This is a genomic window from Pedobacter agri, assembly GCF_032678665.1.
GTDB classification, from domain to species: Bacteria; Bacteroidota; Bacteroidia; order Sphingobacteriales; family Sphingobacteriaceae; genus Pedobacter; species Pedobacter agri_A.
The window spans coordinates 1-115343 of the sequence record NZ_JAVTSH010000006.1; the positions used below are offsets into that span (position 1 = coordinate 1).

Annotated in this window: 91 protein-coding genes and 1 tRNA gene; 38 read left to right on the plus strand and 54 right to left on the minus strand. The window is 37.7% G+C overall.

The genetic code is table 11. From position 1 onward, the window contains the following. The first annotated feature begins 479 nt into the window (after nt 1-479). Nucleotides 480-2249, plus strand: coding sequence for a S8 family peptidase (locus R2Q70_RS13295; RefSeq protein ID WP_316808057.1), 1770 nt, complete (start codon nt 480-482; stop codon nt 2247-2249). Between the two features lie 44 nt (nt 2250-2293). On the opposite strand, the gene R2Q70_RS13300 is transcribed toward R2Q70_RS13295, so the two are convergent. From R2Q70_RS13300 to R2Q70_RS13310, 3 genes are read right to left on the minus strand one after another with little or no spacing between them, the layout of a single operon-like run. Then, complete coding sequence (locus tag R2Q70_RS13300; RefSeq protein WP_316808058.1) at nt 2294-3073, minus strand: polysaccharide deacetylase family protein; 780 nt, start codon at nt 3071-3073, stop codon at nt 2294-2296. After that, nucleotides 3073-4005: a glycosyltransferase family 2 protein gene (locus R2Q70_RS13305; protein WP_316808059.1), complete on the minus strand. Its 933-nt coding sequence runs from the start codon at nt 4003-4005 to the stop codon at nt 3073-3075. The genes R2Q70_RS13300 and R2Q70_RS13305 overlap by 1 nt, the downstream gene beginning before the upstream one ends. Then, on the minus strand, nt 4002-5186 hold the full coding sequence (locus R2Q70_RS13310) for a glycosyltransferase family 87 protein (protein WP_316808060.1): 1185 nt from the start codon (nt 5184-5186) through the stop codon (nt 4002-4004). The genes R2Q70_RS13305 and R2Q70_RS13310 overlap by 4 nt, the downstream gene beginning before the upstream one ends. 398 nt (nt 5187-5584) lie before the next feature. Between R2Q70_RS13310 and R2Q70_RS13315 the strand changes: the two genes are divergently transcribed. Further along, a complete protein-coding gene (locus tag R2Q70_RS13315) occupies nt 5585-8587 on the plus strand; it encodes a TonB-dependent receptor (protein ID WP_316808061.1) in 3003 nt (1000 codons plus the stop codon). Between the two features lie 4 nt (nt 8588-8591). Beyond that, entirely contained in the window at nt 8592-10280 is a 1689-nt protein-coding gene (locus R2Q70_RS13320; RefSeq protein ID WP_316808062.1) for a RagB/SusD family nutrient uptake outer membrane protein, read from the plus strand. A gap of 85 nt (nt 10281-10365) precedes the next feature. Here R2Q70_RS13320 and R2Q70_RS13325 read toward each other — a convergent pair whose 3' ends face one another. Further along, nucleotides 10366-11502 carry an acyltransferase gene (locus tag R2Q70_RS13325; protein ID WP_316808063.1) on the minus strand — a complete coding sequence of 379 codons (1137 nt, stop codon included), beginning with the start codon at nt 11500-11502 and terminating at the stop codon, nt 10366-10368. 514 nt (nt 11503-12016) lie between these two features. Further along, entirely contained in the window at nt 12017-12604 is a 588-nt protein-coding gene (locus tag R2Q70_RS13330; protein ID WP_316808064.1) for a DUF4142 domain-containing protein, read from the minus strand. Nucleotides 12605-13335: 731 nt separating this feature from the next. Between R2Q70_RS13330 and R2Q70_RS13335 the strand changes: the two genes are divergently transcribed. The 9 genes from R2Q70_RS13335 to R2Q70_RS13375 all read left to right on the plus strand — a co-directional run bounded on the left by R2Q70_RS13335 (nt 13336) and on the right by R2Q70_RS13375 (nt 27339). Further along, complete coding sequence (locus R2Q70_RS13335; RefSeq protein ID WP_316808065.1) at nt 13336-13896, plus strand: RNA polymerase sigma-70 factor; 561 nt, start codon at nt 13336-13338, stop codon at nt 13894-13896. Nucleotides 13897-14015: 119 nt separating this feature from the next. Further along, nucleotides 14016-15173 carry a FecR family protein gene (locus tag R2Q70_RS13340; protein ID WP_316808066.1) on the plus strand — a complete coding sequence of 386 codons (1158 nt, stop codon included), beginning with the start codon at nt 14016-14018 and terminating at the stop codon, nt 15171-15173. Between the two features lie 54 nt (nt 15174-15227). After that, nucleotides 15228-18848, plus strand: coding sequence for a SusC/RagA family TonB-linked outer membrane protein (locus R2Q70_RS13345; protein WP_316808067.1), 3621 nt, complete (start codon nt 15228-15230; stop codon nt 18846-18848). Nucleotides 18849-18858: 10 nt separating this feature from the next. Next, nucleotides 18859-20322, plus strand: coding sequence for a RagB/SusD family nutrient uptake outer membrane protein (locus R2Q70_RS13350; protein ID WP_316808068.1), 1464 nt, complete (start codon nt 18859-18861; stop codon nt 20320-20322). A gap of 18 nt (nt 20323-20340) precedes the next feature. After that, a complete protein-coding gene (locus R2Q70_RS13355) occupies nt 20341-21201 on the plus strand; it encodes a putative zinc-binding metallopeptidase (protein WP_316808069.1) in 861 nt (286 codons plus the stop codon). Between the two features lie 5 nt (nt 21202-21206). After that, the gene (locus tag R2Q70_RS13360) at nt 21207-22628 is read left to right on the plus strand and encodes a TlpA disulfide reductase family protein (protein ID WP_316808070.1); all 1422 of its coding nucleotides are present in this window, start codon (nt 21207-21209) and stop codon (nt 22626-22628) included. Between the two features lie 36 nt (nt 22629-22664). After that, complete coding sequence (locus tag R2Q70_RS13365) at nt 22665-24290, plus strand: S8 family serine peptidase (protein WP_316808071.1); 1626 nt, start codon at nt 22665-22667, stop codon at nt 24288-24290. Between the two features lies 1 nt (nt 24291). Then, the gene (locus tag R2Q70_RS13370) at nt 24292-25824 is read left to right on the plus strand and encodes an aspartyl protease family protein (protein WP_316808072.1); all 1533 of its coding nucleotides are present in this window, start codon (nt 24292-24294) and stop codon (nt 25822-25824) included. A 396-nt stretch (nt 25825-26220) separates the two neighbouring features. After that, nucleotides 26221-27339, plus strand: a complete 1119-nt coding sequence (locus R2Q70_RS13375; RefSeq protein WP_316808073.1) for a site-specific integrase — start codon at nt 26221-26223, stop codon at nt 27337-27339. Between the two features lie 38 nt (nt 27340-27377). Here R2Q70_RS13375 and R2Q70_RS13380 read toward each other — a convergent pair whose 3' ends face one another. The 14 genes from R2Q70_RS13380 to R2Q70_RS13445 form a co-directional block, all read right to left on the minus strand. Further along, on the minus strand, nt 27378-27803 hold the full coding sequence (locus R2Q70_RS13380) for a JAB domain-containing protein (RefSeq protein ID WP_316808074.1): 426 nt from the start codon (nt 27801-27803) through the stop codon (nt 27378-27380). A gap of 327 nt (nt 27804-28130) precedes the next feature. Then, nucleotides 28131-29087, minus strand: a complete 957-nt coding sequence (locus R2Q70_RS13385; RefSeq protein WP_316808075.1) for an ATP-binding protein — start codon at nt 29085-29087, stop codon at nt 28131-28133. A 9-nt stretch (nt 29088-29096) separates the two neighbouring features. Next, entirely contained in the window at nt 29097-30059 is a 963-nt protein-coding gene (locus R2Q70_RS13390) for a DUF4062 domain-containing protein (RefSeq protein ID WP_316808076.1), read from the minus strand. 82 nt (nt 30060-30141) lie between these two features. Beyond that, on the minus strand, nt 30142-30753 hold the full coding sequence (locus tag R2Q70_RS13395) for a hypothetical protein (protein WP_316808077.1): 612 nt from the start codon (nt 30751-30753) through the stop codon (nt 30142-30144). Nucleotides 30754-31071: 318 nt separating this feature from the next. Continuing rightward, nucleotides 31072-31554 (minus strand): hypothetical protein, encoded by a 483-nt coding sequence (locus R2Q70_RS13400; RefSeq protein WP_316808078.1) that lies wholly within the window; start codon nt 31552-31554, stop codon nt 31072-31074. Nucleotides 31555-31562: 8 nt separating this feature from the next. Further along, nucleotides 31563-32063, minus strand: coding sequence for a hypothetical protein (locus R2Q70_RS13405; RefSeq protein ID WP_316808079.1), 501 nt, complete (start codon nt 32061-32063; stop codon nt 31563-31565). A 306-nt stretch (nt 32064-32369) separates the two neighbouring features. Further along, the gene (locus tag R2Q70_RS13410; RefSeq protein ID WP_316808080.1) at nt 32370-33392 is read right to left on the minus strand and encodes a hypothetical protein; all 1023 of its coding nucleotides are present in this window, start codon (nt 33390-33392) and stop codon (nt 32370-32372) included. Between the two features lie 2 nt (nt 33393-33394). Continuing rightward, complete coding sequence (locus R2Q70_RS13415; protein WP_316808081.1) at nt 33395-34228, minus strand: AbiJ-NTD4 domain-containing protein; 834 nt, start codon at nt 34226-34228, stop codon at nt 33395-33397. A 547-nt stretch (nt 34229-34775) separates the two neighbouring features. Continuing rightward, nucleotides 34776-35903: a hypothetical protein gene (locus tag R2Q70_RS13420; protein ID WP_316808082.1), complete on the minus strand. Its 1128-nt coding sequence runs from the start codon at nt 35901-35903 to the stop codon at nt 34776-34778. A gap of 73 nt (nt 35904-35976) precedes the next feature. Next, nucleotides 35977-36522: a hypothetical protein gene (locus R2Q70_RS13425; protein WP_316808083.1), complete on the minus strand. Its 546-nt coding sequence runs from the start codon at nt 36520-36522 to the stop codon at nt 35977-35979. 66 nt (nt 36523-36588) lie between these two features. Further along, on the minus strand, nt 36589-36771 hold the full coding sequence (locus R2Q70_RS13430; protein ID WP_316808084.1) for a hypothetical protein: 183 nt from the start codon (nt 36769-36771) through the stop codon (nt 36589-36591). A 407-nt stretch (nt 36772-37178) separates the two neighbouring features. Continuing rightward, nucleotides 37179-37622 (minus strand): hypothetical protein, encoded by a 444-nt coding sequence (locus R2Q70_RS13435; RefSeq protein WP_316808085.1) that lies wholly within the window; start codon nt 37620-37622, stop codon nt 37179-37181. A 328-nt stretch (nt 37623-37950) separates the two neighbouring features. Next, complete coding sequence (locus R2Q70_RS13440; RefSeq protein WP_316808086.1) at nt 37951-38460, minus strand: hypothetical protein; 510 nt, start codon at nt 38458-38460, stop codon at nt 37951-37953. Nucleotides 38461-38571: 111 nt separating this feature from the next. Beyond that, nucleotides 38572-39081: a hypothetical protein gene (locus tag R2Q70_RS13445; protein ID WP_316808087.1), complete on the minus strand. Its 510-nt coding sequence runs from the start codon at nt 39079-39081 to the stop codon at nt 38572-38574. Between the two features lie 366 nt (nt 39082-39447). On the opposite strand from R2Q70_RS13445, the gene R2Q70_RS13450 reads away from it, so the two are divergent. Further along, nucleotides 39448-39852 carry a hypothetical protein gene (locus R2Q70_RS13450; protein WP_316808088.1) on the plus strand — a complete coding sequence of 135 codons (405 nt, stop codon included), beginning with the start codon at nt 39448-39450 and terminating at the stop codon, nt 39850-39852. A 239-nt stretch (nt 39853-40091) separates the two neighbouring features. Continuing rightward, nucleotides 40092-40724: a helix-turn-helix domain-containing protein gene (locus R2Q70_RS13455; protein ID WP_316808089.1), complete on the plus strand. Its 633-nt coding sequence runs from the start codon at nt 40092-40094 to the stop codon at nt 40722-40724. Nucleotides 40725-40760: 36 nt separating this feature from the next. On the opposite strand, the gene R2Q70_RS13460 is transcribed toward R2Q70_RS13455, so the two are convergent. The 5 genes from R2Q70_RS13460 to R2Q70_RS13480 all read right to left on the minus strand — a co-directional run bounded on the left by R2Q70_RS13460 (nt 40761) and on the right by R2Q70_RS13480 (nt 44632). Beyond that, nucleotides 40761-42695 (minus strand): hypothetical protein, encoded by a 1935-nt coding sequence (locus R2Q70_RS13460; RefSeq protein ID WP_316808090.1) that lies wholly within the window; start codon nt 42693-42695, stop codon nt 40761-40763. An 11-nt stretch (nt 42696-42706) separates the two neighbouring features. After that, on the minus strand, nt 42707-43183 hold the full coding sequence (locus R2Q70_RS13465) for a hypothetical protein (protein WP_316808091.1): 477 nt from the start codon (nt 43181-43183) through the stop codon (nt 42707-42709). A 76-nt stretch (nt 43184-43259) separates the two neighbouring features. Beyond that, complete coding sequence (locus R2Q70_RS13470; RefSeq protein ID WP_316808092.1) at nt 43260-43433, minus strand: hypothetical protein; 174 nt, start codon at nt 43431-43433, stop codon at nt 43260-43262. Between the two features lie 105 nt (nt 43434-43538). Further along, nucleotides 43539-44333: a hypothetical protein gene (locus tag R2Q70_RS13475; RefSeq protein ID WP_316808093.1), complete on the minus strand. Its 795-nt coding sequence runs from the start codon at nt 44331-44333 to the stop codon at nt 43539-43541. Between the two features lie 225 nt (nt 44334-44558). Continuing rightward, nucleotides 44559-44632: transfer RNA gene (locus tag R2Q70_RS13480), tRNA-Met, on the minus strand. 136 nt (nt 44633-44768) lie between these two features. Between R2Q70_RS13480 and R2Q70_RS13485 the strand changes: the two genes are divergently transcribed. The 3 genes from R2Q70_RS13485 (at nt 44769) to R2Q70_RS13495 (ending at nt 47951) form a co-directional block, all read left to right on the plus strand. Further along, entirely contained in the window at nt 44769-45149 is a 381-nt protein-coding gene (locus tag R2Q70_RS13485; protein ID WP_010600323.1) for an START-like domain-containing protein, read from the plus strand. Between the two features lie 29 nt (nt 45150-45178). Next, nucleotides 45179-46609, plus strand: coding sequence for an LptF/LptG family permease (locus tag R2Q70_RS13490; RefSeq protein ID WP_316808094.1), 1431 nt, complete (start codon nt 45179-45181; stop codon nt 46607-46609). 130 nt (nt 46610-46739) lie between these two features. Next, the gene (locus tag R2Q70_RS13495; RefSeq protein ID WP_316808095.1) at nt 46740-47951 is read left to right on the plus strand and encodes a bifunctional 3,4-dihydroxy-2-butanone-4-phosphate synthase/GTP cyclohydrolase II; all 1212 of its coding nucleotides are present in this window, start codon (nt 46740-46742) and stop codon (nt 47949-47951) included. 92 nt (nt 47952-48043) lie between these two features. On the opposite strand, the gene R2Q70_RS13500 is transcribed toward R2Q70_RS13495, so the two are convergent. Continuing rightward, a complete protein-coding gene (locus tag R2Q70_RS13500; RefSeq protein WP_316808096.1) occupies nt 48044-52396 on the minus strand; it encodes a translocation/assembly module TamB domain-containing protein in 4353 nt (1450 codons plus the stop codon). A gap of 152 nt (nt 52397-52548) precedes the next feature. Between R2Q70_RS13500 and tsaD the strand changes: the two genes are divergently transcribed. Continuing rightward, nucleotides 52549-53550: a tRNA (adenosine(37)-N6)-threonylcarbamoyltransferase complex transferase subunit TsaD gene (gene tsaD / locus R2Q70_RS13505; RefSeq protein ID WP_316808097.1), complete on the plus strand. Its 1002-nt coding sequence runs from the start codon at nt 52549-52551 to the stop codon at nt 53548-53550. A 60-nt stretch (nt 53551-53610) separates the two neighbouring features. Continuing rightward, the gene (locus R2Q70_RS13510) at nt 53611-53808 is read left to right on the plus strand and encodes a hypothetical protein (RefSeq protein WP_316808098.1); all 198 of its coding nucleotides are present in this window, start codon (nt 53611-53613) and stop codon (nt 53806-53808) included. A gap of 76 nt (nt 53809-53884) precedes the next feature. On the opposite strand, the gene recA is transcribed toward R2Q70_RS13510, so the two are convergent. The 5 genes from recA to R2Q70_RS13535 form a co-directional block, all read right to left on the minus strand. Next, nucleotides 53885-54898 (minus strand): recombinase RecA, encoded by a 1014-nt coding sequence (gene recA / locus R2Q70_RS13515; RefSeq protein ID WP_010600317.1) that lies wholly within the window; start codon nt 54896-54898, stop codon nt 53885-53887. A 133-nt stretch (nt 54899-55031) separates the two neighbouring features. Next, nucleotides 55032-55697, minus strand: a complete 666-nt coding sequence (gene nth / locus R2Q70_RS13520) for an endonuclease III (protein WP_316808099.1) — start codon at nt 55695-55697, stop codon at nt 55032-55034. A 340-nt stretch (nt 55698-56037) separates the two neighbouring features. Further along, nucleotides 56038-57222 carry an MFS transporter gene (locus R2Q70_RS13525; protein ID WP_316808100.1) on the minus strand — a complete coding sequence of 395 codons (1185 nt, stop codon included), beginning with the start codon at nt 57220-57222 and terminating at the stop codon, nt 56038-56040. Nucleotides 57223-57545: 323 nt separating this feature from the next. Next, nucleotides 57546-57740 (minus strand): hypothetical protein, encoded by a 195-nt coding sequence (locus tag R2Q70_RS13530; RefSeq protein WP_316808101.1) that lies wholly within the window; start codon nt 57738-57740, stop codon nt 57546-57548. Nucleotides 57741-57827: 87 nt separating this feature from the next. Then, nucleotides 57828-58412, minus strand: a complete 585-nt coding sequence (locus R2Q70_RS13535) for an RNA polymerase sigma factor (protein WP_116169471.1) — start codon at nt 58410-58412, stop codon at nt 57828-57830. A 260-nt stretch (nt 58413-58672) separates the two neighbouring features. Between R2Q70_RS13535 and uvrA the strand changes: the two genes are divergently transcribed. Both uvrA and R2Q70_RS13545 read left to right on the plus strand, forming a co-directional pair. Next, nucleotides 58673-61486 (plus strand): excinuclease ABC subunit UvrA, encoded by a 2814-nt coding sequence (uvrA, locus tag R2Q70_RS13540; protein ID WP_316808102.1) that lies wholly within the window; start codon nt 58673-58675, stop codon nt 61484-61486. Between the two features lie 8 nt (nt 61487-61494). Next, complete coding sequence (locus R2Q70_RS13545) at nt 61495-62148, plus strand: LysE family transporter (protein WP_316808103.1); 654 nt, start codon at nt 61495-61497, stop codon at nt 62146-62148. Between the two features lie 459 nt (nt 62149-62607). Here the strand turns inward: R2Q70_RS13545 and R2Q70_RS13550 are convergent, their stop codons facing one another. From R2Q70_RS13550 to R2Q70_RS13595, 10 genes are all read right to left on the minus strand, one after another. After that, nucleotides 62608-63642, minus strand: a complete 1035-nt coding sequence (locus R2Q70_RS13550) for a DUF2157 domain-containing protein (RefSeq protein ID WP_316808104.1) — start codon at nt 63640-63642, stop codon at nt 62608-62610. 110 nt (nt 63643-63752) lie between these two features. Next, the gene (locus R2Q70_RS13555; RefSeq protein ID WP_316808105.1) at nt 63753-65966 is read right to left on the minus strand and encodes a cation:proton antiporter; all 2214 of its coding nucleotides are present in this window, start codon (nt 65964-65966) and stop codon (nt 63753-63755) included. A 486-nt stretch (nt 65967-66452) separates the two neighbouring features. Next, the gene (locus R2Q70_RS13560) at nt 66453-67475 is read right to left on the minus strand and encodes a bifunctional riboflavin kinase/FAD synthetase (protein WP_316808106.1); all 1023 of its coding nucleotides are present in this window, start codon (nt 67473-67475) and stop codon (nt 66453-66455) included. A 13-nt stretch (nt 67476-67488) separates the two neighbouring features. Beyond that, entirely contained in the window at nt 67489-68349 is an 861-nt protein-coding gene (locus R2Q70_RS13565; RefSeq protein ID WP_316808107.1) for a YitT family protein, read from the minus strand. Beyond that, nucleotides 68346-69077: a tRNA pseudouridine(55) synthase TruB gene (truB, locus tag R2Q70_RS13570; RefSeq protein ID WP_316808108.1), complete on the minus strand. Its 732-nt coding sequence runs from the start codon at nt 69075-69077 to the stop codon at nt 68346-68348. Before truB ends, R2Q70_RS13565 begins: the two co-directional genes overlap by 4 nt. 26 nt (nt 69078-69103) lie before the next feature. Then, nucleotides 69104-69898 carry an undecaprenyl-diphosphate phosphatase gene (locus tag R2Q70_RS13575; protein ID WP_316808109.1) on the minus strand — a complete coding sequence of 265 codons (795 nt, stop codon included), beginning with the start codon at nt 69896-69898 and terminating at the stop codon, nt 69104-69106. A 16-nt stretch (nt 69899-69914) separates the two neighbouring features. After that, nucleotides 69915-70301, minus strand: coding sequence for a type II toxin-antitoxin system VapC family toxin (locus tag R2Q70_RS13580; protein ID WP_316808110.1), 387 nt, complete (start codon nt 70299-70301; stop codon nt 69915-69917). Next, nucleotides 70301-70504, minus strand: a complete 204-nt coding sequence (locus R2Q70_RS13585; RefSeq protein WP_316808111.1) for a DUF2281 domain-containing protein — start codon at nt 70502-70504, stop codon at nt 70301-70303. The genes R2Q70_RS13580 and R2Q70_RS13585 overlap by 1 nt, the downstream gene beginning before the upstream one ends. A gap of 37 nt (nt 70505-70541) precedes the next feature. Further along, a complete protein-coding gene (locus R2Q70_RS13590) occupies nt 70542-70772 on the minus strand; it encodes a DUF3098 domain-containing protein (RefSeq protein ID WP_316808112.1) in 231 nt (76 codons plus the stop codon). Continuing rightward, nucleotides 70772-71650, minus strand: coding sequence for a cell division protein FtsX (locus R2Q70_RS13595; RefSeq protein ID WP_316808113.1), 879 nt, complete (start codon nt 71648-71650; stop codon nt 70772-70774). Before R2Q70_RS13595 ends, R2Q70_RS13590 begins: the two co-directional genes overlap by 1 nt. A gap of 185 nt (nt 71651-71835) precedes the next feature. On the opposite strand from R2Q70_RS13595, the gene R2Q70_RS13600 reads away from it, so the two are divergent. Together R2Q70_RS13600 and R2Q70_RS13605 are read left to right on the plus strand one after the other, a co-directional pair. Next, nucleotides 71836-72240 (plus strand): lipocalin family protein, encoded by a 405-nt coding sequence (locus tag R2Q70_RS13600; RefSeq protein ID WP_316808114.1) that lies wholly within the window; start codon nt 71836-71838, stop codon nt 72238-72240. A 265-nt stretch (nt 72241-72505) separates the two neighbouring features. Continuing rightward, on the plus strand, nt 72506-75448 hold the full coding sequence (locus R2Q70_RS13605) for a leucine--tRNA ligase (RefSeq protein WP_316808115.1): 2943 nt from the start codon (nt 72506-72508) through the stop codon (nt 75446-75448). A gap of 481 nt (nt 75449-75929) precedes the next feature. Here the strand turns inward: R2Q70_RS13605 and R2Q70_RS13610 are convergent, their stop codons facing one another. From R2Q70_RS13610 to R2Q70_RS13620, 3 genes are all read right to left on the minus strand, one after another. Next, nucleotides 75930-77231, minus strand: a complete 1302-nt coding sequence (locus R2Q70_RS13610; RefSeq protein ID WP_316808116.1) for a DEAD/DEAH box helicase — start codon at nt 77229-77231, stop codon at nt 75930-75932. A gap of 207 nt (nt 77232-77438) precedes the next feature. Next, nucleotides 77439-78773 (minus strand): MFS transporter, encoded by a 1335-nt coding sequence (locus R2Q70_RS13615; RefSeq protein ID WP_316808117.1) that lies wholly within the window; start codon nt 78771-78773, stop codon nt 77439-77441. A gap of 514 nt (nt 78774-79287) precedes the next feature. Beyond that, nucleotides 79288-80727, minus strand: coding sequence for an APC family permease (locus tag R2Q70_RS13620; RefSeq protein ID WP_316808118.1), 1440 nt, complete (start codon nt 80725-80727; stop codon nt 79288-79290). A gap of 263 nt (nt 80728-80990) precedes the next feature. On the opposite strand from R2Q70_RS13620, the gene R2Q70_RS13625 reads away from it, so the two are divergent. Beyond that, a complete protein-coding gene (locus R2Q70_RS13625) occupies nt 80991-82859 on the plus strand; it encodes a DNA topoisomerase IV subunit B (protein WP_316808119.1) in 1869 nt (622 codons plus the stop codon). Nucleotides 82860-82900: 41 nt separating this feature from the next. After that, a complete protein-coding gene (locus R2Q70_RS13630; RefSeq protein WP_316808120.1) occupies nt 82901-85045 on the plus strand; it encodes an ATP-binding protein in 2145 nt (714 codons plus the stop codon). A 41-nt stretch (nt 85046-85086) separates the two neighbouring features. On the opposite strand, the gene R2Q70_RS13635 is transcribed toward R2Q70_RS13630, so the two are convergent. The 3 genes from R2Q70_RS13635 to R2Q70_RS13645 are packed head-to-tail and all read right to left on the minus strand — an operon-like array spanning nt 85087 to nt 93398. Beyond that, nucleotides 85087-86115: a YihY/virulence factor BrkB family protein gene (locus R2Q70_RS13635; protein ID WP_316808121.1), complete on the minus strand. Its 1029-nt coding sequence runs from the start codon at nt 86113-86115 to the stop codon at nt 85087-85089. 7 nt (nt 86116-86122) lie between these two features. Then, nucleotides 86123-88423, minus strand: coding sequence for a BamA/TamA family outer membrane protein (locus R2Q70_RS13640; RefSeq protein ID WP_316808122.1), 2301 nt, complete (start codon nt 88421-88423; stop codon nt 86123-86125). After that, complete coding sequence (locus tag R2Q70_RS13645) at nt 88407-93398, minus strand: translocation/assembly module TamB domain-containing protein (RefSeq protein ID WP_316808123.1); 4992 nt, start codon at nt 93396-93398, stop codon at nt 88407-88409. The genes R2Q70_RS13640 and R2Q70_RS13645 overlap by 17 nt, the downstream gene beginning before the upstream one ends. Nucleotides 93399-93546: 148 nt before the next feature. On the opposite strand from R2Q70_RS13645, the gene R2Q70_RS13650 reads away from it, so the two are divergent. The 3 genes from R2Q70_RS13650 to R2Q70_RS13660 all read left to right on the plus strand — a co-directional run bounded on the left by R2Q70_RS13650 (nt 93547) and on the right by R2Q70_RS13660 (nt 98089). Further along, a complete protein-coding gene (locus tag R2Q70_RS13650) occupies nt 93547-94041 on the plus strand; it encodes a cytidine deaminase (protein ID WP_316808124.1) in 495 nt (164 codons plus the stop codon). 85 nt (nt 94042-94126) lie between these two features. Beyond that, the gene (locus tag R2Q70_RS13655) at nt 94127-94555 is read left to right on the plus strand and encodes an EamA family transporter (RefSeq protein ID WP_316808125.1); all 429 of its coding nucleotides are present in this window, start codon (nt 94127-94129) and stop codon (nt 94553-94555) included. A 633-nt stretch (nt 94556-95188) separates the two neighbouring features. Further along, nucleotides 95189-98089 carry a DNA gyrase/topoisomerase IV subunit A gene (locus tag R2Q70_RS13660; protein WP_316808126.1) on the plus strand — a complete coding sequence of 967 codons (2901 nt, stop codon included), beginning with the start codon at nt 95189-95191 and terminating at the stop codon, nt 98087-98089. Between the two features lie 68 nt (nt 98090-98157). Here the strand turns inward: R2Q70_RS13660 and R2Q70_RS13665 are convergent, their stop codons facing one another. Beyond that, nucleotides 98158-98415, minus strand: a complete 258-nt coding sequence (locus tag R2Q70_RS13665) for a hypothetical protein (protein ID WP_316808127.1) — start codon at nt 98413-98415, stop codon at nt 98158-98160. Between the two features lie 131 nt (nt 98416-98546). Between R2Q70_RS13665 and pnuC the strand changes: the two genes are divergently transcribed. Continuing rightward, nucleotides 98547-99167 carry a nicotinamide riboside transporter PnuC gene (gene pnuC / locus R2Q70_RS13670; RefSeq protein WP_316808128.1) on the plus strand — a complete coding sequence of 207 codons (621 nt, stop codon included), beginning with the start codon at nt 98547-98549 and terminating at the stop codon, nt 99165-99167. Nucleotides 99168-99187: 20 nt separating this feature from the next. Further along, nucleotides 99188-100276 (plus strand): acyl-CoA dehydrogenase family protein, encoded by a 1089-nt coding sequence (locus R2Q70_RS13675; protein ID WP_316808129.1) that lies wholly within the window; start codon nt 99188-99190, stop codon nt 100274-100276. Here R2Q70_RS13675 and msrA read toward each other — a convergent pair whose 3' ends face one another. From msrA to R2Q70_RS13700, 5 genes are all read right to left on the minus strand, one after another. Beyond that, nucleotides 100277-100819, minus strand: coding sequence for a peptide-methionine (S)-S-oxide reductase MsrA (gene msrA, locus R2Q70_RS13680; RefSeq protein WP_316808130.1), 543 nt, complete (start codon nt 100817-100819; stop codon nt 100277-100279). Nucleotides 100820-101020: 201 nt separating this feature from the next. Continuing rightward, nucleotides 101021-102058, minus strand: coding sequence for a hypothetical protein (locus R2Q70_RS13685; RefSeq protein WP_316808131.1), 1038 nt, complete (start codon nt 102056-102058; stop codon nt 101021-101023). 98 nt (nt 102059-102156) lie between these two features. After that, the gene (locus tag R2Q70_RS13690; RefSeq protein WP_316808132.1) at nt 102157-103038 is read right to left on the minus strand and encodes a class I SAM-dependent methyltransferase; all 882 of its coding nucleotides are present in this window, start codon (nt 103036-103038) and stop codon (nt 102157-102159) included. 93 nt (nt 103039-103131) lie between these two features. Further along, nucleotides 103132-103884 (minus strand): ABC transporter ATP-binding protein, encoded by a 753-nt coding sequence (locus R2Q70_RS13695; RefSeq protein WP_316808133.1) that lies wholly within the window; start codon nt 103882-103884, stop codon nt 103132-103134. Next, nucleotides 103884-104618, minus strand: a complete 735-nt coding sequence (locus R2Q70_RS13700) for an MlaE family ABC transporter permease (protein ID WP_010602507.1) — start codon at nt 104616-104618, stop codon at nt 103884-103886. The genes R2Q70_RS13695 and R2Q70_RS13700 overlap by 1 nt, the downstream gene beginning before the upstream one ends. Nucleotides 104619-104763: 145 nt before the next feature. Here R2Q70_RS13700 and R2Q70_RS13705 point away from each other — a divergent pair, with 145 nt between their 5' ends. The 6 genes from R2Q70_RS13705 (at nt 104764) to R2Q70_RS13730 (ending at nt 111494) form a co-directional block, all read left to right on the plus strand. Beyond that, nucleotides 104764-105453: an SDR family oxidoreductase gene (locus R2Q70_RS13705; protein ID WP_316808134.1), complete on the plus strand. Its 690-nt coding sequence runs from the start codon at nt 104764-104766 to the stop codon at nt 105451-105453. A gap of 19 nt (nt 105454-105472) precedes the next feature. Next, nucleotides 105473-106159, plus strand: a complete 687-nt coding sequence (locus R2Q70_RS13710) for a PspC domain-containing protein (protein WP_316808135.1) — start codon at nt 105473-105475, stop codon at nt 106157-106159. 5 nt (nt 106160-106164) lie between these two features. Further along, nucleotides 106165-107148 carry a LiaF transmembrane domain-containing protein gene (locus tag R2Q70_RS13715; protein WP_316808136.1) on the plus strand — a complete coding sequence of 328 codons (984 nt, stop codon included), beginning with the start codon at nt 106165-106167 and terminating at the stop codon, nt 107146-107148. A gap of 116 nt (nt 107149-107264) precedes the next feature. Continuing rightward, the gene (locus R2Q70_RS13720; RefSeq protein ID WP_316808137.1) at nt 107265-107867 is read left to right on the plus strand and encodes an RDD family protein; all 603 of its coding nucleotides are present in this window, start codon (nt 107265-107267) and stop codon (nt 107865-107867) included. A gap of 144 nt (nt 107868-108011) precedes the next feature. After that, the gene (gene ispG, locus R2Q70_RS13725) at nt 108012-109994 is read left to right on the plus strand and encodes a (E)-4-hydroxy-3-methylbut-2-enyl-diphosphate synthase (RefSeq protein WP_316808138.1); all 1983 of its coding nucleotides are present in this window, start codon (nt 108012-108014) and stop codon (nt 109992-109994) included. Nucleotides 109995-110219: 225 nt separating this feature from the next. Continuing rightward, nucleotides 110220-111494, plus strand: coding sequence for a mechanosensitive ion channel family protein (locus tag R2Q70_RS13730; RefSeq protein WP_316808139.1), 1275 nt, complete (start codon nt 110220-110222; stop codon nt 111492-111494). A gap of 270 nt (nt 111495-111764) precedes the next feature. Here R2Q70_RS13730 and R2Q70_RS13735 read toward each other — a convergent pair whose 3' ends face one another. Beyond that, the gene (locus tag R2Q70_RS13735) at nt 111765-112589 is read right to left on the minus strand and encodes an alpha/beta hydrolase (RefSeq protein ID WP_316808140.1); all 825 of its coding nucleotides are present in this window, start codon (nt 112587-112589) and stop codon (nt 111765-111767) included. A gap of 57 nt (nt 112590-112646) precedes the next feature. On the opposite strand from R2Q70_RS13735, the gene R2Q70_RS13740 reads away from it, so the two are divergent. Beyond that, nucleotides 112647-112874 carry a YtxH domain-containing protein gene (locus tag R2Q70_RS13740; protein WP_316808141.1) on the plus strand — a complete coding sequence of 76 codons (228 nt, stop codon included), beginning with the start codon at nt 112647-112649 and terminating at the stop codon, nt 112872-112874. Between the two features lie 538 nt (nt 112875-113412). Here R2Q70_RS13740 and R2Q70_RS13745 read toward each other — a convergent pair. Further along, nucleotides 113413-113805 carry a MauE/DoxX family redox-associated membrane protein gene (locus R2Q70_RS13745; RefSeq protein ID WP_316808142.1) on the minus strand — a complete coding sequence of 131 codons (393 nt, stop codon included), beginning with the start codon at nt 113803-113805 and terminating at the stop codon, nt 113413-113415. Nucleotides 113806-113909: 104 nt separating this feature from the next. On the opposite strand from R2Q70_RS13745, the gene hemA reads away from it, so the two are divergent. Further along, complete coding sequence (hemA, locus tag R2Q70_RS13750; protein WP_316808143.1) at nt 113910-115136, plus strand: glutamyl-tRNA reductase; 1227 nt, start codon at nt 113910-113912, stop codon at nt 115134-115136. The last annotated feature ends 207 nt before the right edge of the window (nt 115137-115343 follow it).

A 115343-nucleotide genomic window follows, 5' to 3' on the forward strand; every position in this document is an offset into this window, starting at 1 on the left:
GATATTTACTGAACCATATAGGGATATAGATATATAGTTGGTTTTGTTCCTATATGATATTGGGAAACAAACATATTTGTTGAACCATATAGGCATATAGTTATATAGTTTTGATTGGTTTAAGATCTAATATTTATCAGCTCGGTATTCGCTACCAATGGCGGCCACCTAAACCTGATGGTACGGAAATCCTTTTTGGGGTAGGAACTTTCGGACATTAGCAAACCATCCCCAAAAAGATTGGAGGGACAGCAGGACTGAAACCGACATTGGAACACTGTATTTGCTTTACAAAATATTAGGTATCAGTTTAAGTGATCTCATTTCGTGGTCACAATTTCTGCTGTTGATTTATCCAATTACGCAATGTAGAGCTTATCTCTTTAGTATCAGGCTCCATCTACATCTGTTAAAAAATGTAAAAACTTTCAACCCCGAGGCAATAAAACCGTATTATTGTAGTATTACGTACATAATTCATGATGAATAAAATACACCACAAACTAAGTTTTTTCATTATTTTAATTTTGCTCAATGCCAACTCATTTGCGCAAAGTAAGAATGTGCAGCTGCCTGCCAATTGGTACAATCTGGACTTGATTGAAAACGGTTATTTTGGCATTAGTACCGAGAAGGCTTATCGTGATTTATTAAAAGATAAAAAACCCAAAGAAAATATCATTGTAGCTGTAATTGATGGTGGGGTAGACACCAAACATCCCGATTTGCAAAATGTGTTGTGGACAAATAAAAAGGAAATCCCGAATAATGGTATTGATGATGATGGCAATGGCTATATCGACGACATTCATGGATGGAATTTTATTGGATCAAAGAAAGGAAATCTTGAATTCGATAACCTCGAATTGATTCGGTTATATCGCATCTATCATCCCAAATATCAATCAACTACCAACCTCACGCCGCTAGATAGTGCGCAAAAGGAAGAATATCGAATCTATAAGAAAATTGTTGGCGATTTTGGAAAGAAGTACGAAGATGCGAGTAAGACTTTTCCGGTATTGTTGGCCATTAACAAAGTTATTGATTCCGTTGCCCGAGTAAATAATAAACCTATGCCGACGCTTGAAGATATAGATCGGTATAAAGCCGATAATGAAGACGAAGAATACGTGAAAACGATTATCAGAAAGGGCTCAAAAGAAGACGGAGGTTTCGAGAAGTTTAACAAAAGTATTAAGGACGGATACAAACAGTATGATGCCATGCTGAAGTACAATTTGAATCCGAAATACGATATGCGGGCAGAACTTGTTGGTGATGATTACTCGGACCCGAATCAACGCAACTATGGTAACAGCGATGTGAAAGGACCCGATGCATTTCATGGTAGCCATGTTTCTGGAATTATTGGGGCAGATCGTAAAAATGGAATAGGTATTATGGGTGTGGCTAACAACGTAAGTATTATGGCCATTAGGGTAGTGCCTACGGGTGATGAGCGTGATAAGGATGTTGCCAATGGTATTCGCTATGCTGTAGATAATGGTGCAAAAGTGATTAATATGAGCTTCGGTAAAGGTTACAAGTGGGATAAAAAAGTTGTTGATGATGCTGTAAAATATGCGGAAAGCAAAGGCGTCCTTTTGGTGCACGCAGCAGGAAATGATAATCAAAATAATGATATCGAAGAAAATTATCCTAACAAGTATTTCGAAAGTAAAGCGTCTGAAGATTATAAACAAGCAAATAAGAAACCTAGTCTGCCAGATTTTACTCCGCCACCCAGAAACACTCAGAATAATGGAATGGGGATGAGGCCAACAGTAAGTCGTTCGCCTGTAATTAAGCCTGTTCCGTTAGATTCTGCAAAATTTAAATTGCCACATGCCAATAACTGGATTGAGGTTGGAGCAAGTGCTTACAAGGATGATGATAACTTAAAAGCAAGTTTCTCGAATTATGGAAAATATAATGTTGATGTTTTTGCGCCCGGGTTTTTGATCAATTCTACCATTCCTGATGGAAAATATGAAGAAGCCGATGGAACCAGTATGGCTGCGCCTGTGGTTTCTGGATTAGCGGCACTGATTTTAAGTTATTATCCTCATCTAACTCCTGTTCAGGTACGTGAAATTATCATGAAATCTGTTTCGAAGGTTGCACATAAAATAAAATATAAAAACGAAAAGGGGGAAAACGTACGCGTAATGTTTAGCGAGATATGCGTAAGTGGAGGTGTAGTTAACGCTTACAATGCATTAAAACTAGCCGAAAATTATAAATAACTTTCACTGGCTAGCGAATTATTTGCACTATTAAACGTGGATTTTTAACGCTTAATGGTTTTGATAAATTCCTGAAAAGTGCCGAAAGGATATTTTTTTGATTTCAACCAATGGATAAATTTATCCATCCTTTGTACCATTTGTTGTCCGCTATTTTTGCGAACATAGGCAGGAAATCCAAACCTTTCGAAATTATTTAAATCCGTAAACTCCCAGGGATGAAAATAAATGTTTAGATAATGGTCTTTTTTATAAGTCCAGCTGGCTAAAGCTTTATAAATGCCTAGCGGGAGATTATGAAATGATAACCAGAATAGCGGAAACCTAACAATTGGACTTACCGAAGCTGGAATTTGCAGAACATTTTGTTTTGTAAAAAAGGTTCTGGAAATATTAAAATTGTTGTAGCGACCAGGAAGATAAGTTGGATTGATGGATGTATTGTAAGTGTAACCCGCTTTCTCAATTTCTTTTTCATCCACAGGCATCATCCGAGCCATACGATAACCCGTAATCTCTTTACCAGAAAGTTCTTCGAGTTTGATCTTGGATTGAAGTAAATGCTCTGGCTTAAAATCGGAATGGTAATAACCATGAGATGCCAGTTCGTGACCGGTTTCGGTAATCCGTTTAATTAAATCAGGAATGTTCTCAGCAAAAGTTACGGTACAGAAAAATGTCGCTTTAACCTGGTGTTTATCCAGCAAATCTAATATGGAAATCGTACCTGCTCTAGAAATCGAAATCTGATCCGCAAATGAAATTTCCCGGTCGTATTCAAATGGCATGTCAAATTCTTCAATATCAAAACTTAATAGCACCATTATTTTTGAGGAATATTTGTTGAACGGATAATGTAATTTGGACGGTTTTTGGTTTGCATAAACATTTTACCTACATATATGCCAATGATGCCCAAAATGATGAGTTGCAAGCCTCCGAAAAAAACAATCGTCATAATGACAGATGCCCAACCTGAAACCTCAACATTATTTGCAAAAGCATAAATGATGTACGGGATATACAAGACGGACGCAAACGACAATATAAAACCAAGGTAAACTGCTGAATATAGGGGTTTAATGCTAAAAGAAGTAACGCCATGTAGGGCTAACCTGAACATCTTCTTTAGGGTGTATTTACTTTTGCCCGAAAAACGTGCTGCCGGATTATATTTAATAGCGTATTGTTTAAAGCCGAGCCATTTCACCAGTCCTCTTAGAAAAGGTTCATTCTCCTGAAAGTTTCTAAATACGTTCACAACTTTCTGGTCTAACAGGCGAAAATCGGCGGCTCCGGGCTCTAGATCAATATCTGATAACCAATTGAGTGTTTTATAGAACAGATTTGATGAACTTCGTTTTCCTTTTGATAAGTTTTTATCTTCTTCGCGAATGGTGTAAACCACCTCAAAGCCTTCTTCCCATTTTTTAAGCATGTCTGGAATTAACTCCGGCGGATGCTGCATGTCACAATCCATTGAAATTACACAATCGCCAAATGCATGATCCATACCCGCCTTAACTGCCAGCTGGTGGCCAAAATTTTTACTAAACTCCAGGAAAAAAATATTTTCCGCTGTAGATGAATACTTTTTTATCTTCTCCAGTGTATGGTCAGCGCTTCCATCATCTACAAGAATAATTTCATAATTGTAAGCTATAGAGGAGAAAACCTTTTTAATACTTTCAGCAATCACGAAAATATTATCAGCCTCGTTGTAAGCTGGTATTACGATGGAAACTAACTTCTTCATTTATCGGCAATCAAATAAGATTCAAAATCTTCTTTCAGCATTTGGTAAACTATCGTGAGCCAAATGATTACGCAAGGTAGGGCTTTGAGCGAATATAGACGAATAAATTCTTTTACACTCCTCGGGAAAATATCAGTTGGCGACAAGCTGGTTAAAATAAAAGCAAACACGAACAGCGAAATTATCCATTTGCTTTTCGGCTTTTGTTGAATAATAAACCAGATGGCCACACCTGCAAAAGCGATGATGTAAGTTGGTGATTCGGAACCGCTGCTAAAAATTACGGTGAATATTAATGTGGATGCCAATAACATCAGCTGAAAAGCAGGATGTTTGTATTGATTGATTCGTAAATAAGGCAGGCCAAAAAGAACAAGGCCACCTAACAGAAAGGGTGTATTTGAGAGTTCAACATTTCCGCTTATTCTTCTGGCCATTCCCATTATAGAGATATCCTGAAAAGATGTTAACGATGCATTTGTAGCGTTTTTATGCACCAATGAATTGAACCAGTCTGCATAGGATTGCAAAATGAAATCTGGTGAAGACAGTATCATTGGCAAAACAAATAACACACTGAAGGCAACCAGACCAGCCATAATAAACTTCATCTTATTTTTCGAAAAGAAGAAAAAAGCTAAGCCTACTATTCCGTACAATTTAATTAATGTTCCAATTGCAATAAAAAAGGCCGACTGAACTTCCTTCTTTTTAATAAGGTAAGAAAAACTTAGGATGATGAGGCCTGTTAGTGCGATGTTAAACTGAAAACTGAAAAGCGCTGTTAACGTTTCATGTGAGCAAATCCATGCAATTGCCGTACGCTTATTAATTGATAGTGGTAAACTATATATGCCCCAAAGCAATACAGAGACGTTGGTGATATTCCACAAAAACATCCCTAATCCATCAGGCAATAAGGCGAAAGGCGCAATAAATAAGGAAAATACCGGGCCGTAGTGGTTACTATCTCCATATTCTGGATAGTTATTAAATAAGTTCTGCAAATCTACCGTATGCCAGTAAACATATTTAAAAATGAGGTAGTTGTTGTAAGAATGATTATGGTATTGTTTAAAACTTGCGGTAATGGCCAGGATGAGGTAAACTCCAATAATGCATTCTTTTTTTAATAAAAAGTTAAACGCTTTATGAAACCTGGGATGCTGTAATATTGCCATTTTGATTAGTGCTGCAATATAAGCATTTTTTGAGAATAGCTTATTAAACACTTAGAATGCTGTTTTTTTGCTCCCTCTTCGTCACCCGTTCCCTAATTGGTTTCAATTGTCGTCTGTCAACAAGATCTATTGAGACAAAATTTTTAAACCTTCAAAATTTCATTAGGTTGAATTATATTAAATAAACTTTAATTTAACTTAAATATAATTTAAAAATATTTATTTTTAATTATTTAATATTTAATTTCGTTTCATAACCAAGTATAAATTCACCCATAGCCTAGCGATGGTTGAATATTAACCATTCACTAATGTATCGTATAGTTTCACTTCAAGTAATTATAAAATCACGGATTGATAAAATTTAAATACCATCCCGACATTCTAAACCAAATAATATGAGAATTAACTTTACAAAAAGTAATTTAAGAAGAAGTTTAGGGCTTCTGCTCTTTATGGGCTGCTTTCTTACAATTACTGCACAGGCTCAAACGGTAGTCGTTGGAGTAGTAAATGATGCGCAAGGTAGTCCTATCCCCGGGGCAAGCGTCAAAAGTAAAATAGGCAGCAAAACCTCCGTTACCAGTTTAGATGGAAGATATTCTGTCAGTGTAGCGGAAAATGATTCATTAACCTTTTCATTTATCGGCTTTAAATCGCTTACGGTGGCTGTTGGCAATAGGAAAATCATTGATGTTAAACTGATAAGTGATGACCAGCGCTTAAATGAAGTGGTTGTGGTGGGTTATGGTACGCAGAAGAAAGTAAATCTCACCGGTGCGGTATCGGTAATTTCATCCAAAGATTTAACCATGAGACCAGTTGGACAAGCATCTGCAGCGTTACAGGGTTTAGCACCAGGGGTAACCGTTACGCAGGCCTCAGGTCGCCCGGGCGGCGATGCCGGAACGATCAGAATTCGTGGAATCGGAACTTTAAATGATGCCAACCCTTTGGTATTAATTGATAATGTTGAAGGATCATTAAACAGCATCGATCCCAGTTTAATTGAATCTGTTTCCGTGTTAAAAGATGCAGCGTCGGCATCAATTTATGGTTCGCGTGCGGCCAACGGCGTTATTTTGGTGACCACAAAACGGGCCAATGCGAATAGCCTTTCTGTTTCTTATAACAACTATGTAGGTTTTCAGGAGTTAACCCGGTTGCCAGATATGGTAAATGCGGTTGACCATATGGAGCTCACTAATTTAGCCAATGTGAATGCCGGTGCCTCGCCAACCTTTAGTCAGGCGATGATTGACAATACCCGGAATGGCACCAATCCGGATCTGTATCCAAATACCGATTGGCAAAAGGAAGTGTTAACGGGATCAGGTTTTATGCAAAATCATTTTATTACGGTAAATGGTGGTGGTGAGAAAGTTAAATTCCTTGCCTCATTGGGTTATTTTGATCAGGCAGGTTTGTTGGAAGTATCCAGATTTAAAAGAATTACCTTCCGAAATAACGCTGATATTAAATTTTCTGATAAGCTAAACCTAACTATAGATTTACAAATTTTGAGCCGGGTAACCAAAGAGCCAGGAAGAGGCAGTAGCTCGGTGTTTAATCAAATGAACAGAATTGCGCCCATTTTTGCCGGGATATTCTCCAACGGAAGTTATGGCGAAGGTTCAAATGGAAATAATCCTATTGCATACAGCCGCCCTGATGGTGGATTGGCTAAAACTTCCAATCCTGGAGCAAGCCTTAATTCGACATTAACTTATAAACCCTTCAAGTGGCTTCAAGCCGATGTAACCATTGCACCCCGATATGATCAGGTTGATGACAATACTTTTGTTACGGCCATTAAAACTTATCGAGCCGATGGAAATCTGGCTTTTACCCAACCGGCATTGGCTACTTTAGATGTGTCAAACAGTCGGGCCCTTTATAACAATATGAGGGCTACGCTAACCGGAAGTACATCTGTGGCAAAACATTCCTTTAAATTATTGGCTGGTGCTTCACGGGAAGATTATACATCTGATGTACTCTCCGCATCAAGGAATACCTTTATATTTCCAGCCTATCCGGTATTGTCTACAGGTGCATCTGCAACACAACAGAACGCTGGAACAAGAATGGAATGGGCATTACAATCTTTCTTCGGCAGGTTTAATTATAATTATGATGAACGTTACTTGTTAGAACTGAACGGAAGATACGACGGCTCTTCCCGCTTTGCGGATGGTAAAAAATATGGCTTCTTTCCATCGGTGTCTGCAGGCTGGCGCTTATCTGAAGAGCAGTTTTTCGAACCACTAAAAAATACGATCTCCCAACTAAAAATCAGGGCATCATGGGGTAAGTTAGGCAATCAGAATATTGGTACTTATCCAGCAATTTCATCTATACAACTTGGCTCTTACTCTTTTGCGAACCAGATTTATACTGTAGGGGCGTTAAACGATGGTGCCAATCAGCTGATTACCTGGGAAAGCACGGAAATGAAAGATATTGGTTTCGATTTAACAGCTTTTAAAAACTTCGACGTTTCATTCGATTATTATGATCGTGTAACAGACAACATTTTATTGCGATTAGATGTTCCATTGATTTACGGAAAAACTGCACCCTTTCAAAATGCAGGTATAGTGCAGAACAGGGGATGGGAAGCGGGCATTTCTTATCGGAATAAAATCAAAGATTTTAACTACTCCATCGGAATCAATGTATCTGATGTGAAAAATAAAATCATCGATTTAAAAGGGGTAAGCCAAACCACGATAACGGTAAGCAATGAAGGTTCGGCCATTAATTCATTGTTTGGATATGAATCGCTAGGTTATTTTCAGTCTGATGCAGAAGTTGCAGCCAGTGCGAGGCAAATTGGAAATGTAAAGGCCGGAGATATTAAATACAAAGATCAGAACGGTGATGGCGTAATCGATAATAACGACCGGGTAATCATCGGGAGCACTATTCCGCGATATACATACAGTGCAAACATCAACCTTTCTTACAAGGGTTTCGATTTGGGGATTTTTCTGCAAGGGGTAGGGAAAGCAGACGGATACCTGTATGAACAATCGGTAATGCCATTTTTTAATGGTGGTACCGTTCAGGAAATGCACAAAGATTACTGGACACCACAAAATCCTAACGCAAGTTTTCCACGCCTGGCTTTCGGCGAAACCAATAATCAGCAAACCTCGAGTTTCTGGCTGAAGGATGCGTCTTATCTCCGCTTAAAAAATCTTCAGTTAGGTTATCGATTGCCATCGGCTGCCATTACCAAAATTGGTTTAAAAGGTTTAAGGATTTATGCAAATGCAAGCAATTTATTTACGATAGACAAATTTTGGGATGGATATGATGTGGAGGCGCCTGTTGGAACAGGAAATACCTATCCACAGGTTCGGGTTTATAATTTTGGTTTAGATGTTAATTTTTAACGAAATGAAAATAAAAATATTCACAGCCATGGTGCTGTTACTCTCGCTGTCATTTTCTGCCTGCCAGAAAGATTATCTCGAAAAATCTCCGTTTAATCCATCTTCGGAATCATTTTATTCCAACCAGGATGAGTTGTTGATTGGTTTGTTGGGCTGTTATCAGCAGCTGAATTACTCCGAACAAAATTACGGAAATGGAAATTTAAGGGTTCCATGGCAGGTTTTTATTGATGCGGCTACCGATATCTGCTGGGATAGAACCAACGGTGATTTACAGAACATTGGCAAAGGAAGTATAGATGCAAACAACCGCGTGGCACTGGTGCTTTATCGTGAAGGATACAAAGGCATTGCCCGCTGCAATTTTTTACTCGATAATGTGAAAAAATTGGAAGGCACCATTCCTGCGGCACTTTACAATCAAAGTATAGCCGAAGCCCGATTTATCCGTGCCTTACATTACAGTTACTTGCTTACTTTTTTTGGTGGGGTTCCACTGGTTAAAACTGATGTAGCGATTGATCAGCTCCAGATTCCGAAAAGTACCAAGCAAGAAGTAGCAGATTTTATAATTAGTGAGCTCGATGCTGCTGCCGTAAACCTTCCACTAAATCAAGCGGTATTAAATGATGGCCGGGCGACAAAAGGAGCGGCGCTAGCCATTAAAGCCAGAGTTGCGCTATATAATGAAAGATGGGATGTTGCCGCACAAGCTGCAAAAGCAGTGATGGATTTGGGAAAATATACGCTGCACAATAATTATGGCGAACTTTTTAAATACGCAGGAGAATCATCAAGAGAAATTATTCTCGCTTTACAGTTTGCCAAAACAATCAACACCCATACTACCCCTCAATATTTGCTTCCACGTTTACCTGGTGGAGTTTGCGATAAGGTTCCTTTTCAGAGTTTTATTGACTCATACGAGTGCACCGATGGACTTTCTATCGACAAATCGCCTCTTTATAATCCACAAAGACCATATTTAAATCGCGATCCCAGATTGAGTTTTACCTGTGGAGTTCCCGGGAACATCATATTCGGCTATCAGTTCGAAACTCATAAAGACAGTTTACAGATCTGGAACTATAATGTTACTCCTGCGGTTCGCATTGCAAACACGGAAGCAACCCATGCTTTCGCAACCTTTACCGGTTATGTTTATAAAAAATATACCGATGAAATTGATCGCAATGACAGGCAGAATTCTGAATTGAATATAATTTTGGTTCGCTATGCAGAGGTATTGCTCACTTATGCAGAAGCTAAAATTGAAGCGAATCAAATCGATCAGACGGTTTACGACGCCATAAATTTAGTGAGAAGAAGAGCGACTGTTTTAATGCCAGCCATTACAAGTGGCAAAACACAAGCAGAACTAAGATCAATTGTGCGCAAAGAACGAAAGTACGAATTTGCTTTGGAGGGTTTGCGATTAGCTGATATCCGCAGGTGGAAAATAGCCGGACAGGTATTGGTTGGTCCGGCATACGGGCGTATCCCGAAAGGATTGCTTTCAAATGCCCCAGTTATTGATGCCAATGGAACGCCCAATTATAGTAATGTGACCAATCGGGCAGATATGCGTGTAATTGAAACTAAATTATTTAACAAAGACAGGGATTATTTATTGCCTTTTCCAACTATAGAAATTCAAACCAATAAAGCTTTGGTACAAAACCCGGGCTACTAATTCACTTGTTAAATCAGCAAAGCGGATAAAATACTGCTTTGTTGATTTAAAACCTTTTTTTAATTGATGCAATGCCAGCCGCGGATTATTTTGATACTTTAGAAGAATGCATTAGTTTTTTCTGTAACCACTTCCGGACTGGCTCATCATACCATTTTAATGAGAGGTGGGCAAGCATAATGGCGCTTATTAAAATCAATAATGCATAAGGCGATGCCTGTAAAATGGTAATTCCCTTGTTATTGCTAATCCAGGCTACGTAAAAATAAACTATCGGATAATGTACGAGGTAAAGCGGATAAGATAAATCACCTAAAAACTTACAAATTTTTTGCTCCCGCTGACTTTGGATCATGCCGCTGGCACCAAGATAGACGATTAAGGGAAAGATAATGATCACACAAACCGATTCGTAAATTCCATTCATCCAAAGGTACTGCGCTCCGCCTATGCGGGGCATATACAACACGATTGCAATTAAAAGGCTGCACCACAAAAAAGCATTTTTAATTCGGGTTGGTTTGGCTATCCGCGAAAGTAACAGCCCGGCAAAGAAAGGGAACATCGTCCGGGTTAAACCTACACGTACTTGTTCAACATTAAGTGTCCAGCCGCCACTAAGATCGCCGTTTGTAATGGCCAAGTGTGCTAAAGCTACGGCTGCAATCAATACTAAAATTGTCAAAGCTCTTTTAGAAAATTTTCTGATCCAGACTGCATAAAGAATGTTCGCAATGTATTCAAAAAATAGTGACCACCCTACACTATTTAATGGGTGCATTTCCTGCCAGCCACGGATATCCATCGACAAGGGAATTGGCAGTATGGTATATCCAATTAACATCACCAGCAACATTTTCCATATTGGAACGGTGTGGATGAGCGGCCATATCGTAGCGTCTGTGAAATAAAATCCAATAGCACCGAGTGTCATTCCTAAAACTACCATAGGTTGAAGTCGTATGATCCGGCGTTTGAAAAAATTAGCAACATTCATTTTATTCCACCTGTCATCGTAGGCATAACCCATCACAAAACCAGATAATAAGAAGAAGAAATCAACAGCCAGGTAACCATGATTAACAACAATATCTAAATGACCGGTTCCTAAAGGCTCTGCCAAATGGAACGTAACAACAATTATCGCGGCAATGCCACGGAGGCCATCCAGAATAGGGTAGTGAGGTTTGGTTGCCAGTGAGGGATTCAAATCAGGTTTCATTGATAACCGCAAAATGTGAAAAAATAGCTGACATTTTTTTATCAGACTGAATTTTTACAGTGGCGATTAGTGGATGGTAATGGTATTTTTAAAATGATCGGCCGCTTGAGATTTAATCTGTATATTAGTTGAGAAGGAAGGTTTGAAAACAAAAAAAGCCCATCGAAAGATGAACTTTTAACCAGTAGCGGAGCTTCAACACGTTATAACCGCTACGAACATTTTGATGCAGTAATAAATTTCGCAAGGGCAATAATTAATGAAATTAAGGGGCCATACAGGAAAAAGAAATTACTGTAAGTTTTCCTTAATATCAGTTTGATCGCAAGATATAGTAAGAGGTGAGACTGAGCTACCTAACATATACAAAGCTAACTCGATCTTTTATATTAAAGGAATGAAAGAAGATTTATTATAAGGGATGGATTGTTTGTTCTTAACCGATTTGAGTTCAATTTGCAAGCTGATTGAATTAACAAGATCCAAAAAAAGCAGATCTCGTTAATTTTTTATATTAGCCTCCAAGTTCACCAAGTATGCGTTTTGTGATAGCAACATGCTCTTTAAACACGGCAAGCGACAAGGTAGCCAAATGCCTACCCTGATTTTCTGCAGCTCCTGCCAACTTTCCCTTGCTGATATAACTCGCAGCGAGATCACGCAGGAATTCGTGATTTTCCAGTTGTGCGGAAATATATGCTTTATCAAATTCGGGTCCCGCTGGTGTATTTTTGATTTTTGCAAGTGTGGCTTTGGCTTTTGCATCCATCGGTGGAACTGGAGTGCCCAGGTCTTTTAAAACACCGGTAACGGCAATGGCTTCCGTAAGCTCAAAGCCGGCAAATTCCTTTGCATTTTTATTGCTTGCCTTACTGGCAGCAATCTGGCTTGTAGCCAATGAAAGCTCGGCAGGGCCGATAACGCCCATTCTAAAAGCTTTTTCGTTCGATGCGTTTGGATCTCCGTTCCACTCAGCTTCTGAGGCATTTGCTTCGTTGGCACTAAATAGTGATGCCGCAAGAGATAGTCCTGTTCCCATTGCAATTGTTCCGGTGATCGACTTTTTTACAAAGTCTCTGCGGCCTGATTGTTCGTTTTCCATTTTAGTTATTTTTAATGGTAGAACATAGCCTATGTTCACATGTTTTGGGTAATTCAAAATACCGCACTTCCAATAGCTCTTATTAAAAATATTGGCCTTATTAATCTATAACATTCTAAAAAACAGATATATCCCGAAATGGGCGGCAAATTATACTAAAACCTGCATTAACGTTTATGATTAAACGTTGAATGGTAAAAAATCAATTGTACCAACGTTACAGCGTACGCCGATCAAATTGCAATACAAACCAGAGCAGCAAGGCGAAGCTATTGGTTTTACGTCAGTCGGAAAGGCTTATTAATCCTGCTTTTCGACATGTTCCGCAGGGCATGTCGAAATAAGTATAAATCAGGATTTTAATCCTGAACTAAAATAAAAAATATTTTTGAGGAATAAATTAACCAGCTTAAACAAAAAAAGCCCATCTTTCGATGAGCTTTTATTCAGTAGCCCTTACTGCACAGATTTCGAACTTTTTCCTTCCTGATTTGCAGGAGTTGGCGAAAGTTGCCAACTATTTCAAAGCTTTAAATCATTATTAAATGGTTTTCGCGTTATATTTTCATTGCTTATGTAACCATTTTCTGGTTTTCAAAATCATTTTCGTTATGGAAATGATCTTATTTATTTCTGGCGGTTATCTTTAAGTATTTATTTTATTGATATTTGGTGAATTTTAACATTGATTGATTTATTTTTACCAATGGTATTTATAATTCCCTAATCTATTGTCAGAATACTTTGATATAGCCTCATTTGAAGACTTGTTTAAAAGACATTACAAGTTTTTGGTTCTTGTTGCGTATCAAATTTCTAAAGACGAAGCTTCCGCAGAGGATATTGTTCAAGATTTCTTTATTAATTTCTGGAATCGTAGAAAAGAAGTAACAATTGAATCCTCTTTTCAATCTTATGCTACCCGAGCTGTAAAAAACCTATCTTTAAGCTACGTCAAAAAGCAACCTCATTCAGTTGAGTTAACAGTTCAAATTTCTGCTGGACTTCAAGGCGATTATTTAGAAGAGGAAGAAGCTTTGCAGTTTAAGGAAACTGCAGATGAAAAAGTTTTAAGCTTGGTTAATATGTTGCCAAGTGAGCGTAAAAAAGTATTCCTGCAATATGTGGTTGAAGGTTTGAGTTATGCTGATATTGCAAAGGCAAATAACATCTCCATCAACACCGTTAAAACCCAAATGAAACGTGCTTATGCTTTTCTAAAAGCCAAAGCAGCTGAAGATCCGCTCTCTATCATTTTCATTGCCATCCTTTTTGGTAAAGGAAAATTCTAATCAAAATATAAATTTACTTTATTGTTAGTCAGTTTGTTATAAATTATTTGATAATTTTTTAATATTACTGTCACCCTAAATTAACATAAAGCAGACTATATATTAATCCGTCAAAAGACATGAACGCAAAAGAAAATATCTGGATTGAAGTTATCCAACAATTAAATAATAATGAATTGCCTGATCAGCAATTGTTGGAGCAATTGAGCCTTGAGGAAAGAGAATTGATTGATGCCTTAAAGGAAGATAAAATGATTGCAGGTGCGCATGTTTTGGTTAATAAAATTGATGAAAACTATGCCTGGCTTAAAGTTCGTTCCGATCTACAAGTTAAAACGGCGAAACTTATTCCAACTTTATTGAGGTATGCGGCTGTTATTTTATTGCCGCTGATGATTTTAGCAGGTGGGATTTTCTATTATCTTAAAAATAACGAGCCTGTAGCGCTAAGTGCAGCTTCACTTTATCCAACGGATCATCATAAAGCGACCTTGATTTTAGCCGACGGCAGTGAAGTTGAACTTTCTGAAAATCCAGATAAGCAATTAGGAGAAGTAGCCGGGACAAGCATCACCAATAAAAACAAAGAACTGTTAAGCTACAAAGCAGATGGTTCTGCAACAGGAAAACAGGTTTTCAACAAATTGGTTATTCCTCGTGGAGCAGAATACAAATTGGCTTTGGCGGATGGAAGTATGGTGATGATTAATTCGGCTTCGGTGCTTCGCTTTCCGGTAAATATTAATGCAGCAAGCTCTCGCGATGTTTATTTAGAAAAAGGAGAGGCATATTTTCAGGTGGCAAAAAATCCAAATAAACCTTTTATTGTACACGCCAATGGAATGGATGTAAGGGTTTTAGGAACCACATTTAATGTAAATACTTATACCAAAACCATACGGACCACTTTAGTTGAGGGTAAGGTGGAGGCAAAATCTACCAATAAGCAAACTACCGTTTTAGCGCCAAACCAACAGGCAATATTTAACAGTCAAACAAATGCCTTAACCAAAGCAAATGTTGAGGTGATACCTTACGTAGCATGGGCAAATGGAAAAATTGTTTTCGAAGAAGCTACGCTTGATGAAGTAATGGAACAATTGAGTTTATGGTATGATTACGATGTAGAATTTCAATCGGAGAAAATTAAACAAATTCATTTCTCGGGAGAGATTGAAAGATACAGTGATATAAAAGTTATACTTCACATTATAGAGCAAACAGGAGGTGTGAAATTCAGTGTTAAAAACAGGAGGATATATGTAGATCAACGTTAAAACGAACATCTAACCAAACCAAAATCAAAAATCAACCAAACTATTCAAAACTAAATGAAAAAATATTTACAAAATTATTTTTCGCCTGGATTAAGCTTTTTAACGAAAACGATAAGTGCCGCAATCTGTGTAATTATAATTTTTAGCTTTTATGCAAAAGCACAAAGCCCAGCTAACATTTCCATTAATGTTAAAAATGCAAAATTATCTGATGCTGTGAAAACAGTAAGCAGGCAAGCGAAAATGCAATTTTTCTATAACGCCGATCAGTTGGATAAAAATCCAAGGGTTACGGTGTTAATAAAAAATAAAAGTTTAAATGTTGTTCTAACTACGCTTTTAAACGGAACAGATATCACTTTCGTAATTGATAAGGATGTTGTAATCTTCAAAACTAAAGCGGTTTCGTCTTCCGGAGGTCCATCGCTTTCACAAAAGAAAATTAGGTTAACCGGAAAAATAACCGACGATAAAAATAACGCCATGCCTGGGGTTTCTATTCAGGAGGTCGGGCAACAAAATACTACTTCTACAGATGGCAATGGAAATTACGTGCTATTGGTTAATGACAATAGTTCAATCCGCTATCAATACATCGGTTATAAACCAATAATTAAGGCTGTAAATACGAGTAGTGAGGTTTTGGTATATAATATTAAGCTTGAAGAATCGACACAAGGGCTTGAAGATGTAGTGGTTACAGGATATCAAAATATTGCCAAACGCGATTTCGTTGGCGCTATTTCTTCTGTAAAGATGGAAGATATTAAAGTTGCGGGCGTAAATCAGATAGATAAATTACTGCAAGGGCAATTACCGGGCGTTGCGGTTAGCAATTCTTCAGGTTTGGTCGGTTCTAAACCTAAAGTTAGGGTGCGTGGAACATCAACTTTGTTGGGGAATCAAGAACCAGTTTGGGTGGTTGATGGAATTATTCAGGAAGATCCGATTCCTTTTGATTATCAGCAACTAAACTCTTTTACACCGGGTACTTCTGATGATGCTATTAAAAATCTGGTTGGAAGTACAGTAGCTTTTCTTAACGTTGATGATATTCAGGATATTACAGTTTTAAAGGATGCTGCCTCTACTGCAATTTACGGCGTTAAAGCTGCAAACGGTGTTATTGTAATCACCACTAAAAAAGGAAAAGTTGGTAAGGCATCGATTAACTATTCTACAAACATAACTACCTCACAGAAACCAAACTACGGTCAATTTAATTTGATGAACTCAAAAGAACGTATCGATGTGTCAAGAGAAATTTATGCCCGTGGTTTGCAATTCGGAACCACACCCGATCCAATTTCTTACGAGGGCTTATCTACAGATTTATTTGATAAGAAAATAACACAAGAACAATTTGTTGCAGGTGTTAATAAACTGGAAACCAATAATACAGATTGGTTCGATATTCTTTTTCAAACACCCATTAGCCAAACACATTCCATCAGCTTATCAGGCGGTTCGGATCGTACGACTTACTACGCCTCAATTGGCGTTTTAAATGATAAAGGAAATACGAAAGGAAATGAGCAAAATCGCTATACCGCATCGGTTAATGTAAACACAAGCTTAAGCGATAACCTGAAAATTGGTTTTAAACTAAATGGTGCTAAAAGTAAAACGGAAGGTTTTTACAATGTAAATCCATTTAATTATGCCTATAACGCAAGTCGCTCCATTCCGCTGTATAACGAGGATGGTTCTCTATATGCTTATGTCGCCCCAAATGTTGGAACATCAGGTGCTTTTAGGTATAATGTTTTAAATGAACTGGCACAAACAGACAATTCGAATAAACTAACCTCAATAAATTTCGCCGGAAATTTGGAGTACAAGTTTTTGAAAGATTTTACCTTCCAATCCTTATTAGGTTTCGGCTATAACCAAACCATTGGAGAAACTTATGCTACCGAACGTTCAAATTACATCGCTCAGAAAAGGCAATATGAATTTGGAACTGCATTGCCGGGTTCCATCGCTTATGTTGCATCCCCGCTTCCTGTAGGTGGAGAGTACAATGGCTACACAATGAATAACCAGACCGTTACTTTTAGAAATAACATTGCTTATGCCAAGCGTTTCCGTAATGGAAAAGATGGTTTTAATGTGATGGCTGGACAAGAGATTAGGAGTGCTAAGTACGATGGGATAAGGCAAAAAAACTATGGCTATTTGCCAGATAGAGGAAAATCTTTTGCACAATTACCTGCTACTACTACTAACACCACGGGAACTTATGCGAATACGTTATTGAATGAAACGATACCAACCGTTACCGATCGTATTTCAAATTATGTATCTTATTTTGGAACCGCAACCTATAATTTCGATCAGAAGTATGTAGTTAATGCTAATATCCGTACAGATGCATCAAATCGTTTTGGTCAGTATTCTAATCACCGTTTCCTACCAATCTGGTCAATCGGTGGAAAATGGAATATTGCTGAAGAACATTGGTTTGATCATTTAACCTGGATGAACCAGATTTCTGCCCGTGTAAGTTATGGCTTTCAAGGTAACGTAGCAGAGAACTTTAGTCCTGATTTAATTGCGCAAATTCCGAGTGGTGCATCATCAGTTAATCCTATTTCCGGCGACCCGGCGTTGACAATTAAAAGCTTAGCTTACAAAGATTTACGTTGGGAGCGAAATAAAACTTTAAACTTAGGGTTAGATTTATCTTTCTTCAATAACCGGGTTTCGGCAACTTTCGATTACTTCAACAAAAAAGGATACGATATTATTGTTCAAAAGCCAATTTCTTTGGAATATGGTTTAACTACCATGCCAATAAACGCAGGAGATGTAACCAATAATGGTTATGAAGTGTCGGTAAATGTGGCGCCAATTAGAACTAAGAACTTCGATTGGAGCATTGGTTTTAACACTTCTCAGGTTAGCAATAATGTAGTAAGCGCTGGAGCAATCTCCTTAACCGATTGGAAAACTGCGGTTTCTGGAGGATTATACAAACCTGGTTTTGCATCTACCTCAATATGGTCTTTTGATTTTGCAGGATTAGACCCCCAAACCGGTAAGCCACTTTTTAATGGACTGGATGTAAGTAAAAATCCTGATGCGGCGACAGATGTAACTAAAGCCTTGGTTTATTCTGGTCAATTAGATCCAAAATTTACTGGCGGATTAAGCAATAACTTTAGGTACAAATCATTTACCTTAAACGCATTTTTATATATCAGTACCGGGAATGTGAAACGTTTACCAGCGTTATATCCAAATGCAAGGGATGCGCAATCTGCACCTTACCCTTTTCAGAATTTATCCGCAGAGCTAAACAACAGATGGCGTAAACCAGGCGATGAGGATTTTACTACCATTCCATCATTACCAAACGCAAATGCTCTAGCACTACCAACTATATTGGTTCCTGGTTCGAGTGCACCCGCCTTTTCACACCAACTTTATGATTATTCAAATGAGCGAGTGGTTGATGCAAGTTTTGTGAGATTAAGAAATTTGGCATTCGGTTACGTGGTTCCTAATAATCAAATCAAAAAATTAGGTTTGAAATCTGCTCAAATCCAGGCCACAGTAACCAATTTGTTTTACATCGCCGATAAACGTTTGAATGGTACCGATCCAGAAGTTAATGGAAACAGTTTGCCAATTCCCCGTACCTATTCACTTTCATTAAACATTGGCATTTAAAAAGAAGATCATGAAGAAATTATATATATATCTAAGTTTTATTTGCCTCACTTTATGCTTGGTTTCTTGCCAGAAAAATTTTCTGGAAGAAAGCAGCCAGGATATGGTTCGTCCGAAAACAACAGAAGCCTTAAACCAAATTATGACAGGCGAGGCTTATCCCTTAACATTATCCATACATGATTACATTGAATTATTGAATGATGATATTCAGGCTGATTACAATGCTAATGCTGTTGTGGTTGCAGCACTTAATAAATATGCACCAGTATTTACCTGGCAAAAAGACATGCTCGATAAACTGGCGCAGGTTTCTGCTCAAAGTCCAAACCCATGGTTAAATTATTATGCAAGAATCAAGGGTTGTAATGTGGTTTTGGATTATGTAGATCAGGTTGATGGTACGGAATCAGAAAAACAAAACCTTCGCGGACAAGCGCTTGCTTTAAGGTCTTACTATTATTTCATGATGGTAAATCTTTTTGGAAAACCGTACGTTGGAACGGCGGTAAATCCGGAAACTGATCTTGGTGTACCATTGATCTTAACTGCCGAAGTGACTGATGCGAGCATAAAAAGATCGACCGTTAAAGAGGTTTATGATCAAATTGAAAGAGATTTATTGGCTGCCATTCCATTACTGGATGCGAATGGAGAGGGAAACCATGTTTATAAATTTAACGGTGCTGCTGCTAAGTTCTTATTGTCGAAAGTTTATTTGTACAAAGGAAATTGGGATGGTACGATTAAGTATGCTGATGAAGTTTTGCAGAAAAAATCAAACCTGAAACAATACAACGAAATTCTGACAACAGCTACTGCCTACGCCATTTCATCTGGAGTTACTTCTCCCGAAGTAATTTGGGGTTATGGTTATTATGCGGAACTTTCTACCATGCCTTATGGTAGTCAAGGTGTAACCCGTGCTGCATATTCTGTTTCAGATAATTTAACTAATACCTTTGATGCTGCTGATTTAAGATTGAAATATAGTTTTAGTACGATAGCGTACATTTCTGGCTCCAGCATTATTTCGTATAAAGGTAGATCTGGAAAATATACTGGCGTTGGTAATAGCAAGGCATTTCGCACAGCAGAGGTTTATTTAAATCGGGCAGAAGCTAATATCATGAAAGCCATTTCAGGCGATCAAAGTGGTGTTACAAAAGCTTTGGCAGATATCAATTTGGTTCGATCGAACCGAATTACTACGTCTGCTTATGTTCCTGTAAGCATTACCGATCCTCAGGCTTTATTAACTTTTTACAAAGCAGAGCGTCGCCGGGAATTGTGTTTGGAAGATTCGCGTTGGTTTGATCTTCGCCGCTGGGGAATGCAACCACTTTCTCATAACATCCAGTTAAGCGCCGGTAGTCCACAAGAGGTTAGACTCGTGCAAAATGATAGCAGGTTTACCTTAGGAATTCCAACTGAAGCCTTAAACAGAAACCCGAATCTCGTTCAAAATCCATAGCATTCAACCACAAACAATATGAAAACTATAAAATATTCAGCCTTAGTTATCGCATTTACACTGCTCTTTTCAGGTTGTAAGAAAGAAGAGGCAGCGCTTACGCCCAGTGAATTAACTGTTCAATATCAATTGCCACAAGGTAACCATGATTATGATCCAACAATTGTATCGTTAAACCAAAGATATGGATCGTTTTTCCTTTATAAATTTGGTTTACTAGATTTTACTTACGCACCTGTTTATATTCCCGGAGGATTTACTGATACTTATACGGTTGATCAACCTGATGAGGCTTATGTTGGGAAGGTATTAACCTTTCTTCAAAACAACTGGTTAAATTATTATCCAGACGCATTTTTGAAAGCAAACCTGCCATTTAAGGTTTTGATGGGTCAAAATTTAAGGACCAAAGCGACTACACCAACTTATTACACCGTTTTATCTAACTATAACCAGATGACGGTAAGCAATGTTTCTGCCGCTTTTGATGCCATGACTGCGGCACAAAAGAAAACTTACGTAAATACACTCCATACAGAGTTTTTCAATTACATTTTAAACCGAGGAAAATTAGATGTTCCTGCAGAATTTTCTACGGTAACAAATTATACTTTGCCCGGTTCTACAACGCTTTATTATGCGCAGGGTTATTTATCAATTACCAATGCATTTGCTACCGAAAATAAAATGATTAAGGATTTTCTTTCTTACATCGCTCTAATCACATCAAAAACCAAATCAGAGCTTGATGCAACGGTATTAAAATCGACCACCGATACAGCGGGTTTAATCAAAAAGAAATACGATATCATCATCAATTATTACAAGACTAAATATAATATCGATTTACAAGCCATCGGAAACGCAGGCGTAATTTAATTTATATGAAAACGAAATTATTCAGCACGGTATTTTTTTCGATTTTTACTGTTTCGGCATTCGCTGCAACCATAACCGGGAGTCGCGTTGGTGCAAATGAAAAGTCATCTGGTTTTTTTGTTGAGGCTTTTTCAGCCAAAGGCAGGGTGCTATTTAAAAGTTTAAAGTTTGATCAAAACGGGAAATTCACTTTGAATTTCGCTACGAATGAGGCGCTAGTTTATTGGATTGATAACTTTCCAGTGTATGTTTTGCCAAACCAAAAGTTGGATATTGTATTACCAGCCCGTCAATCTGCAGCTTTTGTAATCGGCGGGTCAGCAGATCAGACGGCTGCAAAACCAACTATGCTTGCCGAAACCAACATTAAAGTTAATGGAAAATCTGAAATTGATAACCTTCTAATTAATGAGATTCAAGTGGCCTGGGCAGATTTGATCAAAGAAAAAAAAGCGGCGTTATCCATTAAGGAAATTGATCAGCAATATGCAAATGGGGCAAAATTGATTAGTAAATCTAAAAATCCCGGTTTGGTTTCAACTGCAAATTTCTATAATGAAATGCGTTACATGGAAGTGAAACTACAATACTTACGCAGCCATCAGCCGACCAATGTTGATAAAAGTTTCTTCAATATCATTGATGAAATTTCGTTAAATAATCCGGCTGTAAACTCACTTAAGTCTATCGGATTGAGATCGCTGGTAAGCGGTTATTATACATTTTTAAAAGTAAGCCAGGGAGCCGATATTAAGGAAGACGATTTAATTGATAATGGCTCTGTTGGTAAGATGGAACTTCTACTCCAAAAGGTAAGTAACGAAAGATTGATTAATGAGCAATTAAGTCAGAATATCATTTATCATTTATCGATTAGTGGCTGGGATACTCGTATGGATAAAATTATGGTTGCCGCAATGGAAAAAACAACTGATTCTGAAGTAAGGAAAAACCTCAACGATTTACGCGAAAAGTACAGTAAGGTTTCTAAAAGTGCAGTAGCTCCGGATTTTTCTATTCCTGATGCAATTGGGAAAATGGTAAACTTAAGCGATTTTAAAGGTAAGGTCGTGGCTATTGATGTTTGGGCAACCTGGTGTATTCCTTGCATGCACTCCTTGCCATATTTTTTAAAACTTCGTGATAAATATAAGCACAATCCGAATGTTGTATTCGTTTCCATTTCTACTGATAATTCAAAATCGAAAGATAAATGGCTTACATTTCTTAAATCGAAAGATATGAATGGGGTTGAACTTCATGCGGGCGACGAAAAGTCATCGGCTTTTGAAAAAGCCTATAATATTACCGGAATTCCGAGATATGTTCTGATTGATCAAGAGGGGAAAATTATTGAAGATCATGCGCCACAAGCATCAGAACCTGAATTTGAAAAGTTAATTGAAACAGCCCTAAAATCTAAATAAGCTCCTAAGATTTACTAAGAACCAAAATCATCAAAAATGAAAAAATTAACAGGCCTTTTTGGGGTCTTCATGCTACCGCTTTGCCTTTTTGCACAGCAAGGTAGGGGTTTGTCAGGTGCGAAGAAGAAAGATTTGTTTACGCATCATCCTCAAAACTGGCACATGCTTTCTTTTGCTAAAGATAGTGTTTATGGCATTGAGGCCAATAAAGCCTATGCAGAAATTCTGAATGGGAAAACGTCTAAAAAGGTTCTCGTAGCAGTAATTGATGCGGGTGTGGATATTAACCATGAGGATTTAAAGTCTATCGTCTGGACGAATAAAAAAGAAATTCCGGGTAATGGAATTGATGATGATGGCAATGGTTACATCGATGATATTCATGGCTGGAATTTTTTAGGCAGCGCCGATGGAAAAACAAATATCGAATTTGCGACCAGCGAAGATGACCGTGAATATGTACGATTAAGTAAGGTTTATGAGCATACCGATACTACAAAGCTAAATGCGGCTGATAAAAAATATTTCAACCTGGTTAAGCGCAAATCTGCATTGGCACAATCTATACGCTCTTTGGAAGGTGCGAAGAACCTCGCTTCGAAAGTAGATTCTATCGATCGTTACTTTAGAAAAACCTTCCCAAATAAAGTGGTTACCATACAAACGTTGTATGATACAAGACCTGAATTTGAGAAGGACAAAGAGCTGGGCCTGATGTATGAGCTGTTGAAAATGAGGGCACAGGCCAATAAATATAGTCCTGATTTGCCTATAAATGTGGTGTATAAATTAGCACCTTTCATGGTTTCCAGTTCAGAAAATAACCTTCAATCGCAATATGTTTCCTCCTTAAAAGATGGAAGAGCCGTTGTAATGACTGGTTTAAAACCTGGTCAGAATTGGGGAAACAATCAATTGAGTTTTAAAAATTCAGACCATGGAACACATGTGGCAGGGGCAATTGCTGCAATTCGGGGCAATGGCGTTGGAATGGATGGCATTGCAGATCATGTAGAAATTATGCCAATCAGAGTGGTTGTGCCGCAAGGCGATGAATATGATGAAGATGTTGCAAAAGCCATCCGCTATGCGGTAGATAACGGTGCAACCGTGATTAATATGAGTTTTGGTAAACGGGTTTCTCCAAAAAAACAACTGGTAGATGATGCCATTAAATACGCAGAGAAAAAAGATGTATTAATTATTCGCGGTGGAGGTAATTTCACTGAAGATACTGATCAATTTGTTTTTTATCCGTCGCAATTTTACAATAATGGTAAAGCGGCAACCAATGTCATTACCGTTGGTGCAACAAGTCCGTTTGGCGAAATTATGGGCTTCTCTAACTATGGAAAAAAGTCGGTAGATCTTTTTGCGCCTGGTTTTGATGTGTATTCAACAGGAATTGATAACACTTATTCAGGAATGCATGGAACCAGTATGGCATCGCCTGTAGTTTGCGGCGTAGCAACGCTTTTACGCTCTTATTACCCGAAATTATCTGCGGCAGAAGTAAAAAATATACTCATGCAAACAGTAACCATCGTACCTGAAGAATGGCAAGGCAAACAAAAGTTACAGAATATCTCGGTTTCCGGTGGAATAGTTAACGCTTATCAGGCATTAAAACTGGCCTATCAACAATCACAATCAACTAAATAAGATGAAGAAGTTAATTTTTATAGGCTTATGCGTTGTGGCCAACACAGTTTTCGCACAGCAAGAACCAAGTGATCTTCAAATCAAATATGCTTTGCAACTTTTCGGGAAAAACCTTAAAAGGCATAATGTAAAAGATATTGCTGCGGTTTTGGATGAAACTTTTCATATCGCTGAATATCGTGATCGCGATTTAACCAATGTTTTACCGCAAGTAATCAATCCTGTGGTTTTGGATACCGTTTACTATGATACTATTGTTAAGCGTAATAATAGAATTTACGCACAGCAAACCGCAGTTCCTAAAAATGGCCCGAAAATGATTTCCTGGGTACGGATGAACAAATTTTTGATGTTCGATCGTATTGGTCATTTCGAGCAATTGATGGGTTTGGTTGATCCTGTCGGCCAAGAATTGCAACCTGCGAAACTACTTGCTAAAACATCAATTTTCCGTTCATCATCTTTAATGTTTGTTGATGTGAAAATTAAAGGGAGCAATGATATTTATCACTTTTTGTTTGATAGCGGAGCAGGGGCAACATCTCTAAGCGAGGTTTTGGCAAACAAGCTTGGCTTAAAAGTAAATCAAAAGGCGATCGACATTAAAACAGCCGGAAAAGGTGGCCAGTTTAAAACGATTGATACGCTTGAATTAAGTGTTGCAGGAATTAAAATTCGAGGCAATCAACTTGTGGTGGCAGATTTGAGCGGATTGCAAAAGGTTATTGGCCGACAAATTGATGGTATTATTGGTTTTGATATGTTAAAAGATTATCAGGTGGCTATTGATCTGGATAACAATGAAATGAGTATTTATAATTTCGGTTACTTTGAAAATGAGCTAAATAAAGTGCCTATTAAACTAACCAATAATATTCCTAAAATTGAAGTTAATTTGAAGGTAGACGGATTGGATTATAAAACACGAATGCTTTTTGATACAGGGGCAGGCGGGGCAATTTCAGGGAATTATTTTTTGAATGCTTACACAAATGGTTTGGATGAAAAATTAAAAAACAAAATGGCATCAGCTTCAATGGATTTAAGCGGTAACGTTAGTAAATCTGAAATGGGAACAATTGATGCCATTACCCTTGCCGGCTCAACGCTGAAAAATCCTGCCTTGTCTTTGGATCTGCCTAAAGAACAATCTCCTTATGGTTTCGATCGACATGGTTTATTGGGCATGTCATTGCTGGGAAAATTCAATTTCAGATTCAACTATAATTTAGGTTATATTCAAATGTCGCCTAATAAATCATTTTCAGTTCCAATGATTCCATTGTATGCTTTAGGCTTAGGTTTCGAGCAAAATGGATCGAAGTTTATTGCCAAACATGTTGATGAAAAAGGCCTGGCGTATAAAGCAGGATTAAGGGCTGGCGATGAACTAATTTCCATCAATCAGATTAATCCCAATTCTGTGGATGAGATTACACAACAATTAAGGAATCTTGCTAAAAATAAAGTTCCGTTGGAAATTAATCGTAACCAACAAAAGGTAAAAATCGAATTGAAAAAGTTTCAAATTTAAGTATAACAAAGGGCTTTCTGATCTAACGGGAAGCCTTTTTGTTATTGTGCTTTATTACCTTGTTTACAAATTCTAGCCACAATAAATCGCATATTCTCAGTAAGCGAATTGTCTATCAATTTAATGTAGGTCGCTTTAACGTTTTTAAGAAATGAATATCTCATTATTTAGGATTCGACAAGTTGACTAGTCCTAAAGTGAGTTGACACTTATTTCAGGACTGGTCAATTGAAACAAAAAAAGCCCATCTTTCGATGAGCTTTTATTCAGTAGCGGGGAGCAGGATCGAACTGCCGACCTCAGGGTTATGAATGACGCCTTGTACGGCATTTCATCCTGTTGGACAGTTACTTAACGACAGTGAGCAAGTGTTTGAGTCACTTTAAGATTCAAACAATGTTTACAGAACCAAAGATCGTTTCAAATGATCAACTCAAGTCAAGGGCGTATATTATTTATTATTACAATGGTATTCGTTATCGTGAATATAATGGTAAGCGACTAAACTTAGATTTAAATCCGAACTACTGCACAAACTTAAACGATAAGAATAGACTTCTAACAACCCTCCAGTATGAATTTAAGAGAGCATTAAATTCGGGATGGTCTCCGTTGCAAGATTTATCTCGTCAACGTACTAAGTTTGTAGATGGCATGAAAGTGGTGCTTGATGATAAGCTCAGTTCAGAATACAGTAGGACATATAAAAGAGATTTAGAGACTGTGTACAAACAGCTCATTGCATTTCTCCCTAAACACTTATTAAATAACACCGTTGCAGATATTGATCGGTCTCACTTTGAGAAGTTCTTAAACCAATTTAAAAGCTCCAACCGTCACTATATGAACAAACGAAGATCACTGTCTGTATTCTTTACAGGGATGATTAAAAAAGGTTTCACAACTGTAAACCCGGCATTAGATACTGATAGACTTAAGGTGAAGTCCGTACTACATGAGCCATATAGCCCGACCGAGTTAAAGGAAATCTTAAACTATTTGAAGATTCATTATCCAAACTTGTACTTGTGTTGCTTGATGACCTATGGTTGTCTTCTTCGCCCACACCAAGAAATTCGGTTGCTAAAGAAAAGGCATTTTGATTATGAGCTTACACGCATTACTCTTTCAGGTAAAGAGAACAAGAGTGGTCGCATCAGATCAACTTTTGTTCCCCTATATGTTAAGCTAGAGCTAGAATCTAGATTAATCAATATAGATAACGGTGACGTAAACATTTTTACTCTTGATGAGGTGCCATTTAATGATGATTACTTCAAGACCCAGTGGTCGCGAGCTAAAACTGAAATGTTGAAGATCAGACTGATCCGCAAGGGACAGACAATCTATTCGTTTCGCCATTCAGGTGCAATCGCTGTATATAGGAAAACGAAAGACATTCATATTTTACAGCAAGTTCTACAACATTCCGATATGGCTGTAACATTAAATTATTTAAGAGGGTTAGGGGAGGTATCTGATGAGAGGTTAAGGGATGTGCTACCTGAGCTGTAGCAAATGGAAATAGCTTGGGCGATTAGCCCATGCTATATCTACATCATACCATCATCAGCAAAACTATAATAACTGTTTTCACTTATAATGATGTGATCGAATATTGTAATCTCCAATAACTTCCCACACTCAACCAGTCGTTTCGTCAACTTGATATCAGCTTCACTTGGTCTAAGCGATCCACTCGGATGATTATGGGTGAGTATCAAACTCGACGCATTGCCTTTTAAAGCGATAGCAAACACTACCTTAGGATCAACATAAGTACCACTAACCCCACCCATTGAAACATTTACAACTCCTAACACTCGGTTACTTCTGTTAAGCAGCACAACCTTGAACTCTTCTAGGAAGTTAATTCTACCTAAATCCCATTGTTGCTTTATAAGGTTATACATCTGTTCAGATGAGCTTATCTGTGGACGCTCATAGATGTTGTAATCTGGTTTGTAGCTTACTTGCACTTCAGCTACTTTAAACTGTTCTTGTACCATAGTTGTATCTATTTAAATATGGCACATGTACCAAGCTTTCAACTCAACTAAGTCAAGACAGCAACGGAATAAATAGCCTGTGTTGTGGGTACTTGAGCGTTTATGCCGGAATTTCTTGAAACGTGTTGAGGTGACAAGCTTAAATTTGTGTGTTATTGTATAGATACACCCAATCCTTACTTCCCAACATCCAACTTTTAATCTATTTCTTTCTTTTAAGGGAAAGGTTTAAGTTTTGGATATTTTCATATTTGATCAAAGAACAAACATTGTTAGATAGGTCGTTTATTATAGTAGTTACACAATAGATTCAGTTATCCAATCATATCCAATTAGTTCGTACTTTTCGCGAACTGTTTCCCAAATAAAGCTAGTCTCTAGAGACTCCTTAAATTCTCCGTTAGAATAAAACAGAATTATATCCAACTTCATATCGCGTAGTACAGCAAAGGCACTTTTTAATGGCATACTTAATGTTAATCTCCCTATGCTCAGACTCTCTTTAGAATATATAGCGTTGACTCCTGAATACGACAACTTCAATTTATCTGATAGATATGTGTGAGTCATATTTGTTAAATGATTAGGGTTAGGGGTGTTGAAAGTCACCTCTCTATCAGCAATCTTAGAGATATAAACATTAAGTTTATACAATGATTCTACAACTACTCCAGAATTCATAACTAGGAAGTCAAATTCTAATTCCAATCCTTTATCTCCCGTAGTGATCTTGGTATAATATGTGTCAAATGTTAACTCTGATTTTGCTTTCCTCCCATAGCTTTGGCGTACTTCATATTCCTCCATGGGTACCGACATGAAGTTATATCTCTTGTAGTATCTATTATCTTTACTTAAATGTGGTGCATCATAGCTGTATGGGATTTTAACGACATAGACGCTTTTCTTCATATCTCCATCAATCCTTATTGGATAAATCTTCACATCTGAAATACGACGCTGTACATATGAACTGATAACTTGCTCTATCCATTCCTTAGTGAATTCATTACCATCTATAAAAGAAAATTCAGATGCAACATGGTCAACTTCCTTTATACCATAGACGATTATTCCACCATCGGAATTGGCAAAGGATGCAACATCTTTCGAAAGCTCCATTCTCTTTTTATCATTCTTTTCTAACGATCCAGCACTTTTAAAGTCAAGATAAATAGATTCTTCTACTTGATTATCTATCAGCGCCTGAATATCTTCAATGGTATAATCTTCCTTATCGTAAAAGCTTTTCATTATGATTTATTAAAAGGGTAAATCATCATCTTCATCTGGTGCACTAACTATTTGAAGCGTGATATAGTCATCTCGCCATTCATCTTTCGTTAATACCCTCAGTTTGTTATCAACAAATAAATGAGCCTTTACTGATAATGTTGTATTTATGTTATTCCGATCTGAGTACCAATTAAACTCTTCGCTTTGGGGATGGGGGTCTTCCTCATGTTTATAGCCATATGCTCTAACTAATGCATCCAATTCTTCCCATGTTGTAAAATAAACTCTGAAAGATATCCTCAATAATGATTTGATTTGAAGCATAGCCGGATGACCACTAAGTAGTATTTCGTTGATAGCACTATCTTTATCTCTCTTCTCTTCTGTAAGAAACTTCACAAGCTGATTTAGGGTTTTAGCCGTATCTTCTACGCCCTTGATTATATTAATCTCTTTAATTCTCGTTTGCTCTTGTAGAAAACGTTGAAATAATCCTGCCCATTGCTCCTTTAGAAAATTAACTATATCCATCGAAGTCTCAAATGGATGTATAGTATTGTTATTTGGGAGTGCTTCCACAAACTCTATGAACTCATGGATTTTTATGTTATCTGCATAAGTATAGTTTATGTTTTCATTGCCCTTATTACTAAGGTAGAAACGATACTCACTATATACCCCTTTATCAATAAAGATGTAGACTTGCTTATTTAATTCGTAAGCTGTTTTTAGTTCTGTTTGAGAGATTGAATCTGGCGATGACTTGCTGGATGTTCCAAAGCGACCACCAACGATTGCAACAAGTATATCAACGTTGCTAATCTCTTTATAACAGTAATCTTCAAGCTTGGTTTCTTTACCATAAGGGATATTTCCGTGTTCATTTAGAACAGGGTCATACCCTTGTTCCCGTATGAATCTCTCTAAATCAGCCCTAACCTGCTGAAGATCAAAGAATGTTGAACTTAGGAATACTCTTGGTTTTGCCATATAAAGTGATTGTTATTCAGGTGTTAAAATTTATGTTTAGTGCTATAGATGCACAATTATCTCCATTGATTAGCTCTCTACTTTATAAATCGTCTTTAGCTTTGGCTCTTATGATAGCTCCATTGATTTTATCGAAGTAGGCTAGCTTAACAAAACAATTAATTACACTGTTATGCTCGATTGAAACTTCTATATCGCCTTTCTCCGTTTCCCAAGTTGTATAGTATTTACATCTATCGAACTTAACCTCGTACATTTTAGCATTATCATCTTTGTCATCGCTATTGGAGTCTCCAAACTTTTCGACAACTATAGTTGGCTTTCCATACTTTTCGGTCAGCAACTCTTTCAGACTACTATAATTACTATATAGCGTTGACCATGTTTCCCTATCAGGAAATACCACAGCTATTTGGTGTACCAAGTCTTTTTGTTTAAGTGTTGACACACCGACTGTACAGCTTTTATAACCTGCGAAATCTCCTTTCAGAATTGCTGTACCATCTTTAGTTGCCAGATGAGTGAAGCCATTCTCTTTCATCTTAAGTGTATAATCTATTAAAGTACCTGTTATTGGTACGCCTTTAAAAGTTAAGTGTTGTGAAGATGGCTTTTGACCGAATGTCATTACTGATACCATCAGCATAATCACAACTACTAAAGTTGACTTTAAAGAAAAGGTATATCGTTTCATTGAGCGTTTAAATTAATCGAGAGATTTGGTCAAGCAAATATAACAGATTGAGTGATGATTGCAAGCCAATCAATCTATCATATCAATATCCAAGATTTTGTACTAAACTTTACTTTGAGGGGGAGGTTTCTTTTTTTGAATATGCTCTACTACTGTATTTCTCGATGTTGTATTTATAAGGTAAATAGCATTCTAATACAACTGTTTACCTTTTATAACAACAAGCAGGTGCGCACATTTTTATATCTAGGGGGTTAATAAGACAGATATGATTACAAAAAGTGCAGTTCATGCTGTTCGCTGATAATGATTATCTCTTTAAGCCAGTCCTAATTTCACAACAAGATACGCCAAGCAACAAACCGACAGGAACATGCTGAACAAGGATAGTCTTGTTTGTGAATCAATCTTGGCTCCATAACTATCACGTTCTGCATTTGTCCATTGTTGTTCATTTGCTGCAAACCTATGAATACCCATCTGCCTGACATCAACATAAATCATAAGAGCCATTACCAACACAGGAAATACGGTTGTCCATAACGGTAAGATAGGTAACTCGCTTGGATAAGAGCCCAGTAAGAGATACGCAGCAATCAACCCGTTATTGAAGTTAAATACTTTATCATGTATGCGGTCAAAGGTGTTTTGTATTTGATTAGTTGCATTCTCTACCCTAGCATCTGATCTATCAAACAACTTGTTTGATTCAGCGAATAGCTCCTGAGTTTCTTGCCTCGCATTGATCGCTTTCAGTGAGTTGCTGATTTCCTCTAGCAGCCTTAATTCTTCGTTATTCATAAAATACCCTAGATAAAGTAGTCATCCATTTTGATAGTCAACTTGTCATCTGGGATATTTAGCACCTCCCTATAATAGGTCAACCAGAAACATAATATTTGATTGGCAACATCCACAAATTTCATCTTGACACAATTCTCCATTTCTAGAATCAATGAATCTCCTCCGAAAGCATTACTAAAAGCTCCAGTAAATATACTTCCTTGCTTTCTTACTACACTCAAGTTTGATTTAGGATTTGAAAGATACCTGTGTTTATTGGTGTTTGTGATATCATGCATCATCTCAAGATAAGGACATTTAGAATATAATGTCTTCCTAAACTCTTCCAACTGTTTGCTTGATGGTTTTGGATTTGTTTCTTTCAATACCCATTCAATCAAGTGCCATGCTGCGCTTGCAAATGCTAATGCTCGTTGTGAAGATGTATCATTACTTTCATAATGATTGTGTAGTTTAATTAGCTCTTTGAACTGCTGAATGTGATTTGTCGCGTTACCTATTATCATTGACCTAATATAGTTAGGGTAATCACATAACTAAAGTTATATTTATCCACATAACAAGTTAAGTATTAAACATCATCGTCACTTTTCAGCGGTAGGAGCAATTCTGAATCATTGTTTGGTTTCTTGAATGTAGAAATGTCATTAACACGCTTGCTTACTTTAAAGTGCTTCATCAACTTCCCTCTGCCGATAAGGGTTAGCTCGTAAACACAAGGATAGCGTTTGTTATACATTTTGTTTATACCTTTGGTTAAACATAGTGGATAAAAAATAAATCATGTGCATACCCGTAGAATCAATGTTAGGCTAGTTAATACCTAATCTTCCGGCACTAAATCTATCATCGAAGAAATTAATTTTGCTGTGAACAAATGATGTGGCATTGCTTTTAGCGGATTGTTGCAACTCAGCACAAAGAGTTTTCTGTCCATTCGCACCTAATTTCTCCCAGAGAGCTGGCGCAAAGAATGTATTCTCAGCGCAAGTGATTAAAATTGATGAGATAGCCTTCTCCAATTGTACAGGATACAAATCAACTAGCTCATCCATGAAATGGATTGCCTTGATATCATCAGGAAAGCATGCTAGGATTATTATTGTTTTATCGTGATCTGGTAGGATAGTAAGCATTATTTGGGAAAAGGGAATTGTAGGGTCTCCATGATTGTTCATTGGACTGTTTCTATAACTATATGGCGGGCTTATTATTGATGAGCATGCGAGTGGAAACTTTCTGGGCAGAGTCAATGTAAAATATTCCAAGCCACTGTAATCTTTAAGTTCTAACAAATCATCCATCTTCTGTTTATATATCTCAATTTCTTTCACAGCAACTTTAGCACCACCAATCATTCCGAACAAAACGAAAGGAGGAATTAATCTCGTATAAGCAGATTTAGTCGAGTATGCTTTCAACTCTTCTTTCTTTCGGTGGTAGCTATGAGCAAATGATCTGTAAGAATGCATAAAGCAATGGTAATCGCTATCATCAAATTGGTGATTTTCAATCGCAGCAAATAATGTTGAGTCATGAAAATCACAGAACCCAAAGAATGTTGAAGCTTCAGCTTTACCAATTGGTCTTAACGAACTAAACAAGTTACGATCATCCGAAACCATTTCGGTAAACGTGTATATTGATTGGTTTCCATTTACATCACCCTCAATAATAGATAGCCTTCCATTTCGTTGAATGCTATGGGATTGTTTGATATTACCATTACAGGAATCTTTATCGTGGCAGAAACACTCAGCGATTTTCCCACTCCTCCTATATTCTTTCATGACCTCCCGAAATCTCTGTTGGGTTGTTTTATTGTGCTGTTTCATTTTTAATGATCTACTTTGGATATTAAATAATTAATGAACGCACTGCAAGTTATAAGCATAAACTTTGCATCCTCCTGTTTAACTTGTGATTGCTCGATCAATTTGTGTCTAATTCCCTCGGCGTCGCTAGTCCATCCATAAAGAATTGAAAAGGCACTTTTAAGAGTGCTATGTATGGTATTGAATTTCTCTAATTCTGCAAGTGCTTGCCCTAAAGTAGCTTTTGGTTTGCCAGTTATGATGCTTGCTATAGATTCTACAGAACTGATCGATTCCTTGATGGAGTTTCGATAATCTGGCTTCAATCGATCTGTCAACAACTCTAATGCTCTTTTAAGATGCTGTGATACAGGCAGAAACTTCGATTCAATTCCAATGGCTGACTCAATAGTTTCTAACTCCTCATCTGACGTGATGTCAACAATTAATCCGTTCAAGAATCTGTAGCCAGCTAAGTGTCTTTTGAGGACTTCATTTACGTCATCGAAGAACGCATCGTTGACGCTTGTATTGTATTCGTCTGGAAATGCATTAGGTATGTCCTCCAAGAGATCGTACATTTCATACCAAACAGCGTTGACAATGGTATCCTTTACTTTCGCAACAACTGTAACTAAATGCCTTGGCAGCTCATCGACTCTATTCCCATAATGATTAATCCATATATTCTCTAGATGCTGATGAATAACTGCATCCCGATCATAATAAAATGGGTCTGACCAATAATGAGCAATGATAGTATTCCAAAGTTGATTTCTAAGCAACTCATCAGCAGAGTCAACTTGAAATATAGATCTAATAGGCTTAATGCCCTTACGTTGAGAGAATGATGGCATAGGTAATGTTAATATAAACTCTGCAAGTTAATAATCTAATACTAGTTAGACAAATTATGCTCACCGCATGCGAACTGAGAAAATGTGTGAGAATTAGCAGTTGCGGAGCAACGGAATTCGATCTATGTTTTAACACAAGCGTAAGCGCAGCATTTTCGATTACGCAGGTGAGCAAGACTAGGAATGCGAGTGGGCTTATCCAGGATGAAGCGTAGCAAATCCTAGATAAGAACAGAGAAAGCATTCATGAGGTGACTGCTTTGCCAAAATTAAAACCATGAAAGTGCAAAGCACTGGCGTGTGTTTTAAGTGGCATTAACCTCACCGAATACCGATCTTCCTAATCATATTAGCACTGTCCGCTGATATGTGTTACAAGCTGAAAAGTGTCCGCAGTTAGCTTATAAGAATGCAGTACAGAAGTCAAACCACAAAATCAATGAACACTCATCCTCATTCACTGCCTAAGCCACCCTTTTGTGATTGAGGATAGAGTGGAATGAAATGAGAATCGCGATAAACAGCTTACGAAGGTAACTGTATAAGCTCAACTTTGTGGGTGGAATTGCATTAGCTTACCATCCTTACCTATTCTAAAAGTATAATAATTGCCGTTATAATAAAAACCTTGTTCGTGGTACTTACGAAACTCTTTTCCTTGTTTCAAAGTTGATTCTATATCGTCTCTGTTCTGCTCTAGGACTATTTTGATTAATCTGAGTACATCCTTATACATATATTGGAATTTTGTGCCGTTAGAGTTCGTCGAAACAGCAATATGAAACGACCGGTAATGACGGAGCATGATGTGTATAAAGCGATCAAAGTCCCAGAAAACGGCAATTGTAAAACCATGTAGAACTAATACTTCATCTTCAAACCTCAAAGTGACTTTTAACAGCTCATTATATTCATCTGGAAAATCGGCTTCGAATTTCTGAAGTTGATCGTTTGAGATACCTAGCTGCCTCCGTATAATGGTGATACGCTGTGACTTTCTTTTACTAATCTTTTTCTTTAATTCGTGGTATTCCAAAGGTGTAATACTTTTTATACCCGTTGCTAGATATTGTCTATACTTTGCACCTAAAATAATAAATTCAGCTTCGTCGTATATCTTTCCTGTACTAGGATTAATAAGTTCTGAAGGGATAGAACCATAGCCATTTAGAATATAAACAAGACAATTAAAGTGTATTATTTCAAATGGTATCAGCGGAGTGCCGGACTTCAGCCTTGACCTGTACAAATGTAATTCCATCTGGTACAGGCTGATCCAATCTTCACGTCTATCTTCTAAATCAATAGTTATTGTGTTGGGGATTTCTTTTATGGCAGCTTCTTGTTTAAACACCTTGGGTTGCGTACCGCCAACAATGTAGAAATTTGATACGTCACTTGTATTAAAGCCCTCATTAAGCAATTGTTGCTTAATCTCTTTATTCGTCGAGCCTGTATCTAGTTTAACGCATCCTTCCGTCATTGCAATTGCATCACATTCCAGTAGTGCATCTAGACGCTTACGTTCTTTTGGTGTATAAACTACAATGCCGTGTGCATGCCCCCCATATTTCTTTGCAGCTTCAGAATCGCGATGAAAGTCGAATGAACAGTATGCATCATATTGACCTGCATTCAGGTAAATAGTTTCGATTGAGAGATTTAATTTTTCCATTGTCTAAGTATAATAAAAAAGAGCCACATTGCTATGGCTCTCGGTCTGCTGATATAAAATTATTTACCGTAGATTAGAATGCATTGCCACCTACTTTACCAAACTTTGATATGATTCGAGCAGTATCTGGATGGTTGTTAAATGTATCACGCGATCCGTTTTCAGAGAGTATAATCTTTTGATAAACACTGCTTTCAGTATCGTAGATGTAAATTGCATTAGTCCATCTACCCATGTCAGTAGAACCACTTTCATGCCCTCCCAGAGAAGATTTTAATAACGCTGACAACAAGTCCTTGTCCAGTTTATGTATGCCTAGAAGGCTTGATAATGAAAATGCAGGCTTGCAATTTTTTAGATTACGAAACAGGTCAGCAGCTGTAATGTAGCTAGTTGCACAGTCTTCTCTGGGGGTCAATGGTATTGGCGGATTTTTGTTACCGCCGATGTGAATATCATCTTTCCATTCTGGAGGATTGTTATACTTGAACTTGCGACCAGTTGGATCAACAAAGAAGCCACGGTGGATGTGCGAGCGTGCAATAGTGATGTATTCACTTTGATAAAGATATGGCAACCTCTCTATGGTGATGTGTTTTATTTGATCTTGCTTTGCCATGAATGCATTTCAGTTGTTAATTTGAAAATGATGATTACTGTGTAAACTTGTAAAGAAACAAGGTGGTTAGCATGCTTTGAGCATCAATAGTAATGGCAAGACTACAAACAAAAGTAATCCACCAAGTATGATGACACCCATGATACCGCCACCAACTGCTCCCTCGGTTTTCTTTCCACTATCACTAGCAATGGACACCACGATAGCTCCGACTATGATAAAGGTAATAATGACTACTATAATTCCCATGCTACTTGATTATTGATTTGTCAATTGTATCATCACTGTAGCGAACGTAGTCGATATTGACTCTCTTGGGCTCATCTGTAGCACCTGGATTAAGTTGAGGTATTAAAAAGATATCTCTCATTTTAGATCCTCGTGGTAAGTTGACAACTCTAGTTATTCGTGTAGTAGATTGATCCATTAAGTATCTGGAAGTAGAAGTTTCCTCCCAACCAGACATATCAGCCATTAAGAATTTATAAACGATGTGCGTCACTTTCTTATTGAGCCTGTTGTTGAGATCAATGATAATCAATGGTCGCAACTGTTCGTCATAAGTAATTTTGGAAGCCTGTATTAGTTTCTGCGCATTGGCTGTGTTGGTAAATGCGAAGACAATCAACGTTATTGGTATAAGTAGTATCTTCATTTTATTCAACATGCTTTTGTAAAAAGAAGTAAGTGAGTTGTTTACGCATTAGCCAATTGAGCATAGCCATCCTGTGAGCATGGTTTTGGGGCTTGTTAGGGTTTCCCCTAGCCATTTTGCCATCTTCACCAATACCTAGATCACTGTTTGAAGCTGTACCAGCATATTTGGTATTGGTGATTTTATTGTAATAGACATCCCAACTATAAGTTCCTTGGCAAGCCATCGTACGCCATGAGGAATAGCTCAGCGACCATATTTCAAAATCTCTGTCTTTGGCATTGTTGGTTGATATCAGCTCCTTAAATGCATACCCAAACACATCGTTAAGTTGCTTCTCTTCAATAAAATAGTTCTGTTTGTCAATGATAAATCTGTACTTACAGTCGTTGGGTTTGGATAAGAGTGCTAGGGTAGTAAACCAAAGCATGATTGAGAGTTTCATGTAATTCTTGACTGATCTATCCCTAATCAGTATGTTGATAAACACAATAAGCGTTGGGACATAGTTATATCTGAAACTGGAGGCCCTAGGAGACCAAGTGAACAGACAAACCAAGCCCAACGCATATCGCGTGGGCATTAGTTCAATTCTGTCTTGTTTCACTTTTGAAATTTCCTAGGTTTCCAGTTACAAGATGAATAGCTAACGCTTATATCTTAGTTATATATGTAGTCGTTTTAAATTGTTGTTATATCTCTATAGTTAAGTTGAACCGTAAAGATAATAAGCAGAATGAATATAGGTGCAAATCTACACCCATATTTTTTATTTACGCTGCCTCTTTCTCAACTGTACCAATGCTAACGTAACCAGTTTCCCCTTCAACAATCCTGCGATAGTAGAAATTATGCAACTGATCAGCAGGTAGATAATTTACTCTCAGTGCATATTCAATACCAATTGTATTGTCGTTCGATTGGGTAAGTTGGTAGCACTCTCTTAAAAGATTGTTGGTAAGCATGCTACCGAACTTCTCAATTGCCTCATGGCCAAGGTCAATGAAAATGTAAAACTTTCCATCCTTTGGACTCATTGATAAGGTAATGTTCCAATGATAACAGATAAACTCTTTCACTAGGTTTGTGTTCTGTTCATTCTTGGTATGATCCATTAGGGCGAACGTTCTGAACTTTGCAATGTCAAATCGCTTTAGAAGATTGGTAGCAGCATCTACCATTAGGGTGTAAGCCTTTTCGACTTCTTTGTTTACTTGTTGCACGTCTTCTGTAATTGCAACGTACTGTGTCTTTGGTGCTTTCGCTCTAGCTTGTGTTTTCATTGTTGTAAGAATTAAAAAGTATGTAAATAGAAAAGGGCATCCTGTTTAGAATGCCCTGTAGGTTATTAGATAGTAAAGTGTAAACTTTTAAAAGATAAGGATGGAGCTTGTTTAAAGCAATGTGATGAAGCGTTCTGGCTGAACCTGTAAAGTTCTGTTATGATATTTTAAATAGCCTGTAGCTATTTTAAATGGCACCAATTGATCTGCTATTGCAAGTGTTTGAATCAAACTGATAAGCTGTACTTCATAGGTGCAATTGCAAAAGTGGTATTCGATTTTATAATTGTTCCACATATCGCACTTTAACGCAAAGTAGGACTGTGCAGTCTGAATGCAATGGAGCATTTCAATGTTCAATGGATGTACTTTGTAATTGATCTCAATGCAAACCCGATTTGCTTTGATCGGCTGCTGGCTTGCATGTTGCTTAACATGCTTTACTAGAATATGAAACATCCTTTCTGTAAGCGGATTGCTCTTGCGTTGCATTTCAGTTCCACGCTTGGCCGCTCTATGATGGTTCTTGTAAACGGATTGCTTGCTTGACCATTGTTCTTCATTGATCCTGACCTGATCAGGTAGCTTGTTTCGTTCTTGCGGATGTAAAATGAATTGCATTTTTGATTTCTTAAAAGTTAAAACTTTGTAAATTCGGAGGTAGAGAAAAAGTGTTTTATCCTGTGATAGAAGTCTTTTTTTAACTTTTTATTTCCCTCGACATGGAGCATCGGGGCTATTGTCCTACCAGTCAGCTAGAGGGGGGCATTCTCGATTTTTTGATGTTGGCACTATTCCTGCAGAGTGACATTGGTAAGGTGTTAACTTTTATAAAAGCAGGATATTCTGAAGATTCAAACTGCCTTACATAAGCCAACCCTCATATATTATTGAACTTGCGTTTCTAAGTATGGGGGGCTACTTGTGCAGATGGCATTCTAAAATTTTTATTTTTAATATCAGCCTTCTATTGCTACTTTTATACAAATGGCAGCTTCACTCTATTATACTATTAAAGTATGGCTTACCAGTATCATCATAGGTACGTTTGCTCTATGGTCAACGATGATTATCTTTTCTCCGGCGAAGGATGCTCCTTGGGGTGAGTTGCCTTTGTTCTTATTATTAACTCTTGTGATCGCAGCATTGATTTCATTTCCTGCATCAATGGTATTCTTTGTGGCAACCTATCTACTTAAAAGTAAAGATATCACTCCATTACTTTCAATGATTGTAATCAGTTTGATTGCTGTTACGGCTTGCTTCATAACATTTGCCTTGATAGCCAGATCAGATCATAACTCAGTTTACGAAAGAGGCAACTTCACTTTAATACTTTGCTACAGCTTACCAATTCCTCTTTGCGTTTGGTTATACAGATTGGAAGTCTAACTTATCATCAAGTGTGCGTGAGGTAAAAAAAGGATATAGCCAGTTACCTCACACGTACTCTATCTATACAGACTATTACATGGTATAATTAGAGTATGCGAGAGGTAACTTTTGCTTTGACCTCCTTCAGAAATTCCGTATCTTTATGTACCACCCAATTAGATCGACCTACTCTAAAGATCTACACTCATACGCCATTATTGTGGTGTTGAGGTCTTAATGATAATGAATGATGAATAATGAAATACAACGATGGACAGTTCGTCTGTCTACCTCAAATACTCAACCTGAAAGAGAATGGTTTGAAGTATACTGACATACTGGTTTATGTCGCACTTAGATCCTTTGATAAACTGGACGGATGCTTTCCAATGTATGAAACTATTGCAGAGAGAGCAAACTGCTCCAGAGATTATGTTATAAAAGCTGTGAATCGTCTGAAAGCAGTTGAATTTATAACAGTCATGCCCTCTGCCAAACGAACGGAACAGTGTAAAAGCCCAATTAATAAATATGAGTTTAAGGAGTATTATATGTTTGAAAGAATACACTATAGCATCTTCGATGCAGACTTAAACTTACACGACAAGGCAATGATTCTTAACCTTAGACAATTCTTTGCATTCGAGATGATAAAGCCCTTTTACACTTTAAAGCAAATAGCCAAAGAGCTAGGTTTAACTTATAAAGTTGTAACTCAAAGAGTCAACTCTCTGATTCGAAAAGGATACATGGAACGCACTATTAGTACTTACAAGAAACGCAAGCCACAGAAGAAATACAAGTTCACAGATAAGATGGAATGGATATGGAACTACAGTAAGTTCGATAGATCATTTATTAAAACAGATGTGAAGCTCATTGTTGGATGAGCTTACACATTTTATTTTTAGGTGGGTTTAAATATACTAGTCTGGATTATAATTGTGCGTTCTAGTTGAATGGGGGTTTAGTTGATTTAACTTTCTGCTAACTAGCTTTACCATCCGCACAGTTTTTGTTTTATCTGATTCATCTGGATCATCCAAACTTTGTTTTTCTTTCTTCGTTAGTGGTCTCTGACCGTAATAAGGTTGTGTGGTAAAGTAAGTGTTTATATCAGTTGCTTTTACACTAGCTTTTAATTCGTAGTTGGCGAATATGTACTGTAGTTTATCTTTAATGTCTTTGGCTTCGTATGCTCGTCCAACCATGAACTCCTGATACACTGCATCAATAATTCCTTGGCTAACCTTGCCTTCTTTGATCTCCAATTTGCGAAGAGCAGTTGTTATCTGACTTTTAGTTTCAAGTTGCTCAACCTCATCGAATCCAAGAATGTTAACAGCATTTATTATAAGAGGGAATCGTTTACTAATATCTAAATACCATCCTGTAGCTCCTAGTTCACCCTGGTTGTTTTCATTCTGTACCAACCATTCCAGTATAGTTCGAATGTTAGATGGAGAGTATCTGTTAATACCTTTGGACATCGTTTCGAATTCTTCAGGCAGATACACCTTTTTACTTTCCGAAAAATCAAACAAACCTGATTTTATATAAGTTAAACCTATTGCAAGCTCTTGGCAATAACATAGTTTCAGTTGATAACCGTAGATATAGTTGTCATACTTGAAGTGGTCAAAGTCTCCCTGTTTGTTAAGTAAGTTATAGTAAGGGTTGACGCGTGTGATAGCTTCTCCATAAACTTGCTCCCTGAGATATTCATCAGTGGTTGTAGATTGCATAGCTAATAGTTGATGATACCTTTTTCTCGATTCATCTACATCATTCTGTACAGCAGATTCTAATTTTACAGCCTTACTATGTTTTATGCTAACGATATGTGTTGCGTTACGATATCTATCCAATGATTTTGACTCACGGTCTGGCTGCCTAAATCTACCTAAGATCTGATAGACATCTGTATTAGGATCAACGATAGTATGGTTTGCAAAGTTTTGATCAGTGAGAATTAGTATATCTGGCATTACATCAGTCAATGTTATATCAAGTCCATTGAAGAAGCTACTTGTTAGGAAGTTTACCCTACCTAAATTAGCGATGTCCATTTTATAATAGGCAGCTTTGAAGTCAACCATATTAAAATCCTCTATGCCATCTTTAGAACAGAACACCTTTGCTTCATCCTGTAAACCAAACTTGGTAATCAGTGAATGAATTCCATTTAGTGAGTTGAAGAACACGAATAGCATTTCTCCATCATAGCTTTCAATGTATTCCTTAAACGCTGAACTTAGGTTATTAACGTATTGAAGGTGAATCTTCTTCTTGATCGACCTTTCATGCTGCACTTTCCACTTTTTAAAGAATTGTAATCTTGGATCACTCGGAATAAAAGGTGTAGCAGAAATGAATGCCTTGTTATGGAAGCAAAAGAAGTGATCCATAGCCCGGGTTATATTGACTCTATAGTTTACATCCAATGTAAGTTTGTGTGATTCATCGCAAAGAATGAAATAGTCAGTATAAGGATTGCCACAAGTTGCAAGTATAGCGTCTATCGCCTTGGTCAATCCTTCAGGAGTGGAAATGAATTTGATATATCTCCCATTAGCATCCCTGATGTGCTTTATCAGTCTATCAATTTTGTAATCTTCCGTTACTGGAAATAGATAGTCTGTATCATCTTGATTAGCGTACTTACTTTCTATTTGGCACTTATTAGGTACTAAAATGATACTGTGCCTTGGTGATTTGATCTCACAGTAGGTTGCTCCCCATCCTGTAAGTACTTTGTTTAACAGAATGTTATTTGGTATCAACTTTAGCTCTGGCTCATCCCACATGGTTGGAGCTGATGTATTTATAGTTTCGTGGTAGTTATCAAATGGAGTAATCATAGTTAGTTTCTCTAATTGTGTAGGTCATAAAATAAGTTAGCCTGATAGTCATCCCAGGCTTGCACAGCTTCATCCATATCGAGCATTGCATTTGCGATCTGAAGTTCCACTGCCTGTGCATCTTCAACTAATTGCTTGTCAGCTTTTAAACCTGTAGCGTTGACTTTTTCATCTTCAACTGTTTCTCCTAAGTCTTCTATGATGCTCCAGTTACAGGTATGCGAGACAAAGTTCTGAAGGTCAATATATGATGCGCGAACGTTAAGGGTACATCCAATTAAATTAGTAACGTCTACCGAGGCATTAACAACTGGATTGAATTCAAATGCATCTGAATCAATAAGCACTTGATTAACAGGGAGGAAGTCCTCATTAAAACGTAGCTTCCATAATGCAACCAATAGTATTTCATCATCTATTGTGACGATAGATTGAATGTTGTAGTAGCCGATTCGAGCTGTAGTTGTTTTTCCAAATGCAGGCTGCAATGAGTTGTACAGTTGAAGCGTGGAAAAGTTATAGTGTGTTACCATAAGAGATATCTTTCATCTGTTGTTATAAAAGTTAATAATCTCTCGGGTCAATTACTTCGATATCCCAAATGATTTCATCATCAGCGGATTGGTCTTCAAGGGAATTGATAAAGCTATCAACAATTGCACTTTGCTCGCCAGACTTGGCGACGCGGTTTAGTTCTTCTAAACTGATTTTGTTTACTTTGTTATTTGAAGTATTCATTATTGTTGGTGTGTGAATTGTTCCACGACACTGCGAAGATCGAAATACCAATTAACGCTGGGGGCTACAGAAAGAACCGAAGAATTAAAATAATTATAGCCTTGACTATGAGTTATATAACTTTGCGTGTTTTGAGAACATTGAGTGCATGTAATCTTTAGGCTCAGATGTGATCTTACCTCCATCGATGTATCCAATCATTTCTAAGATCTCAAAGAATAGATTGGCTTGTTGATCTGAGAGGATTGTTCCCGTTTGAACCTTGATGTGTGTTTGTTCATTCAAGTAAGGCTGAAGGTAGCAGCATAGCTCCACGTAAAGTTTCTTTAATCTAACAGTTGGTAGCTTGGGAGATCTGTTGGCTATAGTTCTAAGCCTGTCGATGTCAATGGGGTTATCCGATTGAGGATCATTACCGAACAAGTCATATACAAGCTTCTCTCCGAATAAGCCCAGAGGGAATTCCTTAGTTTCTATTCTGTTGTATAACACTTCGCACATCCATTTTGCTATTGCTGTATCTTTGATTGCACTGGAAGATGATAAAGATGGTTTGGCTACGAGCTGAAAATGCTCTGTCGGTTTTGATTCTTTAAAAGTTAACAAGAACTTCGCTACCTCTTTAGAGGTGAGATCATCATTATAGTTCTGCCAGTAAGCATCGTATCTCACTCTGATCTGTTCATTCTTTAATAATAGCAAATACAACAATTCATTATGATGCTCCTCAAGGTGGATCTTTTCAAGCTCTACGCGCAACTTGGTAGAGATTCGTTCAAAGTTCTCTTCTCCGATATATTCAAGAATTATATTCACTGATTGTACACCATTATTAGAATTGCTATCGTTTAAGTATGAAGTAAGCCTTGTAAAGTCAGGGAATAAGGTAGCTGTGTACATATTCTTTGGTAATGGTTAACGTGACAAAGATAGAATGTTGTTTAATTATATTAAACTGCGTCAGCTAATGCGTCAGAAGATGGTGTTTGTTGTCTATTACACTTGGTAATATCGGTCAATTAAAGTATTTTAGTTCAATCAAATGCTTGTAGTCATTACTGCGTTAACAACTACGCCAGCACCCCTTTAAACAAAAAAGCCCATCTTTCGATGAGCTTTTAATAGTAGCGGGGAGCAGGATCGAACTGCCGACCTCAGGGTTATGAATCCTGCGCTCTAACCATCTGAGCTACCCCGCCGGATAAAAATATTTGCTTATATTATCAAATATTTAGGTGGTTATTTTTTGGAGTTGCAAATATAGAATAAATTACCTTTCTTTAGAAAAATAAAATAAAAAAAATACTTCCGGAGTTATTCTGGTAATGAATTAACATGGCAGAAAAGAAAAAATTTACGCTTGAGTACGAGGTTAAATCGTCACCACGAATTTTGTATAGCTTTATAAGTGAGCCAAATGGCTTGTCGCAATGGTTTGCCGATGATGTAAATTTCCGCGATCAGGTTTATACTTTTACCTGGGATGATGAACAGCTAAAAGCTAAACTCGTTTCTATAAAAGAGAATAAATTAGTGAAGTTTAAATGGCTTGATGACGAACCGCAATGCTACTTCGAAATGGAAATTGTACAAGACGAATTAACTAACGACGTTGCGCTTTCGATTACAGATTTTACAACAGATGACCTGCTTGCTGAGAAAAAATTAATTTGGGATAACCAAATTGACTATTTGATTAGCGTTTTGGGTGCTTAGTTTAGCTTCGTATTGCTTACCTTTGTAAGGTGAAAAAAATACATCTTCTCCTCATAAAAGCATTCATAAAGCCTTTCCTTGCCACGTTTTTTGTGGTAATGTTTATTCTTTTGATGTTTTTTCTTTTTAAGTGGATTGATGATTTAATTGGGAAAGGTTTCGAGTGGTATACCATCTTGGAATTGATGGCTTATGCCTCTGCCGCGAATGTTGCTATGGCACTGCCATTATCTGTGCTACTTTCCTCCATTATGACTTTCGGAACACTTGGCGAAAACTATGAGCTTGTGGCGATCAAGTCTGCCGGGATTTCTCTGCAGAAAGCCATGAGGCCATTGTTCGTGGTAATCATCATGTTAACCATTGGCTCATTTTTATTTTCCAACTATATGCTTCCTAAGGCAAACCTGAAATTCAGCTCCCTGCTTTATGATGTTCGAAATAAAAAACTGGCTTTCCTAATCAAACCCGGGGTTTTTAATAACAGTATTCCCAATTATTCGATCCGTGTAGATGCAAAAGATGAAGATGGAACTTTGCATAACATCATGATCTACGATCATAAGGGTACAAACGGTATTCCTAAGGTGATTATGGCCAAGCAAGGGCAGATGAATAAAACCGTCGACGGTAAATTCCTATTGTTGAATTTAAAGGATGGTGTGCAGTATGAAGAGCAGCCAAGTAGCAGTGGTGCCTATAATCCTCGCCAGGTTTTTAACAGAAGCAGATTTAAAGAAACAGAGCCACGATTTGATCTTTCCTCCTTTGAAATGAACAGAACTGATCCCAATGCTTTTGGCAACAGTACGCCAATGCTCAATTTGAAGGGAATTGCCAAAAAAGGTGATTCCTTAGGTAAGTTGTTAGATACCTTAAATATGAGCACCGACAGGGTCGTAGCCAATAATTTTAAACAGTTTAATGTGGCCAAAGGCTATTCTAAGGTGAAAATAGCACCAAAGCAAATTGGTGAAGTTACTTTAAAATCAATCCCTGGAGGTTCCAAAAAACTTGCTTTAGATAATGCATCAAACATTGTTTCGGGTATTTTACAAAATTTAGCTAATACAGGTCCAAGGCATGATGAGTTGGTAGGCGAAATTATTTTCACCAGGATTGAATACCAAAGAAAGTTTACACTTGCAGCTTCATGTATCTTATTATTTTTCATCGGTGCACCTTTAGGCGCAATTATTAGAAAAGGCGGCATGGGTTTGCCTGTAGTAACTGCAATATCATTCTTCCTGGTGTACCACATCATCACTACGGTAGCTGAAAAATCTGCCCGTGAAGGCAACTTAAATCCAATATTCGCGATGTGGATTGCTGTAATTGTTCTATCTCCTTTAGCCGTATTTTTAACCTATAAAGCTACTGTTGATTCAGCCTTATTTGACGTAAATTACTACAAGCAGGTTTTCAATAAAATACTTCGGATAAAACAAAAACAAGCCTAATCTATCATTTACTTCCAGATGATATTTTGTTCATTATATTGCTCATTTAGGTTGTACCTTTGTGCTAGCAAATTTTGAGACAATCTTTGGAAGTTTCAAACATGCTCATTACACATATGCTTTTAAACAAATGCAAACAAAATTAAATACCATAGAAGAGGCAATAGCTGACATCAAAGCTGGTAAAGTGATCATCGTTGTAGATGATGAAAATAGAGAAAACGAAGGTGATTTCTTAACAGCAGCAGAAAATGCTACGCCAGAAGTGATCAACTTTATGGCAACCTATGGGCGTGGTTTGATTTGTGCACCGCTTACTGAAGAGCGTTGTAAGGAATTGAAACTGGATTTAATGGTTGGGAAAAATACAGCTGCCTATGAAACTAATTTTACCGTGTCGGTAGATTTAGTTGGCCATGGCTGTACCACTGGGATTTCTGCAAGCGATCGTTCTAAAACAATGTTGGCTTTGGTAGATCCTAAAACAGATCCTGAAGAACTGGGCAGACCAGGACATATTTTTCCTTTAATTGCTAAAGATGGTGGCGTAATTCGTCGTGCAGGTCATACAGAAGCAGCTGTTGATTTAGCTCGTTTGGCAGGAATGAAACCGGCTGGCTTATTGGTCGAAATCTTGAAAGAAGATGGCGAAATGGCCAGGCTTCCGGATTTATTAAAAATCGCCGAACAACACCAGCTAAAAATTATTTCAATTGAGGATTTAATTGCATATCGTTTAAATATCGATAGTTTAATTGAAAAAGAAGTAACTATTGACTTGCCAACCGCTTTTGGCGATTTTAAAATGACTGCTTATACGCAGCTGGATAATAATGCCACTCATTTGGCTATTTCAAAAGGAGAGTGGGCAAATGATGAACCCATCCTTGCAAGGGTACACAGTTCTTGTGTTACGGGTGATATTTTTGGTTCATGCCGTTGCGACTGCGGGCCTCAATTGCATAAAGCTTTAGAGATGATTCAAAAAGAAGGCAAAGGAATTGTTGTTTACATGAATCAGGAAGGCAGAGGTATTGGACTGATTAATAAACTTCGCTCATATAATTTACAGGATGCTGGTTTTGATACTGTTGAAGCGAACATCAAATTAGGTTTCAAAGGCGATGAACGCGATTATGGCGTAGGTGCGCAAATTTTAAGATCGGAAGGCGTAACTAAAATGCGCCTGATGACTAATAACCCAACAAAAAGAGCTGGCCTTATCGGTTACGGTTTAGAAGCTGTAGAAAATATTCCAATCGAAATTGAAAGTAATGTACACAATGAGCGTTACTTAAAAACTAAAAGAGATAAAATGGGTCATTCCATTATGAAAGGATAGTTTAGTTTCCAGTTGGCAATTTTCAATCAAGAAAGTTGCCAACTAACAAATCCAATTTGGCACTTCCTAACCGCCAACTAAAAGCTGCAAATTTACTTTCTCTGGTTACCCTTACTTTGGTTAATAATCGCTTCCTTATTAATCGATTTATTTGTTTTTACCGGATTATCCTGCTGCTTTCTTTTTAAATTCCTACGGTAAGCACCTGAAATTTTCTGGATGAATTCTTTAAAAGTATCAAACTGTTGTGTGTAAACTAATCCAAAAGAGGTTACATTTCTATTTTGATCGATACCTGGGTTGGCAAATATACTTTGAATAGTAGGTGGCTTATTTGCTACCTTGCCTAATAAACTACCATCTTTTTTAATCAGGAATAGTCCTTCTACCTCGCCACCAACATTACTTCTGTTAAAATCTATAATGGTAAAGTCGTTCAAGCTGTTCCGGTCAACAATGCCCGCATTGATAATTAAACGGTCGTTAAATAGTTTTACGGAAGCACTTGCTTCGCTTAACGAACGAACGTTAAGATCTACAAAGTTGAGGTTAAGCGATGAAAGTACATTGTTAAACTGATTAAAAACCAATTCGGTAGCGGTGCTTGTAGCCGTTGAACTTAGCTGATTTCCGATTGATTCTCCGCCATTTCCAGGAGCAAAACTCCTCCTGATGATTAAACTAAAAGCCTGTAAATTCAGGTTATTCTGATCACTAAAATAAGTTTGGAGCTCTTCTTTAATGGCTGGCTGAGCCGGGAAAAAGATATCCAGCTTAATGTCTGGTTGTAACAACAGGCCTGTTAAACCCATCTCTACTTCAGTATTTACCCTTTGATTGGCATTACTACTCGCATCTCTGTTTGCCGCCTTAAACAACTCATTCAGGTTTGCCCTCAATGCATATACTGCTTTCAAGTTAATTTGCGCTGCCGTAGGATTTCCTGTCCAGCGTATGGTTCCACCTTGTCTAATCTCAAATTTCTTATTGATCACTTCCTGAGCAGTAAAATCGAAACTTCCGGTCTCAATAATATAGTCACCAGACATTTCAAAATCGCCCAGACTATTGATGTTCAAATTAAGTTCTGCGTTTCCTTTTCCACTTAAATTACCTAAAGTGGTATAAATGTTGGCTGTAGTATTGGGGTCAATTGTTAATTTGAACGTTAAAGTTAATCCATCGAAATTGGTAGTTTTCTTTACTACTTTGCTCGAATCACGGCTAATGAAGTTGATGAAATCTTTATCAGATACAGTTTCTGAGCTATTTAACGGAAGATTAAATACGGTACCTTTTTCGGTTTTCGCCTTAATATCAATCTTCATCTTACTCGTTGGGCCTGTGAATTTGAAAACGCCAGTTCCGTAGGCTTTTCCAAAGTACACCGAATTATCTTTCGAAGTGGTGTTTAATGCCATAAAGCTATTTGCCGTTACCTTCACATCCAGGGTCGGGTCATCAAGATTGTTTAAGTCAACACTTCCTACTGCAATAGCCTGATGACCTTCCAAATCGTTTAATTCTAGATCATCCAGATCAATTACACTATTGGATACTTTCACATCATCTGTAATGACATAAGTAGTTTTAAGATAATTAACCATTAGCTGTCCTTTATCAAAGGATAGGTTTCCATCGATCTGGGGTTTATCTAATTTCCCTTTTACTGTAAGGTCAGCTGAAATATCACCTTTTAAATTTGAAACAAGCTGTTTTACAAATGGCTCCAGAATCGTGAGTTTGCTATCCTTCATTTTCACATTTAAATCAATCAGCTTCTCTTTTAAATCAAGATTGCCTGTTAACTTAAAGGTCTCCGAATTTTCGGTGGTAATTCTGGTGAAAACATTAATCTTATTAGATTCATTGTTGAATGATGAGGTATCCGTCAGCGTACCAATATAGATGTCGTTGAACGTAAGCGAATCGATTTTCAGATCGTCATTAACCTTTGGTGCTTTTAAAATGCCATATAAATTGGTCATTCCGTTTACATTACCGCTTAGTTTTACCCCGAAACCTTTAGTAAACGGATTAAGCGTTTTAAGGTTAAAATCTTTGAAGCCAACAACCAGCAAATCTTTCTGGTCTTCAGAAATCAATCCATCAATAGTCATCTGCTGTTCACCATTGGTTAAATCGAAGTTACTGATTAACGTTTTACCATTATTTAAGGCAATTCGTACTTTTTCCTGAATGCGCCATTCCTCACTGTTAATTTTCAAAATGGATGGCAATACACTCAATCGGGCAATGGTATCTTCGTTTTTTGTAAATTCTACCAATCCGTTTAAATCCAGTTGATTAGCCTCGTCAGAATTCGACATCTTCACGTTGAACGCAAGACTATCATTGCGGAGAATATTGGAAATGTTAACATCCTTAATAAAAAGGCTATCGTTTAGTTGTACGCGGTCTGATGTAACAATAAGTTGCAGCTGCTCTTTCGTCGTATTTTCATCGAGGATAATATTATTGATGACAACCCCATTGTACTTTAAGGTTTTGACATAACCATTTAATGTAGCAGTATTATTTCTCGAATCAAAATCGCCAATCAACGTTGCGCCATCTGCCATTTCCAGGCCAGGCGAAATAAATTGTGCCAATGGCTCAAATTTCTTCACCCGCAGGTTAAATTTAAATATTTGATTTTTGTAATTAATGATGTTTGCCCTGAGTGAGGGTACATAAGTTTTGGCAATGGCTTTGTAGTAAGAAACAATCGAATTCAAATCGTATTCGCCACGTATGCTAGCATCTAGAATATCTGATTTAATATCTAAAACTCGATCTACCCCGGTTCCCTGAGCCATTAACTGTACCGAATCTACATGGTATATGCCTTTTGGATTCTGCAGCCTGATCTCCTGAATAAGTAATTGCCCTTCGATGTTATTTAAGTTCGTTCCTGAAAAATTGGTACTAAACTTTGCATCTACCAGTAAGGAATCGTTAAGCAGGTTAAGCGCTTTTAATCTTGCCTTCGTAATGGTCGCATTGAAATTAAAAACCGGAAGTTTTGGATTTAAATTTACGCCGCCATCAAATATCAATTTCACATTTTTATCATTGATGCTGAGTTTCCCATCAAAGTTTTTCTTCTCAAATGTTCCGTCAATTTTAACATTGCGATACCTGTAGCCATTAAAATCAATGTAAGCTACGTCACCATTTAGTTTCTCGGTTAAATCTTTTAATTCGGTTCCTCTTCCTTTTACATATAATGATGAAGAAATCCGTCCGAGAGATTTTTCATCCAACAAATTTCCGATGTTAAAATCGAAGGTTTTAACGTTTCCGGTATAAGAGGGAACATCATTTTTATCAATTTTCATGTTCACATCAGAAACAATTCTTCCCAGCTTGGTTTTAAACTCACCATAGGCGATGAAATCATTCTGAAAACCTGTAAAGTTTCCGTTAAAATTGATGTTTCCAAATTTGTTCACGATGGATGGAATGACCGCTTTTTTACTTCCTGTAAATCCGGCAAGTACTTCATCCAAATCTTTTTTATTGGTGCCGGCCATTTCAATTTTCAAATCCATGAAGGTTTCTTTCCATTTTGGAAGCCCTTTAATAATGAAATCACCTTTAATATGCGTTGCTTTTCCTGAGCGGATAGATAGTTTCTTTGCCCGAAGGTTATTTACTAAGCCTGTAATCTGTCCATCTACATCGAGCTCAATTTTCATGCTGTTAAGTTCCGGCGCAAAGAATGCCACGTCTTTTGATGATAAATGACTCTCCTTAAAAATCGCTTTCATCCTCACGCTATCCACATAATGATTAAAATCCCTGTAGGTTTTAAATTTCATTTGGTAATAATCAGTTAGCCGGCTATGATCAGTAACAAGCAGCAGTTTTTTAAGTTCGATGGCGTTACTGTCAATTGTGGTTTCTGCGGTGAGGTTTTTCAAATAAAACCCACTTTTTTCTCTTAAAGTTAAATTCTTGATATTGGTTTTAACCAAATGATTTTTGGTATCCAGGCCTTCAAAAATTCCACTAAGTTCTTTTACATCAACATTATCAAAGTTTACATTTTTGCCTTGAACGGTATCCTTAGCGGCATAATTTTTATACCTGAATGCAAATTTGTTTAAAATCACCCTTCCTACCGTAACATCAAAAGGTTTGCTATCAGGTTTCTTTACAGTAGGTTTACCAGAATCAAAATAGTTGATGATGAAATCGAGGTTAGAAGACTTATCTTTGAAATCCTTTAGGAAAAACTGGCCGTTATTGATTTGGACTGTATTGATATTAATTATTTTTTTATCAATCAACAACTGATTAATATCTACCATAAATTGCGGAGCACTCAGCAAGGTGTCCTTTTGAAGATCGAGCACTAGCAAATCTTCCAATACAATTGATTTGAAAGGTTTGATGTAAAGACTTTTAATGGATATGGTAGTTTTAAGCTCTTTAGACAAATATGCTGCAGCTTTTTGGGCAACATAAGTTTGAACAGGCTTAAACTGTAGTGAAAAAATAATAAGCGCCAGCAGCAAAATTATTGATGCAATTACCCAAAGGAGTATTTTAAATAGTTTTTTAATAATTTTGCAGCTTAAAAATAAATAATTTGTCTGTTATACTTGCTATCGAATCTTCTTGCGATGATACTTCAGTCGCCATATGTAACAACGGCAAAATTACGGCCAATGTTATTGCAAACCAAACAATTCATGAAAATTATGGTGGCGTAATCCCTGAATTGGCATCCAGAGTACATCAACAAAATATTGTTCCTACTATTGAGCAGGCGTTAAAAAACGCACAGGTTACAAAACAGGACATAAGTGCCGTTGCTTTTACACAGGGCCCCGGGCTTTTAGGCTCTTTATTAGTAGGGGTTTCCTTTGCAAAATCATTTGCACTGGCATTAAATATACCTCTAATTTCTGTCAATCACATGCATGCGCATATTTTGGCGCATTTCATTGATGATCCGAAACCAAATTTCCCTTTTTTGTGTTTAACCGTTTCTGGCGGACACACGCAAATTGTTTTGGTAAAGGATTATTTTGATATGGAAATTGTTGGTGAAACACTGGATGATGCAGCAGGAGAGGCTTTTGATAAAACGGCAAAAATCCTTCAGCTTCCATATCCCGGCGGTCCCTTAATTGATAAACATGCAAAAAATGGAAATCCTTTAGCTTACAAATTTGCTGAGCCACAAATTGCCGAGTTGAATTTTAGCTTTAGTGGTTTCAAAACGTCTATTTTATATTTCATCAGAAAACAAGAAAAAGAGAATCCTAACTTCATTGCTGAAAATTTAGATGATATTTGTGCTTCTGTACAACATAGCATTGTTCAGATTTTACTGAATAAGTTAAAAAAAGCTGCCAAGCAGTTTAATATTAATGAAATTGCAATTGCGGGAGGTGTTTCTGCAAACTCTGGGTTAAGAGATGGCTTACAACAAACCGCTACTGAATTGGGCTGGAAGGTTTATATTCCTGCATTTCAATATTGTACAGACAACGCAGGGATGATTGCCATTGCGGGTTATCAGAAATTTTTAACAAAGGATTTTGTGGGGCAGGAAGTTTCGCCCAAAGCGAGAATGGAATTTTAGCAGATAATTAACCTCTAACTTGTACCTTAAACTTTTAACTTTAAACTTTCAACTTTTTTCATGACTGGAGCATCATTAATATTTTGGATTGTTTGCGCAATCCCGCTGATCGGACTATTATATTACCTGATTAGAAAGGATAAAAATAAACTCAATGGAAGTTGGGGTGTAATTATTTTGGGTGCGTTAGTAATTGCTGCACTTTTAGTTATTGTTTATGTTACTAAAGATTTCAACGCTATTTTTAGCCAGGGTTAGTTGAAATTTACAGCTTAAATAAAAAACGCCTTATCAGAATTGATAAGGCGTTTTTTCTAGAATATATTTTTGGCTATTATTTTTCAGCTAACTGTTCGCCTGTTACTTCTGCCTTAATTTTTGTTTCAAGCTCCTCGGCTAACTCTGGGTTATCGCTTAACAATTGTTTCACGGCATCTCTACCCTGACCAAGTTTGGTATCGCCATAAGAGAACCATGAACCTGCCTTTTTGATGATGCCAAAGTCAACACCTAAATCGATAATTTCACCGTTTTTAGAAATTCCTTCTCCAAACATCACATCAAACTCAGCAATACGGAATGGAGGTGCCACCTTATTTTTAACGATTTTTACCTTCACACGGTTACCAGAAACCTCATCAGAATCTTTAATTTGTGAAATACGACGGATATCTAAACGTACAGATGCGTAGAATTTCAACGCATTACCACCGGTAGTTGTTTCAGGGTTTCCGAACATTACACCGATTTTATCACGTAACTGGTTAATAAAAATACAGCAACATCCCGTTTTAGAAATCGTTCCTGTTAATTTACGTAAAGCCTGACTCATCAAACGGGCATGTAAACCCATTTTACTATCACCCATTTCGCCTTCGATTTCACTTTTAGGAACCAATGCTGCAACAGAGTCAATCACAATCACATCAATTGCACCAGAACGAATCAGGTTATCAGCAATTTCTAAAGCCTGCTCACCATTATCTGGTTGAGAGATTAAAAGATTATCTGTATCAACACCTAATTTTTTTGCATAGAATTGGTCAAATGCATGTTCCGCATCAATAAATGCAGCAATGCCACCTTTTTTCTGTGCCTCAGCTATAATGTGGGTAGCCAAAGTTGTTTTACCTGAAGATTCAGGGCCATAAATTTCGATAACCCTACCTTTTGGAATACCACCAATACCTAATGCAATATCTAAACTAATTGATCCTGTAGAAATAAAATCGATAGGTTCAATAGCCGTATCACCAAGTTTCATGATTGTACCCTTACCATAAGATTTTTCTAATTTATCTAATGTAAGCTGTAATGCTTTTAATTTATCTGGATTTGCGCTTGCCATTTTTATATGATTTGTTGCGGTAAATATAACTGAATTGTCGGCTAATATACTTGAGTGTTGATAATTGTTTTACTAAAATATTTAGCTAAGATAAAAGTTTTCTGGCTAATGTCAATAGTATTTTGAAAATAATTTAAGCCTGGTGTTTTTCTCTTTCATTTTTTGCCGTTAAACGCTCAAAATACCGACACATGTAAGTAATTTCACAAACATCACATTTTGGGCTTCGGGCTACGCAAACATACCGCCCGTGTAAAATCAACCAATGGTGAGCAATGTGAATATCATGTTCCGGTAGGTTTTTAACCAAATCTTTTTCAACGGCTAAGGGCGTTTTGCCATTTGTGAGCCCGAGGCGATTGGCCACCCGAAAAACGTGTGTGTCTACGGCCATTGCCGGTGCATTATAAATTACAGATGCAATAACATTAGCAGTTTTGCGCCCAACACCCGGCATTTTTTGCAAGTCATCAATGCCTGAAGGAACAACATCGTTAAACTCATTGATGAGTATATTAGCCATACCAACCAGGTGTTTTGCCTTGTTATTTGGGTAGCTGATACTTTTGATGTAATCAAAAACAATATCTGGAGTTGCCTCTGAAAGACTTTTGGCGTTTGGAAATCTTTGGAAAAGCGCCGGCGTAACCATATTTACCCGTTTATCGGTGCATTGAGCAGAAAGAATAACAGCAACTAGAAGCTGATAGGGGTTGTGGTAATGCAGTTCAGTTTCCGCATCAGGTTGCTTTGCCGAAAAATGTTCTACGAAAAGTTTATAACGTTCTTTTTTAAGCATGGGCAAATATAGTAAGCAAAAGCAAAACTGATTTAGGTTTTGTTAGTAGGCCATCGTTTTTTCTATTGAAGTTATCGCTTTCAGATTTTTACCTGTAAGCGGTTGCCATGGAATTATGGAAAATAGTTTTTTGAAAATCAAGCCGTCTGGAAAGTGTTTGTATCAGTTTTTAGGAAACAGGTTACCCTGCAGTAAGTTGCTCCGTTAAGTTGGAGGAAATTAAAGGCACATACTTTAATTGTAAACCTGATGGAAGCGGCAGCTCCCGATTTTTCATCGGGACTACAGCGTACAGCAGGGCTAATCATTTTTAATTGCAGTTGCTTTCGTTTTCTAAAAATTAATGAAATGAAGAAACTGCAACTTTAATTTGCTCTGGTGCACCTTGTTTACTTTTAATTAGCCAGAGGGCGAAAAATGCACCAATCAGGGCCATTGCGGCGCCAACATATGCTGGTGAGGTATAGTCGAAGCCATACACTAACGGCAAACCACCGAAAAATGCGCCCAAGGCGTTTCCAATATTAAAACTTGCCTGACTGGCAGATGCAGCCAGCATTTCTGACCCTTTGGCTGATTGAATCATTAACATTTGTATTGGTGCTGCCAGCGCAAATGAAACGGCCCCGGTTATAAATGTCATAATTAAAGCCAGCGGCTGACTAAACGATACAAAGTGAACAATGGTTAAGGTAAGCACCATGGCTAACAATAACGCGGCAGAGGCTTTTGCCGGAGAAAATTTATCAGCCAGAATTCCGCCAATGTAATTGCCGACTAACATTCCAACGCCAGCAAGCATTAATATATAGGTAACTGCCCCCGCAGAAAAACCGGCAACGTCAGTCATTAAAGGAGCGATGTAGCTATACCAGGTAAACAAACCGCCGGTTCCGATGGAAATCATCAAGATAATAATCCAGGCTTCTCTTTTCTTAAAGAAACTGAGTTCTGATTTTAAATCACGGTTTTTAGTGGCTTCTAACGCAGGTAGCCAAAGTTTTAAACTTAACAAGGTAACTAAACCCACAAAAACAACCACGGCAAAGGAAATGCGCCAGGAAAAGTTATGACCGATGAAGGTACCAAGCGGAACGCCAAGAATGTTCGCGATGGTTAGACCCATAAACATCAGCGAAACGGCCTGTGCGGCCTTGCCTTTTTCAGCAATTCTGCTCGCCACTACCGAGCCGACACCAAAAAATGCACCGTGAGGCAATCCTGATAATAATCTGGCAATAAATAGTGTATCGAAGGTCGGTGCAAAAGCAGAGAAAGCATTGAAAGCTGTAAACATTACCATGAGCGCAATTAATATCTTTTTTGGTGGATACTTACCTGCAATCATAATTAATAAGGGAGCACCGATTACCACACCCAAAGCATACGCAGAAATTAAATGTCCGGCCTGTGGAATGGTTACAGCTAAATCTTTAGCGATATCTGGAAGCAGGCCCATCATTACAAACTCTGTTATGCCAATGCCTAAACCACCCAGGGTAAGTGGAAGTAAGTTCTTATTCATGTCGATACTTAGTGTTTAATTTACACTATGTAAAGGTAGCGGTTTTTGCGTTAAGGGAATGTAAAAAAATATTGGGCAGCTTAAGGAATGGGGAATAGAAATTAGAAAATGGGGAATGGGAAGTACAAAATGGGGAATGGGGAACAGGATAAGCAAAGCAAAAAAAGTATCCCCCGAAAATCAGAATGGGTAGGGGGCAGTTCCTAATGGTTGGAATAGGAGCAGTGTGTAATGGTTTAGGAACTGTTATTTATAAAATCTGCTAATTTTTTTGCGAAAAAAAAGCTGCCACATTTTGTGGCAGCTTTTTGGCTAGTGTAAAATTACTTTGATCTGCTGTAAGCTAAAATCTTGTTGATGGTTTCATCTTGAGGGTTTTTAGCAAGGCGATCTAACTTACTTTTGATTTGATCGTAAAATAAGTCAATCTCTGCGTCAGATTCAATATCAGTTTTAGGCTGAAACATACTGTGGCTAGGTAAATTTACATTGTTTTTTGATGTAGAGGTTTTTGTCATAAGCAACTAAATGTGATAAGTTTATAAACTTAACGATAGTTCAGATGCTTTATTTCAATCCCTAAAACATTTCATGTAACTTTTTTATTACCCCTTGTAGGTCATCTCTTTAGTTTTGAGCATTTTGCGGAGGTTGCTTAGTGCATAACGCATACGGCCCAATGCTGTATTAATGCTTACATCAGTTAAATCAGCTATTTCTTTGAAACTTAAATCTGCATAATGGCGCATTAAAAGCACTTCTTTCTGCTCATCAGGCAATAAATGAATCATTTCCTTTAGGTCTTTATGCGTCTGATCGCGAAGCATTTTCTCTTCTGCGCTTTCGTCATAAAAGTGTAGCATATTGAATACATCCATTCCATCAGAACTTGTAATAATCGGCGTTCTTTTTTCCTTTCTGAAATAATCAATTACTAAATTATGCGCAATACGCATTACCCAAGGTAAGAACTTGCCTTCCTCATTATATCGCCCTGATCGCAAGGTGTTAATTACTTTTATGAAAGCGTCTTGAAAAATATCCTCCGCCAAATATTGGTCTTTTACCAATAAGTAGATAGAAGTATAAATTTTACTTTTATGTCTTCTCAAAAGTTCTTGCAATCCATTCTCGTTCCCGGTAATGTATAACTTTACCAGGTCCTGATCATTGTATGATTGTAAATTCATAGGTTTACCTACACTAAATCCCGTACTGTTTGCTAAAAATTAATTTGTAGATGTTTAATTTCTATAGCGTCTCTCCTATGCTTTTTAGATTGTGTTAGTTTGGTTCTGAGGTTGTTAATATCCAAAGAAAGTTATTTTTTTATCAAAAAACAAAAAATAAAATGTTAAAAAATAAATTAACCGTCTCAGTACCCTATTTTTGTATGTTTTAAAAACCCAACCTTTACCAATTGGGTTATATTTTAAAATCTTAATAATACATGAGCAAAAAAGAAGCCGAAAAAGATCCGCATAGAAATATAATTATAAAAGGTGCTCGTGTGCACAACCTTAAAAACATCGATGTTGCGATTCCAAAAAATAAATTGGTGGTGGTAACGGGCATGTCGGGTTCGGGGAAATCTTCTCTCGCTTTCGATACTTTGTATGCGGAAGGACAACGCCGATATGTAGAAAGTTTATCATCATATGCCCGCCAATTTATGGGACGGATGAATAAACCGGATGTAGATTATATTAAAGGTATTGCTCCGGCTATTGCCATCGAACAGAAAGTAATTACTTCCAACCCACGATCAACTGTGGGTACTTCAACCGAAATTTACGATTATTTAAAGCTTCTTTTTTCGAGGATCGGAAAAACCATTTCACCAATTTCTGGCAAAGAAGTGAAAAAGGATTCAGTAAGCACTGTGGTTGATTATGTAAATGGCTTGCCTGAAGATACTACAGTAACAATTTTTTGCCCGTTATATCCGCACAATAACCGCACAATAAAAGAGGAACTGGCCATTTTGTTGCAAAAAGGTTTCCTTAGGGTATTGATTGAAAACAAGATTTTGAAAATCGAGTCAGTTTTAGATGATGCTGATTTTAAAGATGCAGAATTAACTGATGATAAAACTGTACAGATTTTAATTGACCGGATTGTAACCAACCAGGAAGAGGAAACGCTGAGCAGATTGGCAGACTCGGCACAAACTGCTTTTTTCGAAGGGAAAGGTGATTGTTATGTAGAAGCGGAAGGCAAAACCAAACATTTCAGCGATCGCTTTGAGCTTGATGGAATTAAGTTTGAAGAACCCACGCCGAATTTTTTCTCGTTCAACAATCCATATGGTGCATGTAAAAGATGCGAAGGTTATGGAAATGTAATTGGTATTGATGAAGATTTGGTTATCCCTGATAAGAGCAAAAGTGTTTTTGATAATGCAATAGCGCCCTGGAGGGGAGAGAAGATGAGTGTGTGGCTGCAAAACTTTATCAAAGCTTCTTCTAAATTCGATTTCCCTATTCACCGTCCATTCAGTCAGCTAACTGAAAAAGAGCAGCGACTACTTTGGACGGGCAATAAATATTTTGCCGGATTGGATGCTTTTTTCAAAGAACTGGAAGAACAAACTTACAAAATCCAATACCGGGTGATGTTATCGCGCTACCGTGGCAAAACAACTTGCCCGGAATGCAAAGGATCTCGCTTACGTAAAGATGCTTCGTACGTAAAAATTGCAGAAAAATCAATCATTGATGTGGTATTAATGCCATTGGCGAAGGCCTTAACTTTTTTTAATGAGTTAAAATTAAATGCTACCGACACAAAGGTAGCCAAACGTTTGCTGGCAGAAATTGATAATCGTTTTCTGTACCTAAATAATGTTGGTTTAGGTTATTTGACCTTAAACCGTTTATCAAATACTTTATCAGGAGGGGAATCGCAAAGAATTAACCTGGCCACATCTTTAGGAAGTAGTTTGGTTGGTTCTATTTATGTGTTGGATGAACCCAGTATTGGATTGCATCCCCGTGATACCAATAAACTGATCGAGGTATTAATCTCGCTGAGAAATGTTGGCAACACTGTTTTGGTGGTTGAACACGAGGAAGAAATGATGCGTGCGGCCGATTACATTATAGACATTGGTCCTGAAGCAGGAACACATGGTGGAAATTTGGTTTTCAGTGGTGACTACGAAGAAATTTTAAAGGATAAAAATAGTTTAACAGGCCGTTACTTATCTGGTGTGGAAAAAATTGCCATTCCGGAAAAACGCCGTAAATGGAAAGATCATATTCTGATTAAGGGCGCCCGCGAAAATAATCTACAGAATGTTGACGTAAAATTTCCATTAGGTGTGTTTACAGCTGTAAGCGGCGTTTCGGGTTCAGGTAAAACAAGTTTAGTTAAGAAGATTCTATATCCTGCTTTACAAAAAGCCATTGGCAATTATGCCGGAGAACAAACCGGTGCTTACGATGGAGTTTTTGGTAATTATGATTTAATCAGCGCTGTAGAATTGGTTGATCAGAACCCAATTGGCCGCTCGAGCAGATCGAACCCGGTGACCTATGTAAAAGCCTGGGATGATATTCGTGCTTTGTTTTCTGGACTGGCTTCGGCAAAAGCTGCTGGCTTAAAACCTGCTGCATTTTCTTTTAATGTGGAGGGTGGCCGTTGCGATGTTTGCCAGGGAGAGGGTGAAGTGAAGATTGAAATGCAGTTTATGGCCGATATTTATCTGCCTTGTGAAGCTTGCGGTGGAAAACGTTTCAAACAGCAGGTGCTGGATGTAACCTACAAAGAGAAAAACGTTTCCGAAATTCTGGATATGACCATTGATGAGGCTGTGGAGTTCTTTAAAGATGATCAGAAAATTCTGAATAGACTAAATCCTTTGGTTGATGTTGGATTAGGTTATGTGCATTTAGGCCAATCATCTAATACGTTATCGGGTGGGGAGGCACAACGCATCAAACTTGCATCTTTCTTAATCAGGGGAAATAATGCAAGTAAAACATTGTTCATTTTTGATGAACCAACAACCGGATTGCATTTTCACGACATTAAAAAACTGCTAAAGGCGCTTAATACATTGATTGAACAGGGAAATACGATTTTGGTAATTGAGCACAATATGGACATGATCAAATGTGCCGATTGGGTAATCGATATTGGTCCGGAAGGGGGCGACGGTGGTGGCCAGGTAGTTTTTGAAGGTATTCCGGAAGATTTGGTTAAAGAGAAAAGCTCTTACACCGGAAAATATTTAGCATCGCATTTAAATTTAAATCCATAATTTCGGCAATGCTTTTTCTAACCTTTTTTATAGGCATCGTTCTCAATGCCATGGGCTATATTCCTCCAGGCAATATTAATTTAACTGTAGCGCAGCTTGCCATTAATAAAGGTATGCGCCAGGTTTGGTACTTTATTATATCGTTCTCCTGTGTTGAAGTATTTTTTACTTTCGGTATGATGCGTTTTGCCCGCTGGGCGATGAGCGACATCAACCCTAATGAGGCGGTTAGCGAAGTTAGATTGGGAACATTGGTAGACTGCTTTATGATCCTGATGTTTATTACGATGGGTACCATTACCTGGGTAAACCGTAAAAAAGCACCGAAAACAAGCAGTAAAAAAGAAGATAAGCGAAGCGGAAGCGTATTATATGGATTGATACTTGGCGTATTAAATCCTGTTCAAATTCCTTTTTGGCTATTTTTTGGTAACTATGTAATCCTGCACGAATGGATTGAAACTGACTATTTATCACTGGTTATTTTTGCGTTAGGATCGGGATTTGGTTCAGCCGGAGCACTATATCTTTATGCTCATTTTGCCACATTTATTCAGGAAAAGTTTGCCTTGAGCAGTTTGATTATCAATAAATCAATCGCCATATTTTTATACGTTTTAGCGGCTTACCTGGTGGTTAAACAATTGGTGATTTTGTTATAATTGGGCTTTTCGTCATTGATGTGGTGTTTAGGCGGTCTTCATTCTGAACTTGTTTCAGAATCTTAATTAGCTATAGATTTCATTATTTGGAAATGAAAGTTCTGTTTTAATGGCGGCTTTCGGCCCCGCCAAACACTTTATCCCGAGAAATCGGGATGCTCGTTTATGTCGGGTTTAGGTACAATGGATTGTGCATAAAACCGTTCATAACTGAATCTAAATTAAGTTAAATAGCCCCGACATAAGCGGAAATACTTTTGGTTGCACCATATTCAAATGCGGGCAAACGCTAACCAAAAGATTGCAGCATTGGCGGGACTGAAGCTACCTTATTGCTACTGTTTTTGCGCTACAAATTATTTATAGCTAACGTGATGTATAAATCAATCGTTTTTATAAAAATTAGATTGCTTTCCCGAAGGTCGAATAAACTGTGCTTCGATGAAATCTGTTAATTTCTTACTTCAAAAACTCTACATTCCAGATTTTTTCGGCTTTTCTGCCAATTAGCCAGAATGATGCAGCCAATACCGAGAAGAATAGTGCTTTGTGCCAGCTATCCCAAAAATATTCGAAATAACGGGTATAGAGGTTGATAAACAGGAAAGTGATACCGAATTCCCGGGCAATGTCATCATGGTATTTTAAACCAAACAGTGTACTGGCTACACAAACCACTGCCGAAATTAATGCCCAATAAAACAGGCTTAATTGCCTTACGGAGTACCATTCTTCTAAGCTGGCAAAGTTGCCGAAAACAGATAATGCCCAAAGCGAAACAAACAGATAAACCATTCCCGCGATATAAGTGACCTGAAAGAAATGTTGTGTTTTAGGTAGCGCTTTCATGATGAAAGATGCTGCGGTTAAGGATGCACCAAATACCACAAACCGAAGCGGATAGTTCATACCTAAGAAGTAATAATTCCAGCGGCTTAAATAACCTGTTTCCGTTCCAAACCAGGCGCCCAATGAAATCAATGCAAATACCCAGATTAATCTTGAGTTGAAGATATAACCCAAGCCACCGTAAATAAAAACCGAAATTAAAATTAGGATAGAGAAATTGCCTGAACCATTATCTACTGCTTTACCGAAATAGGCAATTGCGTTGGCGGTGAGCAAAATAGCCGAAAAAACAATGGCCTCGTTGCTGAATTTTAAATGTGATAGTTTTTTCTTCCTCCTGAAGCCGAGAATATACAGCCAGGCAGCTAAACCGCCAGAAATAATCGCAATTACAATATTCGGCGTATTATAAACCCGTTTCAGGTAGTTCAATATCGAATTATCTATTAATAACGAACCCAGGGCGATAAAACCACAAGCCAAGGCCACCCAGAAAGCATATTGTGCCAGCCGAAGCCAATCGAAATTTTTGGCTTCGTAACTTTTGCGGAGTTTGTTACCTGTTTCTTCTGTAATAAGGCCATCGTTTTGCCATTGCTCAATTACATCATCAAGAAACTCACTCTTTTCTCTGTCAACTTTCATAGCTTAGGTTATACACGAAGATATGTTTTTTAGATGGTAGTCGGAAGACCGGAGTCCGAGGATTAGTTTCGATAGTCCAAACTTCCGTCCTCGGACACCGGACTTTAACGCTATATTACTTCTTTAATCTTTTTGTTATTGCCAACAATCCAGATCACATCTCCATTGTCGAAAACAAATTCGGAAGTGGGATTTAGAATTCTTTCGGTGCCACGTTCGATACCTACGATTAAAGCCTGGGCTTTTTCGCGGATACCTGCATTTCTGATACTTAATCCATAAACAGGCGATTCGGTATTGACCACGACTTTCTGCAGCGTCATTTCTTTATCAGGGAAACTTTTTTCCTGTTCTGTTTCAGGGGTATCAACTTCCAGTAATGCCTTTACTGAAGCAAGTTGATCATCGGCTCCAATTAAAAGCAAATTATCATTTGGGTAAAGCCGTTCATCTCTTCCCGGAGTAGGGATATTGATTCTACCACGTTCAATCAGGGCGATATTTACGCCATGTTTTTCTCTGATCATTAGCTCTGCAAGCGTTTTTCCAACCACTTCCGATTCAGGAGACACCTTAATCTCTGTTAAATGCGTATCCCAGGGTAAAATGTCGGGTTTCTGATTTTCCCTGGCATTTAAATTAAGCATAAAACGCTTTTCGAGTTTGTTATAAAAGGCCTGTAATTTTCTGGAGAAAATAACCATCACCAACACAATCAGCGCCAATGCAATGCCTGCGGCAATCCAGGTGTCGAAAAATTCGTACATCAAAAAGCCGACAAAAAATATTCCAAGGGCAATCCTGAAAACCTCAATTGCAATTAGTGGGCCGCGGGTAAATTTTTTGTTCAGCCATAGGTGAGAATAAGCAGTTTTCTGTATTCTTCTGATGGATAATGCCCATAAAAACGGCGCCATTAAAATAAACGAGGCGATTAAACTGATGATGGTAGATTGAATGCCGTTAACCACATTTTTGGCGATAAATGGCTGTACGTACCTTGATGCCAGAAAAATGACCGCGATAATAATTACAGAGTGGATAACGGTATTGAAAGCATAACTTCTTAACAGAATTTTCCAGTCGCTTAAGGTGGTAATTCCGGCTGTACTGGAGCTGTATCTCGCTATGCCATCAAGCCATTTTTTAGGTAAAATTCGGTTTAAGAAATTATAAAATGATTCGGAATGTTTGATGAGGTATGGTGTGGTAAAAGTGGTAATGGCTGAAGCCGCCACTGCTATAGGATATAAAAAATCGCTGGTAACTTTTAAGGTTAAACCTAATGTAGCAATGATGAAGGAAAACTCGCCAATTTGAGCCAGGCTCATACCCGCCTGAACTGAGGTTTTTAAAGGTTGACCTGAAAGCAACGCTCCCAGACTTGAACTCAGAAATTTACCTAAAATGGTTGCAAGGGTTACAACAACAATGGGTAAAGCGTAATCGACTAAAATTTTTGGATCGATGAGCATTCCAACTGATACGAAGAAAACTGCCGCAAATAAATCTTTAACCGATTTTGTGAGGTGTTCTATTTTTTCTGCCTGAGTAGTTTCTGCCAAGATGGAACCCATGATAAATGCACCCAAGGCTGGAGAGAAACCAACTTTTACGGCTAATAGAACCATGATTAAACAAAGTGCCAGGGAAACCACCAGCATGGTTTCGTCGTTCATTAATTTTCTGGTTGCCTTTAAAAAACTTGGAATTAAGAATATTCCACCTAGAAACCAAAGCACAAGGAAGAAGGCAAGTTTTAGTATCGATATGAGCATTTCGCCGCCCTCAAACTGCTGACTTACTGCCAGCGTTGAAAGTAAAACGAGCAATAAAATAGCTACTAAATCTTCTACAATCAACACACCAAAAACCAAACCTGCAAACTTTTTATGTTTAACGCCGAGTTCTTCAAACGCCCTGATAATAATTGTAGTGGATGAAACGGAAAGAATTCCACCCAGGAATATGCTGTCCATGGTTTTCCAACCCATTAATTTACCAGCAGCAAAGCCAATTAACAACATGAAAACAACTTCAACTACAGCAGTAATGGAGGCAGAACCACCCACTTTTACCAGTTTTTTGAAACTAAATTCTAATCCTAAACTGAATAAAAGAAAGATTACGCCAATTTCGCCCCAAATGTTGATGCTTTTGGTATCGGTTACAGATGGGAAAAAATCAAGATGAGGGCCTACTAAAAGGCCCGCCAGGATGTAGCCCAAAACTAAGGGCTGTTTTATCTTTTTAAAAATGAGGGTTGTAATTCCTGCGGCGGCAAGAATTAATCCTAAATCGGCAATTAAATCGGGTAAATGCATTGATGAAATGGTAATGATTAAAATAATTTTTCAAACGCTTTTTAGGCTTGAATTTTAAAATCCACATTGCTGTGATCAAATCAATTATTTACCAAAAAACATGTTTTGGGTACAGCATTTTAAATAAACACCGGTAGCTATACTTTAATTTTCTGAGAATTATTTTGCATGTTAAAAAGTGGTTTATGAAAAAGTTGCCTCCAATACCAACCAGCAATAAGAAAGAAAGTGCAATTTTTAGGGTAATATAATTGATCCAATCTTTCTCCAGGGTTTCATTTTCCATGGCGGAGTCTGCATTAAGCTTAAATAGCTTTTTATCAGAAAGAAAACTCAATTTGGCTTTTTCAAACTGATTGTCATGATGTTTTGCCTGTGGTAAAGCACTGGCAAAACTATAGCTTAAGCAGATAAATATGATGATGTAAAAAAGCCTCATTGCCGCTAATATAACGATTTTGAGGCTTTTATTGGAGGGAATTTTGATTAATGGCTATCTTGTGATGCAAAGAATGCAAGTGTAGCCTCTTTATCTTTTTGTAATTGCAAGGTGAGTGCTTCCAAACCGGTGAACTTTACATCGTGACGCAAAAATTTCAAAAAGTTCATCTTGATATCCTGCCCATAAATTTCCTGGTCGAAATCAAATATATTTACCTCAATATTCCTGGTCATTCCGTTAATGGTTGGGCGTTGCCCGATGTAGGCCATACCTCTGAAAGTTGAAGGTTTAAGGTTTAGGGTTGAAGGTGTAGGGTTTATGTCGGTATCTCCACTTTGAGGTTTTGACTTTTCACTTTCACCTTCTAAACTCATTTCAACGGTAACGGCATAAATTCCATCGCCCGGAATAAGCTTGTAAGTTTCTTCTACAAAAAGGTTAGCAGTTGGAAAACCAATTGTACGACCGATTTTATCTCCCTTAATTACCCGGCCAAATATCGAAAACGGGTAGCCGAGATAGTCTGCAGCTAAACCAACATCGCCTGCCAGAAGTGCCTGACGTATTTTAGTGGAACTCACTGCTACATCATGAATATCCTGTTCCATAATTTCTTCTACAGTGAAGCCAAAATGAACACCAGCAGCTTTTAAATCAGTTAGGTTACCGGTTCTGTCTTTGCCGAAACGATGATCATAACCGATGATGATATGTTTGGTGCCGATATTTTCAACCAATGTATGTTGTATATATTCTTCAGGCGTTTGATTGGAAAAATCCCTCGTAAACGGCGTGATTATTAAATGGTCAACACCAAGTTCTTTCAAAATTGCGGCCTTTTCATTAATGGTGTTAATCATTTTCAGATCCTGGTTTTCAGGATCGATAATCATTCTCGGATGCGGAAAGAATGTTAAAATGACACTTTCGCCATGGTCGGCTTTAGCTTTAGCTACCAGTTGCATGATGATTTTTTGATGCCCAAAATGTACGCCATCAAAGGTGCCAATGGTTACTATAGCATTGTCTAATCTTTGAAATTCTGAAAGGTTTTGATATATTTTCAAGGGATGGGAAAAATTAATGTAAAGAATGGCGTTTAACTACGCCGCCTTTTAAATCTGCAATTTGTTGCTGAATAACGAAAGCATCAGCATCAATTTGCCTGATGGCCGATTGCAATTTGCTCATTTCGAGTTTGGTTACTACAGTAAAAATAATATCGAGGTCTTTCTTCTCTCCATAACCACCTTCTCCTTTATAAATGGTAACCCCACGTTTCATGTCATTGATGATAAAACTCTTAATGTCATCCTGACGTTCAGAAATGATGGTTACGCCGGTATACTGTTCCAAGCCATTAACAATAAAATCTATGGTGCTCGATGCAGACAGATAAGTTAAAATGGCATACAGTGCGGTTTCGATATTTAAAAAGTAAGCAGCGAAGGCAAATATGATGATGTTTAGGATTAAAATGATATTGCCAACCGTTAACACGCTGTTTTTACTGATGTAAAGTGCTAACACCTCGGTTCCATCAATCACACAACCGCCTCTCATGGCCAAACCAATGCCACCGCCTAAAAACAATCCGCCGAAAAAAGCAATGAGCAATTTATCGTGGGTAATGGGCTCAAATGGTAAAACGATCAGCGCAACCGCCAGCGTTGCAATAGCAAGGGCTGTTTTAATGGCAAAAGCTTTTCCGATTTGCCTGTATCCTAAAATTACAAAAGGAATGTTGATGATTGCAATGAGGTAGGAGAGGTTCCACTTTGTTAAAGTGCTGATCAAAAGTGAAATTCCCGTAACGCCACCATCAATAAACTCATTTGGCATCAAGAAGCTTTTTAAACCGAAACATGCAGAAGTTACACCGGCTACGATCAGCAGGACTTCCTTTACAAATCGTGTGTTTCGGTTTTTAATGTTGTTCATATCTGCGTTTCCGTTTTAGCTTCTTCTTTCTTGCTACGAATATAATTAACGAGCTCTAAAACCTCAAACGAATTGGAAAGCAAAAAGTTTCCGCTACGTGTACGGGTTAGTTTTGATAAGTAAGCGCCGTTGTTAAGTTGTTTGCCGAAATCGGATACGAGCGAGCGGATATAAGTGCCCTTGCTGCAAACAATTCTAAAATCAACTTCTGGTAATTCTATTCGGGTAATTTCAAATTCTGGTACGTTTACAAAACGCTTGCGCAGTTCCACTTCTTCGCCAAGTCTGGCTTTAACGTACAAACGCTCACCGTTTACTTTTACAGCCGAATGTGCAGGTGGATATTGTTCTATGTCGCCGATAAAAGGTTTGCAGGCGTTGTAAATATCTTCGTTAGAAATATTGCCGATATCAAAGCTTGCATCCACTTCAGTTTCCATATCGAATGATGGCGTAGTGGCGCCCAGAATCATGGTGCCTGTATATTCTTTTTCTTCTGCCTGGAAGGTGTCTATTTGTTTAGTTAGTTTCCCGGTGCAAATGATTAACAATCCGGTTGCCAAAGGATCCAGTGTGCCTGCATGGCCAACTTTCAGCTTTAATGGCTTTAAAGAATTACGAATTTTGCCCACCACATCAAACGATGTCCATTTGTAGGGCTTATTAATCAGCAGCAGTTCGCCTTCGGCAAAATTGAAATCTTTGAACTTTGTATTTTCTGTACTCACAAATCTTTTTTGCGCAAAGATACAGATTATATAATTTGTAAGTTATGGCCAGTCATCAATAGGATAATAATGATCAAACCCGCTACTATTCTATACCAGCCAAACATTTTAAAGCCATGTTTATTAAGGTAGCCAATAAAGCTTTTTATCGCTAGTAAAGCAACAATAAAAGCCACAACGTTGCCAATAATTAATAAATTGGTTTGTTCTGGCGTAATGGTATTTCCTTCTTTATAAAAATCAAAGAGTTTTTTTCCGGTGGCGGCAAACATGGTTGGGACAGCTAAGAAAAATGAAAATTCGGCTGCTACTTTTCGGCTTAGCTTTTGACTCATACCACCTACAATGGTTGCTCCGGAGCGTGAAACACCCGGAATCATGGCGATACATTGAAAAAAACCAATCTTTAGGGCTGTTAGATACGTAACATCATCTTCCTCGTTAATGGTTGGTTTGTTAAACCATTTGTCTACAAACAAAAGAATAATTCCGCCTACCAAAAGCGAAATGCCTACTGCCATCGGACTTTCCAGAAGTTCATCAATTTTTTTGCTGAGTAATAAACCGAAAATTGCCGCAGGAATAAAGGCAACTATCAGTTTTATATAGAAGTTAATCGATTTGAAAAACCTTTTGAAATACAATACCACTACAGATAAAATTGCACCCAGTTGGATAGCCACCGTAAACAGTTTAACAAAAGGATCGCTGGCTATCCCCATAAAAGAGGAGCCGATGATCATGTGCCCCGTACTTGATACAGGTAAAAATTCAGTTAATCCTTCGATTATGGCAAGAATAACAGCTTCGAAATAGTTCATAAGTTTAGTGGCGGGATTACTCCCATCTTAATTTTACGTTGTAATTTTTTAATTTTTGATCCTTAGAAACTAAGATCAGATTTTCTGCGATTGCCTGAGATACAATAATTCTATCAAAGGGATCATTATTAATAAAATCAAGATTTAATAAAGTGGAAAGATGGATTTCATTTATTGAAATGATTTCAATTTGATTTTTCTCAGCAAATCTAAACAACTCGTTATAATCAATATGCAATTCGAGTTTTCCTATTTGTTTTTTTATGGCAATTTCCCAAAGCGATGCAATGCTTAAAAAGCAGGTTTGATTAATGTCAGAAAGGTCCTTTTTAATAGAGGCTGGTAATTGATTATCACCACCTAAAAACCATAGAAATGTATGTGTGTCTAACAAAAAAGCCATTAAATGTAATCAGCAAACATTTCTAATGGATCGTCAAAATCTTCGGATAATTTAATTTTGCCTTTGGCCGCACCAAACTCACGTGATTTAAGTTTAGATTTTATTTTATTCTTTGTTTTTAAAAATTCTACAAAATCTGCAACCTCTTGCCTAAGATTCATTGGAAGAGAATTAATTTCAATATTAAGATTTGTAGTCGTCATAATTTAAAGATAACAAATTGACGCCGATATAGTTAAATTATTTTTTTAATATAGCGTAGATTCCGAAGGCGAAACCAAACAATACCACAAGCGGGGCCAATAAGGTTCTTCTAAAATCGTAAATATCGCCTTCGGTTCCCATCATCAAAATAAAACCAAGAGCAACAATTGCCATGCTGATTAACAATAACTGGTAATTTTTCTTAGTGAAAACCAATTCGCTTTTAACGTCCTTAACTACCGGACCTGATTTTTTTTCTAATGCCATTATCTATATAAATTATAAGATTTCAAACGTAAATACCTGCTTACTGCAAACCATGTACTTAAACCTGTAATAAAAATTCCGATGATGATCAGCGCAACAAATACAAAACCAAATTCTTTGTAGTTGTTTAATATGATGATCTCAGGCACTTCTTTGCGGGCATAAATCAAGGTAGCAAGCAAAATTATAATCGCAATAAAGGCTGCAATTAAACCATGCAAGGCAGCAAATAATAAGAAAGGACGTCTGATAAAATTTTTCGTTGCACCAACCAGCTGCATACTTTTAATTAAAAATCTTTGCGAATAGATGGCTAAGCGTATGGTGTTGTTTATCAATGCGATAGAAATCACGAGCAGTAATGCAGCGAAGGCTAAAATAATCAAGCCAATGGTGTTAATATTTTTGTTCACCATATCGATTAATGAACTTTGATAAACAACCTCTTTTACAACCGGGTTTTTAGAAATCGATGCTTTTAAACCATCAATACTTTTGTTGTTGGCATATTCTGCTTTTAGGTAAACATCAAACGTTGAAGTAAGTGGATTATAGCCTAAGAAATTAACAAAATCTTCACCTAAATCCTGCGTTAAATTTCTTGCAGCGAGTTCTTTATTAACGTATTGTGTTTGTTTTACCGCTTTATTGGCGTTTAATTCTTTTTGGAACGCTAAAACATCGGTTTCTTTAGCACCTTCGTCAACAATGATGTTTAAAACGATATTTTCTTTAACGTAGTTAGACAGGTTTTTGGCATGTACAAGTACCAACCCAAGCAGCCCAAGCATTAATAAAACCAACGCAATACTAATAATAGTAGAGATGTATACCGTTTTGGTTTTCTTAGATGCGTCACTTACTTCGAATTCTTCCATGTATTTCAATTTTGTTTTTGCGAAAATATAAATTATACCTGATAAACACCAATATTATCAGCATTAACGCCCTAAAGCCAAAATTAGTTCCATCAAAAAACATAAAAAAGTTTAGTGGATTTGCCTAAGCGGTACGAAATTTGATTAAACGGCGTTATTAAATGAACCTAAAACAATTAATCCCTATGAAAAGACAAATTACTCTCCTGAGCCTGTTCATGATGGTCACGGCAACATTATTTTCCTGCAAAAAAGATGAAACTTCACTTAAAGCCAGAATAATGGGAAAATGGACCGTAAATAAAATTGAAGTATCAGGCAATACAAACCCGCTGCAAAACGGAACATTTAACTACACTATGAATGATTATATAGATTTTAAAGCGAATGAAGATGATCAGGTAGAGTTGAGTTTAACCAACCAACGAACGATCGGAACCTATACCGCGTCGCTGGGAAACGACTTTAACATGGTTTTTCCTGAAGGAAGTTCTTACTGTACAGTTTCTGTATTGTCGGGGACGCAGCTTGAATTTACCGCCAAAATTGATAAGACCAACATCGTTAAAAAATATTACTTAACCAGATAAAAATCTTAATCCCGATTATTTGCTTGCGCCATTGGTTCTAAATCAATGGTGCATTTTTTTATAGGTTCTTCGTCATTGCGAGGTACGAAGCAATCTTTAGGCAAATAGATTGCTTCGTACCTCGCAATGACGATCCATCGCACTTAGATATAAATCAAAATTCCGTGAAAATCCGTGTTTGAGTGGCAAAAGCCTGGAGAAAATTATGTTTCACTAAACCCCTTAATTTCCGTAATTTCGCCCCTTTAAAAATTTAAAACTTGCAATGGATTACCAATTCAAAGAAATAGAACAAAAGTGGCAGAAGTTTTGGGCTGATCATCAAACATTTAAAGCCGAAAGTAATTCTGAAAAACCAAAATATTATGTGTTAGATATGTTTCCTTATCCATCGGGGGCAGGTTTACACGTGGGTCATCCACTGGGTTACATTGCATCAGATATTTTTTCGAGATACAAACGCCTTAAAGGTTTTAACGTTTTGCATCCAATGGGCTACGATTCATTTGGTTTACCTGCAGAACAATATGCGATCCAAACGGGTCAACACCCGGCCATTACAACAGAAGCAAATATTGCAACATACCGTCGCCAGTTAGATCAAATTGGTTTTTCTTTCGATTGGAGCCGTGAAGTGCGTACCAGTGAACCATCTTATTATAAATGGACACAGTGGATTTTCATGCAGTTGTTCAATTCCTGGTATAACATTGAAACGGATCGGGCAGAAGATATCACTACATTAATCGAAAAATTCAATTCATCCGGCACAGCCGATGTAAAAGCGGTTTGCGATGAAGATGTGAAATCTTTTTTACCGAGCGATTGGGCAACTTTTAGTGAAGAAGAAAAGCAGGTTGAGTTATTGAAATACCGCATGACTTACCTTCGGGAAAGTACGGTAAACTGGTGCCCGGCTTTGGGAACAGTTTTGGCGAACGACGAGGTAAAAGATGGTTTTTCAGAGCGTGGTGGTTTCCCGGTAGAGCAGAAGAAAATGATGCAGTGGAGCATGAGAATTACCGCTTACTCTGACAGACTTTTGCAAGGTTTGGATACCATCGATTGGCCGGAACCGATTAAAGAAATGCAACGCAACTGGATTGGAAAGAGTGTTGGAGCATCAGTTAAGTTCAAAGTCGAAAGTTCAAAGTTGAAAGTGGAATCTTCGGACTCCGGACTTCTAACTCCTGACTATATAGAAGTTTTCACCACCCGTGTAGATACTATTTTTGGTGTTTCCTATTTAGTGTTGGCACCAGAGCATGAATGGGTAGCTGAATTGACTACGCCGGAACAAAAGCAAGATATCGAGAATTACATCGCTCAAACTAAAAAGAAATCGGAGTTAGACCGCATGGCGGATACCAAAACGGTTTCAGGTGCTTTTACAGGAACTTATGTAATTAACCCGGTAAGTGGTGAGCGTGTTCCGTTGTGGATTGCAGATTACGTACTTGCAGGTTATGGAACAGGTGCGGTTATGGGTGTTCCAAGCGGCGACCAACGTGATTGGTTATTTGCCACGCATTTTAATTTGCCGATTATTCAGATTTTGGATGCTCAGCAAGATATTGAAACGCAAGCCGACCCAACTAAAGAAGGAAAATACATCAACTCTGGTTTCATCAATGGATTAACTTATAAAGAAGCGGTTCCGTTTTTAAATAACTGGTTAGAAGAGAAAAAAGTAGGTAAAGCAAAGGTTAACTTCCGCCAACGTGATGCGATTTTTGGTCGCCAGCGTTATTGGGGAGAGCCGATTCCGGTTTATTTTAAAGATGGTTTGCCTTATTTAGTTCAGGAAGAGGAATTGCCGCTAATCTTGCCAGAAATTGATAAATACCTGCCAACAGAAACTGGCGAACCACCTTTGGCGAGAGCTGAAGGATGGCAACCTGAAGATGGCGGACATTACGAATTAAGCACCATGCCAGGTTGGGCAGGAAGTAGCTGGTACTGGTACCGCTATATGGATGCTGAAAACAATGCCGATTTTGCTTCAAAAGAAGCGATTGAATATTGGAAAGACGTTGATTTATATATCGGTGGTTCTGAACACGCAACCGGTCACTTATTGTACAGCCGTTTCTGGAACAAGTTTTTGAAAGATTTGGGTTATACCAAAGAAGAAGAACCTTTCAAAAAGTTGATTAACCAGGGGATGATTCAAGGCAGAAGTAATTTTGTTTACAAATTAAATATAGATTACTTAATTCCCTTGGATATTTTTAATGAACCTCAACCGAAAATAATTGTCTCTAAAAATAGAATGGAGCAAATTAAAAAAGAAGGTATAGATGAAGATTTAAAAATATTAATAATAAAAAAGTATCAAGATTTAAATAGTGGACTTACTCCTGAACTACATTATTTAGGTTTTTCTGCTCTGCATGTGGATGTTAGTTTAGTTGAAAATGACATTCTTAATATTGATGGTTTAAAAATTTGGAGACCAGAATTTGATGATGCAGAATTTATTCTTGAAGGCGGAAAATACATTTGCGGTGTTGAGGTAGAGAAAATGTCGAAATCAAAATTCAACGTGGTTAATCCCGATGATTTGATTGAGCGTTACGGAGCTGATACCTTGCGGATGTACGAGATGTTCTTAGGTCCGCTGGAACAAAGCAAACCTTGGAATACAAATGGTATTGAAGGCGTGTTTAAGTTCTTGCGTAAGTTCTGGAGATTATTCCATAACGAAGCCTGGGAGTTCACGGTGTCTGATGCTGAACCAACTAAAGCAGAATTGAAATCGTTGCATAAAATCATTAAAAAAGTTCAGGATGATATCGAAAGGTTCTCTTTCAATACTTCTGTTTCTAGTTTTATGATTGCCGTTAATGAATTGACAGATTTAAAGTGTAATAAACGCAGCATCTTGCAGGATATGGTGGTAATTTTATCGCCTTATGCGCCACACATCTGCGAAGAACTTTGGGTTCAGTTGGGTAATGAAGCAGGAGGTTTATCTTATACTGCATTCCCGATTTTTAACGCTGAACACTTGGTAGAAGATGAATTTGCTTATCCGGTTTCTATTAACGGTAAAATGAAAATGAACTTAAATTTAAGTTTAACATTGGCACAACCAGAAGTGGAAGCGATTTTATTGGCGAACGAACAATTCCAGAAGTTCCTGGATGGCAAGGCGCCTAAGAAAATCATTTTTGTAAAAGGGAAGATTATTAACGTGGTGGTTTAAGTTTTTGAGCTGAAAGTTGAAAGCTTAAAGCACAAAGCTTTATAGCGATTTTTATAACAAGAAACCCAGAGTTGAAAAAATCAATTCTGGGTTTTTCTTTTAGGGCCTTCGTCATTGCGAGGCACGAAGCAATCCTACAGCTATGGGTTTCATAGCGAATGCATTAAGATTGGTTTCCCGAATGGTCGGGATAAGCTGTGTCACGGAATGAGGGCCGTTTACATGAAGTTTATTGTCGCAATACATTTATGCACTTCGTCCTGCTGAATTTAATTCAGCATCTATTTTTTTGCAATTAAGACCCTGAAATAAATTCCGGGTGACGACTGCTCATATGAAGTTTACTAAACACTTTGCAGTTTCATTGCCGTCCGGCTTCAGCCAACGGAAAAAAAAACCGGGCTGTAATTTACAACCCGGTTTTTCAATAATTTGCGAAGCAGCTTTCCGCTTTGGTTTTTCTGCTTTACACTTTCAACTTTTACCTTTCAGCTTTTCTTCTATTTCCGCCAAACCTTCTGTTATTACTGGCGTTACGAGGTTTGCCGCTCATGTTTCCGTCGCCGCTACCTTTTTTACCGCCGCCACCTTTCGATTGTGCCTGAGGTTTGCGTTTCACCTGGTTTTTGGCCAACATATTTTCCCAGCTTAAAGGATAAGGATGGTCATCTACAATTGGCAAAGTAATTTTAATCAGTTTCTGAATATCCAATAAATATTCGTTTTCTTCCGCATCGCAGAATGAGATGGCAATTCCGTTTGCACCTGCACGTCCGGTACGACCAATCCGGTGTACATAAGACTCTGGAATATTTGGCAATTCAAAATTGAAAACGTGAGATAACTGGTCAATATCAATACCACGGGCAGCAATATCGGTTGCCACTAAAACGCGTATTTTTCTATCCTTAAAATCAGTTAAAGCACGTTGACGGGCATTTTGTGATTTATTCCCATGAATGGCGGCAGCTTTAATTCCGGAGTGACCTAAATCTTTTACAATCCGATCTGCACCATGTTTGGTACGCGTAAAAACTAAAGCTGTTTGAATGTTCTTATCTTCCAAAAGATGAATCAATAACTTCTTTTTATCAGGCTTATCAACAAAATAAACCGATTGAACAATAGTTTCAGCCGTAGAAGAAATTGGGGTAACTTCTACTTTCGTAGGGCTGGATAAAATCGTATTTGCTAACTTCTGAATTTCATCAGGCATAGTAGCCGAGAAAAATAAAGTCTGGCGTTTTGCTGGTAATTTAGCCACTACTCTTTTCACATCGTGGATAAAACCCATATCCAACATTCTATCTGCTTCATCTAAAACAAAAAGTTCGATGGTGTTTAAGCTGATAAAACCCTGGTTCATTAAATCTAATAAACGACCGGGTGTAGCTACCAAAATATCAACACCTTTACGCAAAGCTTCCACTTGCGAGTGTTGATTTACACCACCAAAAATAACTAAGTGACGTAAGTTCAAATTACTTCCGTAAGCTTTAAAACTTTCTTCAATTTGAATGGCAAGCTCGCGTGTTGGGGTTAAAACCAACGCTTTAATGTTCTTTGTAGCTTTAGTGTTGATGTGTTTTTCGTGCAACAATTGCAACATCGGGATGGCAAAAGCAGCAGTTTTACCTGTACCTGTTTGTGCACAACCTAATAAATCTTTTCCTTTTAATATTGTTGGGATGGATTGCTCCTGTATGGGTGTAGGTTGTGTATAACCTTCTTTCTCAAGGGCCTTTAAAATTGGCTCAATGAGGTTTAATTCTTTGAATAACATGTATGTTTTTTTGTAATATTTATCGAAGAAGCTAGAACAATCAATTGTTGAAGGACTAACTTGCGGAGAGAATATGCCATTCAGAATGACAAGCCCTTATTCCTGCTTCGGGGGCAAAGATACGTAAAATTAAATTATTGAAGGAGTGAATTTTGAATGAATGAATTTGTGGTGTTTATCCCATCATTCAGTCATTCTATCATTCAATCACTTCTCTTCCCTAAACCTGCTAAAACAAATCAGTGCAATGAGGCATAGCCCAAAACCAACGATGCCGTTTAAGCGTAAACCAAAATCATTTCCTGGATCTTTGCCATAAATGGTTAACATGGCAAAAATGGCAATACCCAAAGTTTGCCCAAGCTTAACAAATAGATACTTTACTGCAAAAAACATCCCTTCGTGGTTCTCTCCACTTTCAATGGTATCCTTTTGAGCGATATCGGCCAGGATGGCATTAGGTAAAATGCCTAACGCAGCCAAAGGAAATGATGCCGACAAAACCAGAATATAAAGTTGGGTTTGCGGCAATAGCGGCAGTTTCCCCAAAAAGAAAATAGTTACAAATATTAAACATAAAACAACGAAAGCCGAGAGTACAAATGGCTTTTTGCCAATTTTTGCCGAACCAAAATTAACAATTGGATAAAAAAGTAAGGAAGCCAAAACCATTACCCCCATAAACTTTCCGCCCTGAGATTCATCTAAACCCAATAGTACCGTACAGAAGTACAATAACCCACTCGAAATAATACTTAGAGCAGTATAAAATGCAAAATCTGATATCAGATAATATTTAAAATTACTGTTTTTAAAAGTGTTTTTAATGGCTGGCCATAATGGGATGTGTGTGGGTTTAGCTACTGAAAATTCTTTTTCATTAATAAAAAAAATGGGTAACAACATTACCAATCCAGATAAGATACACAATCCCCAAATGGCAATTTGTACAGCCTCACTTCTGTTTGCGAAATAGAAGTCATCTTGCACCAAATCAGCAAAATTGTTGGTGCATGCCGATAGAATAATGCCAATTACAAAACCCACTTGCTGATAGCTCGAAAGCTTCACTTTTTGCCTCGGCGTATGGGTAACTTCAGCCAAAAGTGCGTTGTAAGGGATAATATAGGTGGTAACTGAAACGAAAAACAAACAAAGTGTAATGGTCAGCCACCAGGCATTATGCAAACTTTCGCCTTTTTCAAGGGGGTAAAAAACCAATCCACAAAAAATCATGGCGGGTACAATTGCCCATTTCATAAACGGCATTCTTCGTCCGTTAGGGTTTTGACTTGCATCGCTTCTGGATGCAATAAAAGGGTCGAAAATCGCGTCAACCAGTCTGCCCGACGCTGCAATGATGGATAAAATATTGAACAATCCTAAAAAAACAAGTTGAGGAACCAGCGGCGATAAACCAGCATTGTTTGGTGGCAGGTAAAAATAGGGGAGCATCACAATGATAATGTTCGTCATTGTGCTCCAGCCAATCATACCAGCAGCATAAGCAATTTCTTGTTTTAGTGAGAGTGTTTTATCCATTAATAAGTTAAAATTATACTTTCTGTTTTGTAAAGCAAATTCCTGTAATATTTGGTTCCGATAGTCCTGCTTTTCGTTTTATCCCGATGTTATTTATGTGCTGAATCTTCTGCAGAATAACGGGATGTTCACTTCAATCAGGTTTGTTTTACGCAGGTTAAGCTTACTATTTTCGGCTGGTCGCTTAAAACAAATCCCTCAGTTTCATCCATACGATTAGCATTGCAATTTAGGGTTTTATTTAACTATTTAGGAGTAATTTGCCATCTAAACCCGACAGCAACGGAAATACTTTTTGAAAAGTATAAACCTAAATACAATGTCATTCTGAGGAACGAAGAATCTGCAACCTATGAAACAGATTATTAATTGGTTGTAGATTTTTTTAACGGTATTAATGCTTGCTATGCAGGTCTTCGTTCCTCAGAATGAAAGAAGTTTCAAAAAGATTGAAGTTTGTGGCGGGACGATCGCAACCGACAAGCACCAATATTGCTTTCCAGATATTTCAAAATTATTTCTTGTTAAACAATCTCGAAATGAAATAAATGGCCAAAAACCCAATAAAAATATACAAACCGTTTAAAGCTGCGTTCGGGTCGTCGGCATAAATACTGAAAGCCACAAATGTGTAAGCAGCAATAAAGATTATTGGCAATATTGGATAAAGTGGAACAGTGTAAATGGTTTTATTGTCTAAATGTGCAGTGCGTTTTCGTAGTATAAAGATGGTTGCTGCAGAACTTGCCATGCTGATGCTTTCTAAAAAAATGGTGTAGTTTAAAATTTTATCGAAAGTTTTTGCAAAGAAAATAATAACAACTGCAACAAGCGCAAAAACGGTCAGGCTAACGCTAATTACTTCCTTTTTATTCATTCTGGCAAACACTTTTGGTAAAGCACCTTCTTCACCCATGGCAAACATTGCCCTCGGATTGCTTAGCAAATTAACATTCACGTAACCCATTACCGAAACAAAAATAATTACCGAAAGCATTTTAAAACCCGCTGGTCCGAATATTTTCGAGGCCAAAATTGCGGCAATACTTTCCGCAGTTTTTAGTTCTTCGAAACCAATAACCTGTACATAAACATAGTTTAAGGCCATGTAAAGGATTACAATTATGGTTAAACCGATAATAATGGAACGTGGAATTACTTTTTTAGCTTCGGTAACTTCGCCACCAAAATTTATGGTTTGCGCATAACCGGCATATGAAAAGGAAACGGCAATTAAACATAAGCCTAAGGCTTTTCCATAATCTGCCCAGCTAGGCAAAGCATTGTTTGCGGTCTTAAAGACTGGAACAACAGTTTGTGTTGTTTCGGCAAAGAAAATGGCGCAGATTAAAATTAGAATCAGACCTATTTTGATAATGGTTAGTACGTTTTGAGTTTTTGAACTAGCCTTTAAGCCTAAAAGATTAATTAAGTAAAATACTAAAATGGTGGCGATGGCGATTGCCACACGATAGGTTTCATTCTGCATTTCTACAGGCAAAATAATTTTACTGAGATATTCAGCACCTATGATGGAAATTGCCGCTACCGATGCCGCACTGGAAATTAATACAATACAGTTAATGGCAAAAGCAATTGATGGATGGTAAGCTTTAGAGAAAATTTTATAATAACCACCAGTAACAGGGTAACGTGAACCAATTTCAGCGTAAGTTAAGGCACCACAGAAAGCTACGAAACCGCCAATAAACCAGGCCAGATAAAATAATTCTGGTACCTGAGCTTTCGCTGCCACGTTTACCGGCGTACGAAAAATACCCATGCCGATTACCAAACTGACCACAATCATGGATAAATCGAAGAGCGAAAGTTGCTTTTTTTGTTGCATTAACGGAATAATAAATTGACGGGTTGAAGATAAGGAAATTATGGATGATGTTTGATGGAGGATGGAAAATGGGAAATGCGGAATGGGTTGCAGTTTCTCCATCATCCCATTTACCTCTTACATTTTACCTATCTTTTTTGTTGAAATTTTATTTTGCTAGCATCAAAGAATAAATCTATTATTGTACAATAATTTTTGCTAACCGGAATTTGCGAAGTCAAACATCAATAACTTTAAAAATTCCCGATATCAAATCATTCCTAAATACTTGTCATGTTGAACGTTAAAGTTTACGCCGAACATCCCTCGGTATGGCTGCTTTGTAATCACGCAAAGTTCAATCAACCTGATAAAAAATAAGCAACCTTATGGCAGAAGTAATTTATAACGACGACAGTATTCGATCATTAGACTGGAAAGAACACATCAGACTACGCCCCGGTATGTATATCGGTAAGCTTGGCGATGGCTCTGCGCAAGATGATGGAATTTATGTTTTGTTAAAGGAAATCGTAGATAACTCTATTGATGAGTTTGTGATGGGCACAGGAAAAACCATCGAAATTACGGTTTCCGAACAGAAAATAAACGTTCGCGATTACGGTCGTGGCATTCCCTTAGGAAAAGTTATTGATTGCGTAAGCAAAATAAACACCGGTGGTAAGTACGATAGTAATGCCTTTCAAAAATCGGTTGGATTAAATGGCGTAGGTACAAAAGCGGTTAATGCTTTATCTACAAGTTTTACGGTACAATCGTACCGCGATGGTAAAACGAAAAAGGTTGAGTTTTCTAAAGGAGAAATTGTAAACGAACAACCGGTAATTGATACCACGCAGCGTAATGGAACAGCCATTACCTTTTATCCTGACGAAACCATTTTTAGAAACTACCATTACATTCCTGATTTTGTTGAGAGTATGGTTTGGAATTATGTATTCCTAAACACCGGCCTTACGGTTAATTTCAACAATCAGAAATATTTCTCAGAAAGAGGTCTTTATGATCTGCTTTCTAAATTCAATAAACCCGAGGAAATTCGTTACCCGATTATCCACATGATTGGTAACGATATCGAAATTGCGATGACACATGGTCAGCAATACGGAGAAGATTATCACTCTTTTGTTAACGGCCAGCACACCACGCAAGGCGGAACACACCAGGCAGCTTTCAGGGCTGCGGTGGTAAAAACCGTTAGGGAGTTTTTCAAAAAAGAGTTCGATGCTTCTGATGTACGCTCATCGATTATTGCTGCCATTTCTGTTCGTGTGCAGGAACCTGTTTTCGAATCGCAGACCAAAACAAAGCTTGGTTCGCAAAATATGGGACCAGAAGGACCATCGGTTGCAACTTTCATCAACGATTTTGTTAAAAAGGAATTGGATGATTATCTGCATAAAAACCCAGATGTTGCCGATGCATTGCTTAAACGTATTAATCAATCAGAAAGAGAGCGAAAAGATATTGCCGGAATTAAAAAACTGGCAAACGACAGGGCCAAAAAAGCTTCGTTGCATAATAAAAAACTTCGCGATTGTAAGGTTCATTTTAACTCTACGCATGAGAAACGTTATGAAACAACATTGTTTATCACCGAGGGAGATTCTGCTTCGGGTTCTATCACAAAATCTCGTGATGTAGATTGCCAGGCGGTGTTTAGTTTAAAAGGTAAGCCGCTTAACTGTTATGAGCTTACCAAGAAGGTAGTGTATGAAAATGAAGAGTTTAATTTGTTGCAACACGCCTTAAACATTGAAGATGGCTTAGAAGGTTTGCACTACAATAACATTGTTATCGCTACCGATGCCGATGTAGATGGCATGCACATCAGGTTATTGATGATGACTTTCTTTCTTCAATTTTTTCCTGATTTGGTAAAAGCAGGACATGTATACATTTTACAAACCCCTTTGTTCAGGGTTCGAAATAAAAAGGAAACCATTTATTGTTATAGCGATGAAGAGCGCCGAAATGCCATCGAAAAATTAGGAAATAAACCAGAGATCACTCGTTTTAAAGGATTGGGAGAGATTTCTCCTGATGAATTTGGTTTGTTTATTGGTAAAGATATCAGGCTCGATCCGGTTATCTTGAAAGATCAAACCATAAAAAGTTTGCTAGAATACTACATGGGTAAAAATACTCCTGATAGGCAGCAACACATCATCAGAAATCTGCGTGTAGAAAAAGATGAGGTAGAAGAAGAACCTAAAATTATTGATGAAGTAGCATAAAATTCGGCGTTGAGCTAATCGCAAGTTAAATCAACGCAAATTTGAAACCCACTAAAAGTTCAGCAGGAAAGTATTTAATAGTTGTATTTTTAATCTTAGTTATCTTTGGTATAACTGCAGGATTATTTGTTAATTTTTCTAAAATACCACTACTAAAATCGGTAAATAAAATTGTTCAGGTAAAGAATGATTTTACTAAACTTGATAGCTGTATTTTTAAACTGTACAATGCAGAGAATAGCTGTAGGATGTATGTGGTCAGTGGTGAGCGTCATTATTATGATCAGTTTGTAGATGAAATTAAGGAGATTTCCTTGTTTATGGATACAATTGAACAGCAAAATGCTAAAGAACACGCCTTTTCTTCAGATAGTTTTGACGCACTCATTAAACAAAAAAAACTTCGCACCACACAATTCATTCAACTTAAAAGATTATCTGATAGCTTGATTAACTTTTCGGTTGAAGTTGACAAAGATGTCGAAAAAATTAATCCGAAAAGTAAACTTTTCACAGCCAGGCAATTCAAGAGCATTGTTAAAATTGATACCTTGAAACCAAGTGTTAATGCTCAGCCTAAGAAGAAATTTTTCGGGCGAATTATGGCAGCCATTAATGACAAGGGAACCAAGGCCGTTGATAGCTCCAGATCAACATTTATTAAAACGATAATTACTGCTGATACCTCTTCACTTAATTTGGCATACAATAAACTACAACTTAAAGCCATTAACGATTATTATTTAAAGCTATACCGCACCAACAAAAAACTTAAAACTAAAGAAAAGGAATTGCTCGATGTTAACCATCGTTTAATTGTGAAGGTTGTTAATGGTTTAAAACAATATAAGGCCAGTGAAAATGATTATTATGCATCGGTGCAAAAAATAGTCAGTAATACTGCGTTTTCTACCGTAGAAAACCTCGATCGCTTTACCTGGGTTCTGCTTATTCTTACAGGTGGTTTGGTAGTCTTTGTGCTTTACATGATTTTTAATTTCTATAAAAATGAAAAAGCATTAATCGAGTACAGTGATAAAGCAGCGTTGTATGCCTTATCAAAAAGTCGCTTTTTGGCCAATATGAGTCATGAGATTAGAACCCCGCTAAATTCAATTGTTGGTTTTTCTGAGCAATTAACCAAAGTTGATTTACAGGCGGAACAAAAGGAGCAGATTGGTGCAATCAGGAACTCATCGGTAATGCTGCTTGATGTGGTAAATGATATTCTTGATTTCTCAAAATATGAAACAGGAAAAGTGGCGATGGAACAGGTGCCATTTTCGCCTGCAATTGCCATTAGGGATGTTTTTGATAGCATGAAAATTCAGGCCGATAAAAAGAAGATTGGCTTTATCATGGATATGGATATTGCCGTTGATAGGTTTATTTTAGGAGACCCGCTTAGGTTAAAACAAGTCGTCATGAATTTGTTAAGCAATGCCATTAAATTTACAACAGAAGGAAAAGTTACGCTAACCGCCAGTCTGAATGCTTCCAGTGACAACGGGTCGATATTAAATGTGAGTATTGCCGATACCGGGATGGGAATTAACCAGGTGGATCAAAAAATAATCTTTGATGAATTTGCGCAGGTTTATTATTCCTCTACCAAAGAAAAGCAACAAGGTACAGGTTTGGGCTTGGCTATTTGTAAGAAAATTGTGGAGTTTCAAGGTGGAACAATAGATGTTAAAAGTGTTGAGCGAAAGGGTTCTACTTTCTCTTTCGAGCTACCCTACCAAAATGCGTCAAAACCTGAAAATGAGGGAAGCCCGGTTTCTAAATTTGGCATTGAAGCAGAAGTATTGGAGGGGAAACGGGTTTTATTGGCAGATGATAATATGCTGAATATCTTGTTGGCCAGTACAATTTTGAAAAAACACAAAGTTGAATTTGACGCGGCATATAACGGAAAAGAGGCGTTTGAATTATTTAGCGAAAATGTTTATGATATTATTTTAACTGATATTCAGATGCCTGAAATGGGAGGGATAGAGCTGACGCAAAAAATTAGAAGCAGCGAAGATGCAATCAGAAAGACTACACCAATTTTAGGTGTTACGGCAAATGTAATGCAGGAAGACCGTAAGAAATACTTAGCTTCTGGCATGGATGAACTGGTGTTAAAGCCTTTTCTGGAACAGGAATTATTGGAAAAAATTGTAAAATTTATCAGAAAGTAGAACACCAGCCATCACCAAAAATTTCGACTAAAGACTAAAGACTAAAGATTTTTATCAGGTGCGTTCACTGTATCTTCCGGATGTTGTGGAGGCAATACATCAACTTTTTTCTCTACGATTGTGATTTTTGTAAACACCGCATATTTACTTGGTGCGATACCACCATCGTATTTTTCTGCATAAGCCTGGGTAAATTCAGCGCCAAAGTATAAAATAATAGAGGTATAGTAAATCCAAAGGAGGATAACGATAATTGAACTGGCGGCACCAAAAGCTGATCCCGGGTTTCCTTTTTCGATATAAATGCCAATCAGGTATTTACCCAAACTAAAAAGTACTGCCGTAAATAATGCGCCAATAATGGCCGATTTCCATTTGATGACCACATCGGGCAACACTTTAAAAATTACAGTGAAAACTGCCGTAACCGCTGCCAATGTAATTACATTATTTAAGATGTAAATGAGCAATGCCATGGTATCGTCGGCTACTGGAACTACCTTATCAATTTCAGTTTCTGATAATAAGGATATTAATTTGTTGCCAAGGCCAACTACCACAGTGTTTACTACAAGCGATACGAGAAGCAGAAACCCCATAGAAACGATGAGCGAAAAAGACAGGAGCCTGTTGGTAATCATTTTGAGCCAGCCTTTTTTAGGGATTGCTTTTACCTTCCAGATTAGGTTAATACTATCCTGAATTTCGATGAAGATCGCTGTAGAACCAAATATCAAGGTGGCAATACCGATGATTAAACCAATAGTTGATTGACCACTCTTGGTAGAGTGCTCTACGAAACTTTGAATTTGGGAAGCAGCATCAGGACCAACCATGTCGGTAACCTGTGCGAAGAACTTATTGTGAGTATCGGTGTTGCTTTTGTCGCTTAAAAAAATAGTAGCAGCCGATAGAATAATGATAATTAACGGTGTGAGTGAAAATATGGTGTAGTAAGCTAAAGAAGCACTAAGTTTAGTGATTCTGTCTTCAGCAAAACCTTTCCCTGCTGCTATAAAAAGATGATAAAGTGCGATAAAAAAATGCTTGATCTTCTTGATTACTTTCATTGAAAAACTAAAATGGATAACCTATCCCGATATTAAAAATTAAATTTTGTCTGCGCCAGTCTTTGTTGCCAAAGGCAATATCATTAAATACCCATCTCTGGCCTTCTGCAAGGTAAGGCTTACGAACAGGAAAAGCGACATCTAACCTGATCACGAAAATAGTGGCATCTACACGTAAACCTGCTCCGGTTCCCACAGCCAATTCGCTAAGGGCATTTTTAAGTTTAAACTCTGAACCTGGCCTACCATTATTCGTTGTTCCCGGTATGCCGGTATCTTCTTTACGTAACCAAACGTTGCCGGCATCTACAAACAACGCACCGTACAAAATGCTTACCAGTTTAAATCTTAGCTCTGAATTTAGCATCAATTTAATATCACCGCCCTGATCAGCAAAAATGGCATCATCTGGTACTTTATAAGTTCCGGGGCCTAATGTTCTGGCCGGAAACGCCCTGATATCGTTACTTCCGCCAGCAAAAAACTGCCTAACAAATGGCAAGGAAGTACTGTTGCCATACGCATATCCATAACCAACATTTAACCGGTTGGCCCAGGTCATATTTCTGGTTATTTTGTAGTAATCTCTTAAATCGGCCTCTAACCTTACAAACTGAGATAGGGGCACATTGAAAATCGAACGTTTTCCTTCAGCATCTTTTGGTACAAATGTTCCCCATAAATTACCACCAGTTTCAATTGCACCGTAGAAGAAAGTATTGTTTCTCCGGTTGGTTTCCATCTGGTTGGTGTAGGTGAAGTTATAACTACTACCGATAATAAACTGATTTTCTAATGTTGTTCTTAACAGCGGATTTTCAGCAAACAATCGATCTCTTGTGGTATCCGAAGGAAATGTAGTTGAAACATAGCTCACAGATATTGGATTCAAATTATGTTCCTTGTATTGATTTTCTTTAAAATTATAACCGAATTCTCCTTTGAAAGCATGAAGCGTGTATTCTGAGCCTCGGTTTAACATCTGGTATGACAATGAAGCAATTGTTTTCGGTATAAAGGCTGTTGTACTGTTTGGTTTATAAAACGGTACAATAAACCTCGGGAAGGTTAATTTACCTTCTGCAGTTAAAGAAAGTGAATTTCTGCCCAAAGATGTTCCTCTGGTCTGCGTTTCAAAACCTCCGCTAACACTTAAATCCAGTTGCTCAGCGCCTCTGAAAAGGTTTCTGGTCGTTTGCGTTACCTTCACTTCCGAACCCACAAAATTGTTCGATTTACTGGTTCCGGTAACAGAGAAAGAAAGCGAGTTTTTCTTCAATGGAGTTAAGTAGATATTTAAATCGAGCTGATTGTTCTTGAAACTGTCAACCGGTAAAAATTCTGCCCGCACATCCTGAAATGCGCCCACATTTACCATTCTGTTTAAGGATTGATTATGATCTTTTCGATTATAAACTTCTCCTTTTTGAAAGAACACCAATCGATCAAATAATCTTGGTTTGAACGTATTCCGATCATCATAAATGTTAAAATCGTGATACTGCAAAGGTTTTAAACTTCGAAGCGTGGAATCTCTGCGCAACGAATAGTTAGGGTAAATGTTGATGTTTTTGATGGTGTAAGGTTTCAGGCCTGCATCAGGTGCGATGTCTTTAACTTTCACCGTAACATTTACCAGATTTTTGCCAATGGTACTATCCACCTGCATAATTAAATAATCAGGACTGAAGTAAAAATATCCATTCTCTTTTAAATCATTGTCGATTCTTACGCGTTCGTTTTTGTAAACGTCGAGATCATAAAAATCGCCAACCTTAAGCAACGTTTTTTCTTTGTTGGCATTAATAATTCTGGTTAATACGCCAGAATCTGGTGGGAAAGTAATCTTGTTGATTTTATATCTTTCACCGGTAACCGCAGTATAAATTGCCTTACCTTTTTTATCCTTTACCACCGTATCGCCGGTTACGGCAGCTTGCAAGTAACCCTCGCTTAACAGATAACTGGTTAATACATCGTTATTGTATTTTAACTTCACCTCACTTAAAAGTACAGGTGGCTCACCTTTTTTCCTGATCCAGTTTCTTAAGCCTTTTGGTTTTTTAGGCTCACCGGCAAAGTTATATATGGCCAGCTTTAACTTGTTATTAGGGCGAGGTCTGGTTTTACTTTTCAGATCTGCCTTAACTTGTTTTTCATCATCGATTTTACCTGAAGAATCAGGATTGATGATAATGTCTGCTCCAGTATATAAAACTTGGCCGGGTTTCAGGGATTTCGTACTGCTACAGCCCGCATAAACTAAACAGGCCAATACAAATAAAATAGGTCTAGTTAGTTTTCTCATCTTGTGCTTTCTGTTCAATGTTTCTTGTTCTTCTATTTCGTTTCTTCTGGAATATCTCCCTGAATTTGTTGTAATCTACAACTAAAGTAAATCCTAACCCTGTTTCTATAATTTGGCCCTGTACAATCACGTCGTTTTGATTGCGCCTGTAAGCCCGTAAGCGATATCTTCCGTCAGCAGATAGGGCATATTCTACATTTACGTTTCCTGCAATATCTGTCGATTTTTCTCCCGGTGCCTGCGGACCTTCCAATGCGAATGAACTACCTACTGAAACTGTTAACCTGTCATTCAATAATTTTTTCGATAAGCCAACCTCTAAATCGGTTTTTTGCTGTAATGATCCTGTTGAGTAATCTTCAGAAGAATTTACCCCAAAATTAAGATCCACACCCTGAATTAAATCCGATGTCAGGTTATTCAGTTGCTCCGTTAATAATTTACTTACGCTCGAACGGGCAAGTGTTGAAACACCGCCACCACCTCCGGATAAACTTTCGAAAGGGTTATTGGCAATGAACCGGTTTAGTGCCAGTAAGGCAAATACCTGTTTGTTCAATTCACTTTCATCACGGTTAACATTAATTAATTTAGTGTAAACTTGTCCGTTGAGTGCCCCACGTTCATTTTGTGGTAAATCTAATTTAAAGGAAATGATCGGTTTCAATAACTCCCCCTTCATCATCAAATAAACTTGGAAAGGTAATTTAGTTCTTGCTTCGTAAAGATCAGGCTGGTTTAACAAATCAATTGGAGCAGCATTCACCTCGTATAACGCCGTAAGATCTGCATTTGCCGAAGTAGGCTCCCCAGTCCAAATAATGGTGCTTCCTTTTACCAGTTTAAATTCTTTTTTTACAACGGCTAAAGTTAAATTATATGAGCCATCAACAATTTCGTATCGGCCAGTCATGCTAATTTTCCCACTCGGATCCATGGTAACGTTTAAATCTGCATCGCCTCTTACATTTAAATTGTCGCCACTTGCAGGGTCTACCACCACATTTAGTTCTGCCTCCGGATCAATTTTTACAGCCGCAACCAGGTTTAGTCCTTTAATAGGGGCTTTGCTAATGCTATCAACTTTTAAAGCTTTTTGACCATTAAATGGTGGCGCATCGGCATCGATGAACTGTACAATTCCTTCCTGCTCAATTACTGATGGATCATTGGCCGGCAATGCGAAGAAGAATTTAGTCCCTTTATTTACCGTGATGTTCATGTTCACATCAGGCTGATTTAAATCGCCCCTAACTTTGATGTCACTGGTTAAAAATACGGTACCATAAATCATATCATTATCGGCTGCGGTAGAATTGATGGCCCTGAAATTATTCATCCTGATATCTAAACCAAAACGGTAGTTTTTAAAATCAGTGGTGTAAACCTTGCCATTTATGGTCGCTTTTTGATTCAATGAATCGAGCATGGTGAAGTTATTGAAAGCAATTCCTTCATTGGTGAACGATATTTTTTCATTTGGCAAACGGAAATAAGAATTTACATAAGCCACGTTTATACCAGCGTTATTGAAAGTTAAGTCGCCCAATATTTTTGGAGCAGTTAATGCACCTTTCACCGAAAGTGCTCCGGTTAACGTTCCAGTTCCATTTTTAAGTTGGCCTTGCGATAAACTCTCAATGTTTTTCATCTCGATTTTATCGATGTTAACCGTTAAATCTAATGCACTTTGAGGAGCCGTATAATAAAAACCATTTACCCTTAACTCATGCACACCAGATAGTGCAACATTTACCTCAAAAGCATTTTGGGTATTGTTGTTTACTGCAACACGCAAAGTTCCCAGTTCATCTTTTTGATAACGGAGTTGATCAATGGTTAAATTTGCTTCGAACTTAGGCGTAGAAGCAAGATCTTTAACATTAGCTGTTCCATTTAATCGACCGCCAACTAAGGTTGTATCCGTTTCGGCAAACTTGGTTAAAGTTTCCAATTGAAAATCTTTAAATTCAACCGATAGTGGCGCATTTGGTTGCGTAGGGTTACTGTTGATTGCTAATGACTGACCACTATTGCTGATCTGAAACTGATTAACCAAAATTCCAGATGCACCAAACTGGATATAATTATCCTGAGAAACCACCCATTTCTGATAGTCCAATAATAATTTTTGAGGGTCTAAGCTGAATTTGAAATCCTTATTGATGGATTGAAATGTTCCGCCAATTACATATTTATCTTTTCTTTGTCTATCGCGAAGGAATATGTTTACACCCAAGTTGTTGTTTGCTGCATCGCCGCTCACTTCGGTATTAAATAATGCAACTGATGGGCTTTGCAAACTTTTAACGGTTAGCGCATAAGCCAGTTTATTGTTGTCATTATTAATATTTAAAACCGTAGTGTCTACTTTGAAATCGCCGTATACTACTTGTGGAAAGTTTCCTTTGATTTGCAAGCTGTCTTTTTGCGTATCTATCAATCCGTAAAACTGAGATTGTTTGAAAACCGTTAATTCTGGTACAAACTGTTTCAATAATTTAGAATCATAAATTTGCACGGCAAATCTTAAACGCTGATCAGGAATTTTAGTTACCGTACCGAATGCATAATATTTATTAATCTCATTGATGATTGCACTGCCAACTTTAGTCAACTGGTATTTACCATCAATTTTGGCCGATAAAATTTCTGATTTCAGCGTGAGTTCATTTTCTGTTTCCGTAGTTTTTGCCCTAACGGAAATGGTATCTACATTAATTCTTTGTGCGTCTTTTACGAGTTGTAAACCCGTAATATCTACAGCGCCGTTCAAATAATCAGCATCGGCTGTTGTTAAATCAACTTTTACCAAACCTGCAGCACTTAAAACAGTCGGGCTGAAATTTAATGCCTGAAGATTCAACGATTTTAAATTCAAATCAGCTTTTACTGCAGGATATTTGCCAGCCAGGCTCGCTTTTGCATCGAGTACGAAATTGGCGTTACTATCAGGCATGCTTCCTTTTATGGCCACATTTTGGTTGGCATAAGTACCAGCAAGATTTAAATTGCGGTACGTATATTTGTTATAATAGGCACTTAAAACACGGGCATTAAATTTTGCATTAATTTTCTTTGGATCTAATCCGGTTCCGGCAACATTAGCCTTTACCGAAACACGCCCTAATTTAGGTTGCATTTTTAATAACCTACCCACGTTAAAGTTATTCAGAGCCACATCCGCTTTGTAACTTTCTCTGCCTTTTGGTCCTTTCATGGCTGCGGTTAAAATGGCCCCACCCATATCCGTCTGGATATTCATATTGGTGTTGAAATCCGTCATGGAACCCGTAAACTTTCCTTTTGCATTAATTACATTTGGCAACTCAATACTTGGCGGGAGTGATTTTCTGGGTACAGCAACCAGAATATCGCTTTTGGTAACATAAAGTTTTTTGATATTTAAATCAAGGAAGGTTTTATTAATATCCGGCAATCCTTTCGCGGTACCGCTAATATCAATCTGCGTATTTTTTAACCCGCTAATTTGTAAGCGGGGAATGTTCAGGTTATTTAAATATCCATTAACATCAGCGTTGATTTTGATTTTTTCATTTCGATAATTAGCCGGAATGGCATCACTAAAATAACCTGCATCTTTTAAACCAATCGTAGTATTTTTCAGGCTCAAAGCTAATTTTACCCTTTCCGGATGTTTTGTTAAGTCATCCATTGATGTGAAATTCAATTCGGTAGCGTTCTCGATGGTGGTATTTGGGGTTTTTAGAACGAAATTGGTCAGCTTGATTTGCTTGTCGTTATAAACCGCATTTCCTTTTAGCTCATTTAAAGCAAAGCCACTTTTTTCCTTAAGTGATCCATTTTTTACATTCGCTTTAATTCCATCGGCACTGTAACTTACATCGCCTGCACCAAATGTTAAGCCTGTAATTTTTAAATGGTTAAAATCCATTCCTTTTGGAGCGGCTTTTGCGCCCAAATTGTCAAACTGAACATTGTTATCTGCCAGGCTAATATTTTTGATCATTAGGCCCAAAGGCGATTTCTCAGGTACTACGGTATCTTTTACCTTTTTCAAATCGTTGCTTGGCGCTGGTTTGAAGGCAAAAAGAATATTTGATTTGTTAAGCTTTGCATCCTCAACGGTGTATTTGCTATTCGTTAAATCAACTTTAAGGTTAACGAGGCCTAATTCATTTACATCTGCTACTGCTTTTGTAGTCGAAATCTGATCATCGTAATTTACTTTTACATTATTAAAAGCAAAATTCTCCACTTCTATTAAAGGGAGTTTTCCGGCTGCTTTCTGGCTACTGTCAACACTATTGGTTACATGTTGAACCAACTCTACCAAAGGTTTTTGCTGGAGATATTTAAGTGAGGTATTATTTAAGCTTAAATCTTTAATAACATAGTGCTGGCCAGCTAAATCAAAAGTTTTTAGTTTAGTTTTAAAAGCACCTAAATAAAGTTTAACGTCATTGCCGGCAACATCATCACGATAGGTTAAACCAATATCTTCGAAAGAAACCTTATCAACCGAAAATTTTAATGTTGAAGTAGTGTCTTTATCAACCTTTTCTTCGGGCTTTTTTTGGTCGCTCATGAAAGCATCTACCAAAAAGGAAAAATTAAAAGTTGTGTCAGGACTTATTCTTTTAACATTTGCCCGTATGTTTTTTAGTTCAACATTGTTAATCTCAACAGTATTATCCAGGAGCTTGAAAAGACTAATATCAACCGCTAATTTTTCAGCATATAATAAAGTATCGCCTTTTAAATCTTCAATATAAAACTTATTCAAAACCACATCTTTTGGTAAAGCGATTTTGATACTTTCGAGGCTAACTTCCGTTTTAGTCTTGGTTTTGAGGTAATTAATGGCCTTTCCCTTCACAAAATTTTGTACAGCAGGGATGTTAAGCGAGAGGGCTATACCAACAACAAGAATGATAATTGAGGCAATAACCCAAAGCAGGACTTTTAAACTTTTACGTACGTATTTATTCAAAGCGGATTATGTTTGGTGGTTGTCAAATGCTAAAAGCATGCCATTAAAATTAAATTTAGCGGCAGATTTTATATTTAATACAAAAAATAAACTAAATTGTTCGCCCGCTATAAAAATTTAACATTGGCGGTTTCATAATCAATTAAAAATGAAATTATTAAATCTAAATATAAGCTTTGAGCAATATGCTGGCATTGACGAATTGAAAGAAAATGATGCTGAACTTTGTAAATCAGCTGAAGAAGCACTGGCTAGTTCTTACTCTCCATACTCAAAGTTTAGAGTTGGTACGGCAATCAGACTAGCCTCTGGAGAAATCATTTTGGGTAGCAATCAGGAAAACCTAGCTTATCCGTCAGGCTTATGTGCTGAACGCGTTGCGCTATTTGCAATTGGCTCCAATTATCCAGATGCTGTAATTGAAAGTATGGCCATCACCGCACAAACAGATGCTTTTGAAATTTTAAAACCTGTAACATCCTGTGGCGGTTGCTTGCAGGTGATGGCTGAGTTCGAACGTAAACAATCAGCGCCAATTGAGGTAATCTTCTATTGCTTAAATGGCGAGATTTTAAAAGTACCAAGTGTTCAAAGTCTGTTGCCGTTTTCTTTTGTCGAGGATCGGCTGGCGGTAAAAGCATAGGCAGGATTTTTGGCTGTTATTGCCCTATTGTTTTTTGTTACAATCTATTTAGCTGTTTCTGCTGTTATGTAGAAAAGACATAACTATGTGGATTGTATGGGCGGCGCTGGCCGCATTTTCAGCAGCTTTGGTCATTGTGCTCACAAAAGCAGGATTGAAAAATGTAGATTCGAGTCTGGCTTTTGCCATTCAGGCAGTATTGATTTTACTGATTACCTGGGGCGTGGTTTTTTATCAGGGCAACTTTAGCGATTGGAAAGGAATAGAAAAAAATGCCTGGATATTTCTTCTTTCTGCCGGGGTGTTTACCTCACTATCTACATTGTTTTCTTACAAAGCTTTATCAATGGGGCCGGCATCTTATGTTGCTACCATTGAAAGAACTTCATTAGTGATTGCAATTGTGTTATCTATTATTTTTTTGAAAGAGAAAATCACCTGGCAACTTGTGGTAGGTGGAACGGTTATGATTGCAGGAGCAGTATTGATCGCACTATCTGATCCAGGCGAATAATTTTGATGATGAAGAAATCTTGTAATAACGGGATTAAAAATCCCGGTTATTGCGTCTTCGAGATGCCTTTCAGAACATCTCGAAGAGCTATTGGTGGTTTTAGGCAAGGTTTAACCACCCCTTGCCCCTCCTAAATTAGGAGGGGAGTAGTTTCTGCTTTGGCAAAATTTGTTCATTTTCAATGGGCTATTTGCTTTGTGCCCGAAATCTTTCAAATTGCCACCTAAAGTAGGAGGGGAGTAGTTTTTGCTTTGGCAAATTTGTTCATGTTCAGGGGGCTAGTTGCGTTAAATCCTAAGTATTTCAAATTCCACGATCTAAATTGTTTACCATAATCCAAACTCCCCTCCTTATTTTCAAGGAGGGGTAAGGGGGTGGTTTGATTATCGCCAGTAGCAGTACTCTTAGTTAAATAAACCTGATTGGAGCGGCATCCTTTTAGCCATTATGCTGAGCGTAGCGAAGAATGGCTAAAAGATACAGCGGAAAGCAGGAAGAGGCTTTCAAAAAAGATCAGAACCCTGCTTTCCAAATAAAAAATAACGGAAATTGCAATTCTGAAATGTGTATAACCTGTATTTACACTGTGCAATCATTTTTATTATATTTACGGCTGCCAATTTCTGTAGATAAATGAGTGAAGAATCAGACCAAAACCTAAATCCAAACGAAGAACATAAACATACGATTACCCCAATTAACGGTTTGTACGAAAACTGGTTCCTCGATTACGCTTCTTATGTAATTCTGGATAGGGCGGTTCCGCACATTCACGATGGATTAAAGCCTGTGCAGCGCCGGATTATGCACTCGCTGAAAGAAATGGACGATGGACGTTTCAATAAGGCGGCGAATGTGATTGGTAATACGATGAAGTATCATCCACATGGTGATGCTTCAATTGGCGATGCAATGGTGCAGATTGGTCAGAAAGATTTGCTGATTGATATGCAGGGTAACTGGGGCGATCCAATTACCGGTGATAGTGCCGCGGCACCTCGTTATATAGAAGCTCGTTTATCGAAATTTGCAAATGAGGTAGTTTTTAATCCTGATACCACAGAATGGCAGTTAAGTTACGACGGGCGAAACAATGAACCGATTACCTTACCTGTAAAATTTCCTTTGTTATTGGCGCAAGGAGCAGAAGGTATTGCGGTGGGTTTGGCAACCAAAGTAATGCCGCATAATTTTGTTGAACTTCTTGATGCTTCTATCGATGCGCTGAAAGGTATCCGGCCGAATATTCTACCCGACTTTTTCACAGGCGGTGCGGCAGATTTTTCGAATTATAATGAAGGTCAGCGTGGTGGGAAAATCCGAGTACGTGCTAAGATTACTGAAAAAGACAAAAAGACTTTGGTGATTACCGAGGTGCCTTACAGTACCACCACAAGTTCAGTAATCGATAGTATTTTGGCTGCCAATGATAAGGGCAAAATCAAGATCAAGAAAATTGAAGACAGTACCGCCGCCAATGTGGAAATTATTGTGCATTTGGCTCCAGGCATTTCGCCTGATGTAACCATCGATGCGCTATATGCTTTTACGGCTTGCGAGGTTTCTATTTCGCCAAACACTTGTATCATTCAGGATGATAAGCCGCATTTTTTAAGTGTGAACGACATTCTGATTGAGAATACAAAACATACCAAAAGTTTATTAAAAAAGGAACTGGAGATTCGCTTGCATGAGTTGCAGGAGAAAATTTTCTTTAGTTCACTACTTAAGATATTTATTCAGGAGGGAATGTACAAAAATCCTGAATATGAAAACTCAAGTAATTTTGATACCGTTGTAGAGGTTTTACATCTTTTATTTGATCCTTTTAAACCTTCACTTTACCGCGAAATTTTACCTGAAGATTTTAAAAAGCTGATTGATAAGCCCATGAGTAGCATCACCCGATTTGATGTGAAAAAGGCCGATGAGCAGATGAAAAACCTGGAAGATGAAATTAAGGTGGTTAAAAATCACTTGAAACATTTAACCGACTATGCAATTGCATGGTTTCAGCGTTTAAAGGATAAATACGGAAAAGGCAGAGAACGTAAAACGGAGATCCGTTTGTTCGATCGGGTAGAGGCATCGAAAGTGGCGTTGGCTAACGTGAAGTTGTATATGAACCGTGAGGATGGTTTTATCGGAACGGGCTTGCGTAAAGATGAGTTTATTGCCGACTGCTCGGATATTGATGAGGTAATTGTTTTCCGTGAAGATGGAAAATGCATGATCACTAAAGTTGCTGATAAAACCTTCGTTGGTAAGGGGATTATCCATGCGCAGGTATTTAAGAAAAACGATGAGCGGACGATTTACAATATGGTTTATAAAGATGGTTCTACAGGCACATCTTACATTAAACGTTTTGCAGTTGTTGGCGTAACACGCGATAAGGAATACGATTTGACAAAGGGTTCGAAAGGATCGAAAGTTTTATATTTCACAGCTAACCCAAATGGTGAGGCTGAAGTAGTGAACGTGGCGTTGAAACCGCATTCGAAACTGCGCAAACTCCAATTCGACCTTGATTTTGCGGAAGTGGCCATTAAAGGTCGGGGTTCGCAAGGGAATATTGTTTCTAAATATCCGGTTAAAAAAATTACACTCAAAAGCAAAGGTGTCTCTACCTTATCAGGGCTTAAAATTTGGTACGATGACCTACTGAAACGCTTAAATGTTGATGGTAGAGGGAAGTATCTGGGTGAGTTCGATGGTGACGACAGAATTCTGCAGGTACATAAGGATGGTTACTATGAGTTAAGTTCTTTCGAATTGAGTAACCACTTTGATGATGGTTTGCTTTTAATTGAGAAGTTTGATGCAGAGAAAGTATTTGCGGCTGTACATTTTGATGGCAAAGCACAAAATTACTTCATTAAACGATTCAATTTCGAGTTACAATCTAACGGTAAAAAAGTTGTATTCATCAGCGAAGAACCAAAATCACGATTATTGTTTTTAACCGCCAATGCTGGTGCCAAAGTAATGGTTGATGTGCTGAAAGGTAAAACTCAAATTCCTGAAACGCTGGATTTAGTTTTGGCTGAATTGATTGATGTGAAAGGCCTAAAAGCAAATGGTAACCGCTTGTCGCCACACGATGTGCAGAAGGTGGAATTGCAGGAGCCTGAAGTTGAAGTTGAGGAAATTGATGAAAGTGAAGACGATGGAGGAAATGAAACTTCAGGTGAGGAAGAGAATTCAACGGAGAATGAAGTTGACGAAGAGGCAGTTGCCGGTGAAGTTGAAACTCAAGTAGCTGAAAAAGCGCCTGCCGAAGAAAAACCGAAACCGAAATTTGAACGTAAAGCTGACCCGGTAACATCGGAAAAACCTGTTGTGCAGGAGAGGCCTGTTGTTGAAGTTGAAAAGCCGGTTGAAACGCCTAAACCAGTTCCTGTGAAAAAAGAGGAACCAAAAATTCAGGAAAAGCCAAAAGTTGAAGAAAAACCTGTTAAGAAAGTTGATTTCGAAATTACCAACCCAAATGATATCGAGATTGATGATAAAGGACAGCTAGGGTTATTTTAGTGGGATTACCTAATCCGGCGCTTTTGTCATTCTGAGGAACGAAGAATCTGCAACCGATTAATGATGTCTTAAAATATTCCGCTATCATTCGGCAGTGTATTGTTTGAAGATTGTGTTTCATCGCCTAAAGATTCTTCACTGCGTTCAGAATGACAGCTGAAATAAAAATTAGATTCTTTCAATTTAAAAACTATATTTGCGCTACTCAAAGGGGTGCTTTTTGAATTTTGCAATTTCTGCTGCAAACAAAAGGCTGAGATTACACCCATTTTAAGTTGACGGTTAAAAGGCCAAAGGCGAAAGTTCAAACTTTCAACTTTAAACAAAAAACTTTCGACTTAAATGCACCTGATTCGGATAATGCCGACGTAGGGAAGAGGTTAAATTTACAATGCTGTTTTGCCCTGAAAGCAGTTTCAATTATTTTTTATCCGTCGAAAGACGAAAAGTATTGTAAATGGATTTTCAAGAGTGGTTCAGGCTTTTTCAAGAGCAGATTTTACACACCTCAATTATCGAATGGTTAGCAGTTGGCTTCGGCGTATCGGAAGTGTTGCTGGCTAAAAGAAACAATATCTGGTTATATCCAACTGGCATTGTATCCATTTTGCTTTCCATGTATTTGCTACTAAACGTAAAGCTTTATGCCGAAATGCTGTTGAGCATTTATTACCTGGTGATGAGTGTTTATGGCTGGATGATATGGAAAAAGCGTAAACAAGACGGCGAAAACCAGGTTGCATGGAGTACCAAAAATGAAATTGGTATTGCTGTTTTAATATCGGTGCTTGGATTTGGGATCCTTTATTTTGTGTTGCATAACCATACTGATTCTGATGTTCCGCTGCTTGATGCTTTTGTTTCCTCAACCGCCTGGGCCGGAATGTGGCTGTTGGCCAAACGCAAAATAGAAAACTGGATTTTTCTAAATATATCCAATATCGTAGCCATCCCTTTGTTATTTCATAAAAAACTTCCTTTAATGGGCTGCTTGACCATGTTTTTATTTGTAGTAGCCATTTTTGGATTCATGGATTGGAAAAAAATCATCGAGAAAAATACGTTGAAAACAGTATAATCTGTGACCAGAAACTATTTATGCAAAATACATTAACCGCAACCTGGCAAGAGAAAGTAAGCGCATTTGCAGCACAATCTGAAGAAATGGGAGCGTTGCATCCCGAAATTTTAGCACTTGCCTATCAGGAAAACTGGTTTAAACTGTTTGTACCAGAAATTTATGGCGGTGCTGGTAAAAAACTCCCCGAAATTTTAAGGCTGGAAGAAGAATTAGCGGAAGCCGATGGAAGTTTGGGATGGACGGTTACCCTTTGTGCAGGAGCTGCATGGTTTGCCGGATTTTTGGATCCCGCACTGGCAAAAGAAGTTTTTGCTGATAGAGAAGTGTGTTTTGCAGGAAGCGGTGCTGTTGGCGGCACCGCAGTAAAAACCAATAACGGTTACCTGGTAAACGGTCATTGGAAATACGCCAGTGGTGCACTCCATGCTACAATTTTTACGGCCAATTGTATGCTCAAAAACGATGATGGATCAGATGTGCTGGATTTGGATGGTAAACCTGAAATTAAGTCGTTCATCCTTAAAAAGAACGAAGTAGAAATTTTAGCCGGATGGTCTTATTTTGGGTTAATTGCGACCGGAAGTCACGCTTTTGAAGTGAACAACCTCGAAGTTCCTTTAAACAGAACTTTCAAAATTAATGATACCATAGCAGTAAGTGACGAGGGATTTGATTATCCTTTTCTACAACTTGCTGAAACGACGTTGGCTGTGAACAGTTTAGGCATGGCGAATCATTTTATTAAATTAGTAGAAGATGCTTTTTTCTCAAGATCAGGTTTAAAACGATATCAGGAAGACCAGATTGCTTATTTTACTTCTGTACTCAATACCTGTAAGGCAGAAATTTCTGGTTTAAAGGCTCAATTTTATGCCGCATTTGATCAGTCGTGGGAGCAGTTGATTAATACAGGTCGAATCGACGCGGATGTGTTGGTACAAGTAAGTTCATTGAGCAGAAAACTCGCCCATGCCTGCCGTAGATCAGCAGATTTGCTTTTCCCTTACTGTGGACTTGAAGCAGCGAAAAAAGATAGTGAAATTAATCGCGTTTGGCGAGATATGCATACCGCAAGTCAACATGCTTTACTCACCTTTGAAAACTAGTTATCCTAAAAGTTCAGGCTTAATTTTTTCTTTAAAGTCGCTGGCAAACTTGTTTAGTATTGGCTGAATCACAAATGTACAATAGGGCTTGTTCTGGTTTTGATTAAAATAATCCTGATGATAATCTTCTGCTTCATAAAAATCAGCAGCAGGAAGAATTTCTGTTACAATTGGATTTTCGAAAACGTTTTGCTGGCTAAGGTCGGTGATAATTTTTTCAACCTGTTGCTGCTGAGTGGCATTATGGTAAAAGATAATTGATCGGTATTGTGTGCCAACGTCATTTCCCTGCTTGTTGAGTGTTGTGGGGTTATGGGTATTAAAGAAGATGAGCAGAAGATCATCATAAGTAATTACTTCTTCATCGAATTCAATTTCAACAACCTCTGCATGGCCCGTATCTCCATGAGAAATTTCCATATAAGTTGGGTGCTTTAACTCACCACCCATATAACCAGAAGTCACCTTTTCCACACCTTTTAAAGTCTGAAATATTGCCTCGGTGCACCAAAAACAGCCGCCGCCAAATGTTGCTTTTTGCATAAGCATAACATAACGAAAACTATGCCATTATAGATCTTGGAAACGTAAAGATATTATACATTAAATTGGCTTTCAGCGAATTAAATTTCAACGTTTTGTAAGTTTCAATCTGCTGCTAAAGTTCGATGATGTGTTATTCTCAACATAAAAAAATCCTCATTCAAATGAATGAATGAGGATTTTATGATTTATGAAAGTATCTTATTGATACTGAACGTAAATTGGTTTTGGAGTTAGTTTCAATAACTCCTCCGGAGTCATTAATCTGTTAGGCGCTTTTTTCAAATCATTTTTATAAAATAACTTGAAACCAGTAAACTGAACAGGCTCACTTTGGATAAAATGCCTGTAAGTTCCTTTTTTCAATTCTGGCTCACCCCATCCATCCATATGCATTACTACCTGTACTTCAGGGCGTAATTTAATGTTTTGTGAATTGGTAACCATTTTCCTGGTAAAACGGTGTAATACAAAAACTTTTGGAGGCAAATTGTATTTTTTTACCATATCAGCAAGGTATCCGGTAACATAATTAATATCGGCTGCATCGTAAGTTCCGATTTTTTTGCCAGGTAGAGAACCATCTTTCATCGAGAATTCAGGGTCAATGCCTAAATGAACATAAGGTAACTGCAAATATTTTTCAATATGCGGTAATTCTGCCTTAATGGTACTCAAAGCCACCTGAAGATCTAAAAATACAATCGTATTAGGTTGCATCTTTGAGATTTTCAGAACTGAATCAATCTGCTTGTTGCCCATACGGTTGATGTATTTTCCATCTTTACCGGCAGTTCCGCTTGCAACTGCTGCAATGTAATGCAGGCCTGGTTGAACCGGAGTAGTCGGATCTGCTTTTTCCCATTTCTTCACCTCCGTGTTTAGGCGTTGCCACATTTCTTTCGGTGCATATTCGCCCAAAGCACCCATCTTTTTTGAGTGCAGGTTGCCATAATAAACCACAATACGTTTGAAAGGTAAAATTGCTCCAGCTAGAGGTGTTGGTTGGTTTTTTACCGGCCATTTACCAGTTGTATCACCGTTAGCGAGTTTCTTATCTAGCGAGTCGTACAGTTTTCTATCAACAGGTTTCATCATGTTAACTGTAGAATCTGTTTTCTTTTTGGATGTGTCAGCGCTTGCGCCACTTCCGCTCTTACCATCTGCATTGCAGTTGGCAAATAAGCTTATTGCAGCAAACCCAAGGATTAGAGTACCCGCTAATTGAGGAAATTTCATAGATATTATAAAGTATTAAAGTTTAAACAGTTTTTCCGAATCTGTTGTGCATGAAAGTAGGATGGAAATCTGGAAGTTTAAAATAAAGTAATCAACATTTACACATTGCAGAATTTGCCAAAAACACCTAATGGTAATTTAACACCTGCAGTGGCTTGTAAATATAATTCACCTGTTTCTAAATTTTTAACGCTAGGGAATGATGTGCGGATTAGATTTTCGACAATAACTGAAGAAAATCCTAAAGAATAGGTATTCAGGATTAAAAAATGCTCTTTTTCATCCAGAAGCTGAACAACATCTTGCATCATTTCCTGAATGTGATCTTCCAGTTTCCATTTTTCCCCATTTGGACCATGGCCATAGGCTGGAGGATCTAAAATAATACCGTTGTATTTTTTGCCTCGTTTAAGCTCTTTTTTCACAAATTTTAAGGCATCTTCAACCATCCAACGGGTATCTTTTAACCCTGAGAGTTCCTGGTTTTCGTTTGCCCAGGTTACCACCTGTTTAATGGAATCGACATGAGTAGTTTCTGCGCCAGCAGCATTTGCAATTAAAGATGCAGCACCGGTATAAGCAAAAAGGTTTAATACTTTTGGCTGTGGAGTTTTAAATTTTTTAATGGAAGAAGAGATAAAATCCCAGTTAACAGCCTGCTCCGGGAAAACTCCAACATGTTTGAAAGAGGTTAACCCTAACCTAAGTTTGATGGCAACTTCATTGTTTTTGTATGCTACATGCCAGCGGTCTGGTATGGATTGATTTTTTTTAACCCATTCACCAGAAGTTGCCGAGCGTCCTCTGAAAGTAATATTGGCTGTTTTTTTCCACTCTTGCTCGGATAATGTTTTTTTCCAAACGGCCTGAGGTTCAGGTCTGATCAGAATAGCATTGCCAAAACGTTCTAATTTTTCAAAATCCCCGCAATCAATCAGTTCATAATCTTTCCAATGAGTGGGGGCAAGTAATTGTATCATGTATATTTTATGTAGTCCGTCATTGCGAGGCACGAAGCAATCTAATCTAAATATCTAATGAGATTGCTTCGTGCCTCGCAATGACGATTAAAATTAAAACTTATCTTTGGCGGCTTTCATAAAACGGCTGGCAAATACGAAATCATTAAGCTCCTGAATATCCGTATGTGCAATTTCTTTGTTGCTGCCTTCCCAGAATTTTTTTCCTTCGTGTAAAAATAAAATGTAATCGCCAATGCCCATTACAGAGTTCATATCATGGGTTACCACAATGGTGGTTGTTTTAAATTCCTCTGTTAATTCCTGAATCAATTCATCAATTACGATTGATGTTTTTGGATCTAAACCCGAGTTAGGCTCATCACAAAACAAATATTTTGGGTTCATGGAAATGGCCCGGGCAATACCCACACGCTTTTTCATACCACCAGATAGTTCAGCAGGGAAAAGTTTGTTTTTACCTGCGAGATTAACCCTTTCCAAACAAAAATTTACCCGATCTATTTTTTCTGCCCGGGTTTGATCGGTAAACATGTTTAATGGAAACATAATATTATCTTCCACTGTCATGCTATCAAACAAAGCCGATCCCTGGAAAAGCATTCCGATTTCTTTACGAACTTCAATACGTTGCTCGTATGTCATTGGGGTAAAATCACGACCATCATAAAGCACGGATCCCGAATCGGGCTGGTGTAAACCCACCATACATTTAAGCAAGGTAGTTTTTCCTGAGCCAGATCCACCGATAATTAAATTGGTAACGCCTTCTTCAAATTTTCCGGAAATGCCTTTTAAAACTTCGTTTCCGGAGAATGATTTGTATATATCTTTAACTTCGATCATTATAATAACAATTGAGTAACCAGGTAATCGCAAACAAGAATAGAGATACAGCTAATTACTACTGCTCTGGTACTTGCCTGCGAAACTTCTAAAGCCCCGCCACGAACGTAAAAACCCTCATATGCTGGCACCGACGTAATAATAAAACCGAAAACAAATGCTTTAACCAGCGCTACGGTTATGGTATAAGGATTAAAATCTGTCGTAATACCTTGAATATATTCGGCAGGAGTTACAGCGCCCGAAATGGAGCCACCAATATAACCACCAGAAATGCTTAAGAACATTGAAATGATAACCAGCATCGGTACCATGGTAATTCCTGAAATAATTTTAGGAAGAATCAGATAACCTGGTGCGTTAATTCCCATAATTTCTAAAGCGTCAATTTGCTCGGTAACACGCATCGAACCAATTTCTGATGAAATTGCTGAACCTATTTTACCAGCCAAAACAATTGCACTGATCGTTGGGCTTAACTCTAAAATACTGGAGTCACGATTTACTGAGCCGATAATTGTTTTTGGAATGAAATCACTAACCAACTGGAAAGCAATTTGTAAAGTCATTACGGCACCAATAAAAGTAGAGATGATGGCAATAAGTCCTAAAGAGCCCACACCAACATAATCCATTTGCTTGGCGATCTCTTTAAGGTATATTTTCAGTTTTTCCGGCTTTCTGAATACAGACTTAAGTAGCAGGATGTATCTGCCGAAATTGGTAAAATTCATTCCGTATGTATTGCTTAATTTAAATGATCATTTATAGTACTACAAAGAAACGATAAAAAAGTTGACCCTCTTTGATAATTGCAAAAATATTCGTGGTTTTGAATATAAATATGGTTTTTTGTTAACAAAAACTAATCCATAAACGATGAAGGCTGTAATCACAGGGGCAACAAAAGGAATTGGCAGGGCTATCGCAATAAAACTTTCGCAGCAAGGCTACCAACTGGTATTGGTAGCGAGAGGTTTAAAAGAACTTGAACAATTACGTGATGAATTATCTGCTAACAATCGCGAGGTGTTGATTTATTCAGTAGACTGTTCGATAAAGGAAGAGGTACTCAAATTTCTAAATCAAATAGATTCATCATTTGGTTTTGTCGACGTTTTAGTAAATAACGTGGGCACCTATATTCCTGGCAGTTTGCTTGATGAAGATGATGAAACTTTTGAAATGCAGCAATCATTAAACGTTAATGCAAGCTATTACATCAGTAAATTTTTTGGGAAAAAAATGCGTTCAGAGCGTAATGGGCACATATTTAATATCTGTTCGGTAGCCAGTAAAGCACCTGTTGAAAATGGGGGCAGTTATAGTGTAACAAAAGCAGCGATGTTAAGTCTTAACAATGTATTGCGGCAAGAGTTAGCACCACACAACGTTAAAGTAACTGCATTTTTGCCGGGTTCAACCAAAACTTCATCATGGGAAGGAACAACCATACCCGATGAAAAATTTGTTCAGCCCGAAGATATCGCAGAAACTTTATATACCATTTTAAACTTAAGTAAAGGGGTTAACGTTGATGAGGTTTTAATTACACCGCTGAATTTTTAAACACAAAATGAACAGCATTATGGAAAAGAAGCTTTTTAGAAACGAACACGATAAGATGATTGCCGGAGTAGCTTCAGGACTTGCAGATTACATGCAGGTTGAGGTCACCATTGTAAGGCTTTTGTTTGTATTATCTACCATATTTATGGCCGGCGGCGGTTTAATCGCCTATATCATCATGTGGATTATTGTTCCGGTGAATAATGACCCGGCAGCAAGGTTCTCAAAATTTAATGATTATTTTAACAAAAACAACCCAAACACACCGCCCTTTGGTAATCCGAATCCTTTTTCAGGTTCAGCCACAGGCAATGCCAATTGGTCGCAACCGGTAAATGAGTTTGAGAAAAAACCTTTCGAAACACAGCCAGACTTTAACAAGGTAAACAAATCTAATGATGCAGGCAGAACAATAGCTGGTTTACTTTTATTGGTAATAGGATGTTTCTTTTTAATGCATGAACTCGATTTTATCCCACAATGGTTTACCATTAGAAATCTGTTCAAGTTCATGTGGCCACTAATCTTTATTGCTTTAGGTATTAGCATCATCGCAAAATCTAAAAGAAAAAACGAATGGGCGGCTTTTCAAAACCAACAAAATCAGGAAGAACAGAAAAAAGCTGCTGATTTTTCTGACACGGTAGTAGCCGGGGAAGAAACAAAAAACGATAATAATTCAACATCAACTAACCCTCAAGCATAAACGTTATGAAATTAGATAGATTAATATGGGGTATTTTACTGCTTTTTATTGGTGGTGTACTTCTACTCGAAAACTTTGGTATCATTGATTTTTACTGGCGAAACGTGTGGAGCTTTTGGCCAATATTCTTAATCATTGCTGGCGTTAACATTCTATTCAACAGGAATAATTCACAAGCCGGAAGCATGGTATCACTTGCCGTTTTGGTTGTGGCTTTAGGATTTCTTTTTTATAAAGGTCAGCAGGAGCCCGAAAGAAATGGCTGGTGGGGTAATAAATTTAAAAAGGATGTAGACATTACTATTGATGATAGTGACAGTGATGATGATAACGATGAGGATAGCAATGATACAGCCTTTAATAGTCTGAAATTAGCAGAGCCTTTTGTAGCCACTGAAAATGCTAAAAAAACAGTATTAAATATTTCTGGGGGAGGTATTTCATTCAATTTAGATGGAGAAACTGCTGAATTGATAAATGCTGACGTGAAGAAAAGACATGGAAATTTCTCATTAAAAAAACTCATTACCGATTCGGCAACTGTGCTAACGTTTAGCATGGACGATAGAAAGAGCAAATGGAAGTTTGGCGACAGCGGAAACGATGTAAATTTCAAACTAAATAAAGCTGCAAACTGGGATATTCTAATGAAACTTGGTGCAGGTGAGGCAAATTTCGATTTTGCTGATTATAAAGTTCGTACCTTCCGTTTTGATGGTGGTGCAGCTGCCTTAGACATTAAATTTGGCGATTTGCTTCCGATAACCGATGTAGTGGTGAAATCTGGCGTAGCCGATGTGAAAATCAAAGTGCCAACAAATTCTGGTTGCCGCATCAAAACTAAAACCGGCTTATCAGCTAAAGATTTTGATGGGTTTGAAAAATTAAGTGATGGCGTTTACGAAACATCGAACTACAAAACATCAACCAAAAAAATCTTTATTAATTTAGATGGTGGATTGAGTAACTTTGAGGTATCGAGATATTAAGTTGTAGTTACTAAGTTGTAGGTTATAAGTTCTACGTTATAAGTGGAATAACCTGTAAAAACTTGTTTGTGCAAATGCCTTCTACTTAACACTTGTCACATAAAACGTAAAACTCAATGGAATACACGGTTGTAATTAATGGGAAACCACAAGGTCCTTATCGTTTGGAGGAACTGAATGGTTTAGCAATTACAGCCAATACATTCATCCGGAAACCTGGTATGGATGATTATAAGGAAGCTCACGCAATACCCGAATTGCGTGAGCTTTTGGGTTTTAAGTACCAAAAGACAGCACCTCAATACTTTGCCGCTTTTGATCAGCGATTGCTAGCCACTGTGATTGATCACTTTATTATTTTCGGAATTTACAGCATCATTATTCTGATCAGTTTCATTTTTATCGAAGGGAAAGATCAACGGATTATGGCTTATCTAATCCCGTTTCCATCCATTTTTATAATTAAACTGATTTACGGAAGCATTGCCGAAGCATCGAAAAGCCAGGCTACCATCGGTAAAAAGATACTTAACATCAAGGTGACCGATCTTGAGGGTTCGCAAATTTCATTTGGTCGGTCGTTAGCCAGAAATTTTTCTAAAATATTATCGGTTATCCCCGTGTTCTTCGGATACCTCTATAGTTTCTTAAACCGGAAAAATCAATGCTGGCATGATATAGCGGCTGATTGTCTCGTGATCAAAGACCGACTGATATAATTAGTTATTGAGTTTTTAATGATTTGTTTTTGAATTTAGAAAATGCACTTATCATTCACGCATTCAAAATTCACTCATTCTATAATTAGATATTACAACATTCCAACATCAAAACATTCCAACAATCCTTATCTTTGCAGTCGCATGGAAAATATATCGGTAAAACCTGAATTAGCAGGCGGGTATTGCAATAGTTTAACGCAATATTCGAGGTTTTTAACTCGTGAAGTAAAGATTGGTGACATCGCATTGGGCGGTCATAATCCTATTCGCATTCAATCGATGACGACTACCGATACCATGGATACCATTGCAACCGTTGAACAAACCATCCGCATGGTAGAATCGGGATGTGAATACGTTCGGATTACTGCTCCAAGTATAAAAGAGGCTGAGAATTTAGCCAATATTAAAAAAGAGTTACGCTTTCGCGGATACGATGTTCCCCTAATTGCCGATATACATTTTACGCCAAATGCTGCAGAAATGGCGGCAAGGATTGTAGAAAAAGTGCGTGTAAATCCAGGAAATTATGCGGATAAAAAGAAGTTTGAAAACCTAGAATATACGCAGGATGCTTACACTGCGGAACTTGAAAGAATAAATAAGAAGTTTATTCCACTGATTAAAATCTGTAAGGAATATGGTACGGCAATGCGTATTGGTACCAACCATGGTTCGCTTTCAGACAGGATTATGAGCCATTATGGCGATACACCACGGGGGATGGTAGAGTCGGCCATGGAATTTATCCGCATGTGCGAAGCCGAAAACTACTATAATCTGGTGATATCTATGAAAGCCAGTAATACACAGGTGATGGTTCAGGCTTATCGTTTGTTGGTTGAAACCATGGTGAAGGAAGGCATGAATTATCCTTTGCACTTGGGTGTAACCGAAGCTGGCGACGGGGAAGACGGTCGTATAAAATCGGCTGTTGGAATTGGTACTTTGCTGGAAGATGGTTTAGGTGATACCATTCGTGTTTCGCTAACAGAAGATCCGGAATTTGAAGCACCTGTTGCAAAAGCTTTGGCAGATAGATATGTGAATAGAGTTGAAAGTCAAAAGTTGCAAGTTGAAAGCAATACTGTCGTACGTCATCCTGAGCTTGCCGAAGGACAATCACCAACTTACAGTCCATACCAATATTCCCGTAGGACAACAGAGGCTGTTCAGCACATCGGCGGTCACTACCATCCTTTGGTAATGATTGATGTTACAAAAGAAAACTTAAAAGATCCTTATTTTTTAAATGCTATAGGATATAATTACAGCGCTGGACTAGATAAATATAACCTTGCAGATCAGGCCTGCGATTTGGCTTTCCTTGGTGATAATTTACCTTCATTTTCTTTTCCAGGAAATTTGAAACAAGTTTACAACTATCAAACCTGGTTAAAACTTCAGGATAAAAATAACTGCCATCCACTTTTTTCTTTAGATGAATTTAATCTGGCTGCTGTTAGAGATGAGCATTTAAACTTCGTAGAGATTGATGCCGCCCATTTCAATCATTTATCTTTACATCAATTGATCAACGTGGTTTTTGTATTGAAAACAACTGCAAACCACGGCATGGCCGAGCAAAGGGCTTTCTTTGTTGCCCTTCAGGAAAGAAATATTCAAACTCCGGTAATTATCAAGCGTAGTTATGAAAGTTTAAATGCTGATAATTTGCAACTTTATGCTTCTACGGATTTTGGTGCATTATTTACTGATGGTTTTGGCGATGGCATCTGGATTGATGCTCCAGGTCAGGATTTAGCGTTAATTAACTCGACCAGCTTTGGGATTTTGCAGGCTACGCGAACCAGAATCAGTAAAACTGAATATATTTCTTGTCCAAGTTGTGGCAGAACGCTTTTCGATTTACAAGAAACCACACAGCTTATTCGTTCGCGAACAGACCATTTGAAAGGCCTTAAAATTGGAATCATGGGCTGCATCGTAAATGGTCCTGGAGAAATGGCCGATGCCGACTATGGTTATGTAGGCACTGGTCCGGATAAAATTACTTTGTACCGTGGACAGGAAGTAGTGAAGAAAAATGTAAATACTGCTTTTGCTTTAGATGAGCTAATCGATATTATAAAAGGTGATGGGAATTGGGTGGAGAAAGTGTAACTTTTTATAATATAAGAAATGAATATGCTTAATGTTGGGCGGTCGTCATTGCGAGGTACGAAGCAATCTTTTTCTACTCCAATATCAAAATAAGATTGCTACATGGCGTAAATCGTAAAAGTGACTATCGCTTTTGGAAGGATTGGACGTGTTTCGACAAGCTCAACATGACAAAAATCGACCACATGATTTATTTTTCCAGCCAATAAATACTAAATTAACTTAATGAATATTCCAACCTTTCAAACCATATTTAGCGAGTTCAGAAACTGGCTGATTGAAAAAGATCTTTCTGGCGCCGAACTGGTTTATTCATACTTTTTTATTGGTTTACTTGGCGTAACATTATTCCTTTTTATTACGATATTTTTAACCAGGCAAGTATTTATTCTTGCGGTAAGAAGCGCCAAAACAAAATCCAATTGGCAAAGTGCACTTTTCGAATTCAGGGTTTTCAGGGCATTCGCTTTAATTTTTGGAGCTTACATCATTTATAATGCGGTTCCCTTTGTATTTGTTGATTTTAAGGTGTGGCTTTTTTATGCCTTAATTATTTCAAAAATTTATGTGGTTCTGGCCACCATGTTTGCTATTAATGCATTTCTAAATGCCATGGTTTCCATCATGGAAGCCTCACGTAAATATGCTGATAAGCCCATAAGAAGTTACAAACAGGTTGCAAAAATTATCATCTATATCCTCGGTTTTGTACTCATTTTATCAATTATCCTCAATCAGTCTCCGCTATATGTTTTCGGTGGATTTGGTGCCGTTACTGCAGTTTTAATTTTGGTTTTTCGCGACCCGATTTTAGGTTTTGTGGCTTCCGTTCAAATGAGCGCCATTGATTTGGTTCGAGTAGGCGATTGGATTACCGTTGAGAAATACGGCGCTGATGGAGAAGTAACTGAAATTAACTTAACTACAATTAAAGTACGTAATTGGGATAAAACCGTAACCATTGTGCCAAGTTATGCCATCGTGAGTGAATCTTTTAAAAACTGGCGGGCCATGGAAGAGAGTGAGGGGAGAAGGATTAAACGCCACATCAATATAAAGATTTCGAGTATTAAATTTTGCGATGAAGAACTGATCAATCGTTTAAAAAGTATTGATTTCTTAAGAGATTATCTGAACGAAACGCAAAGGCATATAGAAAGTTTCAATGCCGAAAATACCGTTAATCCAAATAATTTGGTTAACGGACGTCACATGACAAATATTGGGACTTTCAGGGTTTATGCAGAAAAATACCTGGAGAGTAATCCGTTCATCAATACCGATCTAACTTTTATGGTGCGCCAGTTGCAAGCCACAGAAAATGGACTTCCAATTGAAATTTATGTGTTTTCGAAAGAAAAAGGATTGAAAAAATTTGAAGAAGTAGCAGCTGATATTTTTGATCACCTGCTGGCTGCGGTGCCTTATTTTGATTTAGAGATTTTCCAAAGCCCAAGTGGAAGTGATATGCGGGGTTTTGTTGGTAGAGGGAATGATTAAATGTTATTCTAAATTTTTGGGAATGCACTATCAAAGCCTAGTCACTAACTTCAATACAAAAATTTTCAGCCGGCAATTATTAATAGTTTTAAGTTAATTTTTATTTGTATCAATGAGCTCGCTAAAAAGCTCGGGTTTGTTTCTTTTGTTGTCAAAAAAAAATAGCCCGTCTGGTTAGGACAAATAAACACCCCGCCCTGCGGGCACCCCTCTGAAAGAGGGGAATGCGAATCGTATAAACAAGATTGTAAATATCAATCGAAACGATTTCTACTCTCCTAAAAACATCAAAACTTTCTCACAAACTTTGAACAAAAGCGGTGGCAAAGTTTCATTATCATATGGATGCGAAGCACCATAAACATGATTTGCGCCTTCAATTTTAATCAATCTACTTCCCGAATTTGCATCAGCCAGTTTCTGAGCATTCTCAAAAGGAACATTCACATCATCGTCGCCCTGAACAATTAACCAGGGAATATTAATGCGTTTGGCAGCTTCGATAATATTTAATGTGGCTGCATTTTCTTCAAAATCTTCCAGTAACTCAACATTTAAGGGCATTTGCTCTTTTGTCCTGGCATTGGTTACATAGATTTTTCCATTACTTTTCCATTCTGCTTCCTGTTCTTTTTTCCATAGGCTATTAAAGCTTGAGATAGCGCTCCATGTAACTAATTTATCAATTCGCAGATCGTTAGCGGCTTCAATTATAGCTAAACCACCACCGCGACTATGGCCAATCAAATTCACTTTAGTATGGTTACCATAAACCTTTTCAATGTAATCAAGTACAGCATTTACATCAAAGAGTTCTTTCGAAAACGTGTTGCTGGCAAATGCTTCCAAATCACTTACATCTTTAGGATGATCTGCCGGTACGCCACTGTGCGATAAATTGAATTTTATATACCGATAACCATTGGCTGCGAAATATCGGGCCACCAAATTATGCGAACCCCAATCTTTAAAACCTTTAAAGCCATGAACAAAAAGTACTATAGGTGTATTTGGGTTTTTATCTTCAAAAGTAATATCGCCGATAATTAACTTTCCATCTGCACCGCTTAGGCTAAAATCATTTTGTACAATCATAATATTTTAACAGCTGTTGTGGAATAGTGTTTGTTTTCTACTATAAAATTTTTAATTATGACAACAGAAAACCAAACACCAAACCCTGAATCAGAAAACGGATTTTTTGATAGTTTGAAGGATAAATTTAACGAATTTAAAGATAAGGCAGAAGATACTTTCGATGATATCAAAGAAAAAGCAGAAGACATTTGGGAAGAAACCAAAGAAAAAGCGGAAGACCTGAAAGATCAGGCTGAGGAAAAATGGGAAGATTTAACCTCAACGGGCGAAGAAAAGAAATAATTTAATACCCAGATTGAAAAAGGTAAAACTTAAGTTTTACCTTTTTTTGTTTATAAACGGTTTTGTAATTTGCAATTCCCCTCCTTGGGGGGCGCAGGATGGGGTGGTTTCTTTGTTTCTTGCACAACCACGATTTGGCATTGAGTTAAAAGCATTAGACTTCAAAATAACCACCCCCAACCCATCCTTGAAATAAGGAGGGGAGTTGGATAGTGCTACTTAAAATTTGTGCGTTTATTAACGGCTTTGGTTTAATCCACAGTAATAAATTAGGTGCAGAAATTTGCCGACATTGTAACTACTCCCCTCCTAACCTAGGAGTGGCAAGGAGTGGTCTTTATCTTTCCTGTATAAACCTAAGTTCGCTAAACCCAATTGCAGAGGTAATACCTTTGATGGCTATACGAGAAAGATTTCTGCGTCGTTCCTCCTCGCAATGACGGAAATGGAGCAGAATGACAGAAGTTAACAAAAAGATTGAAACAAAAAGCGGGGCTACCATAAAGCAAACCCACTACAATTGCTTCCCAAATCATTTTTATTTTTTCGTGTAAATCCATGCCCACCAAATAAACAGTGCCTGAAATGGAATCCGTATCCAGGCAATAAAAGGTGTAATCTCAATTGATTTCAGCATGAATGGGGCTTTCTGAATCATGTAAATATGTGCGGGCATAAATGCCAGCAGCATCAAAACAATTAACCATCCGGCCGGCCTTCGTGTACGCTTAAAAAGCAGCATTACTCCAAATGTAATTTCTAAAATGCCCGATAAGTAAATTAAAAATTTGTGAGCGGGCAACCATTCAGGCATGATTGTGTAATATCCCGTAGTCGAAATAAAATGATTAAAGCCTGCCACGATGTAGAACAAGGCGTAAATCCACAATAAAATTTTGAATGTAGCAGTGGGTTTGTCAGGGTTATGCATCTATTTAAAACCGTTCTAAATTAATGTAAATTACAGATTAATGACGTTGACATGCATCAACCGTGTTACTTTTGTATCCCGATAATAGTTAATAACGGAAGCACTTGGAATATTTAAAAGTAATAGCTTTTACGCATCACCACATCGACCTGAAATCTTTAGGGAAATTAGTTATTTGTGATCACAGTTTAGATAGCCGGTTGAAGAATATTCAAACAGAGCTTCCCGTTAGCGAAATTTTTTATCTCGGCACTTGCAACCGTGTAGAGTTCGTTTTCCTAACCAAAGAAAAAACCGACAAAGAATTCGTTACTAAATTTTTAACTGTTTTAGACATGGGTTTACCTCCAGAATTTATGGAGCGTTTTCTTGATAATGTTACGGTTTACGAAAACGAAGAAGCCTTTAATCACTTATTGAGAACATCGTGTTCTTTAGAAAGTTTAGTTGTTGGCGAAAAAGAAATCCTGGCTCAAATCCGTAAAGCTTATGAAAACTGCCGCGATGCAGGTTTTACAGGCGACTATATGCGGATGATTATGGATAGGGTAGTAAAAACGGCGAAAGAGGTTTACACGCACACCAATATTTCCAAAAATCCGGTTTCAGTGGTTTCTTTGGCTTATCGCAAGCTGAAAGAATTAAACATGTGTGGTAATTCTCGCGTGTTAATTATTGGCGCTGGCGAAACCAATCAGAACATCGCCAAATACCTTAACAAACATAAATACTCAAACTTCTCTATTTTTAACCGTACACTTTCAAAAGCCGAAACATTGGCCGAGGAGTTAAATGGTAAGGCTTACTCATTAGCTGAGTTAGAAAATTTTACAGAAGGTTTTGATGTAATTATTACTTGCACCGGTTCTACTGAAGCAATTATTGATGAAGCACTTTACGCCAAATTGCTGAATGGCGATACAGGCAAAAAGGTAATCGTTGATTTGGCCATTCCTAATGATGTTGCTCCATCGGTTATTCATAACAATCTGGTTCATTACATTGAGGTAGAATCTTTAAAAGAGGTTGCCCGCAAAAACATCCAGGAGCGTTACAACGAGCTCGTTCACGCCGAAGATATTATCACCGCAAATATTGCAGAGTTTTTCACAGTTTTAAAACAACGCCGCATCGAATTGGCAATGCAGGAGGTTCCGCGTAAGATTAAGGAAATTAAAAACACAGCCTTAAATGGTGTGTTTGCCGATGAAATCAGTCAGATGGATGAAGCCTCTCGTGAGGTTCTGGAGCGTGTGATGAATTACATGGAGAAAAAATGCATTAGCGTTCCGATGATTATGGCCAAAGAAATTTTGGTTAAAGAATCGTAGTTTTAACCGTTTTTTAACTTTCGTCATTGCGAGGCACAGCCTGTCCCGACATTTCGGGGAAGCAATCCTAAAGCGTCGATTAATTAATATTCCTAAGCTTTGTTTTTCTTATTTTCTTAATGGTTTAATTAATTGAAAAGCAAGTTTCTGTCCTTTTCGGTCGGTTCAGCCCTGCTTTTCGTTTCAATCTTTTTTATCAGGCACTGT

Excerpts from the sequence above, each read along its gene's own strand:
- R2Q70_RS13550 (WP_316808104.1), bottom strand. The coding sequence starts at position 63,642 with ATGAAAGTTGACAGAGAAAAGAGTGAGTTTCTTGATGATGTAATTGAG.
- R2Q70_RS13705 (WP_316808134.1), top strand. The coding sequence starts at position 104,764 with ATGAAGGCTGTAATCACAGGGGCAACAAAAGGAATTGGCAGGGCTATC.
- R2Q70_RS13595 (WP_316808113.1), bottom strand. The coding sequence starts at position 71,650 with ATGGAAGAATTCGAAGTAAGTGACGCATCTAAGAAAACCAAAACGGTA.
- R2Q70_RS13420 (WP_316808082.1), bottom strand. The coding sequence starts at position 35,903 with ATGGAAAAATTAAATCTCTCAATCGAAACTATTTACCTGAATGCAGGT.
- recA (WP_010600317.1), bottom strand. The coding sequence starts at position 54,898 with ATGGCAAGCGCAAATCCAGATAAATTAAAAGCATTACAGCTTACATTA.
- R2Q70_RS13495 (WP_316808095.1), top strand. The coding sequence starts at position 46,740 with ATGCAAACAAAATTAAATACCATAGAAGAGGCAATAGCTGACATCAAA.
- uvrA (WP_316808102.1), top strand. The coding sequence starts at position 58,673 with ATGAGCAAAAAAGAAGCCGAAAAAGATCCGCATAGAAATATAATTATA.
- R2Q70_RS13440 (WP_316808086.1), bottom strand. The coding sequence starts at position 38,460 with ATGAAAACACAAGCTAGAGCGAAAGCACCAAAGACACAGTACGTTGCA.
- R2Q70_RS13555 (WP_316808105.1), bottom strand. The coding sequence starts at position 65,966 with ATGCATTTACCCGATTTAATTGCCGATTTAGGATTAATTCTTGCCGCC.
- R2Q70_RS13355 (WP_316808069.1), top strand. The coding sequence starts at position 20,341 with ATGAAAACTATAAAATATTCAGCCTTAGTTATCGCATTTACACTGCTC.
- R2Q70_RS13470 (WP_316808092.1), bottom strand. The coding sequence starts at position 43,433 with ATGAATACTTCAAATAACAAAGTAAACAAAATCAGTTTAGAAGAACTA.
- R2Q70_RS13715 (WP_316808136.1), top strand. The coding sequence starts at position 106,165 with ATGAAATTAGATAGATTAATATGGGGTATTTTACTGCTTTTTATTGGT.
- R2Q70_RS13460 (WP_316808090.1), bottom strand. The coding sequence starts at position 42,695 with ATGATTACTCCATTTGATAACTACCACGAAACTATAAATACATCAGCT.
- R2Q70_RS13510 (WP_316808098.1), top strand. The coding sequence starts at position 53,611 with ATGACTGGAGCATCATTAATATTTTGGATTGTTTGCGCAATCCCGCTG.
- R2Q70_RS13525 (WP_316808100.1), bottom strand. The coding sequence starts at position 57,222 with ATGAATAAGAACTTACTTCCACTTACCCTGGGTGGTTTAGGCATTGGC.
- R2Q70_RS13695 (WP_316808133.1), bottom strand. The coding sequence starts at position 103,884 with ATGATCGAAGTTAAAGATATATACAAATCATTCTCCGGAAACGAAGTT.
- R2Q70_RS13325 (WP_316808063.1), bottom strand. The coding sequence starts at position 11,502 with ATGAAACCTGATTTGAATCCCTCACTGGCAACCAAACCTCACTACCCT.
- R2Q70_RS13455 (WP_316808089.1), top strand. The coding sequence starts at position 40,092 with ATGAAATACAACGATGGACAGTTCGTCTGTCTACCTCAAATACTCAAC.
- R2Q70_RS13430 (WP_316808084.1), bottom strand. The coding sequence starts at position 36,771 with ATGGGAATTATAGTAGTCATTATTACCTTTATCATAGTCGGAGCTATC.
- R2Q70_RS13660 (WP_316808126.1), top strand. The coding sequence starts at position 95,189 with ATGAGTGAAGAATCAGACCAAAACCTAAATCCAAACGAAGAACATAAA.
- R2Q70_RS13635 (WP_316808121.1), bottom strand. The coding sequence starts at position 86,115 with ATGAAAGTAATCAAGAAGATCAAGCATTTTTTTATCGCACTTTATCAT.
- R2Q70_RS13315 (WP_316808061.1), top strand. The coding sequence starts at position 5,585 with ATGAGAATTAACTTTACAAAAAGTAATTTAAGAAGAAGTTTAGGGCTT.
- R2Q70_RS13590 (WP_316808112.1), bottom strand. The coding sequence starts at position 70,772 with ATGGCATTAGAAAAAAAATCAGGTCCGGTAGTTAAGGACGTTAAAAGC.
- R2Q70_RS13535 (WP_116169471.1), bottom strand. The coding sequence starts at position 58,412 with ATGAATTTACAATCATACAATGATCAGGACCTGGTAAAGTTATACATT.
- R2Q70_RS13300 (WP_316808058.1), bottom strand. The coding sequence starts at position 3,073 with ATGGTGCTATTAAGTTTTGATATTGAAGAATTTGACATGCCATTTGAA.
- R2Q70_RS13545 (WP_316808103.1), top strand. The coding sequence starts at position 61,495 with ATGCTTTTTCTAACCTTTTTTATAGGCATCGTTCTCAATGCCATGGGC.
- R2Q70_RS13610 (WP_316808116.1), bottom strand. The coding sequence starts at position 77,231 with ATGTTATTCAAAGAATTAAACCTCATTGAGCCAATTTTAAAGGCCCTT.
- R2Q70_RS13740 (WP_316808141.1), top strand. The coding sequence starts at position 112,647 with ATGACAACAGAAAACCAAACACCAAACCCTGAATCAGAAAACGGATTT.
- R2Q70_RS13390 (WP_316808076.1), bottom strand. The coding sequence starts at position 30,059 with ATGGCAAAACCAAGAGTATTCCTAAGTTCAACATTCTTTGATCTTCAG.
- R2Q70_RS13735 (WP_316808140.1), bottom strand. The coding sequence starts at position 112,589 with ATGATTGTACAAAATGATTTTAGCCTAAGCGGTGCAGATGGAAAGTTA.
- R2Q70_RS13655 (WP_316808125.1), top strand. The coding sequence starts at position 94,127 with ATGTGGATTGTATGGGCGGCGCTGGCCGCATTTTCAGCAGCTTTGGTC.
- R2Q70_RS13395 (WP_316808077.1), bottom strand. The coding sequence starts at position 30,753 with ATGAAACGATATACCTTTTCTTTAAAGTCAACTTTAGTAGTTGTGATT.
- R2Q70_RS13625 (WP_316808119.1), top strand. The coding sequence starts at position 80,991 with ATGGCAGAAGTAATTTATAACGACGACAGTATTCGATCATTAGACTGG.
- R2Q70_RS13730 (WP_316808139.1), top strand. The coding sequence starts at position 110,220 with ATGAATATTCCAACCTTTCAAACCATATTTAGCGAGTTCAGAAACTGG.
- R2Q70_RS13415 (WP_316808081.1), bottom strand. The coding sequence starts at position 34,228 with ATGCCATCATTCTCTCAACGTAAGGGCATTAAGCCTATTAGATCTATA.
- R2Q70_RS13600 (WP_316808114.1), top strand. The coding sequence starts at position 71,836 with ATGAAAAGACAAATTACTCTCCTGAGCCTGTTCATGATGGTCACGGCA.
- R2Q70_RS13450 (WP_316808088.1), top strand. The coding sequence starts at position 39,448 with ATGGCAGCTTCACTCTATTATACTATTAAAGTATGGCTTACCAGTATC.
- R2Q70_RS13605 (WP_316808115.1), top strand. The coding sequence starts at position 72,506 with ATGGATTACCAATTCAAAGAAATAGAACAAAAGTGGCAGAAGTTTTGG.
- R2Q70_RS13690 (WP_316808132.1), bottom strand. The coding sequence starts at position 103,038 with ATGATACAATTACTTGCCCCCACTCATTGGAAAGATTATGAACTGATT.
- R2Q70_RS13305 (WP_316808059.1), bottom strand. The coding sequence starts at position 4,005 with ATGAAGAAGTTAGTTTCCATCGTAATACCAGCTTACAACGAGGCTGAT.
- R2Q70_RS13435 (WP_316808085.1), bottom strand. The coding sequence starts at position 37,622 with ATGAAACTCTCAATCATGCTTTGGTTTACTACCCTAGCACTCTTATCC.
- R2Q70_RS13700 (WP_010602507.1), bottom strand. The coding sequence starts at position 104,618 with ATGAATTTTACCAATTTCGGCAGATACATCCTGCTACTTAAGTCTGTA.
- R2Q70_RS13400 (WP_316808078.1), bottom strand. The coding sequence starts at position 31,554 with ATGAATAACGAAGAATTAAGGCTGCTAGAGGAAATCAGCAACTCACTG.
- ispG (WP_316808138.1), top strand. The coding sequence starts at position 108,012 with ATGGAAAATATATCGGTAAAACCTGAATTAGCAGGCGGGTATTGCAAT.
- R2Q70_RS13445 (WP_316808087.1), bottom strand. The coding sequence starts at position 39,081 with ATGCAATTCATTTTACATCCGCAAGAACGAAACAAGCTACCTGATCAG.
- R2Q70_RS13295 (WP_316808057.1), top strand. The coding sequence starts at position 480 with ATGATGAATAAAATACACCACAAACTAAGTTTTTTCATTATTTTAATT.
- R2Q70_RS13675 (WP_316808129.1), top strand. The coding sequence starts at position 99,188 with ATGCAAAATACATTAACCGCAACCTGGCAAGAGAAAGTAAGCGCATTT.
- R2Q70_RS13475 (WP_316808093.1), bottom strand. The coding sequence starts at position 44,333 with ATGTACACAGCTACCTTATTCCCTGACTTTACAAGGCTTACTTCATAC.
- R2Q70_RS13615 (WP_316808117.1), bottom strand. The coding sequence starts at position 78,773 with ATGGATAAAACACTCTCACTAAAACAAGAAATTGCTTATGCTGCTGGT.
- R2Q70_RS13575 (WP_316808109.1), bottom strand. The coding sequence starts at position 69,898 with ATGAACTATTTCGAAGCTGTTATTCTTGCCATAATCGAAGGATTAACT.
- R2Q70_RS13360 (WP_316808070.1), top strand. The coding sequence starts at position 21,207 with ATGAAAACGAAATTATTCAGCACGGTATTTTTTTCGATTTTTACTGTT.
- msrA (WP_316808130.1), bottom strand. The coding sequence starts at position 100,819 with ATGCAAAAAGCAACATTTGGCGGCGGCTGTTTTTGGTGCACCGAGGCA.
- R2Q70_RS13405 (WP_316808079.1), bottom strand. The coding sequence starts at position 32,063 with ATGATAATAGGTAACGCGACAAATCACATTCAGCAGTTCAAAGAGCTA.
- R2Q70_RS13410 (WP_316808080.1), bottom strand. The coding sequence starts at position 33,392 with ATGAAACAGCACAATAAAACAACCCAACAGAGATTTCGGGAGGTCATG.
- R2Q70_RS13585 (WP_316808111.1), bottom strand. The coding sequence starts at position 70,504 with ATGACGACTACAAATCTTAATATTGAAATTAATTCTCTTCCAATGAAT.
- R2Q70_RS13340 (WP_316808066.1), top strand. The coding sequence starts at position 14,016 with ATGAACGCAAAAGAAAATATCTGGATTGAAGTTATCCAACAATTAAAT.
- R2Q70_RS13310 (WP_316808060.1), bottom strand. The coding sequence starts at position 5,186 with ATGGCAATATTACAGCATCCCAGGTTTCATAAAGCGTTTAACTTTTTA.
- R2Q70_RS13530 (WP_316808101.1), bottom strand. The coding sequence starts at position 57,740 with ATGACAAAAACCTCTACATCAAAAAACAATGTAAATTTACCTAGCCAC.
- R2Q70_RS13620 (WP_316808118.1), bottom strand. The coding sequence starts at position 80,727 with ATGATGGAGAAACTGCAACCCATTCCGCATTTCCCATTTTCCATCCTC.
- R2Q70_RS13640 (WP_316808122.1), bottom strand. The coding sequence starts at position 88,423 with ATGAGAAAACTAACTAGACCTATTTTATTTGTATTGGCCTGTTTAGTT.
- R2Q70_RS13650 (WP_316808124.1), top strand. The coding sequence starts at position 93,547 with ATGAAATTATTAAATCTAAATATAAGCTTTGAGCAATATGCTGGCATT.
- R2Q70_RS13485 (WP_010600323.1), top strand. The coding sequence starts at position 44,769 with ATGGCAGAAAAGAAAAAATTTACGCTTGAGTACGAGGTTAAATCGTCA.
- R2Q70_RS13345 (WP_316808067.1), top strand. The coding sequence starts at position 15,228 with ATGAAAAAATATTTACAAAATTATTTTTCGCCTGGATTAAGCTTTTTA.
- R2Q70_RS13685 (WP_316808131.1), bottom strand. The coding sequence starts at position 102,058 with ATGAAATTTCCTCAATTAGCGGGTACTCTAATCCTTGGGTTTGCTGCA.
- pnuC (WP_316808128.1), top strand. The coding sequence starts at position 98,547 with ATGGATTTTCAAGAGTGGTTCAGGCTTTTTCAAGAGCAGATTTTACAC.
- R2Q70_RS13330 (WP_316808064.1), bottom strand. The coding sequence starts at position 12,604 with ATGGAAAACGAACAATCAGGCCGCAGAGACTTTGTAAAAAAGTCGATC.
- R2Q70_RS13745 (WP_316808142.1), bottom strand. The coding sequence starts at position 113,805 with ATGCATAACCCTGACAAACCCACTGCTACATTCAAAATTTTATTGTGG.
- R2Q70_RS13580 (WP_316808110.1), bottom strand. The coding sequence starts at position 70,301 with ATGGCTTTTTTGTTAGACACACATACATTTCTATGGTTTTTAGGTGGT.
- R2Q70_RS13385 (WP_316808075.1), bottom strand. The coding sequence starts at position 29,087 with ATGAAAAGCTTTTACGATAAGGAAGATTATACCATTGAAGATATTCAG.
- R2Q70_RS13320 (WP_316808062.1), top strand. The coding sequence starts at position 8,592 with ATGAAAATAAAAATATTCACAGCCATGGTGCTGTTACTCTCGCTGTCA.
- nth (WP_316808099.1), bottom strand. The coding sequence starts at position 55,697 with ATGCTTAAAAAAGAACGTTATAAACTTTTCGTAGAACATTTTTCGGCA.
- R2Q70_RS13365 (WP_316808071.1), top strand. The coding sequence starts at position 22,665 with ATGAAAAAATTAACAGGCCTTTTTGGGGTCTTCATGCTACCGCTTTGC.
- R2Q70_RS13425 (WP_316808083.1), bottom strand. The coding sequence starts at position 36,522 with ATGGCAAAGCAAGATCAAATAAAACACATCACCATAGAGAGGTTGCCA.
- R2Q70_RS13720 (WP_316808137.1), top strand. The coding sequence starts at position 107,265 with ATGGAATACACGGTTGTAATTAATGGGAAACCACAAGGTCCTTATCGT.
- R2Q70_RS13350 (WP_316808068.1), top strand. The coding sequence starts at position 18,859 with ATGAAGAAATTATATATATATCTAAGTTTTATTTGCCTCACTTTATGC.
- R2Q70_RS13375 (WP_316808073.1), top strand. The coding sequence starts at position 26,221 with ATGTTTACAGAACCAAAGATCGTTTCAAATGATCAACTCAAGTCAAGG.
- R2Q70_RS13565 (WP_316808107.1), bottom strand. The coding sequence starts at position 68,349 with ATGAACAACATTAAAAACCGAAACACACGATTTGTAAAGGAAGTCCTG.
- R2Q70_RS13710 (WP_316808135.1), top strand. The coding sequence starts at position 105,473 with ATGGAAAAGAAGCTTTTTAGAAACGAACACGATAAGATGATTGCCGGA.
- R2Q70_RS13370 (WP_316808072.1), top strand. The coding sequence starts at position 24,292 with ATGAAGAAGTTAATTTTTATAGGCTTATGCGTTGTGGCCAACACAGTT.